Here is a 115343-nt window from a genome sequence, read left to right on the forward strand (position 1 = left end):
TTACTGTGTCTTACACGTTGGAGTCTATAGTCATGAATTCTTGTAGTAGGCTGTTTACAACAAGGACAAATACCTGTATTATTAGTAGACTTAATAGAAACTTCTATGGTTTCACTATTTTCTGTTATATTTGTTACAATAATATCTTTAATATTGAGAAGTTTTTGTATATAATTATCTTGCACGTATTTCACCCTTTCTATTTGGTTTAGTCACTTTATATGGTAAAGGATTTTTGGGATACGTGCATTCTTTTTTTGCAAAAAAATAAATGTTGGAGTACTCACCCCAACATTTATTATAGAACCAATATATATAAGTAGGCAAAATCTATTATTTTGCCTACTTATATATATTTTGACATTTTATTTTCTTAAAAAAACTTCTTTTAATGATTCCAATATCTCTTTGAAAATATAAAAATAATCTATTACGTTATTTGCATTTAAAGAAATATTTTTTGCAGTATCTGAAACTGCCTCTGATACATCAACTACCATATTCATTACACTAATTGTAGACTTGTCAACTGACTTAGTTAAATCATCTACAGTTTCTGCAACATCACCTACTGTAGTCACTAACTTTTCTATTTCAGGTTTTGTAGTTACTATAATTTCAGATGCTTCTCTACTAATAGTTGCTGCATTTTTTGAGATTTCTGATGCATTTTCACTAATAATAGGCATTTGTTCTAAAGTATCATCAATTGCTTGTTGATTCTTTTCAAGTGTTATGTTTAATTTACTTACTATACTAAGTATATTTTTTAAAACCAACGCTAAATATATAAGAGCTCCTGCTCCTGACAAATACAAAATTATTTTTAATAGATCATGAAGAGTTATAGCTGTCTCCATTTTATCAACTCCTATTTATCTTACTTTTTCACTTCATTTTCTACTTTTTCTTTTGCTTCTTTAACGTCTTTTTTTGCTTCTTCTGCTCCATCTTTAATGTCTTCTTTAACTTCTTTAACACTTTCTTTTACTTCTTCTGTATTGTCTTTTAAGTTTTCTTTTATATCTTCTGATTCATCTTTTACAATTTCTCCTATAGCTTTTGCTTTTGCCTTTGCAACTTCTATAGTTTCATTTAATTCTTCTTTTTTTTCTCCAGCTTTAACTTTAATGTCTTCGTAAGATTTTTTAATGTTTTCTCCTGTTTCGCCGGCTTTAACTTTAATGTCTTCTGTTGTATCTTTAGTTACTTCTACAACATTTTCAGCAACTTCTTGAGCTTTATTCGCTATATCTCCTCTAGTTTCCTTGCCTGACTTCGGAGCAAATAAAACGCCTAGTAAAGCTCCTAAAGCTGTTCCTGCTGCAACTTTTCCAACATCTTCCGCTTGTTTTCTTCTTGCTTCTTCTCGCTTTTTTCTCTCTAAATAATCAAATAGTCCCATCCTCATTCTCCTTTTTGTTTTATTTTATAATATTTATTTCCCTTAGGCTTAAGATACCCTATAAGCACAGTTTTAACCACATTTAAAACCTTATTATTATGTAGCTTAAAATTTTAAAAACTCCGCCATGCCGTAATCTCAATTAATTCAGACCCGCCCCTATGTCAGGTGGGTAACCCATTTAAGTTTTCTAACTTCCCTTCAAGAAGGCTTGTTATAGTCCTTAAAATAAGGTTTCCCGGATCTTTTTTGTCGGTTGAATTAAATGAAGAATAATCGTACATAGCAGAGTTTTCTCTATATAAATTATATAGTAGTTGAGCTATATTTTCAATAAGTATCAATAATATTATTCATATCCTTGGGAATATCAGCTTTTAACTCTATCTCTTCTTGATTTCTCGGATTGCTAAATTTCATATAGCTACTGTGAAGAGCTTGTCTGTTAATTAATTTAGAGCTTTCATTATATAAGGTGTCGCCAAGTATGGGATGACCTATGTATTTTAAGTGAACTCTTATTTGATGCGTTCTCCCTGAGTAGAGTCTAAGTTCTACTAAGCTTAAATTATTTTTTTCTCCAAGAACTCTATATTGTGTCTTTGCACTCTTTCCCTTTTCATTTACTTCACGAATGATAGATTCCCCTTCTCTATAGATGGGTTCTTCAATAAACCCTTCTTTTTTTTCAAATATTCCATTTGATATAGCAATATATTTTTTTATCATGCTACTCCCAAATTGTTTAGATATATCATAATGAGTATATGAATTTTTAGCTACTATTACCAGTCCAGTTGTATCTTTATCCAGCCTATTTACAAATCTCACTTTTCTCTTTATATCATTTTCTACAAAATAACCTGCCACATAGTTTAAAAGTGTATTTTCTCTGTGACCTTTTGAAGTATGTGTGGGCATATTAGCCTCTTTATTTACAACTAGTAAATCCTCATCTTCATATACTATATCTAATTTTTTATATTGAGGCTCTGCATTTAACTCTTCTTCTATAAATTTAATACTCACTGTATCACCTTTTGAAATTATTTTATTTTCAAAAGTTTGTATTTTATTTAAGTATATATTCTTTTCTCTTATGCTCGCTCTAATAAGTCTTGAAGAAATACCACTTTCACTTAAAAAGTCTTTTAATTTAATATTATCTACCTTTGAAGTTAAATTTAAATATTCATAGGAATTTAACATATTATCCCCTTTTTTTACCAAATTTATTATATTATAATGTATAATTATTAAATAATAACATAACGCGGAGGAAAGTGTGAAAAAAAGAATTATTAATATACTCTCTAATTCAAATTATGAATCGAGAAAAACCACATCTAATTTAATAAGTTTGCTCTCTTCTAAAGATTTTTTCCCCACTACTACTTTTGATGAAAATGCGGAACTCACAATTTGCGTTGGCGGAGATGGTGCTTTTTTAAAAGCTGTTCACAAAAATAATTTTCCTCAAATTCCATTTGTGGGAATTAACACGGGACATCTTGGGTTTTATCAAGAGATAAGCCCTGAGAATATTGAACTCTTTATAGATGATTATATTGCTGGAAGATATTCAGTTGAAGAATTAAAACTTGTCGGCGCAGAAGTTTTTACTAAAAATAGAAGTTATATCTTAACGGCATTAAATGAAATAGTATTAAAAGCTCAACATTCAAAAATCATTCACATTAATGTCTATGTAAATAGAAATAGTGTTGAAAAATTTTCAGGAGACGGAATTTTAGTTTCTACTCCCTCAGGCTCTACAGCCTATAATTTTTCTTCAGGAGGATCTATTATACATCCCAGTTTAGATGTGCTTCAAATGACTCCAATATCTCCTGTAAACAGCGCTGCATACAGGTCGCTACCCAGCTCAATTATAGTTCCAGGCAACCACATTATTTCTCTTATACCTGAAAAGCGATATTCAAATTCAAACCTATTATTAGTTGACGGATCTGAGTACTTTTTTTCAAATTTAAAGAAAATAAATCTTAAGCTTTCAAATAAGAGTATAAAAAAGTTGTTGTTTTCTCAAGATTCATATTGGGACAATTTAAAAAACAAATTTTTATAGTACTTTGTCTAGGACTTTTTATTTGTAAAAAAAACAGCCGAACTATAATAGTTCGGCTGTTTTTTAGTTAAATCTTGCAAAGAAATATTCATTTTCACTTAAGTTTAGCTCTCTTATTTTATCTAAGAGAAAACTTCTCTTAATAGTATTTGTACTGACTATTATATAGTCTTCGTGATTTTCAAAGGAATGAATCCAATTTTCACCATCTAAATTTATCTTTCTGTTTATTCTAATGTAGTACTTTGCATAAATGTCACTACTTTTATTTTCTAAGTGCCTTGTTATTTCCACGGGATAGTAGTTGCCTCCAAGAGCGTCAATTACATCACTTACAATGGCATTTCCAGTAGGCAGAGAGCCAGCTCCCTCACCTGCAAAACTCAAAGATCCATAGTTTTCTCCATAGATTTCAACAATGTTTTCAGCTCCGTCAATTCCATAGAGTTCATCGCCCACTTCTAAAATTACTGGTTCAACTACTGATTTAAAAGCTCCATCTTCCATTCTAGATTCAGCTATTAATTTTATTTTTTGTCTATGCTTTTCCAAATACAATATGTCATTTAAATCTATTGTACTCATGCCTCTGCGTAGTATTTCTTCATTTTTTATACTGGACTTAAATGCAATTGTAGATAGGATTCTAAGTTTTCTAAGTGCATCTACACCTTCCACATCATCATATGGATCTGCTTCAGCATATCCTAAATCTTGAGCTTCCTTTAAAATTTCATCGTACTTAGATTTTCTAACTTGCATATTTGTAAGAAGAAAATTACTTGTTCCATTTAAAATTCCACGAACTCGAGATATGTCATTTGTGATAACTTGTGATTTTAAAGGTGTAATAATTGGAATTGACCCGGCCACAGCAGCTTCATATAAAAAAGCTACTTTGTTTTTATCTGCAATCTCTAAAAATTCTTCAAAATACTCAGAGACTACACCTTTGTTAGCTGTTATAACGTGTTTTTTAGAATTTAAAGCTTTTTTAATGTATATATAACTTTTCTCCACGTCTCCTGTCATCTCTACAATTAACTTAATATCTTCATCTAATATAATATCTTCAAAATTATCAGTAAATAGAGATTTGTCAATTTCCGTTTTAAAGTTCAAATTTCTCTTTAATATCTTTTTTACTTGAACTTCTTCTCCTACAACTCTTTTTATACTATCTTTTTTATTTGTTAAAATTTCATAGGCTCCCTTACCCACAGTACCAAAACCCAGAAGAGCAATATTTATCACCTTATCACCTCAAACTAAATTATATAAGCTTATGCATGAAAAGTCCACTTCTAAGCTTAGGTTCAAACCAAGTAGATTTCGGAGGCATAATTTCTCCTCTATTACTTATTTCTATAATATCTTTAGATGTTACGGGGTATAGTAATATTCCAAGAGCATATTCTCCATCAACTTCTCTTTTTATAGTATCTGCAGCAGTAAATCCACCATGAAATTCTATTCTATTATCTGTTCTTATATCTTTAATATTTAATATATTATCTAGGACTTCTCTTTGCAGTATAGATACATCTAAACTGTCTGCATAACTTTTAAAATTTTTATCTCCAATATATTCTATATTGTAACAATCATCTTTAAATATTAACGTAAAATTATATTTAGATATTGGCTCTTTAATTTCAGAAGCTTTACTTATTCTAAAAGTTTTTTCTAATTTTTTTAAAAACTCTTCTTTTGAAAGTCCGTTTAAATCTTTTACAATTCTATTGTAAGCCAGTATATTTAATTCATCTTCGGGAAATATAGAAGCCATTAAATAGTTACATTCATTTGACTTTACTCCATCCTCTGACAACATTTTACAGACAGTTGCTATAGACTGTGTTCTGTGATGTCCATCTGCTATATATAAACTGTCCATATCTTCAAATATATCAGCTATTTTTTTTATTAATATTTCATCTTCAATTATATGGAGTTTGTGGTTTACTTTAAACTCATCTTCAAAATCCACTACCGGATTTTTTTTCTCAATATACTCTGAAATGATTTCCTTAAGTTCTCTATTCTTTTCGTAAAACAGGAAAACAGGTTCATCTTGAACTTTCATATGGTAAAAGTGATTAGTTCTATCTAATTCTTTTTCTTTTAGTGTAAGCTCGTGAACTTTAATGTCTTTGTTTAAATAATTTTCCACATTAACCAGTCCAACTATTCCACTTTGTGACTTTCCATTTAAAATTTCAGTATATATATATAGTGCTTTTTCACTTTCAAACATCACTTTCTTTTCTATTAAATAGTTTAAATAGTCCCTTGCACTTTCATATACTTCTCTTGAGTAAGGATCTACGTCTTTAAAGTTTACCTCTGAGCGAATAACGTGAATAATTGAATTTTCATCTTCTGCATATTTTCTTATCTGCTCTTTTGAAAGTACGTCATAAGGTGGAACCGTAATATCTTTTGCATATTTATCTGCCGGTCTTATAGCTTTAAAAGCTCTAAGTTCAATCATGCTTTTACTCCAAAGTAATTATCTACAATGTTAATTATTTCATTTCCAATATTTTTTTGTGCTTCCAATGTAGATGCCCCTATGTGCGGAGTTAAAGCTACATTATCTAACTCAAAATATTTTTCGTTTACTTTTGGCTCATTGGGGAATACGTCAATTGCCGCTCCCCTTATTCTATTATTTTTTAAAGCGTCTATAAGTTCTTCTTCATCAAGAGCATTTCCCCTTGCGTAGTTTATTAATATTGCACTTTCCTTCATATTGTCCAGTTCTTTTTTTCCTATAATAGGTTCATCTAAACTTGGCAAGTGAATGCTAATATAGTCGGCTTTTTTTATTAAATCATCAAATTCATAGTACTTAGCATAGTCATTTTCAACTTTAATTAGGTCGTAGTAAATAACTTCAAGTCCAAGTGCTATTGCCTTTTCTCCAAGACTTTGTCCAATCCTTCCAAACCCTATAATTCCAAGAGTTTTTCCGGCGATTTCAAAACCATCATATTGTTTTTTATTCCACTGTCCTTTTTTCATAGTTGCATCAGCTACACTTAAGTGTCTTGACAAATTTAACATCTGTCCAAGTACTAACTCAGTTACAGCATTTTTACTTGAATTTGGAGTGTAATCTACATCAATACCACAGTCTTTACAAGCATTTATATCTATATTATCCAGTCCAACACCGGCTCTAATAACTAAAGCCGTCTTAGTGCCCTTTAATGCTTTTGCTACATCTTTATCTATTTTAGTGTTAGATCTTACAACTATTACGTCATAATCTCCTCCAACTTTCATTAATTCTTCTTTGTCAAAATGATTTGTCTCTATTTCAATGCCCTCATCTATAAAATGCTCTTCTGCATTTTTGGCAAGGCCATCATTCGCTAAAATTTTCATAGTCCACCCCTAATTTCATCTATGTTTTCTAAAAGTTCTTTGATATCGTCCATTGTCAAATCGCCCATGTGAGCAATTCTAAAGGTTTTGTCTTTTAAATCTCCATATCCGTTAGATATAGTCATTCCTCTTTTTGCAAGTTCCCTGTTTAAATTTCCAATGTCTAAATTCTTGTTATTTAAAACACAAGTAACTGTATCAGATGCATATTTAACATCTTTTGGAAATAGTGCAAAGTTTTCTAATGCCCAGTTTCTAACGTATTCAGCCATTTCTCTATGTCTATTAAATCTGTCTTCTAAACCCTCTTCATTTACCATGTGGTTTAATTGGTATTCTGCAGCGTACATTAGAGATATGTTAGGCGTATTTGGATACTGATAATCTCTTTTTAAGATATCATTGTACAAACTTAAAAGGTCAAAATAATTTCCTCTGTTTTCAACAGTCTTAGCTCTTTCTATTGCCTTTTCTGAAAAAGTACAAAAAGCCATTCCAGGAGGAAGTGCAAGACATTTTTGAGTGGAAGTAATTAAAATATCTATTCCCAACTCATCAGTTTCTATTTTCATTCCACCTGCAGAACTTACTGCATCAACTGCCCAGACAATATTTCCGTATTTTTTCATTACTTCAGCTATTTCCTCAATTGGAGTTACTACTCCTGTTGAAGTTTCATTGTGAGTAATTGCTACGAAATCATAATCATTCTTTTTTAGAACTTCATCGACAAAATTAGCATCTATGGTTTCTCCTAGCTCAACTTTATATAAATCAACATCTAAACCATTTGATATTCCTATTTTATGCCATTTGTTTCCAAAGGATCCTATAGAAAAAACTGCTGCCTTAGACGAAGTACAAGATCGTATAGCCCCTTCCATGAGTCCACATCCAGAGGATGTTGAACATAACACCATGTTTTCCGTCATAAATACTTGCTTCATATTTTCAGTTATATTCTTTTGAAGCACGCTTGCATCTTTCGTTCTGTGACCGATTAGAGGTTTAGTCATTTGCATTAAAACTTCTTCTCTAACGTAAGTCGGTCCAGGTATGAATAATTTCATATTCTCAGTCCTTTCTATAAATACTTTTAATACTCTGGATTTGAGTATTTCGTTAGATGATATTACTTTAAAGCGCTTTTGTCAATAGAAATAGTGCAGAATTTTTAAGTAATTTACAATCTTTCACAGATAAACAATTGACAAGGCCCTAAGAAAAATGATATATTCTATTAAAAATTATGAAGGGGTGTTAGTTTTGGGAAAATTTAACTTAGCAATATTTGGAGCTACTGGCTTGGTGGGGCAAAAAATGAGGACCATCTTAGAAGAGAGAAATCTTCCGATTGAAAATATATATTTTTTCGCATCTAAAAATTCCGCTGGAAAAATAATAAATTTTCAAAGTAAAAACTATACCATCGAAGAATTAAGCGAAGAGAACTTAAAAGACAAAAACATTGACTACGCTCTTTGCGCTTTAGAATCACCATTGGCTAAAGAATTTTTACCAATGGCAACTAAATATGGAATAACTGTAATAGACAATTCATCTGCATTTAGAATGAATGATGAAATTCCATTAATAGTTCCGGAAATTAATCCCCAAGAATCAAGTAAGGGAAATGGAATTATTGCAAGTCCAAATTGCAGCACTATCCAATCTGTTGTCGCTCTATATCCAATATATAAAAAATATGGAATTAAGAGAATTGTATATACAACATATCAAGCTGTATCAGGAAGTGGAATAAATGGGATTGAAGATCTATATAGAGGAATCTGGGCCGGTGAAAACAATTTTTACCCTCACCAAATAGCCTACAATGTTCTCCCACATATTGACGACTTCTTAGATGACGGATATACAAAAGAAGAAGTAAAAATGATTGACGAAACCAAGAAAATATTTAACGATGAATCACTTAAAATTACTGCCACTGCAGTGAGAGTGCCAATATTAAACTCTCACGCAGTATCTATAAATGTTGAAACCAAAAAGCCATTTGACTTAGAAGAAGTATTTAATGACTTTAGAAATGAACCTGGAATAGTTCTATATGATGACGTTAAAAACAATATTTATCCTATGCCAACTATTACAACTGGAGAAGATGAAGTTTACGTTGGTAGAATTAGAAGAGATAATTCTGTAGAAAACGGCCTTAATTTATTTAGTGTCGCCGATAACACCAGAAAAGGTGCTGCTCTAAATACAATTCAAATATTAGAATATTTAATAAAAAAATAAGTTGTCTCAGGACAACTTATTTTTTTCTCTTTCTTCTGTTTCCAGCTTTGAATACTCACAACCACAATAGTCTTGTCTGTACATATTATACTCTTTAGATAATTCTACACTTCTCTTATATCCATTTTTCTTTTTAAAGTCTGAGTACAAATAGTCAACTTCATATTTTTTTGATATTTTATCACCTATTTTATTTAGCAACTTAGAATTTTTATAGGGACTTATGGAAAGAGTTGTTGTAAAATAATCAAAGTTCATTTCTCTTGCCATTTTTGCAGTTTCTTCAAGTCTTAATTCAAAACAAAGTGTACACCTATAGCCACCTTCTTTTTCACCTTCAAAACCTTTTACTTTTTCATCATAATCTTCTTTTCTATAGTCAGCTCTAATAAAATTTATTTTATTTTTCTGGGGTAATTTTTCTATTAAATGCAATTGTTCCTCAGATCTTCTATTAAATTCTTCCTCTGTGTCTAAATTTGGATTATAGTACAAAACCGTAATTTCAAAGTACTCATTTAACTTTTCCAAAACTGCACTGGAGCAAGGTCCACAACAAGAGTGCAGGAGCAGTTTTTTCGGCTTTTTAATATCAATACCTTCTATTACCTTTTCCATTTCAAAATTATAATTTATATTATTCACTTATTCACCAACTCACTTTTAAATACTGATAACTTATATTATATATTTAAAATAAATAAAAGACGAGAAAATCTCGCCTTTTATATTAATAATTTTAATTTTTAAAACTGTGAATTGGAGCGGGAATAGTTCCACCACGATTCGCAAAGTTTTCAGATGAAATATTTCCAATATCCATAATAGGAGCATATCCTAAAAGTCCGCCAAATTCTGCAACTTCTCCAACCGTTTTTCCATGCACAGGTATTAATCTAACTGCTGTAGTTTTGTTGTTTATTACACCAATAGCAGCTTCATCAGCTATAATTGCAGATATTGTAGATGCAGGTGTATCTCCCGGTATTGCAATCATATCCAATCCAACAGAACAAACTGCTGTCATAGCTTCTAATTTATCAAAAGTTATAGTTCCCGTTCTGGCAGCTTCAATCATTCCCTCATCTTCCGACACGGGAATAAAGGCTCCTGAAAGTCCTCCAACATTTGAACTTGCCATAATTCCGCCTTTTTTTACAGCGTCATTTAACATTGCAAGAGCCGCTGTAGTTCCATGACCGCCAACTTTATCTATTCCAATTTCCTCTAAAATTCTGGCAACACTGTCACCAACTGCAGGAGTAGGTGCAAGAGAAAGATCTATAATTCCAAATTTCGTATCTAACATTTCAGATACTTCTCTTCCCACAAGTTCTCCCATTCTAGTAATTTTAAAAGCAGTCTTCTTAATAGTTTCAGCCACTATGTCAAAGCTTTCGCCCTTTACTTTTTCAAGTGCACATTTTACCACTCCAGGTCCTGAAACTCCAATGTTTATTACAGTATCAGATTCTCCAACTCCGTGAAATGCCCCAGCCATGAAGGGATTATCCTCAACTGCGTTTGCAAATATAACCAACTTTGCACAGCCAATTGAATCGTTGTCTTTTGTGTTTTCCGCTAATTTTAAAACTGTACTTCCCATTAACTTTACTGCATCCATATTAATACCGGCTTTTGTTGAACCAATATTTACACTACTACACACAAAGTCTGTAACTGAAAGTGCATGTGGAATTGAATTTATAAGTACTAAATCTCCCTTGTTGAATCCCTTGTGAACAAGAGCTGAAAATCCACCTACAAAGTCTACTCCTACATTTTTTGCCACTTTGTCAAGAACTTCTGCATAGCAGGTATAGTCATCAAGATTTGTAGCTCCGGCAATTAGGGAAATCGGCGTTACTGAAAGCCTATTATTTATTACAGGCACTCCATATTTTTTAGATACTTCTGAAGTTGTGTGCACTAAATTTTCAGAACACTTCATCATCTTGTCATATATCTTGTTACAGGCAATTTTAGGATCTGAATCTATACAGTCAAGAAGTGAAATTCCCATAGTAACTGTTCTAATGTCTAAATTTTCCTGTTCAAGCATTCTAATTGTTTCTAATATTTTTCTGTTTTCCATCATTCACCTCAAATTTGGTGCATAGAATTGAAGATATCTTCATGTTGAACTTTGATATACATCCCAAGTTCTTCTCCAAGTTTCGTAAAACCTTCAATTATCTCATCAAAAGTAACATTTTTTTCAGACATATCTACAATCATAAGCATAGTAAAATAATCATCCATAATAGTTTGATTAATATCTACAATGTTTAACTTATACTTCACAACTAACTCAGTTGCTTTATAGACAATCCCCATTTTATCATTACCTATAAACGTTATTACTGCCTTCATATTTCCCCTCCATAAATTTTTATACTAAAATAAGCCCTATAGAATTTTTCCTATAAGGCTTATTATATTAGAAAATCTCCAATCTTCCAATACAAAACTTCAAAAACTTTATTTATTTATAAAATAATCTTATAATCTTATGTAAGCATATCCTTCATTTTGAAGTCTTATTAATTTTGTAATTATAAGTTTTTCAACTTTTATACTAGGAGAAAGTAAGCTTTCATCTAACTTATGGTCTTTTAAAGCCTTCTCACTTATTGAAACAGTCACTCTAGGATTTCCCTCTATTCCTGCAAAATCGTAACCTGCATATCTTCCAAAAAGTATTGCAGCTCTGGACATTACAATAATTTCTATTAGAGCTTCCGGATCAGCTTTTATAACATCTCTTACATTGGAAAGTGTCTCGTCCCATTCTTCATATTCTACTACGTGGAATACTACCTTCATAATTATCACCTCATCAATTATTTGTTATTATATTATTTATACCCTTTTTTGCTTTTTTCAATTAAACCTTAAAAATTAACACTAAATTATATAATTTTTAATCGTTTATTAACTATTATGTTCTATAATAGTTAATATGTAATACAGATATTGCAATTTAGGAGGTCAAAATGAGCAAGAGCATTAAATTTTCAAATCGCCAAACTGTTTTTTCTATACTTTCAATTTTTATTTTGGTTTTTTCACAGACTATATCAAGTGTTTTTGTTGAATTTTTAATAAAGTTAAACTCTGAATTTAATTTAAATATTCCCGGTTTCATCTTTAACATAGTACTTTCAATATTATATGTTCTGATTTTATTTTTATTAATTAGGTTAATTTATAAAAAGGCTTTAAAATTTAATCTATCTGATTTTAAAATCAACAAATTTTCAATTAGGCCTTTTTGGATTATTTCAGCATTTTTAATGCCTATTTCAGTCTGTGGATTAATGTTTTTATTTCCTGGAAATTTACATATTAATAGTTTTTCAACTGAAGAAAATTTATTAATAATTACAGCTTCAGTATTTTTTTATGGACTGGCCACAGGAATTGCAGAAGAAACTATTTTTAGAGGTATTATTATGTCAGCTGTAGAAAAAAGATTTAATAAGAAAATTGCGATTTTAATTCCCTCAATGTTATTTGGACTTCTTCATATAGTTGGAAGAAATTTAAGCTTTGTGAGTATAATTCAACTTTTTATTGCAGGAACTGCTGTTGGAATACTATTTTCACTAATAACTTATGAAACTAATAGCATTTGGTCCAGTGCCTTTGTCCATGGAATATGGAATATTTTTATGGTGGGTTCAATTATTAACTTCAATCCACTGTACAGTAATGATTCAATTTTCAATTACATCTTAGATACAAAATCTATCTTAATAACCGGTGGAGATTTTGGAGTGGAATCATCAATATTTGCAATAATTATCTATATTATATTTTCATATATGGCAATCATTAGAATTAAACACAAAAAAGTGGAGGCTCTATAGTCTCCACTTTTTAATAGCATAATTTTTAAATTTTCACTATATTCTTATGGTCTAAGACCACTTCCACCTTGAAGTGTAATTGTCTCTCCCGTTAAGTAAGAAGCATCATCACTTGATAAGAAAACGCACACTCTTCCAATGTCGTCCTTTGGATCTCCCATACGTCCCAGTGGTATTGATTGAATTGTCTTTTCATAAAGTTCAGGATATTCTTCTTTCCACTTAATCAAGCCTTCAGTCATAACTAGAGGACATACTACATTTACTCTAACTCCATCAGGTCCCCATTCAGTTGCAGCTACTCTGCTAAGTCCTCTAATTCCCTCTTTAGCTGCTGCATAACTTGACTGTCCTGCTCTACCTGAAAGTCCTGCTCCTGTTGCAAAATTTATAACTGAACCTTTTGACTCTTTCAAGTATTTAAAAGCGTGTTTCATGTAAAAAAATGTTGCATAGAGCCCTGAGTAAATAGCTTTGTCAAAATCTTCTACTGTGTGGTCTACTAATGTCACTCCAGATGCGGAGTTTTGAGCGTTGTTAATTACTGTATCCAATCTGCCAAATTCTTTAACTGTACCTTCAAGAGCTGCTTTAACTTCTTCTTCATTTGAACCATCTGCTACAAAATAAGCTACTTTTATACCGCTATATTTACCTTCAATTTTTTCTTTTGCTCTTTCAAGTTTTGAAAGTGTTCTACCGGTGATAACTAAATTTGCACCAGCCTCTGCAAAAGCCTCTGCTAAACCAAATCCTATTCCCTGTCCTCCTCCGGTAATAAGAACTACTTTACCATTTAACTTTCCCATGTTTCCCTCCAAATATTATATTTTAAATTTTATTATTAATTTCTCTAATTTTTTCAGTTAATCTTGGAACTATTTCAAATAAATCTCCTACAACTCCATAGTGAGCAACTTTAAATATTGGCGCTTCAGGATTGTTGTTTATTGCTATTATTAAATCTGAAGTTTTCATACCTGCAGTGTGCTGAATTGCACCGGAAATTCCAACTGCAATATACAACTTTGGAGAGACTCTAACTCCTGTAGCTCCAATTTGAATTTTATAGGGAACCCAATCTAAGTCCACTACATCTTTAGTAGCTCCAACTTCTGCTCCAAGTTCATGTGCTAAATCTGTAACTAAATGCCAATTTTCTTTTTCGCCAAGACCCATTCCACCAGCTACTATTATTTTTGCATCAGTTAAGCTAACTTCTTTTTCACCGTCACTTTTAATTTGTTCTAAGAATACTGTCAATACATCTTCAGAACTTAACGAAACTTCTTCTTTAACTATTTCTCCACTCTTTGTGTCATCTCTTTTTAAAGGTCTAAATGCTCCTTCACCAATAGTTCCTATTTCAGGTTTTGTAGAAATTCTAATATCGGCATATAGTTGTCCGTCAAATGTGGGTCTTATCCACTTAATTTCTTTTTTATCATCTGTCAAAACTATATCTATGCAGTCTGCAACAAGCCCAATTTTTCTTCTTGCTGAAATTCTACCGCCTAAGTCTCTACCATTTGGAGTAGCTGCAATAAAAACTGCAAGAGGTAAATATTTATCCAGTATAAAATCTAATACTTTTGTATAGGCCAAAGTAGTATAGTTTTCTAAAATTTTATTTCCCACTTCCACTACTTTATCTGCTCCAAAGTATATTGCCTCTTTAGACATTTCAGATATATTTTCTCCAATTGAAAGTGCAATTACATTTTGATTCAACTCACTTGCCAAATACTTAGCTCTTCCCAACATCTCTGTTGATAAAGGTGAAATCACTCCATCTTCTTTTTCTAAAACTACTAAAATATCTCTATATTCCACTTTTATCACCTACCTATAAATCCCTTTTCCAACAAAATATCTACTATTCCATCTGCCTGTTTCTTTGAATCTCCTTCAATTCTAGCGCCTACTTCAAATTTTTCACCATCAAAAATCGAATCCACTACAGTTGGAGAACCCTTTATTCCTATTCTATTTTCATCTATATCTAAATCTTCAACCCCGATTATATTTACAAAGCTTTCACTTTCTGCTTCAATTTCTGACTTAGTCGGTATTTTTACAATATTGGCATTTCTAACGACGCTAAATAATATTGGTGCTTTTACTTCAACGATTTCTTCACCTTCGGAATTTTGTCTTTTAACTTTAAAACTTCCATTTTCAAATTCAATATCTTCAACATAAGTTACTTGATTAATGCTTAAGTTTTCTGCCAATTCCGGGCCTACTTGCCCTGTATCTCCATCTATCGTTTGATTTCCTGTAAATACTATGTCAAAATTACCAATGGACTTTGCCCCTTGAGCCAGTGTATATGAAGTTGCAAGAGTATCAGCTCCTGCAAAGGCACGAGAACTTACAACATATCCCTTGTCAGCACCCATTGCATAGCACTTTCTTATAGATTCTGCTGCTGAATCCGGACCCATTGTCATTACAGTAATTTCGCCACCAGTTTTTTCTCTTAGCTTTAATGCAAATGTAAGTGCATTTAAATCTGCCGGATTTATAGTTGTAGCTGTTCCCTCTCTTATTAAATTATGAGTTATGGGATCTAATTTAACCTTTGTAATTTTAGGTACTTGTTTTATACAAACTAAGTATTTCATTTTAAACCTCCAAGAATTTTATCTAAATATAATTATACCCTAAAACAATCTACTTTATTATAATAAAATAAAACTCTAGAAAAAGTTCTCTAGAGTTTTACTGTATTTATCTAGTTAATCCTTGCTCAATAGCTTTTTTTGCAACTGCATCTGCAACTGCATCTTCTACATCTTTGTTAAATATTGATGGAACTATATAGTCTTCTCTTAAATCTGCTTCAGCAATCGTAGATGCTAAACCTTCTGCAGCTGCCATTTTCATTTCTTCTGTAATCTTTTTAGCCCTTACTCTCAGTGCTCCTTTAAAAAGTCCAGGGAAAACTAATACATTATTTATTTGATTAGGAAAATCAGATCTTCCTGTTCCTCCAATTTTTGCGCCTGCTTCTCTTGCAACATAGTAGTCAATTTCAGGTTCAGGATTTGCCATTGCAAGAACTATTGAATCTTTTTTCATGGATTTAACCATATCCGCATTAATTACACCTGCTGTTGAAACCCCAATAAATATATCTGACTTTGCCATAGCCTCTTCCATGGTTAAATCTTCGTCATCATTATTAGTAATTTCAAGGATTTCTTTTTTAACAAAATTATATCCATCTTTGTGCTTACTGCTTAAAACTCCCTTAGAGTCAAAAGCATATATATTTCCAACACCTAGTTGTTTCATCATTCTAATTATTGATGAACCGGCAGCTCCTGCTCCTGAAACTACAGCAACGCTGTCCTTTGGATCTTTCTTTAATAGTTTAAATGAATTAATTAGTGCAGCCGATACAACTATTGCAGTTCCATGTTGGTCATCATGAAATACAGGAATATCCAGCTCATCTATTAATCTACGCTCTATTTCCACACATCTAGGTGATGATATATCTTCAAGGTTAATTCCGCCATATGTTGGAGCAATATTTTTAATAGTCTGTATAATTTCTTCTGTGTCCTTTGTATTTAAAACTACTGGAACAGCATTTACTCCTCCAAATTTTTTGAAAAGTACACATTTACCTTCCATTACAGGAAGTGATGCCTCCGGACCAATATCGCCAAGTCCTAGAACTGCTGTACCATCGGAAATTACTGCTACTATATTCCCCTTCCAAGTGTATTTATAAGCATTCTCAACATCTTCATTTATTTTTCTGCAAGGCTCTGCAACTCCTGGAGTATAAGCTAAAGATAAGTCATCGGCATCTTTTATTTCAAATTTAATATGCGTTTCAATTTTACCCTTCCACTCTTCATGTTTCTTTAGTGCCTCTTCATAAATATTTCCCATATGTATCGCTCCTTTTACAAATTATTAAAATTCACTCTCTCTTGAATTTATTGTATTACAAGTTCAGCTCAATTTCAAAACAAAATAGAAGGCTTAATTATCATAAACCCTCTAAATCCACTGTTTTACTAATTATAGGCTACTATACATTTTTATATAAAGTATTATTGATTTATCCTATACTCTTTGTTCTTTAGATTTTATTAAATTAATACTCTCAACCAATTAACCGAATTCTAGGTTCGTTTTTTATTTCTAAATTAAATATCTCTACTTAAATTTAACTTCCATGTTTTAAAAAGTGCTGCTGCACTTAAAAGTATTCTAACTAAAATTTTAAAGTAAAAGGAAAAATTTATTTCTTTTCTATATATTTTTCTTCCTACTTCACTACTTGGTAATTTATTAAAATAAAATCCCCTTGAATTTATTATCTCCGATATTCCCTTGTCAAAAAATACAATGTATATTCCTGTAACTAAAATTAAAGCAAACACTATTTTATAACCATATTCTTCATATAGGGTTAAGCCTAAATACACAACTGAAAATAATAGCAAAAAATTTGTAAATATTTCCAACTGTCCATTTATAGTACAACTAAAATTTCTTCCATAAGAATCAAAAGTAAAAGTTGTTAAAAGTGAACATAGAATAATTTCAATAATAAAAATTATAAAACTGTACTTTAAAAACTTATCTCTCGTAATCCCCTGTTTTACAGTGTAATTATACTTTTCAAATATGTTTTTTTCTATATCATAAATAATATAAAATATAGTTACTATTTTTAATAAAGATGGTCCTGTCATAAAGCCTATAGCTATAGAAATAAACATAAATACAATTATATTTTCTAAACTATCTCTTATAATGATTTCATTTAAATATTTATTCTGAGTGTCCATGTCAGTCCCTCACACTTCTAAATTTATTGGAAAGAATAAGCCAAATTAACATTATTAAAAACATAATAATAGTAAATTTAACCATAAGCTCAATATTTTCCCTAGACAGTTGTTCTACCGTACCATCAGGAACTCCCCCTATAATTGCAATTGAAGAAGCTTCCTCTCCACTAAAAAATCCCATTACTATATTAATTAAGAACTTAAATTTTTCAAACATTTCTTTAACGCTCATTATCATAGAGGTTATAAACCCAAAAAACAATATAATGGCTGCCACATATCCGCTCTTATATTTTCCTACTAAGGTCATAGCTACTGCAAAAGTTAGAAAGGTTCTCATATATGATAAAAAATCAATAGCATAAGACCCCCCAAAATATTCAGCATTGTAAATTTCATAGTGCACATATATTAAACCATGTATTGACAATACTACAAATGAAATTACTACAACTAATATAATTGCATATGCTATAAATTTTTTCCTAGTCTCTCCTTTTTTAACTGCATAGTTAAAAGTACTTCCAAAATATATATAAAATACATATAAACTAACCAACATAGTTATTAACTGTGCAATGTCCTCATAGTTAAATTCTCTAAACATTGATTTAGCATCTAGCTTTAATAGAATACTTACACCCATAAATATTAAAAAAAATATTGTCAATGAAACTAAATATGAGCCTATAACTAATGTTGCACTTTTTATTGTTTTTCTTTTTAAGAAATTGCTTTTCACGCTTCTCACCTCGCAAACCTTTAGTCTTTAACGTCTCGCCTTAAATTAACAAAGACATTAAAAATAATAAAATAGTTCCAACATATGAACTAACTATTATGTCCATATACTTTAAGACTTCTCTTACTAAAAAATTATTTTTCATCTTTATTTTCCTTAGCTTCAACCATTTCTATAAAGAACTTCTGCAAATCTAATTTTGATATTTTAAAGCCACTTGTTGTAAATTCTCTTTTAATATCTTCACTTACTTCATCATATACATAGTAAATTTTCATAGATCCTAAACTCTCTTCTCCAATAATATTTAAATTAGGTACTGATTCTGTATCAGAAGTTATAATAAAAGATTTTTCTTCAAAATTTTCTATAGTGTCATTAAATACAATTTCAGCTTTTTTTAATATGAGTATATCTGTTATATAGTGTTCAATTTCATCTATAATGTGAGTAGCAATTATTGCCGTTTTATTTTCATTGTCAAATACTTCTGAAAAAACCTTATAAAATTTAGTTCTGTTAATTGCATCTAAGCCACTACTTGGCTCATCAAAAATAGTAAAGTCACAATTTGCAGCAAGACCAACTATTAAATTAAAAATCACTTTATTTCCCTTAGATAGTTGTTTATACTTCCTATATGGATTTATGTTAAATTCTTCAGTTAATAACTTCAAGGCGTAGTCTAAGTCAAAATTTACATATAGCATGGCGTTGTTTTTTAATAAGTTATTTAAGCTGTAATTTTGAAAATATCCTAAGTTATCATCTGATGAAACGTAGCAAATGTGCTCCAGTGACTTTCTATTTTCAGTTATTTTCTCACCTTCATATGAAATTTTCCCCTTATAAGATACTATTTGATTTGATAGAATTTTTAAAAGGGTAGTCTTGCCCACTCCATTTCTTCCAAATAGTCCATATATCTTTCCCCTGTCCAACTTTAAATTGATATCCTTTAATATGGGCTTTTCATAATATGCCATTGATAAATTTTTTATTTCAATCATTCTCTTCACCTCTTATAAAATCTATAAGTTCATCTTTTGTAATTTCAAGGATTTTTGCCTCTTTTAATATTTCCGGCATTCTATCTTCATAAAATTCTTGTTTTCGCTTTTTAATTATTATGCTCTTTGCATCTTCTGTAACATACATCCCCATGCCTCGTCTTTTATAAAGTATTCCCTCATCAACTAAAATTGTAATTCCCTTTCTTGCTGTAGCAGGATTTATTTCCAGAATACTTGAAAATTCATTAGTTGAAGGAGCTCGTTCATCAGGAAGTAAGCTATCATTTAGTATTTGATTTTCAATTATCTCTGCTACTTGTAAATAAATAGGTTTATCATTTTTTACTTCCATAAGCCACCTCCTTAGTTAGTTACTATACTAACCAACCTTTGTAAGTACAATTTATCATTTTTAATTATAGTTGTCAATATTTTATTTTAAAATTATTTACAGAATTAAAAAACCGACATCCTAATCATTAGATTTTTGATCTAATTTAGGTGCCGGTATGCATTATTTTTTTAATTGACTTAGTGTTAATTTTCCATTTTCTATCTCTGTGCCCACATATCCCTTGGATATAACTTGAGTTATTCTTTCAACATCTGTTATATCTACTACCTCTTCCATTCCAGTATATATAAATGGCTTTTCAAAGTCTTTGTAGAATACAAATCTCTCTTCAAACTTATTTTCTCCAGCTGGATATTTTGCCACATATGCAACTAGTGCAAATCCACTTTTAAACACATTTCTCATAGAATATGCATTTTTAGGAGATATTGTAGATACAAATCTTGAGAAGTCATCATCTTCCAAAGTCTTGTCCATTATATCCCTGGTCTTGTTTTGTAGCCCTCTTCCCCTGTAGTCTTCTCTTACCATTGAACCGCCATGGTATATTGTGCCTTCTTTAGGAATATTAACTACACTGACGTATTTATGCAGTTGCTTTGACTCTACTCCCAACTCCGTATGCCTAAAAGCTATCAGTTCATCTTTTTCGTTAAATACTCCTAAGATTACATCTTTGTCTCCACTTAGTTGCTCTAATAGTTCATCATATGTATCTAAAATATACACACTTTTATCTTCCAATCCCTCATATACTTCATTTATCAAATCTAAAAGGATATCTATGTCCTTTTCATTTAAAAATCGAAAATATAATTCTTTGTCAAAAAATATCTTTTCCATATACACCCCGCTTGTTTTATTTATACTTTGTTAAACATTATAACAAAAAACATTCTCTATATTCAATTGTATATTTTTGTATCAATTGGTAAAAATATTTTTATTTCAGTTCCAACTTTCTCTTTACTATTTATTACAATTTCTCCTCCGTGGCTTTTTACAATGTGTTTTACTATACTAAGGCCCAATCCCGTGCCCCCGCTTTTTTTATTTCTAGATTCATCAACTCTGTAAAACCTTTCAAATATCCGCTTTTGTTTTTCTACAGGTATTCCAATCCCTGTATCTAGTACAGATATTTCAATATTTTTACTTTGTTTCAACTCAATAGTAACTTCGCCGTCTTGTACATTATACTTTATTGCATTTTCAACTAAATTTGCCAACATTTCCCACATCATTGTCTCATTAGCGACTATTGTTCCCTCACCTTTTACAGAGAGCCTTATGTTTTTATTACTTGCACTACTCTTAAAGACACTTATAATTTCTTCAGACAATACTCTTAAATTAATTATTGTCTTTGAAACTTCTGATCTTCCCTCTAATTTAGATATTTTCATTATATCTTCTGTGAGGTCTAACAATCTCTTGGACTCACTGTAAATATTTCCGATTATTTCTTCCTTATCTTTTTCTGAAGTAATCATTTTATTTTTTAATAGTTCTGAAAACCCGTATATTGAAGTTAGTGGAGTCTTTAATTCGTGAGACACATTTGCTGAAAATTCTTCCCTTATCTTTTGACTTCTTATCTGCTCTGTCTCATCTATAAAAAACAGTATTGAACCTGCAATTTCATTTTTTAAGTAGACGGGATTTGAGTAATACTTTATTTCTCTACTTGCAGAATCTATTACTCCCTCTGAAGAAGTGCCCTTTAAAGCAACTTCTATAGAGTTAACTATTTCTTCATCTCTTGTCAAATAGAGAATATTTTTATTTATAACATTTTTTTTGACATTTAAAAAATCTAAGGCGGCTTTATTAATTAAAAGTATGGTTTTATTTCTGCTTATCATTAAAAAGCCCTCTTCCATATTCTCTATTATTATCTTTATAGTGTCTTGTTCTATTTTTATTTCTTCCAACTGTCTTTCAATTACATCTCTTTGTGATTTTATCTCATACATAATTGGAGAAATTTCAGGTATTTTATCTGTATCTATTCTCGGTGTTTCAATATCAGCTTCAATAAATCTAAGTATTTCTGTAGTTGTGGCTTTTGAAAACCTCTTAGAGATTAAGAGTACTACTAATCCTATTAAAATATTTGCAGGTAGTACTTTTAAAAACAATTTAAATATACTCTCTGTCTCCTTTGAAACTCTAAGTATACTTCCGTCATTTAATTTAAAGGCATTGTAGTAAATATCTTCAAAGGCATTTTTACGATATTTATTAGGGTTGTATATTCCCGTTTTTATTGAATCTTCAAACTCCTCACTATTTATATGTCCTTTAATTCCCGGTACATCACCATAGGAGTCAAAGATTATATTGTTTTTACTGTCAATATAAGTAATCCTTGTGTTTTTATCGAATTTGGATATGTTTTCCAAATACTTAATTTTATCTTCTTCAAAATTAATTGTAGAGTCTATTAAACTAATTAAACTTGTTAAATCTTCTTCACTACTTACTTTATAAGTTTTATAGTATAAAAAAAAAGAAAAAATACTACTCAGTATAAGCGCTACTAATCCAACTAATAAAGTAGTTTTAAATATTCTCTTGTTCATAAGTTCCTCTCGCAGAGAGTTTATAACCCATTCCTCGTACTGTATGAATTAATTTTCTCTTCTCTCCTAGTTTTTCTCTTAAGAGCTTAATATGCATGTCAACAGTTCTAGTCTCACCTTCATAACTATATCCCCAAACAAAATTTAAAAGTTTTTCTCTGGACAGTACTATGTCAATATTGCTCATCATGTATTTTAACAATTCAAATTCTTTAAATGTAAGCTCCACTTTTTCGTCATCTACTGTAACTGTCCTCTCTAGAGCATCTAGTGTAATTCCCTCAAATTCTAAAAGTTCTGCTTTCCCCTTAGTATTTCTTCTAAGAAGAGCATTTACTCTGGACAAAAATTCTAATACAGAGAAGGGTTTTTTCATATAGTCATCCGCGCCCAAGTCCAAAGAATTTACCACATCATACTCTGTATCCTTTGCTGTCAACATCATAACCGGTATTGAATCTGTCTTTGCACTTTCTTTTATTTTCTTTAATATACTTATTCCATCCATATCCGGTAGCATTATATCTAAGACGATGATATCAGGAATTTGTTCTTCTAATTTCCCAAAAAAATCTCTGCCATTTTCAAAGCCTAAAACTTCATAGCCCTTGCTATGAAGAGCATACTCAACTAATTTTTGTATAGAATAATCATCTTCAACTATATATACCAACATTTAACTACCCCTCTACAGTAAAAATAACCCACTCAGAAATATTTACAGCATGATCTGCAATTCTCTCAAGATATTTTGAAATCATTAATAGATCCACTATAAAATCCGGTTCCACTTTTTCTTCTCGAATTAATTTTATTAGGTCATCTCTTACTGTTATAAAATAATTGTCAACTACGTCATCATATTTGCTAACTTCTCTAGCTAAGACAACATCATTATCCACAAATGCCTTAACTGTATTTTTTACCATATAAATTGTATTTCTTCCCATTTCTATAATATGTCCCGTATCTCCAAACTTATTTCCATCTTCATAGTGCATACATATTTCAGCTATGTCTCTGGCTTGGTCTCCAATACGTTCCATGTCGGTTATTATCTTTAATGCAGCGGATATTCTCCTTAAGTCTTTTGCAACAGGTTGTTGTTCTATTAAAAGTCTTAGACAGTGAGTTTGAATCTTATGTTCCATATTGTCAATTTCCTCTTCATGTTCATAAACTTCTTTAGCTTTTTTGACATCTTGTTTAGAAATTAAACCCACAGCTTTTTCTACAGAAACTTCTACCAACATTCCCATTTTTAAAATTTCTTCATTCAGGACTTCTAGTTCATCATCAAATTTGCTTCTCATGTTCTCACCCAAACCTTCCTGTTATATAATCCTCAGTTCTCTTGTCTTTTGGAACTGAAAATATTTCAAAGGTATCTCCGTATTCTATTATTTCTCCAGTTAAAAAAAATGCAGTCTTATCAGAAACTCTTGATGCTTGTTGCATATTATGTGTGACCATAATAATTGTATACTTCTCTTTTAATTCTGAGACTAAGTCTTCAATTTTTCCTGTAGATATGGGATCCAGTGCTGATGTTGGCTCATCCATTAATATAATGTCTGGCTCGACTGAAAGTGCTCTTGCAATACAAAGTCTCTGTTGTTGGCCTCCGGAAAGTGACATTGCATTCTTTTTTAAATTTCCCTTAACTTCATCCCAAATAGCTGCTCCCTTTAAAGATTTTTCAACTATTTCATCTAGCTTTGTCTTGTCCTTTACACCATGTGTCTTTGGTCCATAGACAATATTTTCATATATGCTCATTGGAAATGGGTTTGGGGATTGAAATACCATTCCAACTCTTTTTCTCAAGTTGTTTACATCATAGTTTTTTTCATATATGTTTTCTCCGTCTATTGAAATAAGACCTTCTATTTTACAGTCCGGAATAAGATCATTCATTCTATTTATGCATTTTAGTGTAGTAGATTTTCCACAGCCAGATGGTCCTATAAATGCTGTTATTTCTTTTTCTTGTATATCTAAATTTATTCCCTTTAATGCTTGAAAATCACCATAATATAAATCTAAATTTTTTATTTGTATTTTTGGTTTCAACTCTTAACCTCCGCAAATTTACTGGCTAGTTTATTTGAAATATAATTAATTAACAATACTAACAACAATAACACCGTTCCTGTAGCATAGGCTTCTCCCACGTGCATTCCCTCTGTAGACAACATATACATATGAAGAGCCAAAGTCCTTGATGAAGAATTTAAACTTGTAGGAAGTGACGTTGCTGTTCCCAGTGTGTATATTAAGCAAGCTGTCTCTCCAACAATTCGTCCTGTTGCAAGTACAATTCCCGATATAATTCCCGGCACAGCTACGGGAATTACTATTCTAAATATTGTTCTCAGTTTTCCGGCTCCAAGTGCAAAGCTAGCCTGCCTTATATTGTCAGAAACAGATTTTAAGGCTTCTTCAGTGGAGCGGATTATAAGTGGTAATATCATTATACTTATTGTAAAAACTCCTGAGAGTATTGAATACTTTAAGCCCATTCTCAACACGAAAAATAACATTCCAAAAAGCCCATAGACTATAGATGGAATTCCCTGAAGTGTTTCAGTGGCAAGTCTAATTACCTCTACAATTTTCGAATTCTTTTTTGAGTATTCAACTAAATATATTGCTGTAAAAATACCTATTGGTGCAGCTATTAGTATTGAAAGGGCCACTACAATAAGTGTGGTGATTATTGATGGTAGCATAGACACATTTTCACTTGTGTAGTTTAGTGAAAACATACTGAGTTTTAAATGTGGAAGCCCCTTTATAATTACATATCCAACTATTAAAAACAAAGATCCAAATGTTATAAACACAGAAAATCTGGTCATAACTTTGTATATATTTAACTTTCCACTCTTTCCCAAGTAGATAAGTAATAGTATTAGTAAAATTACAATAATTGCAACAATCATATTTTTTCACTCCTTTTTTTAAATATAAAGAAGCTAATATTTATAAGTAAAATAAATATAAATAAAACAGCTGCTGTAGCTATTAGTGCCTGTCTATGCATTCCCTCTGCATATCCCATTTCCAATACAATATTTGTGGTCATGGTTCTAATTCCCTTAAATATATTAAATGTAAGTCGTGTTTGATTCCCCGCAACTAAAATAACTGCCATTGTCTCTCCGATTGCTCGGCCAATTCCCAGTATTATTCCAGCAAATATTCCAGACTTTGCCGCAGGAAGCATTATCCTCATCACAGTTCTCTCATGCCCTGCGCCAAGCGCAACACTTCCCTCATAATATGACTTTGGAACTGTTTTTATTGCACTTTCAGCCAAACTTATTATTGTAGGTAGTATCATTATCAACAGCAGTATACTCGCTGTCAATATACTCATCCCATTTCCTCCAAATATTTTTCTGATTATTGGCACTAATACAGTAAGTGCAAAAAATCCATAGACTATTGAAGGAATTCCCGCCATTAAATTTAAAGCCGGTTTCAAAAATCTGTATAATTTTGGACTGCAATCAAAGGCAAGAAATGCCGACGTAAATATTGCAATCGGCACAGCCATTAAACTTGCTAAAAATGTTACCATTAAAGAACCTACAATCATTGAAAGAATACCATATGACGGTGGGTTGTTCATCGGATTCCAATCTGTATTAAATATAAAGTCTTTTATTCCAACTTCTCTTACAAAAGATATTCCACCACTAAATATAAATACCGAAATTAATACTATAAATAACACTGAAAGAAGTGCACAGACCAGAAAAAAATACTTAGTTATACTCTCTTTAAACCTAGCTCTGTTCACATTTCTCTCATCGATCATGTTACTATCCATTATTTCACTCCCAACTAGTTAACTTTCCCTCAAATATATCTTTAATTTTTTCCAAACTCAAATCTTCTACTGGTGCATCTTTATTTACAACTACAGCTATTCCATCTCTTGCTATAATAGAAGAATTTAATTCTATTTCAGAATCCTTTAACTCTCTTGAAGACATTCCCATTTCTGCCGAACCCTCTTGTACAGACTTTATTCCTGCTGAAGAACCTGTTGCTTGAATATCAGCCTTAAATTTTGGGTTGAATTTCTTGTAGTTTTCAACAAGCTTTTCCATTAAGGGTGATACTGAAGTTGAACCGGCTATTGTGATTTTTGCCTCGCTATTTGTTGTTTCATAGGTTATTCCCCTCATATCGGAAACATATCCCATATCTTCAACAACTTTTTGTCCTTCATCACTTTCTATATACTTTATAAAGTCCAGTGCCTCTTCTGATATATCCTTATTATACACCATAGTAAAAGGCCTTTGAATTTTATAACTTCCGTTTTTTATGTTCTCTGAATTCACTTCTGCCCCATCAACTTTAACTGCTTTTACTGTATCATTTAATGATCCTAGGGAAATATACCCTATTGCATTTTCATCATTTGACACTGCATTTAAAACTGCTTCCGTTGAATTTTGAACTACTGCTTCTTCATAAGTATTGTCTGTTTCTCTTCCTTGTCCATCCTTTTCAAGTACACCTGTGATTTCTATAAACGCAGTCCTAGTTCCGGAACCCTGTTCTCTCGTTATCACATTAATAATTGTCTTTGAATCCTTTGATGCACAACTACTTAATAGCACAATAATTATAGCACACAGTACAATTCCTAGATTTTTTGATGATTTATATCTTCCCACTATTTTCATCCTCTCATATTAAAACTCCCTCTTTATTATACTATAATATGAAAATTAGAAAGCAAGAGAATTGTTTTTTTCTCTTGCTTTTAAGTTTATTTATTTTTATATAATCTAAATATATCTGCTTTTATTTCCAACTGGTCTGTGTCCCTTCAAATATATCTTTGATTTTTTCCAAACTCAAATCTTCTACTTCTGCTTCCTTATTTACTATTACTGCTATTCCGTCTCTTGCTATTACTGCTGATTTCAAATCACTTTCTGAGTCTTTTAACTCTCTTGAAACCATTCCTATTTCTGCGGAGTCCTCTTGAACTGACTTAACTCCTGCTGAAGAACCTGTAGCTTGAATGTCCACTTGAAAATTCGGATTAAATACTTTATAAGCTTCAGTTAGTTTTTCCATTAAAGGTGTTATTGAAGTTGAACCTGCTATTGTTATTTTTGCATTACTGTCTAACGCCTCATAAGTTATTCCCTTTACATCGGAAACATATCCCATTTCTTCAATAACTTTTTGACCTTCATCGCTTTCTATATACTTTAAAAAATCCAGCACTTCAGCAGATGCGCCATCTTTATAAACTATATTAAAAGGTCTTTGAATTTTATAACTTCCATCTTTTACATTAGCAGCTGTGGCTTCCACTCCGTCAACTAATAGTGATTTCACAGTATCGTTTAAAGAGCCTAAAGATACGTAGCCTATTGCGTTTTTATCATTTGACACTGCATTTAAAACTGCTTCAGTTGAATTTTGAACTGTTGCCTCTTCAGATGTGTTATCTGTTTCCTCTCCAGAGTCATTCTTTTCAAGTATTCCTGTTATTTCCACAAATGCTGTTCTAGTACCTGAACCCTGTTCTCTTGATATTACACTAATCGGTTCTGAATTGCTTTCATTTTGCGGAGTTTCATTTGAATCTTTTGAATTACAAGCTGTTAACAACAAAGATACTGAAGCTAACAGTACAACGCCAAGGTCTTTCATCTTTAATCTTTTTTTCATTCTTTCCATCCTTTCAAATTAAAACATTATCGTAAGTTAATTATATAAGTAAAATGTAAATTTAAAAGCTAGGGAGTGTAAAGTTTTTGTAAATTAATTGTTTACCTAATAAAATTCTACTAATAAAATTCTAATTGTAAAACTATGTTATAATATTTCATAACTAAATCTACACTTGAGGTGAATTATGGATAAATTTTTAAGAAAAAAAGGTATCAACTTCTCATTTAAAACTTATTTCATTGATGCAATGGGAGCCATGGCCTACGGTCTATTTGCATCCCTACTTGTGGGAACTATACTAAACACAATAGGCCAACAATTTCATATCGCATTTTTAACAGACGTCTTATGGCCAATTGCACAAGAAGCTACCGGACCAGCAATAGCAGTATCAATTGCATATGCTCTAAAAGCACCTGACTTAGTATTATTTTCCTCTACTTTAGTAGGTATAGCAGGTTATAAGTTAGGTGGACCTGTTGGAGTATTTATTGCAACAATATTTTCCGTGGAATTTGGAAAAATTGTATCAAAAGAAACTAAAATAGACATAATACTAACTCCTACCGTTACAATTTTAATAGGGATAGCAGTTGCAACTTTTATAGGTCCTCCAATACAGTACATAATGCAAAGTATTGGAGAAGTAATTATGGTTGCCACAAATGCCCAACCAATTTTAATGGGAATTGTAGTTTCTGTAATAGTGGGTATTGTACTCACCCTTCCAATTTCATCTGCGGCTCTATGTATGATGCTTTCATTATCAGGACTTGCAGGAGGAGCTGCAACTGTTGGGTGTTGTTGTCAAATGGTTGGATTTGCCGTAATCTCCTTTAAAGACAATGGAGTGGAGGGACTTGTAGCTCAAGGTCTGGGAACCAGTATGTTGCAAATGCCAAATATTATAAAAAACTATAAAATTTTAATACCGCCAACTTTGGCCTCTGCTATTTTAGGACCCATTTCCACTACAATTATGAAAATGGAAAACACTCCTTTAGGATCCGGAATGGGAACATGTGGGCTTGTTGGGCAAATTGGCACTATAAATGCAATGATTGATAGAGTTCCATTTACAAAAATACTATTTAATATGACAATACTGCAATTTTTATTACCTGCAATACTTTCATATATAATCTATGTAATTATGAAAAATAAAAATTATATAAAAGATGGAGATATGAAGTTGCAATAAAATAAAAACTTAAAAAATAAACTGCCTTGACTAACATTAGCCAAAGCAGTTTATTTTTATCCTAGCAAATTAGGTAGCCACATTATAATTTGCGGAACAAATGCAAATAACATTACGGCCGCCATTTCAACTAAAAGAAATGGCAGGACACCTCTTACTACTTCATTAAATTTAAGTCCAGTAATTGAACTAGCTGTAAATAAATTGTATCCAAAAGGAGGAGTTACATATCCTATTACTAAATTTATTACAAAAATCATTCCAAGGTGAAGAGGATCTAATCCAAGTTCTATACCCAGAGGAACAATTACAGGAGCTAATATTATTATTGCAGCCACTGTATCCATTAACGCTCCTACTATAAATAGTATTAACATTAAAATTAATAAATAAGTAAATTGATTATTAATAAATGTACTAAGTTTTGCAACAATTATTGTTGAAACTTCTGTAACTGACATAATCCAAGACAATAAATTTGCAGCAGCTATTATTATATCTACCATTGCAGCTGTTCCCATTGATTTTAAAAGCGCACTTGGTAAATCACTTATTTTAAATTCCTTATATACAAACATTCCAACAAATAGTGCATAAACTACACCAACTGCAGCAGCTTCTGTAGGAGTAAAAATCCCTGAATAAATTCCTCCTAAAATTATAACTGGAAGAAGTAGTGCTCCTAATGCTGACCAAGTATTTTTTAAAACTTCTTTTATTGAAAAAGTTTTACTTCTATTTTTTAAAATTTCAGGATTTTTAAGAGCTATTACAATATTTACACCTATAAGTACCAACATAAGTATTATCCCAGGAACTATTCCTGCAATAAACATTTTTGGTATTGAAAGTCCCATAGTTACACCATAAATTATCATTGGTATACTTGGAGGAATAATAGGACCTAAAGCTCCTCCAGCTGCCGACATTCCAGCCGCAGTTTTTAGTGAATACCCATTTTTTACAAGTGACGGAATCATTATTCCTCCAATTGCAGCTACTGTGGCAGGTCCTGATCCAGTCAGTGCAGCAAAGATAGCACAGGAGACAATTGTTACAATTCCCAGACCTCCCGGTAGCCAGCCAAGTAAACTTTCTGCCCACGTTGTCATTCGTTTAGATATTCCCCCTCTATCCATCAATTCACCTACAAGGATAAATAATGGAACAGCTAATAGGGGAAAAGAATCCAATCCTGTAATAACTCTTTGAGCTACTAACATGAGTGGTTTCATATCAGTTACTGTAAGAAAAAATATTCCAGAACCCAATATTGAAAATGCAACAGGGACTCCGATAAATATTAACCCCAGCATTAGAGCAAACATAATTCCAACCATTATTTTCCCTCCTTATTAGATATTAATGCCATATCTTCAAATAAATGTACTACTGAATAAAACATTATTAACAACCCAGATATTGGAGCTGCTAAATAAACTAACATCATGCTAATTCGAAGTGCAGGACTGAGTTGTGTCCTAACTGCAAACGCAACCTTAAATCCATATCTTATAAGTACATAACAAACTAAAATAACTATTATATTTACTATAATATTTAAAATAGCTTTTTTTCTTTTTGATAACATGTCAGTAATTATAGTTACAGTTGCATGAGAATTCTTCTGTGTACACACTGCAGCACCCAATAAATTAGACCAAATAAATGCATACCTGGCCAATTCTTCAGTCCAAGATAGTGAATTATTCAATACAAATCTAGTAAATACTTGTAATACACAAGATATTATTAAAATAGAAAATGAAATAACTATTAAAACACTTAAAATCTTTTCAATGTAATAATTAATTTTATTTAAAGTTTCCATAAGTACCCCCTTATTTTTATGAAATTGTATTTAATTTAATTCCTTCATTAAGTCCTTTACATATGTTCCTCCAATAGTTTCAGCTCTGTCTTCATAGAAATCACCTAACACCTCTTGAAATGCATCTAAATCAATATCTTCAATAACTGTCATACCTTGATTTTCCATTTCTTCAAGCATTGTTTTTTCTAGAGCTTTGTTTTGTTCTCTACATAATTTTCCTGCTTCAACAGCTGATTCTCTTAATATTATTTGCTCATCTTCACTTAATGAATCATATAAATCTTTTGATGTACATATAATTAGTGGAGAGTAAAAGTGACCTGTCATGTTTAAGTATTTTGCAATATCAGGAAATCCATTAGTATAAGTTACACTTATTGGTATGTCCAATCCATCAATAGTTCCCTGTTGCAGTCCTGTTATTGTTTCTGACCAAGCCATAGGTACAGCATTTGTTCCAAGAGCTGCATATGTAGAAATATAACTTTCTGTTTCCATGCAGCGAATTTTTAAACCTTTAAAATCAGATGGCTCACGGACTATTTTATCAGAAGTTACTAAGTGTCTAAATCCACCTTCCCCATATCCAAGTGCTTTAACTCCATAATTATCATACTCATTTAAAATATCTGACCCAATTTTTCCATCTAATACACGTGCTGCTGTTTCATTGTCTTTGAATATAAAAGGTAGGTCAAATAATCCAGCTGCTGGTATATATCCACTTATATAAGCATTGGTCATTACAGCCATATCTGTAGTTCCAATTTGCATTCCAGTAAACATCTCTCCTTCTTGCCCTAACTGTCCGCCTCCTTTTATTTCAATTTTAATTTTGCCATTCGTCTTTTCACTTACTATGTCTGAAAAGTTTTTAGCAAAAATATAATATGGATCATTGTCAACAGCCGCAGTTGTAAACCCAATTTGATAAACTTTTACATCCGATTTAGGTTCTTTACTTGAACAAGATGTTAAAACTAATAGTAATAAACTCGCTACCAATATTTTTTTTAACTTTTGCATTTCATATCCCCCCTATTTAACTAACTCTTCTGGAACCTTACTAACCATATCTTTTATTTCACTTTCAGTAAAATTGTAATCTAATAACAGCTCAATAAAACTTAAAATAGAATCCAATGGATTTTCTTTATCTTTTTGCCCTCGGTCGGTACTTATAAACACACTTGATGTTCCTATAGATTTAATGCTATCAATCATACTTTCTGCACTACAATCTCCATCTGACAAATTAGCCCATAGTTTTTCTATTTTAACTCCATTTTTTGCCAATTCTACTTGAATTGATTTAGGAACTTTAGTTCTATACCAATCAGGATGTGTTAATACCGTTTTTACCCCCTGTTTTCTTGCTTCCTCACAAGCCAAAATACTTTCTTCTACACTTACATGGCCTGTAGCTAAAACACCATCATATTTTTTTATAACTTCTAACACTTCATAAAATGGAGAGATGAGTTTTCCCTTATCATCTAAAATTGAAATTCCAGGTCTTTTAAAAAAATCACCTTTCATATCTCCAAATTTTAAGCAATGCAGAGAATCTCTGGTGGGAAGCCATACAAATTTTGCCCCCAATTTTAAAGCACTTTCAACTGCATAGGGATTAATTCCACCTACAGGCCAATTTAACACCACTCCCCCCAAAGCTCTAGTATTAAATGTAAAATGATGATTTATTAAAGAAGCTCTTCCAGCTGTAGACTCATAGTGATTTTTTATCATTACCCCATCCATTTTATAGTGATTTGCTTGTTCTACTAACTCTATATCATCTAATAACCTATCTATATGAGACGGTGTAGTGTGAACATGGAGGTCATATCCTCCTTTTAAAAGTGATATTGCTTTTTCTCTATTATCCATAACTCCTCCAAATTACAATTTACATTAGATTCTTGCAAGATATCTAAATATAGATTATCATATGAGTTGAACAATTAAAAACAAGTAATTATTTTAAAATTCAAAGAAAATTCTTGTACTAAAGAGATAGCAAAATTAAATAATTTACTATTATCCCTTTATTTACATTTATTTTAAAGAATATACTTGTAGTACATATATAAACATCTTTGTCTTAAAATTTTTTATAAAATTATTTAAAATATTTTTGATTGGAGTTAGTAAAATGAAACAAAATTATAAAATTTTTATGTTAGTTGCAGAAGAACAAAGTATAAGTAAAGCAGCAGAAAAAGCTTTTGTAACTCAACAATGTGTGAGTGATCATATAAAACGTCTAGAAAAAGAATTTAACGTCAAATTATTTGAAAGAAAACCATATTTTCATCTAACTTCAACAGGTGAAATAATGCTTAAATACTTGAGAAATTTAAATACCATAGAAAATAATATGGGAAAGAATTTAAAAGAAATATCTGAAGGTAAAAAAGGTGAATTTACTGTAGGAATTAGTACTTCAAGAGCACAAATGATTTTACCTAAAGTGTTGAAAAAATATTATGAATATTTTCCCGATGTAAAAGTTTCTTTTTATGTTAACGATACAGTCATTTTAGAAGAACATTTACTAGAGGGTAGTGTAGACTTATTTTTAGGAATAAACACATCTCAAAATTCTAACTTTCAATTTACTCCTATAGTTAATGATTCTATGCATTTAATTATTAGTAAAGAACTTTTCCAAAAATATTTTGGAAATAAAGAACTTGAAAAATTTAAAAACGGTGTTGATTTAACTGATTTTTCAGAAGTTCCATTTTCTCTTTATTATGAAACTGGAGCTCTAAACTTAGTAATAGAACAGCATTTATTGACATATGGAATTAAATTAAAAAAAACTCCATATTATATTAGTGATTGTGATGTACATATACTACTTTGTCAGTCAGGAATTACAGCTGGATTAATTCCTAAAATGCTATCTGTTAGAGTTCATGAACATAATTCAATGTGCAAAGATAATGAAATTTACATATTTCCAATTAAAAATTTTAACTATCCTTTAAGAATGGACTTAGTCCATCACAAAGATGTAGAATTGCCCTTTTACATTAAATCTTTTTCTGAAATTTTAAAATCTGAAGCACTAAAGTTAATGGAAATATAAATATTATAAAAAATTGTATAAAAAAATGACAAACCAGAAATTCATTATCATAGTTTGCCATTGTCTTATAGAAACACTTAGGTGTTTCTTTTTTATATTAATTCAAGTATTGCCTCTTCTGCTCCATCTCCACGGCGAGGTCCTAGTTTTAAAATTCTAGTGTATCCACCATTTCGATCTTGATATTTAGGGGCAATCTCTTCAAATAGCTTTGTTACAACGTCTTCATCATAAATATATGAAAGAGCTTGTCTTCTAGCGTGAAGATCTCCACGTTTACCTAAGGTAATCATCTTTTCTGCCATTCTTCTTGTTTCTTTTGCACGTGTTACTGTTGTGACAATTTTATCTTCTCTTAGTAGTGAAGTCACAAGATTTCTAAGCATGGCTTTTCTATGAGATGTTGGGAGTCCAAGCTTTCTTAACTTTGCCATTTTAACCCTCCTTTATTCGTCTTCCTGTCTTAAACTTAATCCTAGTTCAGCAAGTTTATGTTGAACTTCTTCTAGAGATTTCTTCCCTAGATTTCTAACTTTCATCATATCGTCTTCAGATTTTTTTGTAAGTTCTTCAACTGTATTTATATTTGCTCGTTTTAAACAATTAAAGCTTCTAACTGAAAGATCAAGTTCTTCAACTGTCATTTCTAAAACTTTTTCTTTTTGATCTTCTTCTTTTTCCACCATTATATTTACGTCGTTTACATGTTCAGTAAGACCTATAAATAAATTTAAGTGTTCTGTTAGAATTTTTGCCGCAAGAGATGTAGCTTCATCAGCATTCATTGAACCGTCTGTAGTAACTTCTAGAATTAATCTATCATAGTCAGTTCGTTGACCTACTCTTGTATTTTCAACTTTCCAGTTTACTTTTTTTATTGGTGTATAGCTTGAGTCAATTGGAATTACTCCGATTTCAGTAATTTCATCTTTTTTTAGCTCTGAAGGCTCATATCCGCGACCTTTTTCTATTGTCAATTCCATATATATATCTGCATCTTCATTTAATGTGGCTATATGGTGATCTAAATTTACAATCTCTACTTCTGGTCCTACTTGAATGTCTGAAGCTAAAAGTTCTCCCTCTCCTTTTTTCTCAATAATAACTTTTACAGGTTCCGTTTCATCTGTTCTTAAAACAATACCTTTTATATTGAGAATAATTTGAGGAACGTCTTCTAGTACACCTGGCATTGTATCAAATTCATGTTCAACACCTCTGATGTTTACAAACGATACTGCTGATCCAGGTAGAGAGGAAAGAAGAACTCTTCTTAGAGAGTTTCCTATTGTAATGCCATATCCACTTTCAAGAGGTTCCACTACAAATTTCCCGTATACACCAGAATCATCTAATTCAACAATATTAATGCTTGGCTTTTCTATCTCTATCATGGGTACCCTCCTTTATGGGTTAACTAGGAGTGTGATAATTAAACTCTCCTACGTTTAGGTGGTCTACATCCATTATGTGGAATTGGTGTTATATCTTTTATCATTGTAACTTCAAGTCCTGAAGCTTGTAATGATCTTATTGCAGCTTCTCTTCCAGAACCTGGTCCTTTTACAAATACTTCTACTGATTTTAAACCATGTTCTTTAGCTTTGTTTGCAGCTTCTTCAGCAGCTTCTTGTGCAGCAAAGGGTGTGGATTTTCTTGAACCTCTAAATCCAAGTTGTCCTGCACTTGCCCAAGAAATAACATTACCGCTTACATCTGTTAGAGTTACCATTGTATTATTAAAGGTTGAAGCTATATGTGCTTGACCTTTTTCAATGTTTTTACGTTCTCTTCTTCTAACACGTGTTGATTTTTGTTTCTTAGCCATGTGAATCCCCCCTTACTTTTTCTTAGATACTAATTTCTTAGGACCTTTTCTTGTTCTTGCGTTTGTCTTTGTTCTTTGACCTCTAACAGGAAGCCCTCTTTTGTGTCTTACACCTCTGTAGCAGTTGATTTCTCTAAGTCGTTTAATGTTCATAGCAACATCACGACGTAAATCTCCCTCTACATGGTATTTATCTATTTCATCTCTTATGCGAGCAAGTTCTGATTCGGTTAAGTCTTTTACTCTTGTATCAAAATTTACATCAGCATTGTTTAATATTTCTTGTGATCTTTTTCTGCCGATTCCATAGATATAAGTAAGACCAATTTCAACGCGTTTTTCTCTGGGTAAGTCAATACCAGCAATTCTTGCCATTAATTATAGCCTCCTCTTATCCTTGTCTTTGCTTATGCTTTGGATTTTCGCAAATGACCATTACTCTTCCATTTCTCTTTATTATCTTACATTTTTCGCACATCTTCTTAACAGATGGTCTAACTTTCATTTGTATCCCTCCTAAATTTCAGGATTATCTATTTTTTCCTCCAAGTGATTCTACCTCTTGTCAAATCATAAGGTGACAATTCAACGGTTACCTTATCTCCTGGAAGTATTCTTATATAATGCATTCTAAGTTTTCCAGAAATATGTGCAAGTATTATATGCCCATTTTCCAACTTAACTTTAAAATTAGTATTAGGAAGTGCATCAACTACTACTCCTTCTACTTCTATTACATCTTCTTTAGCCATTACAAGGTCCTCCTTTTCTTTAGCTATAAATTTTTAGCGATTTTCTCACATAGCTGTCGTTTAAATTATCCACTTTTAAATTTACTATATCTTTATAGATCATTAAGTGTTTAATTTTTTTCTTCTTAGGTTTATTTAGTTTTCTCGTCTTTCCGTCAACTATCAAAACATAATTGTCATCTAAAACTTCATAGACTAAAAATATTTCACCGATGTCTCTACCTGCCTTTGATTTAACAACTTGTCCAACTTCTATAAAAAAAGTTTTATCCATATTTTAATTATTTAAACCCTGTACTATATCTTCAAATACTTTTTTTATGTCTTGGTCTCCATCAATGTCTAATAAAAGTCCTTGGGCGTGATAGTAGTCAATTAGAGGTGATGTTTGATCAAAATATACTTGTATTCTGGTTTCTACTGTCTCTTTAACGTCGTCATCTCTTTGAATTAAAGGAGTTTGATCTATATCACAAATTCCCTCAACTTTTGGAGGATTGTATTTTATATGATAAGTAGCACCACAAGTTTTACATATTCTTCTACCTACTGCTCTATCAACTAATATGCTTTGATCTACATTTATATTAATTACTCTATCAAGCTTAGTTCCCAATTTATCAAGTTCTGCGTCAAGACTTACTGCTTGAGCTACAGTTCTTGGAAATCCATCTAATAAAAAACCGTCTTTACAGTCATCTTTTACTATTCTATCTTGAACTATTTCTATTACTACTTCATCTGGTACTAAAAGTCCCTTGTCCATATAGGCCTTAGCTTTCTTTCCCAGTTCAGTATTATTTTTTATATTTTCTCTAAAAATATCTCCAGTAGAAATATGAGGTATATTGTATTTCTTAATTATAAAATCTGCTTGAGTACCCTTACCTGCTCCTGGAGGTCCTAAAATAACTAACTTCATTATAATTTCCTCCTATTTGTTTAAGAATCCTTTGTAATGTCTCATCAGCATTTGTTGTTCCAATACTCTTGTAGTTTCAAGTACTACACCAACAATAATTATAACGCTTGTACCCCCATAGTTAAACTGCAATCCTGATATTCTAGTCAAAATTGTAGGAAGTACTGATAATATTGCAAGAGCAATAGCTCCCGGTAAAACAAGTCTATTAAGTGTTCTTTGTAAATAGTCACTTGTTGGCTTTCCTGGTCTAATTCCCGGTATAAAACCACCATTTTGTTGTAAACTCTTTGAATATTCAACTGTGTTAAATTGAATTGTACTGTAAAAGTACGTAAAGAATATTATCAACAATACTGTTAAAACTATATTTAATACAAGTCCCGGCGTACCAGAAGTTGTAAAGTATTTCATAATCCATCTTTTTGTAGATTCGTTCTTCATGAACATTGCTATAGTTGCCGGTATTGCAATTAGAGAGTTTGTGAAAATTATTGGCATTACACCACTCATTAAAACCTTAATAGGTATATGAGTTGATTGTCCACCATACATTTTTCTTCCAACTACTCTTTTAGCATATTGTACAGGAATTCTTCTTTCACCTTCATTTAAGGCTACTACAAAAATTACTATTCCTATTACAACTATTAAAAATATCACTAAGAATATAGGACTTGCAATTCCCGCTTTAACTGCTTCTACAGATTGAATTATATCTGTAGGGAATCTTGTAATAATTCCTGCAAATATAAGCAGTGAAACACCATTTCCTATACCATGTTCAGTAATTTGCTCTCCCATATAAATTAGAAGGGCAGTACCAGCTACAATAGAAAGAATAATTACAGAGTTTTGTAAAATCCCCTCTGCTACTACAGCTGTTCTGAATATTCCAAATGTGTATCCAATAGCTTGTACTAGCGCAATTCCTATTGCTAGGTATCTAGTATATTGTGATATTTTTTTTCTTCCTGTCTCTCCTTCTTTAGCTAAAGATTCAAGAGAAGGTATAGCTATAGTTAAAAGTTGAAGTACTATTGATGCGGTAATATATGGATATATATTAGCTGCAAAAATAGTATAGTTACTAAAGTTTCCTCCAGCCATTAAATCTAGCAAGGAAAATACACTTTGATTTGCTCCAGTGAATAGTTGCTTGATCACTTGTGCGTTCATATATGGAACGGTAATGTGAGAACCCAACCTATATAGTAATAACATAAAAAGTGTAAATAACATCTTTTTTCTAAGTTGAGGTATTTTCCAAGCATTCTTAAAGGTCGAAATCATTAAATCACCTCGGCCTTTCCTCCCGCAGCTTCTATTTTTTCTGCTGCAGTTTTTGAGAAATGTTGAGCTTTAACATTTAGTTTAGCATTAATCTCTCCATTTCCAAGGATTCTAACACCGTCTTTTGCCTTGGATTTTTTTATTAATCCAGAGTTTATTAAAATTTCAGGTGTTACTTCAGCACCGTCTTCAAAAGCATTTAAATCCGAAATATTTATTACAGCATATTCTTTTTTGAATATATTTGTGAAACCTCTTTTTGGTAGACGTCTGAATAATGGCATTTGACCACCTTCAAATCCAGGTCTAACTCCTCCGCCACTACGTGCGTTTTGTCCTTTATGACCTTTTCCAGAAGTTTTTCCTGTTCCTGAGCCAATTCCTCTACCTACTCTTTTTCGAGTTTTTACTCCGCCACCTTCAGCAGGTTGTAAGTCATGTAATTTCAAGCTTCACACCTCCTTATTCTTCAACTTCAAGCATATAAGATACTTGTCTAATCATTCCTCTAATTTGAGGTGAATCTTCTTTTTCAACAACTTGTCCTATCTTTCTAAGACCAAGTGCTTTTATAGTTCTTTTATGAGTTTCAATTTTTCCGATAGGGCTCTTTACTAGCTTAATTTTCATAGTTTGTTTACCCCCTTATCCTAAAATCTCGTCTACAGATTTATTTCTTAATCTTGCTACAGATTCTACTGTCTTTAATTGAGATAGAGCATCTATAGTTGCATTAACTGTGTTTCTTGGATTGTTTGATCCAAGGTTTTTAGTACGAATATCACTGATCCCTGCAAGCTCGCAAACTGCACGAACTGTTCCACCTGCAATAACTCCAGTACCGGCACTAGCTGGTTTTAAAAATACTCTACCTGAGCCGAATACTCCAGTTACTTGATGAGGGATAGAAGTTTCTAATAAATTAACTTCAATAAGGTGCTTTTTAGCATCTTGAGTAGCTTTTCTAATAGCTTCAGGCACTTCTAGTGCTTTTCCAGTTCCAACTCCCACATGTCCATTGCGATCGCCTACAACCACTAAAGCTGAAAATCTAAAATTTCTACCACCCTTAACTACCTTAGCAACTCTATTTATTGCTACAACTCTCTCTTCTAGATCGAATTCTGCTGCGTTTATTAATGAACGTTCCATTTTTCCCCTCCTTCTTTAGAATTTAAGTCCAGCTTCTCTTGCTGCTTCTGCAAGTGCTTTTATACGACCGTGATATATATATCCGGATCTGTCAAATACAACTTCTTCTATGCCTGCATCAATTGCACGTTTTGCAATAGTTTCACCTATTTTTTTAGCAGCTTCAATATTTTTTGTGCTTGTAAAATCTAACGATTTATCAAGTGTTGAAGCAGAAACTAATGTGTTTCCTATTTCATCATCTATTATTTGAGCATAGATATGTGCATCTGATCTATAAACAGTCAATCTTGGGCAAGTTCCAGTTCCGGAGATTTTATTTCTAATTCTCTTGTGTCTTTTTATTCTATTTGCATTTCTATCAACTTTATTAAACACTATTTATTCTCCTCCTATTACTTACCTGTTTTTCCTACTTTACGTCTTACATGTTCATCAACGTACTTAATACCCTTACCTTTGTAAGGTTCTGGTTCTCTATATCCTCTGATATGAGCAGCATATGCTCCTACCTTTTGTTTATCTATTCCAGAAATTATAATTTTTGTAGGAGCAGGTACTTCAACTTGAATTCCCTCAGGGTCTTCTAACTCCAATGGGTGTGAAAAACCTAAAGTTAAAGCAAGTTTATTTCCGCTTTTAGCAGCTCTATATCCTGTTCCAATAATTTCTAATTCTTTAGCATATCCTTCTGTAACACCGATTATCATATTGTCAATTAGTGTTCTAACTAAACCATGCATTGCCTTGTGTTCTTTGTTATCGCTTGGTCTATTAACAGTTAAAACATTATTGTCTAATTCAATAATCATGTCACGATCAAAACTTTGAACTAATTGTCCCTTTGGTCCTTTTACTGTAACAGTATTATCTTGAAGTTTAACTTCTACACCATTTGGGATTTCAATTGGTTTTCTACCGATTCTTGACATGTTAACACCTCCTGTTTACCAAACGTAACAAATAACTTCTCCGCCAACACTATTAGCTCTTGCTTCTTTGTCTGTCAATATTCCTTTGGAAGTTGAAATTATTGCAATTCCAAGTCCTCCAAGTACTTTAGGAACATCTTCACAATGAACATAAACTCTTAGTCCTGGTTTAGAAATTCTCTTTATTCCACTAATAACCTTTTCTTGATTTTCTCCGTACTTAAAATCTATTCTAATGATACCTTGTTTGTCATCATCAATCACTTCATAATTTTTGATATATCCTTCATTGAGAAGAATCTCAGATATTTCTTTTTTAATATTTGAAGCTGGAATATCAACAGATTTATGTTTTGCATTATTGCCGTTTCTGATTCTTGTAAGCATATCTGCAATTGGGTCTGTCATCATAATTTATTGCCTCCTTTCCCGATGGTAGAATTACCAACTAGCTTTTCTAACTCCTGGAATTTGTCCTTTGTATGCCAATTCTCTAAAACAAATTCTACAAATTCCATATTTCTTTAAAACAGAGTGTGGTCTTCCACAAATACTGCATCTTGTGTATGCACGAGAGCTATATTTTGGTTTTCTTTTTTGTTTAGCAATCATTGATTTTTTTGCCACAAATTTTACCTCCTAATTACTTAGCAAATGGCATTCCCATTTTTTCAAGGAAAGCTTTAGCTTCTTCATCTGTATTAGCTGTAGTTACAATTACTACGTCCATACCTCTAATAGTATCAACTTCATCGTATTCAATTTCAGGGAAAATTAACTGTTCTTTTAATCCCAGTGCATAATTTCCTCTGCCATCAAAAGCTGTTGGTTTAACTCCTCTAAAGTCTCTTACTCTTGGTAGAGCCACGTTCATCAACTTGTCTAAGAAGTCATACATCTTTTGACCACGTAAAGTTACTTTACAGCCAATTTTATTTCCTTCACGCAATTTAAAGTTTGCAATAGATTTTTTAGCTATTGTTACAACAGGTTTTTGTCCTGCTATAATAGTTAAATCTTTTAGAGCTGATTCAAGTGCCTTAGGATTGTCTTTCGCCTCTCCTAATCCAATGTTAATTGTTATTTTTTCAAGTTTTGGAACTTGCATAACATTTTCATACTCGAATTTCTCTATCATATATTTTGTTACTTCGTCTTCGTATTTTTCCTTTAATCTGGAAGTCATCTTTTACCTCCTTACTTTATTGTTTGGCCATCAGATTTTTTGAATCTAATTTTTTTGCCATCTTCTATTTTGTATCCGAGTTTTGTTGCCTTATTAGAACTAGTATCAAAATACATTACATTTGAAACATGAATTGCTGCCTCTTGTTTCTCTATTCCACCTGGACTTTGAGGTCCTCTTGGCTTCATATGTTTTGTAACTATATTAACTTTTTCCACGATAACTCTATCTTCTTTAGGAAAAGTCTTCAATACTTTACCGGTTTTACCCTTGTCCTTTCCGGCAATTACTTTTACTGTATCACCTTTTTTAATACGCATTTCACTACCTCCTGGTTAGAGTACTTCTGGTGCCAGAGAAATTATCTTCATGAAATTATCTCCTCGAAGTTCTCTGGTAACAGGTCCGAAGATACGAGTACCTACAGGACTTTTGTCTTCTTTTATAATAACTGCCGCATTATCATCAAATTTTATATATGAACCGTCTTTACGGCTAATTCCCTTAGATGTTCTAACAATAACAGCTCTTACAATGCTGCCTTTTTTGACAACGCCTCCCGGTGTTGCTTGTTTAACTGAACACACTACTATGTCTCCGATATTTGCTGTCCTTCTATTCGTTCCACCAAGTACCTTTATGACAAGTAGTTCTTTCGCTCCGGAATTATCAGCAACACGCATCCTACTTTCTTGTTGAATCATGAGCTTCCTCCTTCTTAAGATTATCTAGCTTTTTCAATAATATCTACTAATCTCCATCTCTTGTCTTTGCTAAGTGGTCTTGTCTCCATTAGTTTTACTTTATCGCCAATACCACATTCATTTTGCTCATCATGAGCTTTGAATTTCGCAGTCTTTTTAAATCTCTTTTTATAAATGGGATGAGTTGCAAATGATTCAACAGCCACTACAATCGTTTTGTCCATTTTATCACTTACTACCGTACCAACAATTGTCTTCCTATTGTTTCTTTCCATGCGATTAAGCCTCCTTTCCCATTTCAAGTTCGCGCTGTCTAATAATAGTCATTACTCTGGCGATATCTTTTTTTACGATTCTTATGCTTAATGGGTTATCAAGTTGACCAGTCGCCAACCTAAATCTCAAGTTGAACAGCTCATTCTTTAATTCGTTAAGTTTCTTATTTAATTCTTCACTTGACATCTGGCGAATTTCCTTAGTCTTCATTTGATTCACCATCCTTTTCTCTCATTACAAATTTAGTTTTTATTGGTAATTTCATAGCAGCAAGTCTCATAGCTTCTCTAGCTATTTCCTCACTAACCCCACTCATTTCAAACATTATACGGCCAGGTTTTACTACAGATACCCAATAAGATGGTGCTCCCTTACCGGAACCCATACGAGTTTCTGCTGGTTTTTCAGTAACAGGTTTATCTGGAAATATTTTAATCCAAATGTTCCCACCTCTTTTTATATATCTTGTCATAGCACGACGTGCCGCTTCTATTTGATTTGAAGTAATCCACGCAGGTTCAAGAGCTTGAAGTCCGTATTCTCCGTAAGTAAGCGTATTTCCACGTAGTGCTTTACCCTTCATTCTGCCTCTATGAACTCTACGATATTTTACTCTCTTAGGCATTAACATAAATGTTTCCTCCTTTCTTCCACAGCTTAATTTTGAGCTTTATTTCTGGAATCAGTTTTAAAATTTTTCTTATTGTTGTTATTTCTATTATCTCTATTTTGTGGTCTTTTTCTCTTGTTATCTCTAGTGTTTTTCTTTTCATCTACTTTTCCTTGAAGAACTTCACCTTTGTATAACCAAACTTTAACACCTAATTTACCATAAGTTGTATCTGCTTCTGCAAAACCATAGTCTATGTCCGCTCTTAAAGTTTGTAGAGGAATAGTTCCCTCTGAATAGCCTTCAGTTCTTGCCATGTCAGCACCGCCAACACGTCCAGCCACTGATGTCTTTATTCCAAGTGCTCCAGCTCTCATTGTTCTTTGAATAGCTTGTTTCATAGCACGTCTAAAAGATACACGTCTTTCAAGCGATTCTGCAATTGATTCAGCTACTAGTTGAGCATCTAATTCTTGATTTCTAATTTCTTCAACGTTTAAAACAATACTCTTTCCAGTTAATTTTTCAAGTTCAGTTCTCAACTCTTCAATTCCTGCACCGCCACGTCCGATAACCATACCAGGTTTAGCTGTGTAAATTGAAATTTTTACTTTATTTGCAGCTCTTTCTATTTCAATTTTAGAAATTCCAGCTGTATAAAGTTTTTTCTTTATATATTTACGAACTTTGTCATCTTCTAATAATAAAGCTGCAAAGTCTTTTTTATTAGCATACCATTTTGAATCCCAATCCTTAATTATACCAACACGAAGTCCATGTGGGTTAACTTTTTGGCCCATTCTCTAACCTCCTACTCTCTTTCTGCTACTACAATGCCGATATGACTTGATCTCTTTAGTATTGGATAAGCCATTCCCTTTGCTTTAGGGTGAAATCTTTTCATTGTAGGTCCATCATTAGCATATGCAACCTTTACAATAAGGTCATCTCTATTTAAATTTAAGTTGTTTTCAGCATTAGCTACTGCAGAATTAAGCACTTTGTATAATTCCTTAGCTCCTCTTTTAGGAGTGAACTTTAGGATTGAAAGGGCTTCGTCAACTTGTTTCCCACGAACTTCAGCACATATATAATTCACCTTTAACGGTGAGATTCTAACATATTTAGCAATTGCTCTTGCTTCCATATTAATCCCCTTCCCTATTTTTTCATTCCAGTAGTTTTTTCGTTCTTGCCCACATGGCCTCTATAAGTTCTTGTAGGAACAAATTCCCCAAGCTTATGACCTACCATATCTTCTGTAATGTATATTGGTACATGCTTTCTACCGTCATGCACTGCAATAGTATGTGATACCATTTCAGGAAATATTGTGGAGCGGCGAGACCAAGTCTTTATAACTTTTTTTTCATTAGTTTCGTTTAATGCATCAACTTTCTTAAGCAAATGTTTATCTGCAAAAGGTCCTTTTTTAACTGATCTACTCATTTTTCCCCTCCCGCTTACTTTGTTCTTCTTCTTACTATATACTGATTACTCTTCTTGTTTTTCTTTCTAGTTTTAAGACCAAGTGCTGGTTTACCCCAAGGAGTCATTGGTGAAGGTCTACCTATTGGCGCTCTACCTTCTCCACCACCGTGAGGGTGATCAACAGGGTTCATTGCTGAACCTCTAACGTGAGGTCTTTGTCCTAAATATCTGCTCTTTCCAGCTTTACCTAGAGTTATAAGTTCATGAGACAAGTTGCCAACTTGACCTACTGTAGCTTTACAGTCAAGACTAACTAGTCTAAATTCACCTGAAGGTAATTTTAATTGAGCATATTTTCCTTCTTTTGCCATAAGTTGAACTTCAGTACCGGCAGATCTTGCTAACTGTCCACCTTTTCCTGGAGTCATCTCTACGTTGTGTACAATAGTACCAACTGGCATATTTCTAAGTTTCAAAGCATTTCCAACTTTGATGTCCGCATTTTCTCCAGATTCAATTACATCTCCTACTTTTAAGTTATGAGGAGCTAAAATATATCTCTTTTCTCCATCTGCATAATTTAAAAGTGCAATGTAGCTTGTTCTGTATGGATCATATTCTATAGAAGCAACTTTAGCAGGTATTCCATCTTTGCTTCTTTTAAAATCGATTATTCTATATCTTCTCTTAACTCCGCCGCCTCTATGTCTTGATGTTATTCTACCTTGTGCATTTCTTCCGGCATTTGTCTTTAGATTTATTGTAAGACTTTTTTCTGGTGTCTTTTTTGTAATCTCTTCAAATGTTGAGACAGTCATCTCTCTTAGAGCAGGAGAAGTTGGTTTAAATCCTTTTATCGCCATCTTTTTACCTCCTAATTATTCCATACCCTCAAAGAATTCAATAGATTTAGAATCCTCAGAAAGTTTAACAATAGCTTTTTTCCAAGATGAACGTCTTCCTTGATGAACACCTTGTCTCTTCATTTTTCCACGCATATTCATAGTGTTTACCCTTTGAACTTTTACGTCAAAAATTTCTTCTATCGCATTTTTAATTTCAAGTTTTGTAGCATTTTTGTCAACTACAAATGTATAATTTCCTCTTTCCATATCGTCCATACTTTTTTCAGTGACGATTGGTTTTCTAACTATATCGTATACATTCATTAGTTAAACACCTCCTCAACTACTTTAAGAGCATCCTTAGTTATAATAAATGAATTGTATTTTAAAATATCATAAACATTTATCATATCAGCAGTTGTAGTTTTAACATCTGCAAGGTTACTAGCAGATCTAAATACATTTTTATCATTTTCTGAAATAACTACTAGAGCTTTTTTGTCAGATTTTACTGCATTTAGCATCTTAACAAAGTTCTTTGTCTTTATTTCTTCCATGTTTATATTGTCAACTACAATTATTTCATTTTCACGTACTTTAGAAGTAAGCGCGCTCTTTAGTGCTATTCTTCTTACTTTCTTAGGTGTAGTGTAAGAATAATCTCTTGGCTTTGGTGCAAATACAACTCCGCCACCTCTCCATTGTGGAGATCTTATACTACCTTGACGTGCACGGCCTGTTCCCTTTTGTCTCCAAGGTTTTCTTCCGCCACCACGAACTTCCGCTCTGGTTTTTGCAGATTTAGTTCCCTGTCTTTTGTTTGCTAAAATATTTTTAACAACAAGGTACACAGCGTGTTCATTTATATCAATGTCAAATATATTTTCATTTAGTTCAATTTCTTCAACTGGATTTCCTTCCATATTGACAACTTGAATCTTAGGCATGTTATACCCTCCTTTCACTACTTATGAGCCTTAACAGTCTCTTTTAATGTTATTGTTCCCTTTTTAGGTCCCGGTATTGCTCCCTTAACAAGAATTAAGTTTTTGTCTGCAATAACTCTAACAATTTCAAGATTTTGAACTGTAACTTGCTCATTACCCATCTTCCCAGCCATTCTGTGATTTTTAAATACTTTTCCCGGATAAGAAGCAGCACCCATACCACCAGGCATTCTGTGGAATTTAGAACCATGACTTTCACGTCCTCTTGAAAAACCATGCCTCTTAATAACACCTTGAGTTCCCTTACCTTTTGAAGTACCTGTAGCATCTACAAATTCTCCAACAGCAAATAAGTCTACTTTAATTTCATCACCTAGTGAATAATTTTCAACTTCATCTGTTCTGAACTCTCTAGTGTATTTCTTGTATTCAACTCCTGCCTTGTCGTAGTGTCCCTTTAAAGGTTTGTTAACTCTTCTTTCCTTAACATAACCCGTAGCAACTTGAACGGCGTTGTATCCGTCAGTTTCATTAGTTTTCTTTTGAACAACTACATTTGGTTCTGCCTCAATAACTGTTACAGGAGTAACTGTACCTTCTTCATCAAAGATTTGAGTCATTCCAATCTTTTTTCCAATTAAAAATTTCAATGTTGCACCTCCTAATTTTTACAGCGGATTGCTTTTGCAATCTTATAAAGAACAATTATTTATAGCTTAATTTCAATATCAACACCAGCTGGTAAGTTGAGCTTCATTAGTGAATCAACAGTCTTTTGATTTGGATTTATAATATCAATAAGACGTTTGTGAGTTCTTTGCTCAAATTGTTCTCTTGAATCTTTGTACTTATGAACAGCTCTTAGTATTGTTATAATTTCCTTTTCTGTTGGAAGTGGAATTGGCCCAGATACAGTAGCACCTGTTTGTTTTGCAGCATCCACAATCCTTGAAGCGGAATTGTCTAAAAGTTCATGATCATAAGCTTTAAGTCTGATTCTAATTTTTTGTTTTCCATTGTTTGACATAATTACCCTCCTATTCGCATAGTTAATTGCTTTTGCGAGATAGGGTTACCGATACACACTTCCTGGTGTTTCATTTTGGAAGTAAAATAAAGAAAAAATAACCCTTCGCCTAAATCGTGTTAGACTTCTCATCCATAATTACCTTGGTTCCCTTTTTTCCACAAGACTCCAAGCAACTTATGAAATCACAGCAAACTATTTCATTTCAAACGCTTAAACATTATATCTTAATAAAAGCGTGATGTAAAGCCTTTATTGAAACTTTTCCAATAAAATTTTATTACTTAGTTTCCCAATAAATTTCAGCTCAATTATCATGCTCTTACTTGACTATATCTAAACTTTGCCTAACTTAATATTTATATATTAAATTTAAAGTGTTGTCAAGTTTTATTCACAATTCATAAAAATATTTTATTTTTATTTTAAAATTTGCTTATTTAAATTATTATTTAAATTAAAAATAGCCCCTCTTCTACTTTATTTTGCTTTGAAAAGAGGACTATAGTTTATATCTTTAAATTTTACCTATTTAATTAAATACATCTATATACTTAATTTTCTTCAGGCTTTATTATTAAATATTGCATGTAATTATTGTTTTCTCCTTCTTTTTCTTCAAAGAAGTTATAAAAGTTAAAGTTATAATAAAATCTCTCTGCAGGATAAACTCCATATCCATCTTGATTGTGATCTGTTGTGTCATAAGGGTCTGCAACTATTATTACGTCGTCTTGAGTTGTTTCTGTTCCCATAGTGTCATAACCTATTATTGTCTGCCAATGTCCTCCCCAGTCGTTCCATCCAACCATAATTGGATTTCCGTTTTTTAAATTTTCTTGAATGTACTCCAGTGTAAACTTTGACTGCAACTCTTCTTTGTCCTTGAAGTCCTTTGCACTTTCAATAGTAAACCCACCAACTTTTCCCATTACTTCTATTAAATCCGAAAGTGATGAACCTTCAGGATTTAACCCCTGTGGTCTCAGTTCAGAAAGTGAATACTCATTCCAATCTCCCAATTTATTATAGTAATTTAAATTCATTAGTAGTGAACTAATTCCACATGACCATTCAGAGCTTTGTTGCTGTGTTTTAAAGTTTGATAAAATTGTTAAATGATCGTCGGACTTTGCATTGTAAAAGTCTACGTTTGAAAAATATGGCGACCCTTTATGGTCTGCCGTTCTCTCTACTGAATCTGCTCCATCTTCTTTTGAAAAGTCCTCTACATAAGGTATTTTCATCTCATCGGAATAATTTCCAAGCACTTTTTCTTCCGCCTTGTTACAACCTGTTAATAACACAGTTGACAAGACTACTGTAAGTAATAACTTTTTAATAATATCGCCTCCTAATTTATATTACTTTCGTATTATAAGTTAGAAGGCATATATTTGTAAATATTTATTTTTTAAATCTAAAATATTTTTCTATTTCCATATTTTTACAGGTCATCTTCTATTACACTTGACTTAGAATAAGCTGAAACTTTCGCTTCAAAAAAGTCTGTTTTTATTGCGTTAGGGTCTGAATATTCACTTACCCACTTCATTGAATCAGGTTCTTTGTCATAACCTTCATATAATGGTTCAAATCCAAGTCCCTTACATCTTAAGTTGCCCAAATACTTAATATAGTCTTCCACCATGTTCATGCTAAGTCCCTTGATGTTATCTCCTATTACGTATTTGCCCCATTTAATTTCTTCTTCAACACCTTGTCTAATCATCTCTCTGTAGAGTTCAATGTTTTCAGCTGTAAATAATTCAGGCTCTTCTTTTTTTAATTCTAATATAATAGATCTAAAAAGCCACAAGTGAGTATTTTCATCTCTATTTATATATCTAATCTCCTGAACTGTTCCCGGCATCTTTCCTATTCTGCCCAGTGAATAAAAGAACATAAATCCGGAATAAAAATATATTCCTTCCAATATATAGTTTGCAATAGCAGTTTTTGCCAAGTTAAAAGCTGTTCTGTCATTGTAGAAGTCATTGTACTTATCTCCAATAAACTTATTTCTAGCTAGAAGCACTGGATCATCTTTCCACTGATAGAGTATTTCACTTCTCTCTTCAGGGGAACAGATAGTATCTAGAATATATCCATAACTTTGAGAGTGAATAGCTTCCTGATAAGCTTGAATTGTAAGGCATAAATTTATTTCATTCGCTGTAATATACTCTCCAATGCTTGGAAGGTTTGCTGTTTGAAGACTGTCTAAAAATATTAAAAATGAAAGTATTTTATCATAAGCCGCCTTTTCATCTGGTTCTAAATTTCTATAGTCTTTAATATCTTGAGTTAAATTTATTTCCTCAGGTATCCAAAAGTTGTTCATTGCCTGTCTGTACCAATCACTTACCCAAGTGTATTTCATATTGTTAAAGTCATTTAAATTTGTAGTGTTTCCATTTATCATTCTTCTCTTATTGAGTTCAATGTCACCTTTTTCATTAAATAAATCTTTTCTCTTTAATTGTTCCATAATTCCTCCTTAAGCTGAACAGCTATCGCAATCTTCTACTTCAAGGGACTTATTTCTAACGTAGTAAATAGTCTTTACACCCTCTTCATAACCTTTAATATAAAGTCCTAAAATTTGGCTCATTGTGTAGTCTGTCGTTATATATAAGTTTACTGACTGAGATTGGTCAATATGTCTTTGACGAACTCCTGCCGCTCTCATAATCCAGTTTTGATCTATGTCATGTGCATTTTCATATAGCCAAAATGTTTGAGAGTTAAGTGAAGGTGCTACTCTTGGAACTATTGCTCCCTTTTTTTCCTCTAGAAAGTATCTGCTCATTACAGGGTCTACTGCTGCAGTTGTACCTGCTATAATTGAAGTGGATCCCGTTGGCGCTATTGCCATAATATATCCATTTCTAAGTCCGTCTTTTTCAACTTCTGCTTCTAAGCTTTCCCACCTATCGCTATTATAATCTCTCTTTTTAAAATATTTTCCGGTTTGCCAGTCAGATCCTTCAAAGTATTCGTAACTTCCCTTTTCTCTGGCTATTTCACTACTTGCCTTAATTGCAAAATAATTAATGTCCTCATATACTCTGTCTACAAATTCCAAGTGCTCTTCACTTTGCCAACTGATGTTGTTCTTTACAAGCATTTCATGATAACCACTGGTTCCAAGTCCAATTGATCTATATTTTTTATTGGTTATCTTAGCATAGGCTACAGGATAGTAGTTTAGGTCTATTACATTATCCAATGCTCTAATAGTTGTATTTATAACCTCTTCCAGTTCTTTTTTGTTATTTACATCTATATTGCCAAGGACTAGAGATGCTAAGTTACACACTACAAAATCTCCAGGTTTAGTTGTCTTTACTACTACTTCTTCACCATCAACTATTTTTATTTCAGTTGACCCGCTTTCAATTGCACTGGTGTTTTGAGCAATTTCTGTACATAGGTTTGAACTGTAAATCATTCCCTTGTGCGCATTTGGATTTAGCTCATTTACTTTGTCTCTGTTAAATATAAAAGGTGTTCCAGTTTCAACGGCAGACTTTATTACTAATCTCACCATATCTTTTACTTTCATTACTCTCTTGTCTATTCGCTCATCTTCAACACAATCTAAATATTTATCAAGCCATTCTTTCCCATAGGAGTCCTCAAGACAATAACCCTTAACGGTCTCAACTTCATGAGGGCACATCATATACCAATTTGCATTTATATCTTCCTTTGCCAACTCCCAGAAGTAATCCGGAAAACAAACTCCCGGAAATACATCGTGAGCTTTCATTCGGTCATCTCCGTTATTAGTCCTAAGTTGTAAAAATTCTGCAATGTCCTTGTGCCACACATCTAAATATACGGCCACAGCACCCTGTCTAACGCCAAGTTGGTCTACTGCCACTGCTGTATCATTGGCAAGTTTAATCCATCTGACTACGCCACCTGCAACGCCTTTAAAACCTCTAATGTCAGAACCCATTGCCCTTACCTTTCCAAAATACAGACCCATTCCTCCGCCGTGCTTTGAAACTTGCGCAAAATTATCTATTGACCTATAAATTCCATCAAGACTGTCAGGTACTGTATCTATAAAACAAGATGAAAGTTGGTGGTATGGTTTTCTGGCATTGGACATTGTAGGAGTTGCAACAGTGATTTTTAACTGACTTAACACATCATATATCTTCTTTGCCCACAGAACTTTATTGTCTCCCTCTGGAATTGCAAGGTGCATTGCTATTCCCATAAACATCTCCTGAGGTGTCTCAAGTATTTCTCCTTCAGAGTTTTTTATTAAATATCTCTTTACTATTAAGTCCAAGCCGCTGTAATTAAACAAATCATCTCTCTTTACGTCCATATACTCTTCAAGTTCAGTTATATCTTCATCACTATAATTTTCAAGCATATATTTTCCATATAAGTTTTTCTTAGTTAAATAGTGAATTTTATCTTTAAATGTGTATATTTCATCTCTGTTCATTATTTCATAGATGTATTTTCTCACTTGAATAGATAAAAATCTGGCTGAGATAAATTCCCACTTTGGCGATTCCTTTGAAGTAAGTTCAGATGATGCTCTTATTAAAATAGATAAATACTCATCTTCATTTAAATTTTCCTTTGCAAAAGAAATAAACTTATTATATAAAAAAGATAAGTTATATGCGTCTTCCTTAAACTCTCTTTGAATATTTTCCATTTGTTCTATTATTACACTATCTAAAAAGTACTTGGAAAAATCTTCTATTGTCTTTCTCATAGTGTAGTGAGAAGCCCTATATAGAATATAACTCTTTACAACAGTGTAAAAATTATTTTCAAGTAAAGTAATTTCCACTAAGTCCTGTACTTCTTCTACAGTAATTATATGACTTTCAGGAAAATTATTATTTATTTTTTCAATTATTTGTTCGCCCATTTTTTTTATTACATTTTCATCTATGGGTTTGCTTACGCTTATAAATGCTTTTTTCATTGCAACTTCAATTTTATTTCTATCAAAGTCTACAACTTCTCCATTTCGCTTAATAATCCTCAATTTTCTATCCCCTATATTTTGTATTTATTTGTTTTTCTGTAACTAAATATACCATATATAGTATATATTTAAAAGTGCTTTCCCATAGGTTTTTTAAATATATTTTTAAAGAATACTTGATATTACATATACTATAAAATAGAATAAAAACATGAAGACAAATTTTAAAGAAAAACTACAAAATACCACAGAAAAATGGATAAGAGAACAAAAAATTAAAAGTAAGAAAAAATCAGAAAATCAAGAGAGAATTTCAAAGGAACTCGAACATGAAAATAGAAACTTAGATAAGAGAGGTAAAATAAAAAAAGTTTTTATTTGGACTATTATAGTTCTCGCCTATGACGGCTTTAGAATGTACTTAAGATATAGGACGGGAAGAAACTTAGTTGAAATTTCAGATTTAGTATTTTCAGTTATTGTAATAGCTATTTATGCTTACTTTATCTTTAATTACGCTAAAATTAAAGATAACAAAAATAAGTAACTCCAATGATACTATATTTTAAAAATTAGTTAAAAAAAAGGAGATTTTATGAAAGGCAATACTATAAAAGCAATTATCTTGTTTTTTGTAAATATGGTTTTATTTTTAGCACATAGTAAATTATCACTATATGCAAAAGAATATTCCAGTATAAATTTTAATTTAAATGCAGTTATGTTCGTTAATTTTCTTTCCTGCATACTTATAATTTTAACTGCTATAATTCTATATAAAGTAAATGAAAATTTAAATGTTAAATCTTTGATTTTTGCAACTATAGTAACGGGTATATTTTTAATACTAACTTTCCCAATACTTTTATTTCCATATGAGTTGTATGGGTTAAATATTTTTACACAGTTTATTTTTCAAAATGATTATATAGTAAAGTTAATCTCACTATATTTTGGATACTTTTTAATAAGTTATCTACATAGTAAAAAGTCTGTTAAGTAAAAAACTTAACAGACTTTTTTATTGCATTTAAACTCTCTTTTAAAACTTTTGTATAAATAACTTTCAACCTTTTTTTGATTAAATATAACCTTTTATTATCAATTTAAATTAATTTAGAAACTAATTTATATAATATTTTTTATATAAAACAATTCTTAATGATAGTACCCCTTTATTGTGGTATAATTAAAAAATATCTAAAAAAAGGAGGAATACTGTGATTGATGTTGTAAAAGAAGTAAAGGCAATTGAAAATGATATTATCAATTGGAGAAGAGAGTTACATAAAACTCCAGAACTAGGTCTTGTTCTACCTAAAACATCTAAGTTTGTTCAAGACAGACTTAATGAAATGAACATTGAATACAAAACTTTAATTGATGGCAATGGAATTGCGGGACTTATCAAAGGAGAATTGGGAGATGGCAAAACCATTGCGCTAAGAGCGGATATGGACGGTCTTCCAATAGTTGAAGAAACTGATTTTGAGTTTAAATCTCAAAACGAAAATATGCATGCCTGTGGACATGATGGACACACTGCAATGCTACTAGGAGTAGCAAAAGTACTGTCTTCCAATAGAGACAAGTTTAAGGGAAATGTTAAACTTATATTCCAACCAGGTGAAGAATATCCCGGTGGTGCTAAACCAATGTTAGATGAAGGAGCTTTTGAAAATCCTAAAGTTGACGGAGTGCTTGGACTTCATGCAGGCCAACTATCTAAGGAAGTTGACCACGGAAAAATCGGAATTTCCTACGGACCAATGATGGCATCTATGGATAGAGTCTATATAAAAGTAATTGGAAAAGGTGGACATGGCGCCTATCCTCAAGACTGTATAGATCCTGTAGTAATGGCAGCTGAAATTATATTGGGAGTTCAAAAAATAGTTAGTAGAGAAATTCCGGTATATCAACCTGCAGTACTTTCAATATGCAGAATTGAGGGAGGATCTAACCAAAATATAATTCCGGACTTTGTTGAACTTGAGGGAACTGTTAGAACTTTTGACAATGATTTAAGAGAAAAGATTTCTAAGCGCATTGAGGAAATAGTTAAAGGAATTACAAGTGCAAACAACGCTGACTATGAATATGAATACAACTTTAAATATCCACCAGTTGTAAATAATGGAGAATTTACAAAAGCTCTTGTAACTTCCGCTGAAAAAGTAATAGGCAGTGAAAATATTGTAGAAATCCAACACCCTCTAATGGGCGGCGAAGACATGGCATACTATCTTCAAGAAGTCCCTGGTACATTTATATTTTTAAGTAACTTGCTACCTTTTGAGGGCAAGACATATGGACACCATACTTCTAAATTTGCCCTGGATGAAAGCGAATTTTTTAAAGGCACATCAATTTTTGTTCAATACGCACTAGATTTTTTAAATAATAATTAGAAAGGAGCAAGACGTGAAAAATTTTAAATTACATTTTTTAGTAATTATATTAGTTGTAATATCTGAACTAATAGGCACAATATCAATTCCCCTTGGAGCAGGCTCAATAGTTTTATTACCTATGCTCTATGCAATGATATTCGGTATATTAATAACTCCAAAGTTTTTAAAAATTGCAAATGAAAAGGATATGGACGATGCTGGGTCTCTAATAGGACTTACGCTGATGTTACTTATGGCAAAGTATGGAACTAACATAGGCCCTACACTTCCATTAATATTAAAATCCAGCCCGGCATTAATACTTCAAGAATTTGGAAATGTTGGAACAGTTTTACTAGGTGTTCCAATTGGAGTAATGCTTGGATTAAAAAGAGAAGTTATCGGAGGAGCTCACTCCATTGCCAGAGAGCCTAACGTTGCTTTAATTGGAGAGAGATATGGACTTGACAGTCCTGAGGGACAAGGCGTTTTAGGCGTATATATAGTAGGAACTGTATTTGGAACTCCATTTATTGGAATGTTGGCAAGTTTCTTGGCAGCTTATACTTCACTTCACCCATATGCACTTGCAATGGCATCCGGTGTTGGGTCAGCTAGTATGATGACAGCAGGAGTTGGAACACTAAGTGCCGCTTATCCTCAAATGGAAGAGATGATAACTGCATTTGGAGCAAGTAGTAACATGTTGTCAGGATTAGATGGCATATATATGTCCATATGGGTAGCACTTCCACTTGCTAAATGGCTATATAGAAAATCCTATAGATTAAAATATGGTGTACTGCCAGATTTAACTGAAGATGAAAAAGGAGATGAATAAATATGAAAATAAAAGATTCCGCTATTATATTATTAATAACTGCATTTATATCTCTAATTGCCAATTTTGTGAAAGGCACATCTCCTATTGAAGCCCTTCCGGGCATGTTGATATTAGTCGCTGTATCTGTTCTGGGAATTGCACTTGCAAAGATAATTCCATTTAAGATACCAAATGTTGCATATATAGTTACACTGGCAACAATCATAACCGTTCCGGGAGTTCCTGGGGCTGCCATTGTTTCAGAATATGTTGCAAAAGTTGACTTCTTAGCACTTTGTACACCTATACTTGCATATGCAGGTATATATACTGGAAAAAATATAGATTCTCTAAAGAAAACCGGTTGGAGAATATTTGTACTAGCTGTAGTTGTAATGACTGGTACGTATGTTGGATCAGCAATTATCGCAAATGTAGTATTAAAATTAATAGGACAAATTTAATTTAAATAAAAAAAGACTTCGGAAAAAATCCAAAGTCTTTTTTTATTTAAATTTCGCTTTTTATTTCATAACTCTTTGATTTTGTAAATAATAAGACTATACCTATTGCTACAAATCCTGCAAAAAGTTTTCCCACTATTACCGGCATAACTAAACTTGGATCATTTGTAGAAACATAGGCCAAGTGATCTCCAAAAACTGTTGCTGCCGGCACTGAAAAAGCTATAGACATTACTTTTCCCTTAGGGTCCATGTCTTTTACCATATTGTACATCGGAATACTATTCGCCAGCACTGCTATTAGTCCTCCCATAGAAACATCACTTATTCCCAATACTCCACCTGCTTTTGAAAGTAACTTTGAAAGTCTCTTAGTTAAGAAACTTACAAATGGATAGGCACCAGCTAGTGTTATGGCAATGTATCCTACTATTTCCAGTTGCGGTCCTATTGGATCCATACCCTGTACTAGTATAACGCCAGTCAATTCTTGGAATATTGCAAGTCCAAAAGTTACTGTTAAAATTGCAGTAATTACTTTTGCAAATACGTTGAATATTTTCATTGTAATTTTTTGTGCTTTTAACAGACCAAAAACCAATACTGCTGAAAATAAAATAATCGGCAGTAAATTTATAAGCGTTTTTGAAAGTGGTATATTCGCCAACATTGCACTTACAACACACCCAAAGGGCACTGAAATAAGTCCCATCATAATCCCCTGAGCCAAATAATCTCTATCTTTTTCCGGAATGATCCCCAAAGATACGGGTATTGCAAATATAACTGTAGCCCCTAGCATTGACCCCAATATAATTCCGGACAGAGCTACAATATCAGGATCACTAGTCATTGCTGCTGCCAATGGGTATCCTCCCATATCCAGCGCAAGTATACTTCCTGCCAACATTGCAGGATCAGCATTTATTAAATTAAATAAAGGTGTCATAATAGGCGTTAAGATATTTCCAAGAACCGGTGCAAAACACATCATTCCGACCATCGCCATTGCAAGTGGTCCCATTGCATTGATACCCTCTTCAAAGGGTTCTCCAAAACCCAACTTATTGTTTAAAAAAGCTCTATCTATTACACCTAAAGCCATAAAAAACACCATAATGTACTGTATAACTTGATTTACCATACAAAACCTCCCACTTGAAGTAACTTATAAACGCTTTCTGGCAGCTTTTGCATGTGCTATTAGGTCTTCACCTATGGCCATTCTTTCAGCTATTTCTCCAATATTTTTTATGCCCTCTTCAGTCATCTTTTGGTGTGTAACTGTTTTTGTAAATGTGGCAACGGAAACTCCTCCAGTGTATCTAGCTGCTCTTACAGTAGGCAATGTATGATTAGTTCCCGATATATAGTCCCCAAAAACTTCTGCAGCATTTTGCCCTATAAATAAAGATCCATAATTAATTAGTTTTTCTACTGCTTCTCTTTCATTAGTAACATGAATTTCTAAGTGCTCCGGTGCGTAGTCATTTGCCATTTCATAGGCTGAATTTAAACTTTTAACTACAATTACTTCTCCATTATCCATCCAAGATACTTCAGCTATTTCTCTTGTACTTAAATCTTTTAGCTGTTCTTCTACTTCTTTTATTACTCTTTTTCCTAAATCTTCATCAGTTGTTATCAGTATTCCCCTAGCTTTATAATCGTGTTCACACTGAGCTAATATATCCGCTGCAATGTATTCAACATTTCCAGTTTCATCTGCTATTATAAGAACTTCACTAGGTCCTGCAATAAAGTCAATTCCAATTTGTCCAAAGCACTGTCTCTTAGCTTCTGTGACAAATTGATTCCCTGGACCCACAATTTTATCAACTGCTTTAATTTGTTCTGTTCCATAGGCTAGAGCAGCAATTGACTGAACACCACCAACAGTGTATATTTCATCTGCTCCGGCTATGTCCAAAGCTACTAGTGTTGATGGGTGAATTTTATCTGTTCCCTTCATTGGAGGTGCACATGCAGCTATTCTTTTTACTCCTGCAACTCTTGCTGGAACAACTAACATAATTGCCGTAGAGTAGAGAGGATAACTTCCCCCAGGAATATAACATCCAATATTTTGTATTGGAATTATCCTATGACCTAAAAACACTCCTGGAACAATTTCAAAATCACTAATTTCTCTCATTGAATTTTTTTGCTCTACTGCAAATTTTTTAACATTTTCAGCAGATTTTTTAATGTCTTCTATTAACTGTGCGTCTACTTTTTTATAGGCCTCCTCAATTTCTTCTTGTATAACTAGTAAATTTTTTCTCTCACAATTGTCAAACTTTTTATTGTACTCTATAACTGCAGCGTCTTTATTAGTTCTAACATTTGCAATGATTTCTCTTACTGTCTTTTCTTTTTCTTGAGTTTCTTCTAGAGAAACTTCGATTTTCTTTTTTAAGTACTTCATTTCTACCTCCTACTTTTAAATAATTAACAATCATTATATCAAATCACCGTACTAAAGCAAGTTAATTTTAAAAAAGCACACTCAAATTTAAGATCAATCTAAATTCTAAGTGTACTTTTATTTTTGTTTTATTTTAAATTTCTCCTAAATATTTCCTACATGCTTTAATTACATAATATAAGGCAACCACTTTTAAAATAAACATAGCTACATTTGCAATCATTGCAATAAATCCAAATCCAGCTAACCCTGTTCCTATTAGCATAGTAGAACACCTCCATTAAAATTCACTAGCACAACACTATTTTAAATTTTCTAATAATTTTTTAGTGAAGTCCCACATTTTTTCAACGGATTTTATTTCCACTCTCTCCTTAGGACTGTGAACATCATACATATTTGGTCCATAGCTAATCATGTCGCAATCAGGCAATACTTTTTTCAAGAGACCACATTCTAAACCTGCGTGAACGGCATCATAAGTTGCATCTTCTCCAAATAAATCTCTATAAGTCTTAAGAGATTTTTCTCTAAGTTCTGACTTTTCTTCAAATTGCCATGCAGGGTAACTGTTTGTAATTTCAAATTTTCCACAACATCTATTTGCAGATATTTCAAGCATATTCAATATATATTCCAATTCAGAAGATGAAGAAGATCTAACAGAAGTAGTATATTTTAATATATTTCCCAAATCTTCTATTACCGCATTATTAAGAGATGTCTCCACAAGACCATCTATGTCTTTAGACATGGAAATTACTCCATCTCCAATTATTACTGAGTAGTCAATAAAGTCAGCTGTAAGTTTTTTAGTATAAGGTTTTAAGTACTCAGTATCTTTAATCTCAACTACCAAGTTAGGATCTTCAACTCTATACTCAGCTTTTAAAAGCTTTGAAAATTCCTCTACAATTTCTCTGGTTTTGTTTTTATCTTTAACTACGACTTTCGCCACTGCATTTGACGGAATTGCATTGTGTTTTATTCCACCACTAACTTCAATAATTCTAATATCTACAGATTTTTTTATTTCATTTAATATTCTTCCAATTAATTTGTTTGCGTTCGCTCTCTGTCTAATTATTTCTTGTCCGGAGTGCCCTCCTAAAAGACCTTTTACAGATATTTCAAGACTTTCTCCTACAAAATCTTCTCTTTCAATTTCAAAGCTAACTTCAGCTGTTGCACCACCTGCACAACTAACTAAAAATATTCCCTCTTCTTCAGAGTCTATATTTAAAAGTTTTTGACCGGTTAACATTCCCTTTTTAATTGCAGCTGCGCCGTCCATTCCAGTTTCTTCATTTGTCGTAATTAAAACTTCAAGTGCCGGATGAGGTAGTTCATCAGAGTCTAAAATTGCCATTGCATAAGCTACTGCAATACCATCATCTGCACCAAGTGTAGTGTTGTTTGCCCTTAAGTATTCTCCATCTACCACCATTTCTATTGGGTCAGTTTCAAAATTGTGTTTTGAATCTTCAGTCTTTACACATACCATATCCATGTGCCCTTGTATTATAACAGTATCCGAATTTTCATACCCTTCTGTTGCGTCTTTTTTTATTATTACATTGTATTCCTCATCTTGAACTACTTCTAAATTTCTGTCTTTTGCAAATTTAACTAAATAGTCTGATGCTTCTTTTTCATTTCCCGATTCTCTTGGAATTTGATTTAATTCATAGAACCAATTGAAAACTTCTTTTGGCGCAATATTTAAACTCATTTTAATACCTCCTACTATTTTTACTTTTCTCAACTATTATTATACTCAATATCCTCTTAGAAAAATAGTTTCTTGTAAAAAAATAAAAGACCAATTGGTCTTTTATTAAAATTCTAGCAATTCTGCTCCCTTATAAGTTTCTTCTTTCGGTTGAACAGGTTTTTCTTGAACTTTTTCTACTGGCTTTGGAGCTTCTTCTACTACAGTTTGTTTTACACCCCAATTTGCCAATTCTTGATCTGTTCCCATCCAAACGGGCATTCCTACTTTTGCCCTTGGAAATATAAATGTTTCAATATCATAGTTAAACATTCTAATACAACCATTTGAAACTGACTGTCCAATTTGAGCCGGTTTTATAGTTCCGTGAATTCCATATCCCGAAAATCCGGGAATATTTAATCCCATCCATCTCTCTCCCAGAGGATTGTTAGGATCATCAGAAGCTTTAGGTTCATACTTTCCATTCATTCCTCCCCATGCAGGGTTTTTATGTTTATTCATTATCTTTCCCTTTGCAGATGGAGTAGGTGTGGAGCTGGTTCCTATTGCCACTGGGAATTTATACATTGGACTGGTTCCCTTGTAGTATGTCAAAGTCTTTTTTGACTTATTTATAACTATCCATTCACCCGGTGTTGGCGGATTTGTAATTTCATCTTTTACAACCATATTTGGACCATATAAAACTTTATAGGTCATATCGTCAATTCCACCTGTCACTGTTAAATTTGAAAGGGCTTGGAATTTTTTAATTTCAGCTACTTTTTCTGCTCCCGATTTATCCATAAAATTATTAGGTCTTACATAACTTCCTGCGCCTACAGTTGCAGGAAAAATCAACAACAGTGCAAATATAAATACATTCAATCTCTTTAATCTTCTCAACATTTTACACTCCATTTTATTTTTATTACACCAGTATAACCTTAATATTTAAAACTATAAAGTTAAATTTTAGTTACACTTTTAAAATTTTTCTTAAAAACTGTCCAGTGTAAGATTCTTTTACCTTTGCAACTTCCTCCGGTCTTCCAGTAGTAACTATAGTTCCACCACCATCTCCCCCTTCAGGACCAAGGTCTATTATGTGGTCTGCAGTCTTTATTACATCTAAATTGTGCTCTATTACAACTACTGTATTACCTCTATTAACTAATTCATTTAATACCTTTAAGAGCTTTCTGATGTCTTCTGCATGAAGTCCTGTTGTAGGTTCATCTAATATATAGATAGTCTTTCCAGTTGCCTTTTTTGAAAGCTCTGTTGCAAGTTTTACCCTTTGAGCTTCTCCTCCTGAAAGTTGTGTAGATGGCTGTCCAAGTTTTACATAGGACAGTCCCACATCTCTAAGCGTTTCCAACTTTTTTAAAACTCTCTGATGATTTTCAAAGTAATCCAAAGCTTCTTCAACTGTCATATCCAACACGTCAGATATATCTTTATCTCTGTACTTAACTTGTAGAGTTTCTCTGTTATACCTCTTTCCCTTGCACACTTCACAGGGAACGTAGACATCCGGTAAAAAGTGCATCTCCACTTTTATAATTCCATCACCTTTGCAAGCCTCACATCTTCCGCCCTTTACATTAAATGAAAATCTTCCCTTTTTATAACCTCTTAACTTAGATTCATTAGTCATTGCAAATATATCCCTTATCATATCAAAGGTTCCAGTATAAGTTGCAGGATTTGAACGCGGTGTTCTTCCTATTGGACTTTGATCTATATCTACTACCTTATCTAAGTGTTCAAAGCCGGTTATCTTTTTATATTTCCCCGGTTTTAGCTTTGAGTGATTTAATTTTTGAGAAAGTGCCTTAAATAAAATTTCATTTACCAGTGAACTCTTGCCACTTCCGGAAACTCCTGTAACTGCAATAAATTGTCCCAGAGGTATTTCCACATCTATATTTTTTAAGTTATTTTCACTTGCTCCAAATACTTTTATACTATTGCCGGTGTATGGTCTTCTCTCCTCTGGGATTTCAATCTTTCTCTTTCCAGATAGATAGGCTCCGGTTATAGACTCATCTACTTTCATTATTTCATCAGCTGTTCCCTGAGCTACAATCCTGCCTCCGCCACGACCTGCAAGAGGTCCAATGTCAACTATTTGATCTGCCATTCTCATTGTCTCTTCGTCGTGTTCAACTACTATTAGGGTATTTCCAACATCTGTAAGTTCCCTAAGTGTTTTTAAGAGTTTTGCATTGTCTCTTTGATGAAGTCCTATGCTGGGCTCATCTAGTACGTATATTACTCCCACAAGTTGAGATCCTATTTGAGTTGCAAGTCTAATTCTCTGAGCTTCTCCTCCTGATAGAGTTCCCGCCATTCTGGACAGTGTCAAATACTCAAGTCCCACATTTTTAAGAAATAAAAGTCTTGAGTTTATCTCCTTTAAAAGTTGCTCCGCTATTATGGTGTCCTTTTCAGATAGTTTTAAATTTGCAAAAAACTCTAATGCCTTCACTACTGAAAGTTCTGTTACTTCAAATATATTAAGTCCTCCCACTTTAAATAAAAGTGCAGATTCCTTTAACCTTGCCCCATGACATACTGGACAGGGTTCGTCATTCATAAACTCTTCTATTTTTTCCAACATTGCATCAGAAGAAGTTTCCATATATCTTCTCTTTAAATTGTTTACTATTCCCTCAAATGTTCCCTGATAGGTCTTTCTACCGGAGAAGTGACTGTCAAATTCAAATTCCAGTGAAGTATCAGAACCATAGAGCAATGCATCTAAGAATTCCTTAGGCGCATTTTTTATTGGCTCATCTAGTGAAAAACTGTACACCTTTGCAAGAGACTTTACCATTTGAGCATAGTATGTCCCATCTACATTGGAATAACTTGCAATTGCACCTTGATTTATAGACAATTCTTTATTTGGAATAACTAAATCAACGTCAACTTCTTTTGAAAATCCAAGTCCCTTACAGGCTTCACAAGCTCCTATGGGAGAGTTAAAAGAAAATGACCTTGGAGATACTTCTTCTATTACTATTCCACTTTCAAAGTCTGCCAATTTTGAAGAAAATACCAATTTTTCTTCTCCAATTACATCTACATTTACTATTCCCTCTGAAAAACTCATTGCAAGTTCCAGAGACTCTGACAACCTGGAACCTATTCCCTCTTTTACAATTAATCTGTCTATTACAATTTCTATAGTGTGGTTTTTATTTTTTTCAAGTTCTATATCTTCAGAAATGTCATGCATTTCTCCATCAACTACAACTCTTATAAATCCATCTTTTTTTATCTTATCTAAGGTCCTCTTGTGAGTTCCCTTTCTCTGTCTCACCACTGGAGATAGAATTTGAATCTTGGTGCCCTCTTTTAAATTCATAATTTCATCTACCATTTGGTCTACTGTATAAGCTGTTATTTCTTTTCCTGTCACAGGGCTGAAAGGATGTCCCACTCTTGCAAATAACAATCTCAAGTAGTCATATATTTCAGTAACTGTTCCCACAGTGGACCTTGGGTTTTTACTGGTTGTCTTTTGGTCTATTGAAATTGAAGGGCTCATTCCCTCAATATAGTCTACATCCGGCTTGTCCATCTGCCCCAAAAATTGACGAGCATATGAAGACAAACTCTCTACATATCGTCTCTGACCCTCTGCATATATGGTATCAAAGGCAAGAGAGGTCTTTCCTGAGCCCGAAAGACCTGTAAAAACTATAAATTTATTTCTTGGAAGCACTAAGTCAACATTTTTAAGATTGTGTTGCCTTGCTCCTTTAATTACTATATTTTTATCTTCCAAGTTTTCACCCCTTAATCATCTTTCATCTTTTCCATATCAACTTTAAGTTGACTTATCTTGTCTCTTATTTCAGCAGCTCTTTCAAAGTCAAGTTGTTCTGCCGATTTAAGCATTTCCATTTTTAAAGCGTCAATCATTGCCATTATTTCTTCATCTGTAAATTCTTCAGCATTAGCTGTATAGTCAACTTCTGTTTCGGCTGCTATTGTAGATTCTATTACTTCTCTAACTCCCTTTACTATTGACTTAGGAGTGATTCCATGTTCTATATTGTACTCATTTTGAATTTTTCTACGTCTATTAGTTTCATCTATTGTAACTTTCATTGACCTGGTAACAATATCGGCATACATTATTACTTTTCCGTCGGAATTTCTCGCCGCTCTACCTGACGTTTGAATTAAAGATGTCTCCGAGCGCAAAAATCCTTCCTTATCTGCATCTAAAATTGCAACTAGAGAAACCTCCGGTAAATCCAAACCTTCTCGAAGCAAGTTAATCCCAATGAGAACGTCATATACTCCCAGCCTCAAATCTCTAATTATTTCCATTCTCTCAATAGTCTCAACATCTGAGTGCATATAAGTTACTTTTATTCCTATTTCTTTAAAGTACTTAGTTAAATCCTCTGCCATTTTTTTTGTTAAAGTTGTAACCAGTACCCTCTCGCCTCTATCTTTAGCTTTTTCTATTTCATTTAACAGGTCATCTATTTGATTCTTAGTAGGCCTTACTTCTATTATGGGATCTAAAAGTCCTGTCGGTCTAATAATTTGCTCTACTTTATTTTGTTCATGCTCTTTTTCATAGGGCCCTGGCGTTGCTGAAACATAAATACATTGATTCATCATTGACTCGAATTCATCAAATTTTAAAGGCCTGTTGTCAAGGGCTGAAGGAAGTCTAAACCCATAGTCCACAAGTGTTTGCTTTCTGGACCTGTCTCCATTGTACATTCCCCTAATTTGAGGAAGTGTTGCATGAGACTCATCTATTATAGTTAAAAAGTCCTTTGGAAAATAGTCAATTAAAGTGTAGGGTCTTGAGCCAGGTTCTCTTTGAGATAAGTGTCTTGAGTAGTTTTCAATTCCACTTACAAATCCCATTTCATTTAACATTTCAAGATCGTAATTAGTTCTCTGTTCAAGCCTTTGAGCTTCAAGAAGTTTTTCTTGATCTCTTAGTTCATCAAGTCTTGTCTCCAACTCTTCTTCAATTGTAACTATTGCCTTCTTTACTTTTTCTTCTGTAGTTGCAAAGTGAGATGCAGGTGTAATATAAGCGTGCTTCATATAACTTATAACTTCTCCTGTCAGAGAATCCACTTCACATATTCTATCAATTTCATCACCAAAAAATTCAACTCTTATAGTATTTTCAGAAGAAGACGCCGGAAATATTTCAAGCACATCTCCTCTAACTCTAAAAGTTCCCCTGGTAAAATTAATGTCATTTCTAACATACTGTATATTAATTAATTGCTTCATTATTTCAGTTCTATCTTTAACCATACCCGGTCTTAAAGACACAGCTAAGGTCTTATAGTCTATGGGATCTCCCAAGCCGTATATACAAGAAACTGAAGCTACTATTATAACATCTTCTCTTTCAAATAAACTCATTGTAGCAGAGTGTCTAAGTTTATCTATTTCATCATTTATAGATGAATCCTTTTCTATAAATGTGTCAGTTTGAGGTACATATGCCTCCGGTTGATAGTAATCATAGTAAGATACAAAGTACTCCACTGCATTTTCAGGAAAGTACTCTTTAAATTCACTTGCCAATTGATAGGCCAGTGTTTTATTGTGAGCTATTACAAGGGTTGGTTTTTGAACTTTTTCAATAACATTTGCCATTGTAAAAGTTTTTCCTGAACCTGTAACTCCCAGTAAGGTTTGATGTTTTAAGTTTTTATTTAAGCCATTTACAAGACCCTCTATTGCTTGAGGCTGATCCCCCATGGGCTTGTAATCCGCATGAATTTTAAATTCCATTATATCACCCTTTATACGAACATAGGTTTATTATAACATTAAGACTATAAATATCAAGGAGTATTTCACAGTCTTAAGATATACTTCTTTTAAATTTTTAATATTATTTTTTTGCTATTTTCTCTTTATATCCCTAAGCATTGACCTTTAAACAAAATTTTCTATACTTCTTAAAAATTAGTAAAATTACACATTTTGTGATAATATAATATTAAATATATCAATTAATTATTTATAATAAATTGATATTACATATTAATACTCATACTTTAGAGCATATAAACTCAAACACACTTAGTAATTTTTTTAGAATACAGTGAACACCTCAACTTCATTATTAGATAAGACTATTTTTTGAGATGGTCATTGGTTATATATATTGAATTACAATAAGGAGGTAATGAAATGCGTAAAAATGAAATGAATGTTAGAAAAGAACATGAGGCAGTTAGAAATAGTGTTGGGTTTTATGACTTTACTCACCAACTCTTAGAAGTAAGTGGAGTTGATGCACAGAGCTTTCTTGACAAAATGTTTGTAGCTTCCATTGGTAAAGCTAAAGTTGGAGATGCGAAGTATAGCACTATGTTAAATGAAGACGGAATTATTATTGACGACGTAATTGTATTTAGAGTTGATGAAGATGTATTTTGGATTTCAACTTTATACATCACTGAGTTAATTGCTTGGTTTGACAAAAATAAGGGCAACAGTAATGTAGAATATAAAGACATTACTTATAAGACCACAATGTATGCAGTGCAAGGTCCAAATTCAAGAACAGTTTTAAATGACTTTCTAAAGGACAACATTGACCATATGAAGTACTTTACTATAGAAGATAATATCATTGACAATGTTCCCGTTAAAATTGCGCGCAGTGGATACACTGGAGAACTGGGATTTGAAATTTACTGCGATCCAAAGAACAAAGACTTTATAGAATCCAAACTTATGGAAAGCGGAAAACAATTTAATATTTTAAATATAACTACAGATGTAATTGTAACCAGTCTACCTAGAGAAAAGGGATATACACTAATGAGCGACCTTGCGGGAACTAATCCGCTAGAAGTGGACTTTGGCTGGACTGTAGATTGGAATAAGGACTTTATAGGAAAAGCAGCTTTAGAAAAAGTAAAAGCTGAAGGTGCTAAGAGAAGACTAATTGGATTTACTGTTGATGACGACGCTGCTGAAGTTGAAGTTGGCTCAACTGTGGAAGTTAATGGCAAAGACGTTGGAAAAGTAACTATGTTTACCTATGGATATACAGTTGAAAAAAATATCGGCTTTGCATTAGTAGATGTAGACAAGGCAAATATTGGCGACTTAGCTACAATTAAAAGTGGTGGAAAAGAAATGGCTGCTACTCTAACTGAAAAAGTATTTTATGATCCGGAAAACTCAAAAATTAGAGCATAGTTGACAATATTAAGAGAGCTAAGTTTTTTAGTTCTCCAGAGTGAAGACAAATACTGCAAATTGTTTTTATTCCATCTTTACTATAAAAATAATTAACTTTAAAAATAATTAACTTTAAAAATAATTGCCTTTGAAATTTTAATAAACTTTCAAATTAAAAAACAACTAAACTTATTAATCAACCCAAAAGCGTTTTAGAGGTGTAATGGGAGGGTTTGGAAGGGCATGAGGAGAAATCGCAATCTCCTTCGCCCTCCCAAAAATTTTAAAAATAAATTTGAAATAAAATGAAAAATACAGATAATATTATGTTTATTTATACTTTATAAAATAAGAAAAAGTATTTAAGATTTTAATATACTTATAATTTCAACTAAAGTATATTTTTTGTAGTTTTAGTTATAAATTTTTAAAATATCACATTTAATATATTAAAACCATAAAAACAAACTGGCTTAGAATTAAGCCAGTTTGTTTTTATTCTCATACTTCTTTCCAGATATTTCCCTCTTTTGAACTTGCAACTGCTGCTTCAATAAATTTAACTCCACTTACTCCATCTTCTACTTTTGGAAAATCTAAATTTATATTTTCAATGCTCATACCTTCGTTTTTTTCTACAATCGCACTTATAAAAGTGTTGTAGTGGTTTGCCACAGCAAATACAATTCCCTCAGGATGTCCTGCAGGAATGTGATTTAATTCCGCTGCTCTACCTGTTATATAATCTGTTCCTCTGTGATAAATTTGTTCAGGTTGATTCTTCTTCGTAACTTTTAAATAATTAGGGTCTTCTTGTGCCCATTCAACTGAACCCTCAGTTCCAAAAACTCTAACTACCAGCCCATTTAAATGCCCAACACAAACTTGAGAGCAACTATAAACTCCATGAACTCCATTTTCATATTCCACTAATATATTTGCATTTAAGTCTAAGTCCATTTTGTAGTAGTCCAATACAGATAGTAATTTCTTCGGACGAAGCCCTGTAATATATGCAACTGTATTTTCTATATGTGAACCTATATCTCCTACACAGTTTGAAATACCTGACTTTTTAGGATCTGTCCTCCAAACTGAAAGTTTTGTCTCACTTTGTTTTTCTCCTCCAACTTGATCTATTAGCCAATCTTGAAGGTATTCGGCACTTACATTTACTATTTCACCTATTTCTCCATCTTCTACAAATTTCTTTGCAAGTTTTACCATTGGATAGCCTGAATAAGTATACATTACTCCAAAAAATAAATTTCTCTCTTTTGCAATGCTATACAGTTCCTCTGCTTCTTCTGAAGTAAAGCAAAGTGGTTTTTCACACATAACGTGAATATCCGCCTCTAAAAAAGCCTTACTTATTTCAAAATGCGTAGAGTTTGGAGTTACAATACTGACAAAGTCAATTTTATCTTCCCTTTGCTTTTCTCTTTCTGCCATTTCTCTATAATCTCTATAGATTCTCTCTTTATCTATATTGTAAAAATCTCCGGTTTCTAAATTTTTTTCAAAATTAGTACTAAAACATCCCGCTACTAACTCAGCTGTCCCCTCTGAAGCAATGGCTTTTCTGTGCACATTGCCAATAAAAGCTCCAGGTCCTCCTCCAACCATTCCATAACGCAATTTTTTTCCCATAATTACCTCCATAATCCTCTGACTATTTACTTGCCATTGCACTGTCAAATGAAAAATCTGAAGCTTTAAAATCTATTTTTCTCACAAATTCGGCTGCTTCTCTTGCTCCATATTCTCTTTCCATTCCACTATCTTCCCACTCTACTGAGAGAGGTCCCTGATAGTCATATGCATTTAACACACGTATAATATTTTCAAAATCTACATCTCCATGGCCAAGTGATCTAAAATTCCATCCTCTTCTCAAATCTCCAAAGTCAATGTGAGAACCTAAGAGGCCACTTCTTCCATCTAGTGTAACTGCTGCATCTTTCATATGTACATGATAAACTCTGTCTATAAAGTCTTCTAAGAATACATGCGGAGTAATTCCCTGCCAAACTAAGTGACTTGGGTCAAAGTTCAATCCAAATTCAGGTCTGTCTTTAAATTTTTCTAAAAGTCTCTTTGTAGAATAGTAGTCAAAGGCAATTTCCCCTGGATGTACTTCAAGTGCAAATTTAATTCCATTTTCTACAAACACGTCTAAAATAGGTGTCCATAAATCATAAATTTCTTGAAATCCACTTTCTACTAACTCTTCAGATGTCTGAGGAAAAGAATACAAATACTTCCAAATAGGAGAACCTACAAATCCCGTTACTACATAGCACCCCATTTTTTTAGCTGCAATAGCAGAATACTTCATACTTTCAATCGCCCAAGCTCGAATTTCATCCGGCTTATCTGCAAGCTCCGGTGGTGCAAATCCATTAAGTCTTGGATCGTTATAGTCTCCAACACATTGACCTATAATATGAGTACAAAGTGCAACACATTTTAAGTCATATTTATTTAACAGTTCTTTTACTTCTGCAACGTATTCATCATCTTCAGCAGCTCTCTTTGGATCAAGGTGATTTCCCCAACATGCAAGTTCTAAACCATCATATCCAAATTCCTTTGCTTTGCTACATATTTCTTCTAATTCCAAATCTGCCCACTGAGCAGTCATAAGAGTTAACAACCTTCCCATAATAAACCTCCTCATTAAATTAAAATAAAATTTTTACAATCTAAATTGTAAAATATACAATTACACTTTAATATAGTAGTGTATATAAATTATATCACCTTAAAAACTTCAAATCCATAAATATTGTACAATACTTTATATGAACACACTTAAATAATTGCATTCCTACACTTACAACTAAATTTATTGGGTATAATATAGTTAATGATTTTATTATCAAATGAAAGGGGTTAATTATGAAATATTTTAAATTGAACAACGGCAACGAAATACCGGGCATTGGTTTTGGTTGCTATACCATCACTGACGAGAACGTCTTAAGAGATGTCTTGATTGAATGCAAAAAATGTAATTACGAATTAATTGATACAGCTTATTTTTATGACAATGAAGATTTAATAGGAAAAGTTTTAAAAGAAGAAAACTTAGAAGATGCTTTTCAAATTGCAACGAAAGTTTGGCCAATAGACTTTGGTGCAGAAAATACTAAAAAATCTATTGAGCGCTCACTTAAATCTCTAAACAGAGACTATATTGACATAATGTATCTTCACTGGCCAGGCAAAGATATGGAAGAATCTTGGAAAGTTTTAGAAGACTACTATGAGCAGGGAGTACTTAAAAATATTGCAGTTTGTAACTTCTACGAAAACCACATGGAATATCTACTTAAAAATGCAAATGTAGTTCCACAGATAGATCAAATAGAACTTCATCCTCTACTTCAAAAAAATGAACTTTTAGATTATTTAAAATCTAAAGATATCCAACCTTTGGCATGGAGTCCAATTGCAAAGGCTGACAAAGAACTTTTTGACAGTGAAATTATGATTGAACTATCTAAAAAATACAATAAGAGCATTGCACAAATAATACTTGCTTGGCACATTGCAAGAGGTACAGTTGCAATTCCTAGAACTTCTAAAGTTAGTAGAGTTTCAGAAAATATTGATGTCTTTGACTTTGAGCTAACTGACGAAGATATGGATAAAATTAAAACTTTAGATATAAATAAACACACTTCTAACAGTCCTGAAAATGAAAAGTGGCTAAAAGAAATTAGATATGGAAAATAAATAGTTAAATAAAAATATATAGAGCATAGTTTCAAAACTATTGCTCTATATATTTTTTTAAATGCTTAGCTGTATATGAATTTTTTACATTTAATAAATCTAAGGGATATCCTTGGAATAAAACTTTCCCTCCTCTATTACCTGCTTTTGGTCCAATATCTACTATCCAATCAGCACTGCTTATTATGGAGAGATTGTGTTCTAAAACTATTAAAGTCTTATCTGTACTAAGTATCTTTTTAAATAATTTAATAAGTAAATCAATATCCGCCTCATGAAGTCCCGTACTTGGCTCATCTAAAATAAATATTTCCTCACTTTTTTTATCTATTACCTTTGCCAGTTTTAATCTTTGAAGTTCTCCACCTGAAAACGTGTCAATACTCTGTCCCAATTTTACATAGGAGAGATTTACGTCTATTAATTTTTGAAGTGCCTCTATTAACCTTTCATCTTCAATAAAATTAATAGCCTCTTCCACAGTTAGTTGCAATACTTCATATATACTTTTCCCCTTATACTTAAATTCCAAGGCTTTATCACTATACCTCTTCCCATTACACTTCTCACAAACTTGCTGCACATCACCCATAAAAGCTAAGTCTAAACTCACATATCCTCTTCCCTTGCACTCCGGACAAGCTCCTTTGCCATTAAAACTAAAAAGTGAAACACTCTCATTAGAAATTCCCGAATATATTTTTCTAAGTCTGTCAAATACATTCAAATATGTTAGTACATTTGATCTATTACTTCCAACTATTGGATTTTGATTAAATATAGTTGCCTCATACTTTTTTGCGAAAAGTTTTTGAATTAATGTACTCTTACCTGCTCCTGCCACTCCTGTTACAACTGTAAATGCATTTTTTGGAATTTTGACAGATACATTTTTTATATTGTACAAACTTACATTTTCAAGAGAGTAAAAGGAATTAAATTCTCTTCTTCTTTTATTTATGCTGTGTTTTTTTGACAATGCTCTTCCCGTAACTGTATTAGACTTTACCAACTCTTCATAAGTTCCCTGAAAAGTAACTTCTCCACCGCTTTCTCCTGAACCCTCTCCAATATTTACAATATAGTCGGCAACTTTTATTATATCCGGATCGTGGTCTGCCAACACTACAGTATTTCCCTTATTTCTAAGTTCTTGAATAATTTTATTTATTCCTTGAATATCCTCCGGATGTAAACCTATACTCGGTTCATCTAGTATATAAAGTATATCTGAAAGCGAACTGTTTAAATGCCTGGTCATCTTTATCCTCTGAGATTCTCCACCTGACAAAGTATTAGTTGAACGATTAAGCGTTAAATATCCAAGTCCTATTAATTCTAAGCTCTTTAATTTCACCTTTAAATCTTCTAATATCACATTAACATTTTTACTATTTATTGTATTTAAAAAATTAAGCAGTTCATCAATATTCATATTAACACAGTCAGCAATAGATACATTGTTTATCTTTGCACTTCTAACTCTTTCATTTACCCTTGTTCCCAAGCACTCAGGACATTTTTCAACCTCCAATATTCTATTTAAGTGTGCTGAGTACTTTGAGTCTTCTCTTTCAATAAACCCCTTAGTTATTCTGGGAATAACTCCAATATAAGTTGAAGTTTTTGGCCATTTAGAAGTTGGATTTTTAGGCTTACTTCCAATATCATATAGCAATAAATTTAATTCTTCTCTATTGTAGTTTTCCAGTTTTTTATCATTGTCAAAATTTCCCGTTTCAGTATATCTGGACAGTCTATAGCCTCCCGGTTGAAATGTGGGAAAATTTATCGCACCTTCATTTAAAGACTTTTTAAAATCTATTAATTTTTCTATGTTGATAGTCTTTACTTCTCCTATTCCCTTGCACTTGGGACACATTCCACTTGGATTATTAAAGGAATATACCATTGAATAACCTATAAATGGCTTTGCTATTCTGGAATATAAAAGTCTCAAACTTGTATATATGTCTGTAACTGTTCCCACAGTAGATCTGGGATTACCTCCAATTTTCTTTTGATTTATCACTATTGACACTGGCAAGTTTTTTATTTCATCTACTTCAGGCCTTTTATAATGTGGAAGTAATTGCTGAATATAGCTTGAATAAGTTTCATTTAACAATCTCTGTGACTCTGCTGCAAGAGTGTCAAAAATAAGTGATGACTTTCCTGAACCTGATACTCCAGTAATAACTGTAATTTTATTTTTAGGTATATTTAAGGATATATTTTTTAAATTATTAGTTCTAGCTCCTTTTATTACAATATTCTCACTCATATTTCTTCCACCTTTCCAGTAAATATGTAAATAATTCGAACATAAGTTTATTTTATCACTAAAAAATTTAATGGTCAATTTATTTTAATCATAAAAACGCCTATAAGCTTATACAAACTTATAGGTGTTTAATACTTTTATATTCAAACTTTTATTCTGTAGTATGTGATTTTGCCACTTCACTTTCAGGTTTCCAGTGTTCAAAATTCCAAGGATCTTTTTTTATAAAACCATCTGCAAATGGAATAAAAATAGATGCTATTGCAAATACTGCCAACAGTCCTTGATACCACAAACGTAGGTAAAATTTATTGAATGGTTATTTTCTATCAGGCGAGTAATCTCTTAACGACTTAACCATTATATCTACAAACTGTTTAGTTAAAAACGAAACCTTCTTTTCCTTTAAATGTACCCATCCTAAACACATTTCTTCATGGTTGCCCTCAAGGGGAATTGAAACTATTTCATCGGGAATAATTTTATAAATTAAATATCCAGTTCCAATATTATATGCATTAGTATTTGCAATAACATTCATCATAGTTCCCCTGTCGTGAACAAAAATCTTCTGCTCAGATTCATCGTTAAATACTAAATCTTCTGCAAGTGCCTCTTCGCCATGGTACTCATAGGTAACCATTGGATAGTCCTTTAAATCTTTTTCTTCTATAGTTTTTCTCTTTGCTAAGGGATGGCTACTACTTAAAAAAACATGAGGTTTTACAGTGTGACAGGGATAAAATTCCAATTCCTTCTTTTTTAATATTTGATTTATTATATTTTTATTGTTCTCTGTCATAAATATTACTCCCAGAGAACTCTTTCGATTATATACATCATCAATTGCCCCAAGGGTAAAAGTCTCTTTTAAATTAAAGACATAGGACTTATCATCATGAGACTTTATAAATTTAATAAAGGCATCTACAACAAAGGCATAGTGCTGCCCTGAAACTTGAAAATGTGTAACAGAAGCGCTATTTTTTGAAACATAGTGTTCTTGCAAGTGGTCTAATTCACTTATTATATTTTTAGACAGCCTCAAAAACTCAATCCCATCTTCTGTAAGAGAAACTCCCTGCCTTGAGCGTTCAAAAATCGTTACTCCTATTTCTGTCTCTAAGTCTTTAATTGCCTGACTAAGTGTTGGCTGTGAGACAAATAAGTGCTGTGCTGCTTTATTCATTGATTGGTAGTGAGCTACTGCTGCTATGTATTGAATTTGTTGAAAAGTCATTTTGTATCCTCCTAATAAATCTACTTATATAAAATAACAATAACGCATATAACTATTATATATAAGACCACATCTTTAAAGTGCCTTATAATATAAATATAGTTTGTAAAATTTAATTTATAATGTAACTACATTATATCAAAACAAATGTTTCTATCACTTTATTTTAAAACTATTAAAATATTAGTGAATACAATTTTGAAAGGTAGGTATTATTGTGGAAAAAGGATTTAGAACAGAAATACTACACTCTGGAGAATCTGAATTTGCTAAAAAAATAGCTCAATCAGTTTCAGTTCCAAAAGTAGTTCCAATTTATATGAGTAGTGTCTTTAGTTTTGATGACGTACCTTCATTAGATGGTGTATATGCAGGTACAGAAAAAGGATATGTATACTCCAGGATGGCAAATCCCGGCGTGGATTCTCTTAATGACGTACTTACCACTGCTGACAACTGCGGTGGAACTATTGCTTTTTCTTCGGGAATGGCAGCTATTATCGCCTCTATTATTTCAAACGTTAAGTCTGGCGATCACATAATTTCTTCTCCAGTTCTCTATGGCGGAGTATATGATTACTTAAAAAATGAAATTACACGTTTTGGAGTGGAAGTTGACTTTGTAGACTTCATACATGATGATTTTGAAAAATACATTAAGCCAAATACAAAAATTATCTACACTGAGACAATTACAAATCCACTTATGGAAGTAATGGACTTAAAGGCTATATCAGAAAAAGCTCATAAACACGGTTTAAAACTAATTGTAGATAATACTTTTGCTACACCGGCAATATGTCGCCCAATGGACTTTGGCGCTGATATTGTAGTATACAGTGGAACAAAGTACTTAAATGGACATAGTGATATTATCTGTGGTGTAATAGCATCTGATGAAGAAAATATAGCTAATATACAAAAATATGCAACTCTATATGGGTCTATTATCAGTCCCTTTGACGCTTGGATTTTAACTCGCAGTATGAGAACTTTGGAACTTAGAATGAGACAACACAGTGAAAATGCGTTGGCCCTTGCAAAATACTTTGAAGGACATCCTAAAGTTGAACGTGTATACTATCCAGGTCTGCCATCTTCAGAGTTTTATGAAGTTGGTAAAAAACAGTTTAACAATGGCTGGTGTGGTGGAATGGTAAGTGCTGACATAAAGGGCGGCGAAAAGGGAGCTTCTGACTTTATAGCTGCATGTGAAACTGTGAAATTTGTACCAAGTCTTGCAGGAGTTACTACTTCAATTTCATACCCTGCAAAAACTTCTCATCGTGCTTATTCACCTGAGGAATTAAAACACAGTGGTATATCTATGGGACAACTTCGCTTTTCTACAGGTTTAGAAAATATAGAAGATATTATTAGAGAATTTGATAAAGCTTTTGAAGCAGTTCAAGCTTAAAATAATAAAAAATAAAAGGTACAACTAAGTTGTACCTTTTAACAATAAGGTGGTGAAGTATTGTGGAATCAGAAAACTTAAAAGACGTCTCTTCATTGGCAAGAGAAAAATACAACTTCTATCAAAATAAATTGGGCTACACAATATACACTTTACTAGCAGGTTCATATTGTTCTATCGGTATGGCTTTTGCCTACAATGCTGCTTCAGGATTTTATGCATCTCCAAGTTTAAGTGGTATTTCAAATTTAATAATGGGGATAGCTTTCGCACTTTCTTTTACATTAATTACCTTTGCCGGATCAGAATTATTTACAGGAAATGTCTTTGTTATAACAGTGGGTGCTCTAAGTAAAAAGATCACTTTCAAAAATGCCATTTCCATACTTATATTTTGTTACATTGGAAACTTAATGGGTGCATCTATTATGGGAGCAATTATATCTATGTCAGGCGTTATGTCAAATACTGCAGGAGAAATGCTTGAAACTTTTTGTCTAACAAAAATATCTCTTCCAATTCACCAATTGTTTTTAAGAGGAGTCATGTGTAATGTGCTGGTGTGTCTTGGAACTTGGATGGCATCAAAAATAAAGTCGGATATTGCAAGGATGACAGCTTTATTATGGGTCGTTGCAGGCTTTGTCACTTCAGGATATGAGCACAGTATCGCCAATGCAGGACTTTTTACTATGAATGCACTTTCAAATTCTATTCCACCTGGTTATATGCAGGGTGTTTTAAAAAATATGTGCTTTGTAACTTTGGGCAATATAGTAGGCGGTGCACTGATTGTGGCCTGTGGATATTGGTTTGCCAATAGACGTACATCTGAATCTAATTAATTAACTATAATTTTAAAAATATTCTATTAAAAAAAGAGCTTAAAATTTAATTTTAAGCTCTTTTCTTATTTACACTATAAATAGTACACAATAAAATTTAATTTTTATAGTTTATATTTTAAGTTGATTTAATATTTATTCATCATCAAATTCTAACATTGGAGCAGGTTTACCTCCATGTGATAAATCAAATTTCGTAACTACATAAATTACTACAAATGCAACTGCTGCACCTGGAACTATTGCACTTAATCCAAATGGACTGTCCAATATAAATATCCACGTAGCTGATACTATTGTTCCAGCTACTATTGCAACAAATCCAGCCTTTGCTGTTACCTTGTCCCAGAATAATCCACATACAAATGCTGCAAATGGTCCCGCACTTCTAAGTGCAAAGGCACTCATCATTACACTGATTATATTAGAGTTAGATAGTGCAACTCCAAGTCCAAACAGACCAGCTACTAGCATTACAATTTGAGAAATTACAACTTCTTTTTTATCGTTTCTCTCTCCTTTATTAATATAGGGAACATATATGTCATTTGAAAACATTGTAGCAGTACCAATCATATTTCCTGAAGCTGAACTTATTGTTGCAGCAACTATTGAAGATAAAACTAATCCCGATATAATTGGTGGTGCAAATGTAAGTGTTGCATCAGCTAATGCACTTGAAGATATTCCATTTTGTGCATATCCGTCAATACAAGCATAGGCAATTAGTCCTATTGTAGCTGGAACTATTGCGTAAGCTGCAGAGATAATTCCCGCTAGTATTGAACCGGTCTTTGCTGATTTACCATCTTTAGCAGATGAATATGTCTGTACAATTTCCTGTCCTGTTGGGAAAGTCATGCAGTACATTGCAATATATCCCAATATAGTTGGCAATCCCACTTTTGTCATACTAACTAAGTCTAATTCTCCACCTGAACTAGCTGATACTGCATTCGCCTTTTCAAATAAACCTGCAAATCCACCTATAGCTGTATTTGATACCATTATAAACAACGCAATTGTCATACCAATAGTTATAAATGCAACGTGCATCATATTTGCCGCTGTTACTGAAGCAAATCCACCTATCATTGTATATAGTATTACTACAATAGTAGTTACTATTGCTGCAACTCTAAAGTCCAAAGATGTTACAGAGTTTATAATTGAAGCTGTTGCAATTATTTGAGCTCCTGTAGCCATAAATAATGCTAAGATAGATGTTATTGCCGTAAATATATGTGATGGCTTACCATATCTCTTTCCTATTATCTCCGGCACCGTATTTGATGCAGATCTTCTAAAAAACGGAGCTACAAATGATACTAATATAAATCCAATTCCTGATGCAATTACGTACCATGACGCTGAAAGTCCAAAGGAATACACATTTGTCGCAATACCAGTTGTACTAGCCCCGCCTGTGTTTGCTGCAAAGAGAGTTGCTGCTAACATTATAGGTCCTAGTGATTTTCCTGCCATTAAAAAATCTTCATTATTTGAACCTTTTGATTCTGATTTTTTCTTTTTTAAATAAGATGCCACTAATCCAATAGCAACAGTAGCTGCCATATATAATACAATTATTATTAATGCAGTTTTTTGAGTACTATTCATAAATTAATCCTCCCATAGATTTTTTTATTATATTTTGTTTTATTTACGTCCTTTATAACGTAATACTTTTCCTGCCTTTTGTGGCTTTTCTACACCATCGTCAATTATAACTTTACCATTTACTATTACATATTCAATTCCCTCAGGATATTGATTCGGCTCATTATAATCCCCTTTATCTATTATGGTATTAAAGTCAAATATTACTAAATCCGCTGCATAGTCGTCTTTTATTACACCTCTGTCGTCAAGTCCAAATGTTTCAGCCGGTTTTTTAGTCATTTTATAGATTGCCTCTTCCAGTGGAAATGCATTTTCTTCTCTTACATATTTTCCTATTACTCTTGGAAATGCACCATAAACTCTTGGATGTGGCTTTCCGCCCAATATTCCATCTGTACACACGTTTTGTTCCGGTCTCTTCATAAGTGTTATAACATGTTCTTCAGTTCCCCAGAAGTCAACTAGTCCAACTAAGTTCTTTTCTTCAAGTATTATGTCAAAAATTGCATCTAACGGATCTTTATTTCTCATTTGACCAACTTCTGTAAGACTCTTACCTTCTACGTCTTTATTTTTGTCTGAACCTACAAATGTTACAAATATTCCATCAAAACCTGCAAACTCAACGAAGTTATCCCAACCTTCTATTCCCTTTAAAATGTCTTCTTTCATCTTTTCTCTTAAACTGTCATCTTGTAATCTCTCAAGCAATTTATCTGTTCCACCATCATGTGCCCAAGGAGGAAGGATTACACTCATCATAGTTGAGCCTGCAACATATGGATATTGGTCAAAGGAAACAATTCTTCCTGCTTTAGTAAAGTTATCTAATTTTTCCAAAACTGCGGGTATTTTATCCCAGTTATTTTTACCACATACCTTGAAATGTGAAAAGTGTATTCTACATCCACTTTCATTTCCAACTTGAAGTATTTCATCCATTGAATCAAGTATTGCATCTGCCTCACTTCTTTGGTGAGTTACAAATACTCCTCCTGTTTCAGCCAGTACTTTTCCAAGTTCTACTAACTCTTTAGTATTTCCATAAGATCCTGGTGGATAAATTAAACCTGTTGACATTCCAAATGCACCTTCAGCCATTGCCTTTGCCAAGTTTTCTTTCATCTTTTTAAGTTCTTCTTCTGTTGCCTGTCTGTTGTCCATTCCCATTGAAGTAAACCTAACGTTACTGTGTGGTGCCAAATATGCTATATTTGGTCCAAGATCTAATTTATCTATAGTATTTAAATAGTCATCTACACTTTCCCAATCCCATGGTGCCTCATATTCTCCCTCAAGGCCACTCATAGCTTTAATCCAAGAAGATTTATTTTCCTTGTCTATAGGTGCTGGTCCCATTCCATCTTGAGCAACAAACTCTGTAGTTATACCCTGTCTGGTTTTAGGTTTTAACAGTGGATCTTCAAATAAAAGTAAACTTGAGTGACTGTGAGTATCTATAAATCCCGGTGATACAACTTTTCCCTTTGCATTTATTACTCGCTTCGCCTCTACAGTTTCTCCCTTTGGTATTAATTTTAAAACATCATTTTGAATTGCTATATTTCCTTCATAAGGTTTATCGCCTGTTCCATCAACTATGAGTCCATTTTTAATTAAAATATCATACATTTTATACACCCCATTAATCTTTCTAAATTTAAAACTTCTAACACATTCTTATAAGAAAGCTCTACATATTGCCTTATATGAATCCTTTACACTTTGTAATTGTTCTATTTCAATGTATTCATTTAAAGTATGAGCTAAGTTTTCCTTTGATGGTCCAAGACCAAATGTCTTTATTTTTGCCTCTCCTGCATAGTGACTTCCATTTGTACAGAAGTTATACTGTGTAATTACAGGGTTTTGACCTATATCTTTAAGTGCCTTATATGCAGTTTGAACAAATTCTTCATCTTCGTTATATAGCCATCCAGGGAAGAATCTCTCTCCTGTAATAGTCTCTCCTGTAAAGCACTTTTCTTTACCCACTGAATAACTTACCTTTGCATCTAGTTCAGGGTCTGCTTTCATCATCTTATCTAGGAGTTCTTGAATTGGTGCAATAACTGACTCAAGAGTTTCTCCAACTAAAAGTCTTCTGTCGTAAGTTGCCACACAATATTCCGGAACTACTGACGCTCCAGGGTACGGTTGAGATTTAATATCTACTAATTCAAGTATTCCATCTCCCAACACTTCATTGTGTGTAGGTTCAAGCTTTCTAATTTCACTTATTATTTCGCCAATTTTATAAACTGCATTAATTCCCTTTTCAGGATTTGCTGAGTGAGCAGCTTTTCCAAAAACTTCTAATTTAATCTCTGCTCTTCCCCTTTGCCCAATTTTTAAATTGAGTTGTGATGCCTCTCCAATTACTACTATATCAGGGTTAGCGTACTTGCTAATTTCTCTTGCCGCTACACCTTCAAAACACTCTTCATGAACAACTCCTGCCACATAAATATCTCCGGCAAAGTCTCCCTTAGTTTCCTTATTAAACTCTGCTGCTGCAACTGCCATAGCTGCAAGAGCACCTTTCATGTCACTAGTTCCTCTTCCGTAAATTTTTCCATCGTGGATTTCTGCTGCAAAAGGTGGATATTTCCATACACTTTCATCAGTTACCGGAACTGTATCCATATGTCCGTCAAATAGTATGCTCTCTCCCGGACGACTTCCTTTAATATGGCCTATTGTGTTTCCATATTTATCTACATGAACATCAGTATAGCCATTTTCCTTAAAGTACTTAGTTAGTTCATCAGATACACCTTTTTCTTCTCCTGAATAACTTCTTTGTTGAATTAGTGCTTGAGTTAATTTTACAACTGAATCATTTACTGCTTCTTTTCCCATCTCAAATCCTCCTTAATTAATAACTTGGATATCTTCCATCCCACACTATATCTCTATACATCTTTTTATCTGTATCGCCCTCTGTACTAAATACTAATACTACAGAATTTTCATCTAATCCTATTTCATTTTTTATATCTGCAAGTTCACTGTCTGTCATTAATTTTGACACTACTCCACTTGTCACTGCTCCACTTTCTCCAGAAATTACTCTCTTGTCATCTTTCTTTGGATTTCCAAGTAATCTCATTCCATGTGATGCATATATTTCATCTACTGATAGAAAATATGATGCGTAGCTGTTTAGTATTGGCCATCCTATAGTCACCGGTTCTCCACATGCAAGTCCCGCCATTATAGTATCTAAGTCTCCATCTACATTGTGAATTTTTCCATCATCAGCCTTTGCTGTTTGGTAAAGACAATTTGCCTTTTCAGGTTCTACTATTACAATAGTAGGAATATTGTCTGAATAAACATTTGCAAAAAATCCAGTTACTGCCGATGCAAGCGAACCAACTCCTGCTTGTAAAAATATGTGAGTAGGTCTTTGTCCACTGCTATTTAACTGCTCATATGCTTCATTTGCCATAGTCATATAGCCTTGCATTATCCATCTAGGAATATCTTCATAGCCATCCCAAGATGTATCTTGTACCATTATTCCACCATGTGTATTTGCATAGTCATTTGCCATTCTCACACACTCATCATAGTTTGCATCATATACGTCTACATCACTGTTTTCTTTTCTGATATTTTCTACTCTTTCAATTGCTGTTCCCTTTGGCATAAATACTTTTGACTTTTGACCTAGTTGATTCGCCGTCCACGCCAGTCCTCTTCCATGGTTTCCATCTGTTGCAGTTACAAAAGTTAAATCTCCAAGTTTTGCTTTTACTTCATCTGAAGTCATTACACTGTATGGTAATTTTGCAATATCTATATCTAACTTATTTGCTATAAAATTACCTACTGCGAAACTTGCACCTAAAACTTTAAATGCATTTAAATCAAATCTATAAGATTCGTCTTTTATAAACATATTGTTAATCCCAAGATGCTCTGATAAATTTTTCAACTCAACTAGTGGTGTCTGCGAATACTGAGGAAAACTAGAATGAAATCCCTTTACCTTTTCAGCTACATCTCTATTTAAAAAACTTATGTCTTCATTTTTTATTTTATTTCCTAAACTTGTTATATTCATTTTTCCCAAAATCATCACTCCTTACCTATATACTATTGCAAATTTCGTGCCAACTTAATAAAAAAGGAGTAAAATGGCTAAACTGCACAATCCTACTCCTTTTAGTTTATTTTTAATTTTTTTAAAACAACATATAATTATCAAAAGGATAATTATTCCTTATCAAAATGATAATTTTACTCACTCTAAAATAACAAAGGCTATTTTAAGCTATTACACTTAAAAATATTTATCACTTTGATAATTATTCTATCTCATACTGTTTCATCTTCCTATATAATGTGGCTACGCCGATATTTAATGTTTCAGCTATTCTTTTCTTGCCATCTGTACTTCTTCCATATTTATTAAGCGCTTTATTAATTTCCATTTTTTCCAGTTCTGCAAGAGTTCTAATATTTGAATCTATTTTCCCATCATTTCTACTAAGAGCAAAGTCCTTTGGTAGAGTTTCCTTCGTCAGTATTCCGTCAGGACCCATCATATTTATCATAAACTCCACTGCATTTTCAAGTTCTCTAACATTTCCCGGCCACCAATAATCCATTAGTGTATCAAGTACTCCTGGCTCCATTTTCACATATTTTTTATTAAATAAATTTGAATACCTCTTTATAAAAAATTGTGTTAAATCTATAATATCTTCTTTTCTTTTTCTTAGAGGAAGGGCTTCTATTGGAATTACATTTAATCTATAGTACAAGTCTTCTCTAAATTTTCCATCTCTTATCATCTTTGTTAAATCTTTATTTGTTGCAGCTATTACTTTTACATTTAAAGGTATTTCTTTATTTGAACCCAGTCTTGTAACTACTCTATTTTCAAGAACTCTTAAAATTTTAGATTGAAGGTGAATTGGCATATCGCCTATTTCATCTAAAAAAATTATTCCACTGTTTGCCAATTCAAATTTCCCTATTTTCCCCCTTGAGTCTGCACCGGTAAAAGCTCCCTTTGTATATCCAAATAATTCACTTTCTAAGAGAGTCTCCGGAATAGCAGCACAGTTTATAGATATAAATCTGTTATTTGCCCTGTCTCCACTTTTCCATATAGAGGTTGCAATTAATTCTTTTCCAGTTCCACTTTCTCCCGTAATTAATATAGTTGAATTGGAATTGGAGATGAGCTTAATTTGATCTAATAGCTGTTTCGTCTCTTTGCTGGAACCGATTATACTTCCGGTGTCAAAAGTAGATGTCAAATCATATAGATCTGATTTAACCTTTTTTATCCCGTCAAATATTAAAATTTTATTGAGCTTTGGATTTTCCATGCCAAGTATGTTTCCAACTACATATTTCCTGTGACCATTTACATCTATATAGTATTCGCTTCCATCTGCTGCCACTTTATCTCCTGCAGGAGAGTGGTTTATCTTCATACCCTGACAGTTTTCATCTAATCCCAATTGACTTTCCGCACTTTTATTACTAATTCGAATCTTATCGTCAATATCTAAAACCAACACTGCTTCACTTAAATAGCTGACTGTTGTCTTTAAAGCTTCCATATAGGAAGCTGTATCTTCTTCTCTATAGTAATTTATCATCATAGTTGATATAAAGTTGGTAATTTGATTGATAAAGTCCAAATAATTGTCTAAGTTTTTATCCAGTAGTTCTCTGGATAAGTCATTTAACCCTATTAACCCTAGAACTCCAATTACCTCATCATCTAATAATATCGGAGTAGATACTTCAAAAGTTTCTACGCAGTTGTCTGCGTCAGGACAATTTAAACACAGCTCATTTTCCCCTGGATTTGTTATTACAGCTAAATTCTTACTTTCAATTACGTGTTTGTATACGTAGCCCTTAGAGGACATATCTCTTCCAATTTTATCCTTATAGTAACCTGTTCCTGCAATTCTTCTTAAATCTACATCCACTACTTCCACTTCAGCATTTGCAATTTTAGACACTGCCTCTGCATAGTCTTGAATTTCGTCAGATATTTTTGTAAGATCATACCTGTGCATAAAATCACCTTTCCAAATGTAACTTTATTATTTAAGAGTTTAATTTTTTAATAATAAAATTAATTTATCTAAACTATATTTTTCTTATATACTTAATATATCTCCAGTTGCCATATAATTTAATCTGTTTCCCATAATTTTTTTCATATTTTCAAAAGCTTTTTCTCCGGTACAGTGACAAGTATAAAAATTAGGACTTGTATTGATAAGTTCTCTTGCCAAATTTTCAACTACTTCACTTGGCTCAGTCATTTTGTTTGAAGGGCTGAACAAGTGAAATCCTCCTATTACTGTGTCAATATTACTTACATGTGTTAAAGCAGCCTTCAAAATATTAGCTATTCCCCTATGTGAACAGCCTGTTAACAATACATTTTTATCGTCTTCAGTTATGATTAAATTTTGTTCATGAATAAAATCATCTTCCATTCCATCCTCTTTAAGCAACACACTATTGCTCTTAGTTTTAAATGAGCCCTCTACATCTGAAAAAATAAATAGTTCATCATCTATTTTAAAAGTATCATCCACTAATACTATTCTCTCATTAGATTTTAGTTCCATATTAAGCCCTATATACTTTTTAATTCCCAACACTTTCACATAGAGATCCTTAAAGGCATTTTTATTTATATATATTTTTGCAATGCTGTTGTTTTCTAAAAAAGCATTTAACCCTCCACCATGGTCAGAGTGTCCATGGGAAATTATAACAGTGTCTACTTTTGAAATATCTATTTTTAACTTCTTTGCATTTTCTAAAAAAGTTTCATCTGGCCCCAAGTCAAATAACAACTTGTGATTTTCTGTCTTTATATAAAAGCTTAACCCATGCTTGTGCTTTAATTCCTTTGAGCTACTTGTATTTTCAACTAAAGTAACAATTTTCATAATCATTTCCCCCTAAACTTATTAATTACAATATATCACATAATTTAAAGAAATTTTTAATATTATACTTTAGATATGTATTTTTATAGAATCCTATACAAATGTAAAAGTATTTAGCATATGTTTTCTTTATACAAAAAGCGCCTTAAATTAAGGCGCTTTACTAACATAAGTTTTTAAACTTTTGACAATGGCTTATATAAAAATAGCATCAATACTGTTTCCATTATAAATTGAACTATTATTTTTGGCATTCTTATAACAAGTTGTGCCATAAATGGATTTCCAAACATTTGAGATAACCAAAGTGTATTTAATAGAATATTCACTATTACAGTGATTAAAACCATGCTTATAATAATTGGTAACTTAGCATCTGTTTTCTTTCCCTTGTTCTTTAGAAATATTAAATACATAACACCTGGAATTGCTCCTGTCAGTATTGAACTGAAGGTAAATCCCGGGTGAATTGAAGGTCCCATTGGATTTATTAACACTCCCACAATATCTGCAACAAATCCCACTAAACCACCTATTATAGGTCCATAGAATATGCCTGATAGCATAATTGGTATTGGTCCAAATCCAATTCTAATCGATTCACCTATCATTGGAGATAAGAATCTTGTTAGAATTATAGATATTGCTGCATAGAACGACGCTCTTACTAAAACCTTAGTTTCCATTTTAGGTTTTAACTTGTTAATTTCATTTCTACTTTTTTCCATGAAAAAAAGCCCCTTTCGATAAAATCAAAGTAAGGCAAGTATAAATATATACCAGCGGATGCGATAAAGAATCTTCGTTTAAGAACAACTTCCCATTTCTTAACACTTGACGCTCTTTACCTACTCTGTTAATATCATTCTATATCAATACATATAAAAAATCAACCATATACATTTAGGAGATGGATTATGAAATATGACGAATTATTAAATTGGATGTTAGACAGAGGTGATCCTCAAGGAGGATACACTGTTGAAAATTTAAAGAAACTTCTCTTAGAGTTTGACAACCCTCAAGATAAAATTAAAACTATTCATGTCGCCGGAACTAATGGCAAGGGTTCAGTTTGTAGCTATATTCAAAATACACTTACAAATTCAAATTTAAAATGTGGACTTTTTATCTCTCCCTATATAGAAGATGTTAGAGAAACTATACAGATAGATAACAACTTTATTTCCAAAGAAGACTTTAGCAAGTATTTAGAGATAGTCTACGAAAAGACAAAAGTTCTTGACGAACAGGGATACTACGTTACAACTTTTGAAATTTTTACCACTGTTGCCTTTTTATATTTTCTAGATTCCAAAGTAGATGTAGCAGTTATAGAAGTTGGCCTTGGCGGACGAACAGATGCCACAAATACTATTAAGAAACCACTTGCAACAGTTATTACAAGTATTTCAAAAGACCACATTAACATACTTGGCTCAACGCTAAGAGAAATTGCATATCAAAAAGGCGGAATTATAAAAGATGGCGGAGACTTATTTATGTATCCCAGCGACAAAGAAGCTACTGATGAATTAAAGAGAATTGCCTCCTTAAAAAATGCACCGGTTCACACTTTTAGCTTTGACGAAGTGGAAATTAAAAATGTAAATGACAGTTTTAATGAATTTTCCTTTAGAAACTTTAAAGACATTAAAACTTCACTTATTGGAAAACATCAAGTATATAATGCTTCTCTAGCACTAATGGTAATTGAATATATTAAAAAATACTTTAATATTGAAAATGAAACTATTAAAAATTCTATTTATGAGGCTAAAAATATAGGACGCCTTGAAATAATAGGGAGAAATCCTCTAGTTATACTAGATGGCAGTCACAACGTTGAAAGTATTAACGCCTTAGTTGAAAATTTATCCAGCTTTAAATACAACAAACTCATACTTGGATTTAGCGTACTTGGCGATAAGGACTTTGACCATATATTAGAAAATTTAATTCCAAAGGCCGATAAAATAGTACTAACTGAAGTGGACAATCCTCGAGCTATTGACTTAAATCTACTACAAAAAAAAGTTTCTAAAGTAACTACAAGAGAAATATTTAAAATTCCAAATAGAAGAGAAGCATTTCTAAAGACAATACAACTTGCCAACAGAGATGATTTAGTCCTATGGTGCGGCTCACTTTATTTAATAAAAGACATTAGAAAAATAGCATTGGAAAATAAAAAACAAGGTTAGTAACGCTAATTATAAAAATCACTAAATAATTAAACTATTTAAAAAAGATAAAATTCTAAAATTAATAGAACTTTATCTTTTTTCTTTTTAAATTTTTTATTCTATAACAGCTGATTTATAAGTCTTGTACGTCGCCAACATATATATCAAATAAATTAATACAAAAATTAAAGCTGTTGTTAAAAAATTCATTACTATATAACTAAAAACCATCATTGTAGAAAATATTTGACTTATTATAATTACCGCAACTAATGCAACTGGTAACCCTAAAATTAATGGGAATATAAATAATATTAATATTTGGTTCCAAACTAAACTTTTTAATTTATTTTTTGAAACACCAATTTTTTTAAGTATTTCATATCTTTTCTTGTATATTTTCATTTCAGATAAAATATTCATTGAAAGTACAGTGCACATTACTAAAATAAATATCAACCCAATTAACAATAGAGAGAGTGCCGAACCCGTTAATGATATTAAATATTCATTTAAAATCATCTCTGAAATTGAAATATTGTGCGATAAATCTACCCACTCCTGCCCAATTATTGTATATAATTCTGTCGTCTCTTTTCCTTCTATGATAGCATATTTTAACAGCTCATCATGTAACTCATTATAGTCATAGTCTCCTAAATTCCACAAATAAGTACTATAACTCGGCTTTAAACTTTGCAGCTCTTCATCATTTAAAACTACATAATAATTTGCAATGGCCGCAGTATTCATAGCTTCATAATTTATATTTTTCAGTTTGTATTCTCTACCTAGAAAAGTATATTCTCCTAGTGGAATCTTTTCTTTTAAATCCTGCATTTGGAAAAATGTTTGAATGGTAAATTCATTGTCCTTTAAAGAAATTTTATTATACCCTGATGCTGTTCTTAGATTGTTGTAAACTGATAGTGGAACTATTGTTTCTATCATATTTTTTTCTCTATAACTAGGATATATTTTTTTAAATATCTCTATATCTCTTGTTTTATATACCGGTACTTCTGAATATTCTTCAACATCAAATTTTAAAACAATATTACTTAGCCCCTTTGCAAATTCTTCATCATTTCTTTCATTTGCAAATACTACATCAAACTTACTGTACTCATCTTCAAAACTTTTATAGTAATTAGCAAATATAACACCTAAACTCATTAATGATAAAGATAAAACAAATAAAATTGCCAAAGTTCCAAGTTGTTTTGACATAGTATTAATTTTACTTCCTGTAAATCTAATTGATAACACTCTATTTGTAAAATTTTTATTATCTTTTAACAATAATTTATTTAATATCACAAAGCCTGAAGATGCTATTCCATAAACGCTTATTATGATTAATAAGATACTTACTAAAAGTCCAAATATATCTAAATTGTATTTAAAAGTAAAATTTAATAGCAAAAGTCCTAATACCATTAGTACTAGAGAACAAATAAAAATAATATTATTTACATACTTATTTTTTACTTTACTAATTTCATTTTTATTTTCTCTATTTATCCAATCTATAATTTTATTCTTTCTAAACAACCTAAAACTAAAAACATAGGAAAACAAATATGCTGCCAATGTTACTCCAGTAGTTACTATTATGGATTTCATAAATCCTTCCAGTTTAAAAGAGTAATTAAAGCCCAAAAAATTATACACTATGACTTTTAATGCTTCCCCAAGTAAAATTCCCAGCAGTATTCCAAAAACTAATGAAATAAAAAAAAGAAGTATTTGCTCAATCCAAAAAATCTTTTTAATTTTATTTGTCTCTATTCCCATTAGCATATAGAGTCCAAATTCATTGGACCTTTTATCTACTATAAATTTAACCATGTACTTAATCATCAGTGCCACTACAAACATCATAAATGCTGATGCAAATATTAACATATAAGTAAATCCTTCAGCTACAGCTGACAAAGATTTTATTTCATCTATAAATACAATTCTATTAAGCGCAAATTCCATAGCTATTGCAAGGGAAACTGTAATCATATATATTAAATAGTCGCTAAAAGTTCTCTTTGCATTTCTAAAAGACAATTTGAATAACATCTACTCACCTCCTAAGAGAGCAACAATATCCATAATTTCCAATTGAAAATTCATTTGAGTTTTTTCTCCTCTAAATATTTCATTGAAAATTTTTCCATCTTTTAAAAATAATACTCTCTTACAATAACTGGCTGTTTTAGGGTCATGAGTTACAACTAAAATTGTAGCATGATCATTTTCATTTAGTTCTTTTAACGTGACCATAAGTTGTCTTGAAGAGTGTGAGTCCAGTGAACCTGTAGGCTCATCTGCAAGAACTAAGCTGGGTTTGTGAATTATTGCTCTTCCACAGGCACATCTTTGTCTCTGTCCTCCTGAAATTTCATAGGGAAATTTTTTGAGAATATCATCTATTCCTAGAACCCTTGCAACTTCCCTGACTCTTCTTGCTGTTTCATCTTTATTTACTTTATTTATAACTAAGGAAAGTCCTATATTTTCTTCAACTGTCAATACATCCAGTAAATTATATTCTTGAAATACAAAGCCCAAATTTTCTCTTCTAAACTTTGCCAAGTCTCTATTTGGAATTTTTGTAATATCTCTTCCCTTTAAAAGCACTTCTCCACCAGTTGGACTGTCTATTGTAGAAATACAATTTAAAAGTGTAGTCTTACCACTCCCCGATGCTCCCATAATTCCCACAAATTCACTTTGAAAAACACTCATGGAAACTCCATCAACAGCCTTTGTCAAAATTGTTCCCTCTCCATAGTACTTTTCAAGGTTTTTTATATCTAATATTTTGTCCATTGTATCCCTCCTCTTACTTATATTTTACTTACATACCTAGTAAGAGTCAGCTTACAATCTGGAAAGGTTCTCTCTCCTGTGGAAAAGCTAATGTAACTTGAGTGTACTTTTCATATTCTGATTCAATATTTATTTTTATATTCATTTTATCTGCACAAGTTTTTGAAAGGTAAAGCCCCAAACCTGAAGCTGACTGTCTCTGAACTTTAGAGCCGGTAAATCCTCTTTCAAAAACTCTTGGCAAGTCAGACTCCAGTATCCCAATACCATTATCTCTTATGTGTAATAAATAATTAAAGTCTTTAACTTCTTCAAATATTTCTATATTACCATCTATCTCCACATATTTAATTGCATTTACTATAATTTGTTTTAATATAAATGCAACCCACTTCTCATCACTTTTTACTATTGAATTTGGAGAAATACTTATATTTAAAACGATATTTTTTTGACGCACCATTTGTTTTTCTTCAATAATTATTTCGTGGATTAAATTAGAAATATTTATATTATCTAAATGGTAGTCTTTTTCTAAACTCTCCATTCGTATTACTGTCAAACACAAGTCCAATATGTCTTCCAGCCTACTTACTTCGCTTTTTAAATCTGTTTTATTTTTAAAACTTTCGCTCAGCATTTCAATTGACGTCAGCGGAGTTTTCATCTCATGTATATACTCTTCAATTAATTCCCGAAACTCCTGTAATTTATCACTTTTTTCTCCAATTTCTCTAACCATGTCTTGATTTGAAAGTTTCATTAAATCATAATAAATTGCATTTTCTTCATTTTTAGGTCTCTTTATTAACTCGTGAATATAGTAGTGTTTATCTAAGCTTTCAATTATTTTATCAGCCTTTTTCTTTTCTGTTATGTAATTTTTATACTTAACTATAAAATATGAAAAGTCACACAGTAAATATAAAACAATCATTAAAACCACTGCTATCAGTTTAGTTCCCGATAAGAGCAAAAAAATCGACACTGCAATTCTTACAATCCAGATATAAAAAATAATTCCCCACTTGTCTTCTAAAAAGCTTCCTAGCATAGTTTCAAACCCTCTCCTCTCACAGATTCTATAATTTGTTCTGCCGAGACTTCACTTAGGGATTTTCTAAGTCGGCTTAAATTTACATTCAGTGCATTTGGGTCAACGTAGTTTCTATTTTCCCACAAGTAATCCATCAGCTCTCCTCTGTCTACAGTTCTCTCTGAATTTGCCATTAAGTAAAATAACAGCTGAAATTCTATAGTGGGAAGCTCTAATATTTCACTTGTTTCTATGTTTTTTAAAATTCTCTTATCTACTTCTAACTCTAATTTTCCATAACTAATTATCTTTCTGTTTTCCATAGACTGTATTTCCAACTGTCGTCTTATCTTTGCTATTAGCACATCTATTGAGAAAGGCTTTTTTATATAGTCATCTCCACCAATATTTAATGCTTCTATTTCAGAACGTTCAGAATCTCTGCCTGTTATAAATAAAATTGGAATCTTTGTAATTTTTCTAAGTAAAATGCATATTTCAAATCCATTGTAATTTCCCAGATTAATATCTAAAAGTATAAGATGTGGCGAAAAATTATAAAACCCCTCTTTAACATCATTAAAATTTTTTAATATTTTAGAATTATATCCTTTTAAATTTAACTGTTCTAAAATATTCCCAGCAAGATTTTCATCATCTTCAATTATTAAAATTCTCTTCACATTATCACCTACTTTAAACTAATTTCATTATACAATAAAATAGTTTAATTTGTACTCGTCATAAAAACTGTATAAATAAGTATAATTTTTTATAATTTTAAAAACTCCCTATTAAACATGCTATAATAAATAAAAAATAGGAGATTTAGTATGTATGAGCGAAAAATACCTCAAAATATTCAATGCCCAATTGAGAAAGGCTTGGACATTTTTAATGGGAAGTGGAAGAGTAGAGTTCTCTGTGTATTGGCAAGGCACCAAACTCTTCGCTACAGTGAATTTAAAGAAGAAGTTCCTGAAATTACAGATACTGCACTTACTTCTACTCTTAAAGATTTAGTAAGTACAGGTATAATTACAAGAAGACAATATGAGGAAATTCCCTTGAAAGTAGAGTATTCTTTGACAATTCATGGCAAGGAAGCTGTAGAAATTTTAGAGGCAATTGCCCTTTGGACTAATAAGTATACCAAAGAGTTATTAAACTACGACACAATGCCAATATGTAGTAATTGTCTATTTAAAGGTAACTAACAAATTTATTAGTTCCTAATTAATCTATCACTATATTGTAACTATATATAAATTTGTATAAAATTATCTACATAATAAAGGAGGAATCACAACATGGAAAAAAATATTGTCTATAGAAATTTAAGTGATGGACCGGTAGAAATCTGCCGAGATATTTGCAATGAGTTACTTGAATATCAGGCAAGTAAGGCTTTTAAATTAAAAGAAGTACTTTCAAGTATGAATTTTGAAAATCGCCTAAAGCTGAGTTTTGACTCAGCATCTGAAAAATTTTTACTAGTTACGCTTAATGGTAATGAACCAATTGGATATGTATATTGTACGGCTGAAATTGTTGAAGAGGATGATATATTTGAAAAGCCGATTTGGGCAAGAGAATTTCCCGATGAATATGAAGGTCTATATCCAAAGAACTTAAAGACTCCCTCTAAAATTGCCACATTAAACAATCTATATGTAAAACCTGAGTATCAAGGTTTAAATATAGGAAAAACGCTAATTGAAGAAGCTATGAAATGGATTTATAGTTTAAATAATCTTGACTATATTTTTGTTTACATATCAAATGGCAACAATGTAGAGGAGCTATATAAAAAATATGGTTTTGTTTTTAACCACTCTGTTTACAATGGATTTATTAGCGCATATGTAATTAAACCATAATTTTATATCCTTTAATAAAACAAAAAAGGCAGTGCTATTAGAGCATTGCCTTTAAATTTATTAATTATCTTTTGTATTTGCCTTTTCAACGTTTACTTTTGAACCGTTAATGTGTTTGTTATTTAATTTTGCAACTACTTTATCTACTGATTTCTCACTTATGTCTACAAAAGTAAATTTGTCAAATACATCTATATTTCCAACATCTTTTGATGGAATTTCTGCGTCATTACAAAGAGCTGCCAAAATATGTTTTGGAGATACTCCTTTTTTCTTACCCACATTTAGAAATATTCTTGTAGAGTTTTTAAGTGTTCTGCTTGGCTTTCTATCATTCTTAAAGTCTCCGCCTTTTCTGTCTCTTCTGTCCCTATCTCTTCTGTTGTTGTCCGGCTTATTTCTTCTATCTCTTCCAAAGTCAGATTTATTTTTATTGTCTACTGCATCAATTTCTTGATGACCATCTAATCTGTTTTCTTGACTATAGAGTTTTAATATAGCTGCTGCTATATGTGTTGGTGAATATTCTTCACCTTCTAAAAGACTTACTATTTCAATTTGTTTTTCAAGTTCGCCCTCTTCTAAAATACCTCTAATTGTCTCTATTATTTTAGATGATTGCTTTACTTCTATGTCTTTTAAAGTTGGAAGAGTTTTCCTATCAATATTTGTTTTTGTATATTTTTCAATATCACGTAAAATATTGTAGTCTCTGCCTGTTACGAAACTTATTGCAGTTCCCTCTCTACCGGCTCTTGCTGTTCTTCCTATTCTGTGAACGTAGTATTCATTATCTTGAGGCATATCATAGTTTACAACTAAGTCTACATCATCTACGTCTATTCCCCTTGCTGCAACGTCAGTTGCAACTAGAATATCTATAGATCCTCTTCTAAATTTACTCATAACTACGTCTCTTTGACCTTGCTTTAAATCGCCATGTAGTCCATCTGCAAAGTATCCTCTACCTTGTAGTTCACCTGTTAGCTCATCAACTTTTTTCTTTGTATTACAAAATACTACAGTCAATTTAGGATTGTAAATATCCAATACTCTTGAAAGCACTTCTGTTTTAATACTGCTCTTAAGTTCATAGTAAAATTGAGTTACTTTTGGAACTGTAAGTTCTTTTTTTACTACTTGAACAATCTTAGGATCTTTTTGATATTTTTTTGCAAATTTCATTATATTCTTATCCATTGTAGCTGAAAAGAATAGTGACTGTCTATCTTCTGGAACATCTTTTAAGATTAGTTCAATATCATCTCTGAAACCCATGTCAAACATTTCATCTGCTTCATCAAGTACAAACATTTTTATATTGTTTGTTTTAAGAGTTCTTCTCTTAATGTGATCTATTACTCTTCCAGGTGTTCCAATTACAATTTGTACACCTTTTTTTAAAGCTCTTAGTTGTCTGTCTATTGGCTGTCCACCATAAATTGGAAGCACTCTTAGACCTACTTTGTATTTTGCCAGTTTAGATATTTCTTCTGATACTTGAATACACAATTCTCTTGTTGGACAAAGCACAAGTGCCTGTACATCATTACTATTAGAATCGACTTTTTCAACTATTGGAATTCCAAAAGCAGCAGTTTTTCCCGTTCCCGTTTGCGCTTGACCTATAACGTCTTCGCCTTCCATCAAATAAGGTATAGCCTGCTCTTGTATTAGGGATAATTCTTCAAATCCCATATCTGAAACTGCCTTTACTACCTCTTCTGATAGGTTAAAATTTTCAAATTTTTGTTCTGTCATTAAATAAATTTTACCTCTTTCTTTTTCCTTTTTCATAATTTAATTCTCAATTATAAATAAATCAACATATTTTATTAAAAAAGACAAAATCCTAAAAAATATAGAATTTTGCCTTTCTACACTTAATTTTATTTTAATCTAATTTAATTAAATCTATTCGAACATTAATAATACCACATATTTGCTCTCTTGTCATTTCTTCATTTTCGTATTTTTTAATTATTTTATTTTTTACTAACGCAGTAAACTATTTTTCCCAAATTTATTTTAGCATATTCAACTTTTAATTTGTTGTGTTGTCCTCTTCTAAAAATAAATCTCAATATGATATAATATTATTATAGAAATTATTTTGAAAGGGTTGTCAAAATGAATAATAGAATTCTTCAAATAGATGGGGTTAGAAATGTTCGCGACTTAGGCGGGATAATAAATAGAGATGGAAACGTTTTAAAGAGAGGTTCTTTTATTAGAGCTGGAAGTTTAAACAGTATTACAGAAGTTGGAAATAAAAAAATTGAATATCTTAATATTAACACAGTTATTGACTTGCGTTCAAAAATTGAAGTTGAAAAGAGGCCGGACAAAGTAAAAGTAAAACATCACTTTTGGATGCCAATGCTGGATAAATTTCAGTCGGAAATTGCAAAAAACAAAGTGCCAATGCCCACTGCATTAAATGATATGTATATTGCTCTCTTAAAAGATCAGGAAGAAGAATTCAAAAAAATCTTTAATGTGATTTCAAATTCTATAGAGGAAAGTGGTGTCTTATACCATTGCACTGCAGGTAAAGACAGAACCGGTATATTATCTATGCTTCTACTTTCAACTGCAAATGTGGGATATGATGAGATTATACAGGACTACGCTACTACAAAACCTCTTCAAGAAGTGCTTGAAAAATATCCTGAGGATATAAGATTTTTATTTTACGCACCTCCTGAAGCAATGGAATCCACTTTAAATTGGATAGATAAAAACTACAGTGGGCCAATGGGATACTTAAATAAAATAGGCGTCAAGGAAAGAGAGCTTGATATTATTAGAAAGTCCTTTGGAGTATTTTAAAATAAAAAAAGACCTCACTTTTTAAAAAGCAAGGTCTTTTTCTTTAATAATTTATAAACTATAAAGCTTCATTTATTCACACTCTACACTTGAGAGTATAAATATTAATTTACACAACTTTACTTAAAGTTTACACTATATCGCTTTACTTTAGTTCTATGTGTTAATATAATTACATTGTAACATTTTCTAAAGAGTTGAACGAACAACACCTCTACTTATACTACGTTGATTCTTTCAACTCTTCTTTTATTTATTTTATATCCTCTACAATATAAATAAAGCTTACTTTTTTAATTACATATACTTTACACATATTTTTTTATATTTTTAAATTTAGAATTAATTATATATTGTATTACTTTTTCTTTACAATTTTTTTAGGTGCACAGTCTTTCATTTCAGGGATTGCTCCTCCGGAAATTGCCCATATATACAAACTTGCCACTGAACCATAGGGACTATACCTTCTTCTATATTTTTCAAATAGCTCCTCGGTTATTTTTCTATGTCTATAGAGCATTCTAAGTCCTCTGTGAATTGCCAAGTCGCCAAAACTAAATACATTTTTTCTCTGTAGCCCAAATATTAAAATCATCTCTGCAGTCCACAGTCCTATTCCCTTTAATTTAACTAATTCTTCTATTATTTCCTCATCACTTTTATTTTCTATACTTAAAATATCAAACTCTCCGGTGTAAACTTTTCTGGCAAAGTCCTTTATATAATCTGCCTTTCTAAAAGTAATCCCATTGGACTGCAATTCATCTGGACTTGCACTATTGATAGTCTCTACATTTATTTCTCCCAGTGAGCTATTCATTCTATTCCAAATAGTTTTTTGAGCTGCAGTAGATATTTGTTGCCCTACAATATGATGCACTACTGAAGAAAATAAATCAGTGTCAACTTCCCTCTCTATTGGACCGATTTTTTCTATTGCCTCTGCCAATTTTTTATCTTTTTTCTTTAAGTATTCAACTTCCATATCTCCATATTCAAAATACATAGTTTCCATCCTCAATATTAATTTATTATTTTTTATTTTCAAACTCTTTAATAATAATTATAAATATACAGCACAGTATAACTGCCAATACAGTGAAGGTTAAAATTGGTCTAACAGTATTTAATCTATTTAACATTTTAGACAGTCCTCTTTATAAAATAACTATTGTTAACAGTATAGCATATGGAAGATAATTGAACACTAAAGCTCTTAATAACCAGACCTTCTTAACTGTAAAAATTAAAAGTAGTGAGCAGAATAAATTAATATCCAGCCCACTACTTTTAATTTTTATTTATTTTTAAATTTCATTGTCGCTATTTGTATGGTGGATTAAATGCAGCAGAGATATTAAAATATCCGGCAAATTAATATCATTTTTATATATTAAATACCTTCCACTCCATTTAGGGTGAAACTTCTCCTTATAAGAGCGAAGTCCTTTAAATGAGTAGAGTTGATTGCCATATTCATATACTAATTTTAAAACTCTCTCCTTAGTTCCTGAATACCTCTTTGTACCAACATTTGAAAGTGGTGCCATTCCAAAGTAAAAACTCTCATATCCATTTTCCTTGCCCCACTGAAGTAGAGATATAAACAGCATATCCATTTCCCCACCTATGCTGTTTTCTCTGTCAAATCTCATTAAATCTACAGAAAACTTCTTTGTGTTTACTATTGGGAAAAATGTTGCAAAGCTAAAAATCATATCCTCTTCATTTTTCAGTATTGCTATAGGTGCGCAGTTTAAATAGTATCTATCAAATCGCCCTATAGAATATCCCATTTCCTCCTTGCCACCTAACCATGAATCAGAAATTTCTTTTAGTCTATTTAAAAAACTGTCTTCAAAGGGAGGATATACAAATTCAAACTTATAGTTTCCACTTTCCATCTTCTTTTCAATTCTTCTTAAATTTTTGTTTTTATTGCCCTCTAAAGAAAATTCACTTAAATTTACTGTAGCCTCTTCTCCCAGCTTTATAGCTGAAAATCCCTGATTTGAATATATTTCTAGATTTTTTCCTAAGACCTCATAAAAACTCACTTTCATATCGTAACTTTCTGCAAAGTCTATAATTTCATCTATTGACTCTTCAAAGTCATCTTCCAATCCAACTGGATCTCCCAATACAATTAAATTGTCATTTCTCGTACGATATTGCATTAAAACGGTATTTTTAGAGTTTATAAAGTAGTTTTTATCTCTTGTAAAAAACATATGGGTAAAGTGATTTCCGCTATAGTCCTTCATAAAGTTTACAAAACTGCCTATTGACTCTTCACTTACATCTTCAAATTGCAAATACTTCTTTCTTGTAAACATAAACATTGACAATACAAATGCAAGGAAAAGTAAAAATAATATTACTTTTAAAGGATTTGCCATTAGCCACTTCACACTGTAGGCTTGTTCTGAATAGTAAAAGTTAATATCATGTGTAATATTGTAAATCACTACATATAATACTAACACTATAAAAATTGTCATTTCCAAGCTAAAGTAATCTCTTGGTCTAGTGCTAACGTGCTCTTTATTATATATGTCTCTGGAAATATATAGCAAAAATGCATAGAGTAGTAAAATAAAGGTCTCTTCATAGTCAAAGCCTTTAAATATACAGAGCATTGCACCAAATAGCAGAGAATACAAACTCAATTTGTACACTCTCTTTATCTTTAGTGCTATTCCCCTAGACATTACAATTAGTAAAATTCCTATTATTATAGTTATACCTCTGGATATTTCTCTAATTGCCATCGGAAAAACATTGTCTACTAACCTTATTCTATAGAGCATTTCAGGTGTAGCAGCTGATAGTATTAAAGTCAGCCCACTAAAAAATATTAATATTGAAAGAACAATGCTAATAACTTGTTGTGACACTATAACTTTTTTTGTTCTATTTTTAAATTCACTAACTACGTAAATACTTACACTTATTAGCCATGGAACTACATAGTAACTTATGCGATATATTACCAAGCTAATAAATATATGACTTGTGGAATATCCCATTGAACCAAATAAAACCATTGCAGTTAAGTCAAAACTTCCAAGTCCTCCCGGAATAAATGACAATATTCCAATAAGCGTAGCTATTACATATACAAAAACACTTTTGTTTATAGATATCTCCGGATTTATTATCCTAACTACCTGAGAAAAAAATAATGCTACTACTACCCAATCAACTATTGAGCCCAGCAACAATTTTGTCTTTACTCCACTATCTAAAAAACTGTAGGGAAAGTTTTTATCAGCTATATTTTTTAGCTTATTTGGTTTAAATTTTCCCAGCAAAAAATATGCCGGAATATATAAAACTAATATAGCTAATAAATATATGTATTTGTTTAAATTACTTCCCATCATATATAATGCCGGAATTATAAGTACTATTAATCCCAATATTTCAGAAACTAAGGCGCCAAGAGAAATTTTAAATGTAGTATCTCTATCTACACCTTCATTTCCAAACATGTCCACTCTAATCTTTGCTCCAGCTAATCCACCAAAACTTAAAAAATTATTAAACCCCTGCGCAACAAAACTTACTTTTAATATACTAGATTTTTTTAAATCCAGATTAAAATATTTACACAGTATAAAATCATAACAACTTCCAAATAAAAAAGCTATTAATCCAAATAAAGTTATTTCAAATCTTTCTAAATAATTTAAGCTTAAAAATAAACTACTGTACTCTTTAAAATTTATTCTGCTAAGTTCTATAATTCCAAATACAAAGAAGAAAATAGTAAAAGAAATAGATAAAATTTTCTTTATGTTTTTAGAATTTCCCTGTAAAAAATTAATCATATAACACATCCTCAAATGTTTATATTAATATAAACAACTTTCTAATTCAAGGAGATTATTTGTGCTAAATTTTATACAAAAATGGGAGATAGATACTATCTCCCATTTACTATTATATTATTCCCCTAATGTCACTAATGTTATTTAAGTTTTCACTTTCCGCATATTTTTGCATTCCATCTATTATGTCCAGTGAAATCGACGGATTCATAAAACTTGCAGTTCCAACTTGTACAATAGTAGCTCCTGCCATAATAAATTCTACTGCATCTTGCCAAGTTGTTACTCCACCAAGTCCCATAACCGGAATTTTTACAGCTTTTGAAACTTGATTTACCATTCGCAGTGCTATCGGCTTAATCGCCGGTCCTGAAAGCCCCGCATATAAATTGTCAAAGACGGCTTTTTTCTTGTCAATATCTATCGCCAGTGCCAAAAAAGTATTTACCAACGAAATTCCATCTGCTCCCTCTGCTTCACATGCCTTTGCAATTTCCACTATATCTTCAGCATTTGGAGAGAGTTTCACTACTAGCTTATGCTTACAGACCTTTCGCATAGTCTTCACAATATCTCTTGCCATATCTGTCTTTACCCCAAAGTTCATTCCTCCGGCCTTTACGTTGGGACATGAGATATTTAACTCCAGTATATCTAAATCAACTTCATTTAAGAGCTCTATTCCCCTCACATAGTCTTCAACAGAGTGCCCTCCAAGGTTTACAACATTTACAACATCTAAATTATTGACCCAGTCCAGCTCATTTTCAATAAATGGAGTCACACCAGGATTTTCCAAGCCAACGCTGTTCATCATTCCACTAGGTGTTTCCCAAATTCTTATTCCGCTATTTCCCCCACGAGGATTTAAAGTCAAGCCTTTAGATGCAATGCCACCTAGCTTTTCTATGTCAAAAATCTCACTGTACTCACGCCCAAATCCACAAGTTCCAGAGGCAAGGACTATTGGATTTTTTAGCTTAACTCCTGCAAATTCTGTTTGCAATAAGTTTTTCATACTTCAAACACCTCCTGAGCTTTAAATATTGGACCATCCTTACAAACTTTTTTATTTCCACCAGTTGTTTCACAAGTACATCCAAAGCAAGCCCCAACTCCACAGGCCATCCTGCTTTCCATTGATATTACAAGTCTGTCTTCAACTCCGGCAGCCTTACACTTTTCATATAAAACCTTCATCATTATCTCAGGTCCACAGGTAAATATATAGTCATATTCTTCAGGATTTATATCATCTGTTACAAATCCTCCAACATTTATAGATAAATTGTCACATACTTTTTTATATTCATCTTCTAGTAGTGCTACGTCGCTAAACCCTAAATATATATCCACTTTGTTTTTCGGGTCTAAAGACTTAATATTTTTTGCTGCAAGGTAAAGTGGTGCTATTCCCACACCTCCGCCTACCATTGCAACTTTTCCATTTACTTCAGGAAAGCTTTCTCCAAGTGGTCCCTGCAGTGTTATTTCATCTCCCACATCTAAGTTTGAAAATATTTCTGTACCTTCACCTATTACCTTATATAAAAATGACACTGTCTCTCCATCTGAATCGTATATACTTATTGGCCTAGACAATGTAGGGTAGTGTTCCCATGCTCTTAACATATAAAACTGTCCCATTTTTACTTCTCTATTTTCTTCCACTTTCATAAGATAAAAATCTTTAGAAAGTTTTTCGTTTGAAATTATTTTCGCCATCTTATTCTCCTTTAATATCTCTTAAGCAGAAATTTTCTCATAGTCTATCGGCCTAGTGTCACGATTTTCTATTAGTGACATAACTACTAAGATTGCTATATTTATAAAAAACGCCCACATAAATCCCGGCCATCCCAAAGGTGAAATGTTCAAAATTCTAGTTCCAAATAAAATTATAGTTCCAACTGTAAGTCCTGCAATCGCTCCATTCTTACTTGCCTTTTTCCAGTAAAGTCCTGCTAAAAATGGCGGAGCTAACTGCGCAAGTCCAGTATAAGCCACGTCTTGTACTACTTGTACTAGTGTCTCAGGTGGACTTAGTGCTATTATTGCACAAACTATAGATATTATAAACACAATTACTCGAGAAATCAAAATATTTTGTTTATCAGTTACTTTATCTTTTCTTCCAAACAATACTAAGTCCTGAGATACTATTTGTGAAGTCACAAGTAACATTGAGTTAATTGTTGAAGTTCCAGCAGATATTGCCGCTGCCATTACCAAAGCTGCAACTATCCAACTAGAGTACTTTGTCATCATAAGAGGAAGCACATTGTCAGCTGCAGTAAGTTCTGCAGGGTTTATCAATATATGTCCTGCAAGTCCAATAAATAGTGCGGAAAATCCGTAAATAATTACTTGAGATACCGGTATACTTATTGCAGAACGAGCAAGGGCTTTTTCATCCTTTGCCATTAGTGACTTACTCCAAATGTGAGGACATAGCCATATTCCAAAAGGTAGTACTATAAATTGCATCATCCAATATTTATTATTGTAAAGACCTTGAGGTCCCGGACGACTTAACAACTCAGGCATATTTGCAGCAGTAATTTCAAAGAGCTCTTTAACCCCACCTACCGGTTTAAGGGCAATAAGTGCTGCAACTACCATTCCAACCATTAATATAACTGCTTGTATTGCATCTAATAGGACAACTCCACTTGCCCCTCCTATTAAAACGTAGAGCAGTGAAAATAAAACTGCCACAATTATTGCCGAGTTGTATGTAATAAATCCACCTGAAACTATGGACAGTGCTCTTGCATTTCCAACGTACTGCATTGCCAAAAATACCATGGTCATAAGTACTGATATTACTGATGCTAAAATTTTTAAATATGAACTGCTAAATCTATCTTCAAAGAAATCTCCAATTGACAAATATCCTCTTCTAATTGACAGTTTTCTTATTTTATTTCCAAAGTAAATAACCATTAGTGCAACCCAAACTTGGCTGAGTATTAACACCATATATGAAATTCCATGAGTATAGTACATTCCCGGTGCTCCTAAAAATGCAAATGTACTCTGCATCGCAGCAATCATAGTAAGAGGAAGTAATACTGCATTAACTCCACGACCGGCCAAGAAAAACCCTTCAGCATTTTCTTTCATTTTCTTTTTTCTATTATTTAGAATAGTTATTACAAGCATAAATATTAAATATGCTACGATTATAAAAAAACTTATAGCCCCAGTGTTCATTTTTCTTCCTCCTCTTCATCTTTAGATTCTCTTTCTGAAACATTTACAAAGTGTTTACTTACAATTAGAACAAATACTAAATTTACTATCATTAGTAACCACCAAAAAGCCAATGGAACCGGTAGCCATCCGAATAAATAGTTTCCACTTTGAGCCGTAAACTTAAATGGAAAAGCTCCTAAAATAAACAATACAACGAATATAGGAATAATAATTTTGTTCTTCATAATTTACCTCCTTACTAATTACACTAAAGTATCTGAATATACAATTTCTCCATTACATATTGTATATTTAACCTTTCCAAACAGTGTGTTTCCAATAAAAGGTGAATTTGACGACTTTGAAGAAAAATCCCTTACTTCCCATTGCTCTTCATCGTCAAATATAACTAAATCTGCTTTTCCGCCTTCTGATAGATACCCAGAATTAAAGTCATATAACTTTGCAGGTGCAATTGTCATTTTTTCCAACAGTTCCATCATAGTTAAGTGTCCCTTTCTCACAAGATTTGTAATTCCAAGTGCCAAAGATGTTTCAAGGCCAATCATTCCACTAAGGGCATCTTTCATACTTCGAGCTTTTTCTTCATCGCTGTGAGGTGCATGGTCTGTAACTATTATATCAATAGTCCCATCTTTTAAACCTTCTATTAGTGCATATTTATCTTTTAAAGTACGCAGTGGAGGATTTACCTTTGCCAAAGTTCCATTTTCCAACACAGCATATTCTGTTAGAGAAAAGTGTTGAGGAGTTACTTCTGCTGTAAGTTTTGCCCCCATTTGCTTTGCCAACCTTATAACTTCAACTGACTCTGCCGCACTTAAGTGTTGTATGTGCACTTTTGCCTTTGTATCAAGTGCCAGCATAGTATCTCTAGCTATTATTGAACTTTCCGAAACACTGGGTGCTCCTTTAAATCCAAGCTTATTTGACACTATTCCGTTATTTATTCCTTGTCTACCTATAAGGGATATGTCTTCTTCGTGTAAACTTATTGGCACATTTAATTTTTTTACACTTAGCATTGCCTCATGTAAAAATTCTGCATTCATTAACGGAATTCCATCATCGCTAAATCCCACTGCTCCTCCTTCAAAAAGACTTTTCATATCTGTGAGTTCTCTGCCTTCTAAATTTTTACTTACTGTACCCACAGCCTTTATATTAATAGGTGTACTTTCCCCCTTTTCAAGCACATACTTCAAGGTTTCTGTGTTATCTATCACAGGGTTGGTATTTGCCATGCAAACTACAGTGGTAAAACCTCCCCTTGCAGCTGATTTTGCTCCGGTTTCAATATCTTCCTTATAGGTGAAGCCCGGATCTCTAAAATGTACATGTGCGTCTATTAGCCCAGGTGCAATTATCATTCCCTCTGCATCTATAACTTTTTCATACTCTTCTGTCTCTTGGAATCTTCCAATGTATTTTATTTCTTCTCCCTCTAAGACAATATCTCTCATTTCATCTAATCCACTTTTCGGATCGACTACTCTGCCTCCTTTTATTAAGATCATTTTTCTACTTCCTCTCGATTAAATTAAATTAACTCACTTCTTGCTTTAAATACTCATATATTACACTTGCACCTTCGCAAATACTTGATATATCTGTGAACTCATTTTTATTGTGGCTTATTCCATCTTTACATGGAATAAAAATTAAAGCTGTCTTGCAAACTCTAGCCATTTTCATTGCATCGTGCCCTGCGCCACTAATCATTTTCCTGTAGGGATAGCCTAATTTGGTTATTGCCCTTTCCAGTTTGTCTTGCATTTCTACACTCATATCCGTTGGCTCAGATCCACCTAACTTTTCTCTAATAAACTGCAATCTCCTCTTTTTACAAATATCTTTCCCACTTTGGTATATGTGATTTTCCATTCTATCTAAACTTTCACTATTTGTACCCCTGGTGTCCACTTGTAACTCAACTTCTCCGGGAATTACATTTAATGCATTTGGCATATTTTTTATAACGCCAGTTGTAGCAACGGAGTGTACTACCGACTCTTCTAAACCAATTTTCTCAATTTCCAATATCAGTTCCGCTGCTGCACACAGAGCATCTCTTCTAATATTCATAGGTGTTGCCCCTGAGTGCTCCGCCTTTCCTGTAATATGATACTTAAATCTACGAGGTCCAGCTATAGTAGTTACTACTCCTATTTTTTCTCTGTTTGTCTCTAAAACTCTAGCCTGTTCAATGTGAACTTCAATATACTCTCTTACTCCCTTTATAATGTTTGGTTTAAAAGTATATCCTCTCTTTGAAAAAATTTCCCCAAGACTTATTCCATCTTTTCCAATTAATGATGTAAAATCTCCTCCATTACCACTAGTAATAAGTTCACTTCCTATTGTTGAAACTCCAAAATTACTGGACTCCTCACATCGAAAGGCAACTGTCTTAAGCGGTATATTTAAACCATCTCTCTTTATCCACTTCATTACCAAAAGCCCAGATAAAACTCCGACAACTCCATCATATCTTCCTCCATCAACTACTGAATCCAAGTGAGAACCAACTAAGTAATAGTTATCTAAGTCGCTATTGGATACAAATCCATTTCCAACTTGATCTACTGATACCTTTAAATCCATTTCCCTAGCCAATTGGAAGAACACTTCATGCATTTCATCTTCTTTTTCAGTATATCCCAGTCTAGTAACTCCTCCAGTCTCAATAGCTCCTATACTATAGAGCTTTTCAAAGGCTGTTTCCAAATATCTGATGTCTTCAATTGAATACCCCATAATTTCACTCCTCCCATTTTAATTTATTTACTATTTAAAAAATATTTTAAATAATATCCTTAGAATAGCTAAATCTCCAAACCTATATAAAAATTAGGTTTGGAGATTTATTATACGATAATTTGAGAGCATATATTAATTTTAAGTTCTAAGACAAAGAATATACCACTTGTCCTAATATGTATTTTAATTAATATTGTATTATATATACAAGCTCCTCTATTAAGAATAATTATTGTACCTTAATTTTTACTTCAGCGCAATACCAATTTATCAAAAGAATATATAAAAAAGCTATTTTAACATAAGTTTATACTATATTTAAAGAAATTTCTTTGATTAGTACTGAGTATTGGGTATATAAAAAGATATAGATTGTAAAAATAGTAAATAAATTAAACAGTAAAACTTAAATAAAATTACACTGTACTTTGTCTCAAAATTTCTAGGTTATACCTAAAAAAACGAATTATTTATATAGGAGAATAAAATGAAAAACAAGGATTTTTTCGGAAGAAAATTGTACAACTTTAAAGAATCTTACACAAATTTATACTACTGTGTAAGAAGTATTCCAAAATTTAAAAAATATATGAAAAAAAATGTTCTAACACAATCTTTTAAGTCTAAGATTATGCTAGCTACCACTGAAGTCAACGGATGTGCAATGTGCTCTTACAAACACACAGAAATTGCTCTGGAGTCAGGAGTTGATCAAAAGGAAATTCAATCTCTTTTAAACAGCGTAATGTCTGATATTCCTGAAGAAGAAAGAGTTGCAATACTGTTTGCTCAGTACTATGCTGACAACCGTGGAGTTATATCAGATTCTTCTTGGAATGAAGTTGTAAGTGAATATGGAGAAGAAAAGGCACTGGCTATTTTAGCAGCCATTCAAATTATTATGGCCGGAAATACCTATGGAATCCCAATGGGTTCACTTCTATCAAGAATAAATAAAAGCGGAAAATATGAACTAGACGAGAGAAGTTCTCTCTCCTATGAGATTTTAATGATACTCTCATTAATTATCTATCTACCGGTTTCAATTGTCCATAGTATTATAGCTTCTATAACTTCAGCTCCAATAGCAAAATTTCAAAAAAAATTAGCATATACTTCATAACAGTATATGCTAATTTTATCTATCCAAAAATTTCTAAAACTTTTTTAGCAAACCTCTCTCCATAAATATTAAATGTCTCATAGCTTTCTTCATGAACTCCCTTTATTGCAACTGGCCCTAAATGTATTACCGGCTTTCCATAGGAACCTCCTCCTGAATAAGTCAACATTCCATAGACCATCATATTCTTTAAAATATTTTGAACTGATATATCTCCTCCGCCATGTATATAGTCTGCAGTTGCAAATGCTCCTCCAATTTTTCCTGCCAATTTATATTTCTTGCCTGTAGTTTCAAACCACATTTTCATAGCACCACACATATCTGCCATATATACAGGTGTTCCCATTATTACAGCTTTACTTTCCATAATCCAAGCTTCATCAACTTCATCTAAGGAAAACACTTTTACTTCTGCACCTTCAACGGATTTTATTCCCTCTGCAATCTTTTCTCCCATTTCTTTTGTTGTTCCGGTCTTCGAATAATATAGTACTGTTATTTTCATATGTAGTCCCCCATTAAATTTTTATTCTATAGCTATTATAGCTATAATTATAAAATTACTTTTATTAATTATATCATATGTAATTTTATATTTTTTATCTCAAGTAGATATTTTTAAAACTCCAAAAATAAAAGAGCCCTGTAGGAGGCTCTTTTATAAATATAATTAACAAGAGGAATGAATTTATTGAAGAATATCTTCAACAAATTACACTCTTATATTAATTAAATTGTGTGCAAGTTTTATATTAGAATTGTGTAATTTATATTAAACAGTTCTAAGGAATAGTTAAGTATTTATAAAATATTTTTTATATTGTATCTATTGGATTTTTTGGTGCTTTTTTTAAAATTTCAAATCTTCCATATTCATACTTAGCTATGTTAAATTCTCCATTTCTTCTAACTCTATTTGTCCAAAACTTTTCAATCGGCACATTTTGCATTAAGTTAAATATTGAAATAATAGTTATACCATGACTTACTATTAATATATTTTTATCTTTACTTTCAAATACATAGTTCTCAAAAAATTCTCTCACTCTGTCATTTAAATCATAAAAGCTCTCTCCATCATCTCTAAAATAATTTTCAGGACTGTTAAAGTAAGTTTTGTAAAGTTCATCTTTCTTTTTAATATCAGTAAAAATTTGCCCACTCCAATTTCCAACATCTATTTCTCTTAAAAGCGGTGTCTTTATTATTTCTTGATTTGGTACTATTAACTCCGTTGTCTTATATGCTCTGCCTAAGTCTGAGCTATATACTTTGTCAAAGGAGATGTCTTTAGCTTGTTCTCTAAGTGAAAGTCCCATTTCAATTCCCTTTTCTGTAAGTTCTGAATCTTTATGCCCCTGTATTCTATTTTCACTATTCCAAACAGTTTCACCATGTCTTGTAAAATATATCTTCATTTCTTTTCCTCTTCAAGTTTTCTTGACAGACTATATGAGTTTTCTATTATTTCCTCAGGATAGCCCTTTATCTTTAAAATTTCAATTGCATTTCTACTAATTGCAGGACCCTTTTTTAGCTTGTAGTCAAATTTAATATCATTTTCCAATATTTCCTCTTCAAAGTGATAATTTGAAAAGTAATCTTCCAGTAGTTTTGTAAGTTCAATGTCGTGAGTTGCAGCAAATACTTTATTGTCTCTACTTATATATTTAAGTGTGCTATAAGCTGCTGCAATTCTGTCAATTGTATTTGTACCTTTAAATATTTCATCTAGTATTAAGAGCTTTGGCACAGAAAAAGGCTCTATCATCCTCTTAATAGCCAGCGTCTCCGACAAAAAGTAACTTACTCCCTTTTCTATTGAATCTTCAAGATTTATTGCACTTTGAAGATATAGCATTGAACTCTTATAGCTGTCTGCCAATACAAATCCCATGGTCATTGCCATTACATTGGATATTCCCACATTTCTTAAAAAAGTAGATTTACCGGATGCATTTGAGCCTGTTACTAAAACACTTTCACTGTCAAAGTTAAAACTTACAGGAACTTGAGTGTCTATATTTAAAAGCGGATGGTATAAGTTTTCAGCCTCTAAGTCAAATTTATCTTCGCTAAACTCCACATCACAACCATTAACTGATAAATACAGCGATGCTATTGAAATATTTGCCTCAATATATCCAAGTAGTTCATAGAGTTTTAAAATTTCTTCTTTCTTTTCATTTACCAATTGTACTATTTTAAAAAACTTTCGACCTCTTCTCATTGTAAGTAATTCTTGCATTTCATAGGCCATTTCCATTTCCACATTGGCACCTTTTTCTCCAAAAGTTCCGGAAACTCTTCTGATTGGCGACAGTTCAATGTTTAATTTAACAATTTCTTTCATTTCATCTTCTAATACACTGCAATTATATTTTTCAATATTCTTGCTTAAATTTAATATTGAGGATAAGTTTCCCACATCTATTATTTTACCTTCTGTTGCCTTTTTCATTTTCGCTGAAACTACTCCGGCTAAAATAACTATAATTATAATTAAAAAAAATGAATTTTTCTTTAAAAATATTGCAGCTATTATTGCAATGGGAATCGTAAATGCAAAAATATAAACAGGATATTTTAAATCTTTATATCTTTCATACTCAATTCCATTTATTATAATATCCAATACATCTCTTTTCAAATTTCCAAATTTTGCAAATTCAAATTTCATATTTTTTGTATTGTCTATGTTTTTTATTAAATACTCTCTAATTTCTCTTTGTCTCTTATGGTAACTGTGTTCAAAGATTGGCGTTCTAAGCATTTTATAAAAGTACTGAGTACCTATTATAGAACTGTTATGGTCAAATAATTTAAATACTGCATTTAAATTTAAATCGTTAAATGTAATGTCATCAATATAAGCCTCTCCCATTTTTGTGTTTTCATAGAGAGAAGATACTATTTTTATGTCCTTTTTATCGTCACTGGGATTTTTCCCAAAGTCCTCTTCAATTTTTGCCCTTAGGGCTTTTAAATATTTTCTATTTCTAGTATAGTTCACTAAAAATAAAAACAATAGTATTCCCAATGTAAGTACTATTGGATATATGTAGTCCTTCACTTAAATCACCTCGTAAAATTTAAAAATAACTTCTAAAATATCTCTACTGAAGTATTTATTTGCCTTCTTAATAAATTCTGGAGGTATTCCAAAATAATTTTCAGCAACGGATCCTGCAATTGCTGCAAGGGTGTCTGAATCTCCTCCTAGAGATACTGCATTTCTAATGGCGTCTTCAAAGTCCTCTGCATCTAAAAAGGAAATTATTCCCTCTGAAACACTTCCCCTAGCAGTTGCATTAAACTCATAGCTTGGTCTTATTTCATCAACTGTCTTATTTAAATTGTAGTTGTAATTTTTCTCTATAAAGCATTTAATTTCTGCTTTGCTCTTTTTATTTTTTGCCAAATATACAGCACTTGCAACTGCCTCTGCTCCAATAATTGAGTCCTCTGTATTGTGGCTTACTTCAGAGCTGATTTTTGCATACTCGCTTACAGTTTTTATATCTTTAAAATAATTTCCCACTGGAGAAACTCTCATTGCAGAGCCATTACCAATAGAACCGTAAGCTCCCATATTTTCAGACTCTATCCACTTAATAAAATTACTGCCAAATCCGCAGTCTAAGTGAGCCCTTCCAACGAACCTCATCTGTCTTACTACTTCAACTTTAAATTTTTCTCTGTTGCCCTTTGACAATAGAATCGCCTTTGCCACGGCAACAGTCATATAGGAGTCATCTGTTGGCTTGGAATTTTTAGAAAATAGCTCAAAATTCTTTGTCTTTATTCTACTTCCACTTCTCTCAAAAGCCGAACCTATAATATCTCCAATAATTGCTCCATACATAGCACTCACCTTTTACATTATAACACTTTTATAAAAAAAAGAAGGCAACCAAAGTTACCTTCTTAGTTAAGATTTATTAATTATAAGTTAAAAACCTTTTTTACATTTTCAATTACAACTCTTCCAATGTCATCTTGAGCATCGATAGTTGATCCACCTACGTGTGGGCTTATATATACTCTATCAAGTTCAAATAGTGGTGATTCAATGTGAACGTCTTGAGTGTCAAGACCGCCTGTTCCAAGTTCGTCAGCTAGAGTGTCTAAGTTTGCTCCGCCAAGTTTACCATTTTTAATGTATTTGTAAAGAGCTTCTTCATTTACAACTCCACCACGAGCACAGTTAATTATTACTGCTCCGTCTTTCATGCTTTCCATTTCTTTGTCAGAAAGCATATCTTTAGTATCAGGAGTAAGAGGTACATGAAGAGTTATAACGTCAGAGTTTTTAACTACTTCATCAAGTGAAACTATTTTTACATACTCAATTTTATTATCTTCTGCTTTAATAAATGGATCATATGCAATAATATCCATATGGAATACTTGAGCTATTTCAGCAACACGTCTACCAATAGCACCAAATCCTATAATACCCATAGTTTTATTTCTAAGTTCTCTACCAATCCATCTGTACTTATTCCAGATGTGGTCATATTTTACTTCATTATTTGCTTGAACAGAATTTCTATATAAGTCTAGTGCTTTTAAGATAACAAGTTCTGCTACTGCATTGGCATTAAGTCCTGGAGCATTGTGAATTGCAATTCCTTTTTCTTTTGCATATTCAAGGTCAATGTGGTTTAGTCCTACTGCACCTACCATGATAGCCTTTAATTTCTTTCCTGCATCTATAATTTCTTTACTAATAAATGGATCTACTCTCATTACAAGTAAGTCATATTCCCCAATTATTTCAATAAGTTTTTCCGGTTTTGGAAGCATAACTTTATCTACTTCAAAACCTAATTTAGCTAGTTCTTCGTCAATAATATTAGACATTTGATCAATGATTAACGCTTTCATAATAAATCTCTCCTTTTTATTTATGTATTTTCACACACAATTCATACATTACTAATTGTACATAACTTTCAGTTTTTTTTCAACTTTATTTCTAATTAATATATCTAATTAATTTATGTAGCATATCTTTATTTTACATTCTGTGATATATTTACTTTACTTTTATTTTTAGAAAGGAGTTAATAATATGAAAAAAATTAAAAAAATATCACTTTTAATGTCACTTGCACTCTTGTTAAATGTAAATGTAATATTTGCTCAAGAAGAGCCTAAGGCTCCTATTATCAGTGATTGGTCGGTACTTTCAGTAGACAATGCACAAAAAAAAGGCATAGTTCCCCTAACTACAACATACAAGGACTATACTCAAAATATAACAGCTGATGAGCTAAAAGAATTAAATGCAAATTTAGAGAAAAAATTTAATTCTTATGGTATTTTAAAAAATACAAGTTTTAAAGATTTAAGTACAAAAAACGAACTGACCAGAGAAACTATACTTTTAAATTTATTTAATACTCTTGGTCACTATGACAAGGATGTCAACGAAAAAACTGACGCTATTAAATGCCTGCAAGAAAATAAAATTCTACTGGGAAATGGTAGCAATTTAAACCTTGATAAAAGTGCCACTTATGAAGAAACTGCAACTTTTTACAATAGAGCAGCTGACTACTTAATTTATAAAAACGACTTTGGTGCCAAGGGTTATTTTTACAAAGCTGAAAATAAAAACAACACTGTATATATGTTTGGCTCCATTCACCTTGGTTCAAATGAAATGTATCCAATGAAAAAGGAAGTTATGGATGCCTTTTACAAATCAGATGAGCTATATGTAGAGGTGGATATTTCCAATGCCGATGAAATGTCCTATATGACTGATTTAATGCCTAGAACTGACGGCACTTCTCTTAAAGACGACTTAGATGCACAGACATATGCAAAGTTAAAAAAATATATGGATAAATATGAAATTCCCGAGGAAAATTACAATTCACTTAAACTTTGGGCAGCATATAATCAAATATCAAATATTCCCGTTGCAGTTAACAAACCCTATGGCTCAACTCTGGGAATAGATACTCACTTTATCACCCATGCAAAAATTCTTGGAAAACCTGTAGGAGAAATGGAGTCAGTAAAACTTCAAGCTGACACTCTTGCAGGATATGATGAAAAATCTTATAAAAATATGTTAGTTAACTTAATTGAAGATTTAGATGCCAACGGAGAAGCCAATCAAATTAATGGCATTGACGAAATGCAAAAAGCATGGATTGACGGAGATAAAAAATTTATGAGTGGTATGTCCAATACAAGTGACCCCTTCTCACAACTTTTGCTTGTAGACCGAGATCCGAAAATGGCTGAAAAAATTGAGGGAATGTTAAATTCCGACAGTGGAAAAACTTATTTTGTAGTAGTTGGTTCACTACACTACGTTCCGGAAAACAGCGTTCTTAAATATTTAACAGACAAGGGTTTTAAAGTAGAAGACTTAAATATTTAAAAGTAAAACACACCTTTAAAGTTAGAAAATAAACTAACTAAAAGGTGTGTTTTTTATATATTTATACTGTTTTCCGAATTTATAAATTTTGCGTTTTTCTCATCTCTTCCCTGTAATAGATACTTTGTCTCTCCTCTGTAGTTTTCCATTGTCACTTCTTTTTTTAAATTAAATATAAGGTCTCCACCATCTCTATTTATTATTAATCCAAACTTTAATCCGCTGTAAGTCAGTGCATAATAATCTCCGTCACTATCTCCAATATAAAGTAGAGGCGGCTTTTTATAGTGCCTTTCCAGTTTTTTTAAAATTTCTGCCTTGCCCTCCAGTATTATAGCTATTTCTCTTTCGTCTACTTCTGCTAAAAATCTCTCTTCTTCACCTTTTAATAAATTAAGTCCAAAAATTTCTCCACTTGAAAATCCATAGCCATAATTTCCTATTGCAAACTCTTCAATTACTATTTGAGATGAAGACGTACATATATAGACGTCTATGTTATTTTTTCTAAGTTCACTGAATAGTTCAATTTTTTCAGGTACATTTCTTATTCCAACTCTATGGGTAAATTCTAAAGTTTCACCATTTCTAAGTACAGTTTTAAATTCAATTCTACCAATACTTTCATTCATCCAATAGTCTATAGCCTCTCTTGAAAGTACTCTAACTTCATCTTCAGACATATTGTAAAATAAGTATAAAATTCTATAACACTGCATTTTATAAGACATTTCAGTTGCAACTTCTACGTATATATAGACCATTTTAACTACAAAACTCTCATATACACAACTCTCTTTTACTTCTTCCAGTGTCTTTATTTTTAGCTCTTCTAATATATATTTATAGTCCTCTCCAATTTCATCAAC

Annotated in this window: 124 protein-coding genes, 1 other RNA gene and 1 riboswitch (1 of these 126 running past the window's edge); of the genes, 20 read left to right on the top strand and 105 right to left on the bottom strand. The window is 32.1% G+C overall.

Annotated elements, in window-relative coordinates:
- The 5 genes from BUB47_RS03125 to BUB47_RS03145 form a co-directional block, all read right to left on the bottom strand.
- Window positions 1-185, bottom strand: a 185-nt coding sequence (locus BUB47_RS03125; protein WP_143270599.1) for a transposase, incomplete at its 3' end; no start/stop codon positions are given.
- A gap of 180 nt (window positions 186-365) precedes the next feature.
- Window positions 366-860 carry a hypothetical protein gene (locus tag BUB47_RS03130; protein WP_073183696.1) on the bottom strand — a complete coding sequence of 165 codons (495 nt, stop codon included), beginning with the start codon at window positions 858-860 and terminating at the stop codon, window positions 366-368.
- Window positions 861-880: 20 nt separating this feature from the next.
- Window positions 881-1405, bottom strand: a complete 525-nt coding sequence (locus tag BUB47_RS03135; protein WP_073183698.1) for a YtxH domain-containing protein — start codon at window positions 1403-1405, stop codon at window positions 881-883.
- A gap of 115 nt (window positions 1406-1520) precedes the next feature.
- A non-coding RNA gene (ssrS, locus tag BUB47_RS03140) (6S RNA) lies at window positions 1521-1700 on the bottom strand.
- Between the two features lie 35 nt (window positions 1701-1735).
- Complete coding sequence (locus tag BUB47_RS03145; RefSeq protein ID WP_073183699.1) at window positions 1736-2614, bottom strand: RluA family pseudouridine synthase; 879 nt, start codon at window positions 2612-2614, stop codon at window positions 1736-1738.
- A 76-nt stretch (window positions 2615-2690) separates the two neighbouring features.
- Here BUB47_RS03145 and BUB47_RS03150 point away from each other — a divergent pair, with 76 nt between their 5' ends.
- Window positions 2691-3494: an NAD(+)/NADH kinase gene (locus BUB47_RS03150; RefSeq protein ID WP_073183701.1), complete on the top strand. Its 804-nt coding sequence runs from the start codon at window positions 2691-2693 to the stop codon at window positions 3492-3494.
- A 63-nt stretch (window positions 3495-3557) separates the two neighbouring features.
- Here BUB47_RS03150 and BUB47_RS03155 read toward each other — a convergent pair whose 3' ends face one another.
- Genes BUB47_RS03155 through BUB47_RS03170 form a run of 4 tightly spaced genes read right to left on the bottom strand, consistent with a single transcriptional unit; the run spans window position 3558 to window position 7957 of the window.
- Window positions 3558-4748, bottom strand: a complete 1191-nt coding sequence (locus tag BUB47_RS03155) for a homoserine dehydrogenase (protein ID WP_073183703.1) — start codon at window positions 4746-4748, stop codon at window positions 3558-3560.
- 19 nt (window positions 4749-4767) lie between these two features.
- Window positions 4768-5988: a DUF1015 domain-containing protein gene (locus BUB47_RS03160; protein ID WP_073183705.1), complete on the bottom strand. Its 1221-nt coding sequence runs from the start codon at window positions 5986-5988 to the stop codon at window positions 4768-4770.
- Complete coding sequence (locus tag BUB47_RS03165) at window positions 5985-6887, bottom strand: NAD(P)-dependent oxidoreductase (protein WP_073183707.1); 903 nt, start codon at window positions 6885-6887, stop codon at window positions 5985-5987. The genes BUB47_RS03160 and BUB47_RS03165 overlap by 4 nt, the downstream gene beginning before the upstream one ends.
- A complete protein-coding gene (locus BUB47_RS03170) occupies window positions 6884-7957 on the bottom strand; it encodes a pyridoxal-phosphate-dependent aminotransferase family protein (RefSeq protein ID WP_073183709.1) in 1074 nt (357 codons plus the stop codon). Before BUB47_RS03170 ends, BUB47_RS03165 begins: the two co-directional genes overlap by 4 nt.
- A gap of 196 nt (window positions 7958-8153) precedes the next feature.
- Here BUB47_RS03170 and BUB47_RS03175 point away from each other — a divergent pair, with 196 nt between their 5' ends.
- Window positions 8154-9146 carry an aspartate-semialdehyde dehydrogenase gene (locus BUB47_RS03175; RefSeq protein WP_268761868.1) on the top strand — a complete coding sequence of 331 codons (993 nt, stop codon included), beginning with the start codon at window positions 8154-8156 and terminating at the stop codon, window positions 9144-9146.
- Between the two features lie 6 nt (window positions 9147-9152).
- Here the strand turns inward: BUB47_RS03175 and BUB47_RS03180 are convergent, their stop codons facing one another.
- The 4 genes from BUB47_RS03180 to BUB47_RS03195 all read right to left on the bottom strand — a co-directional run bounded on the left by BUB47_RS03180 (window position 9153) and on the right by BUB47_RS03195 (window position 11972).
- Window positions 9153-9791, bottom strand: a complete 639-nt coding sequence (locus BUB47_RS03180) for an epoxyqueuosine reductase QueH (protein WP_073183713.1) — start codon at window positions 9789-9791, stop codon at window positions 9153-9155.
- A gap of 94 nt (window positions 9792-9885) precedes the next feature.
- On the bottom strand, window positions 9886-11241 hold the full coding sequence (locus BUB47_RS03185) for a PFL family protein (RefSeq protein WP_073183715.1): 1356 nt from the start codon (window positions 11239-11241) through the stop codon (window positions 9886-9888).
- Window positions 11242-11249: 8 nt separating this feature from the next.
- Window positions 11250-11519, bottom strand: coding sequence for an ACT domain-containing protein (locus BUB47_RS03190; RefSeq protein ID WP_073183716.1), 270 nt, complete (start codon window positions 11517-11519; stop codon window positions 11250-11252).
- Between the two features lie 129 nt (window positions 11520-11648).
- Complete coding sequence (locus tag BUB47_RS03195; protein ID WP_073183718.1) at window positions 11649-11972, bottom strand: DsrE family protein; 324 nt, start codon at window positions 11970-11972, stop codon at window positions 11649-11651.
- A gap of 170 nt (window positions 11973-12142) precedes the next feature.
- Here BUB47_RS03195 and BUB47_RS03200 point away from each other — a divergent pair, with 170 nt between their 5' ends.
- Window positions 12143-13018 (top strand): CPBP family intramembrane glutamic endopeptidase, encoded by an 876-nt coding sequence (locus tag BUB47_RS03200; protein ID WP_073183720.1) that lies wholly within the window; start codon window positions 12143-12145, stop codon window positions 13016-13018.
- 44 nt (window positions 13019-13062) lie between these two features.
- On the opposite strand, the gene BUB47_RS03205 is transcribed toward BUB47_RS03200, so the two are convergent.
- From BUB47_RS03205 to BUB47_RS03285, 17 genes are all read right to left on the bottom strand, one after another.
- Window positions 13063-13827, bottom strand: coding sequence for an SDR family NAD(P)-dependent oxidoreductase (locus BUB47_RS03205; RefSeq protein WP_073183721.1), 765 nt, complete (start codon window positions 13825-13827; stop codon window positions 13063-13065).
- 22 nt (window positions 13828-13849) lie between these two features.
- Entirely contained in the window at window positions 13850-14851 is a 1002-nt protein-coding gene (locus BUB47_RS03210) for an electron transfer flavoprotein subunit alpha/FixB family protein (protein WP_073183723.1), read from the bottom strand.
- A gap of 5 nt (window positions 14852-14856) precedes the next feature.
- On the bottom strand, window positions 14857-15645 hold the full coding sequence (locus BUB47_RS03215; RefSeq protein WP_073183725.1) for an electron transfer flavoprotein subunit beta/FixA family protein: 789 nt from the start codon (window positions 15643-15645) through the stop codon (window positions 14857-14859).
- A gap of 106 nt (window positions 15646-15751) precedes the next feature.
- Window positions 15752-16927 (bottom strand): NAD(P)-dependent malic enzyme, encoded by a 1176-nt coding sequence (locus tag BUB47_RS03220; protein ID WP_073183726.1) that lies wholly within the window; start codon window positions 16925-16927, stop codon window positions 15752-15754.
- Window positions 16928-17187: 260 nt separating this feature from the next.
- Window positions 17188-17835 (bottom strand): hypothetical protein, encoded by a 648-nt coding sequence (locus BUB47_RS03225; protein ID WP_073183728.1) that lies wholly within the window; start codon window positions 17833-17835, stop codon window positions 17188-17190.
- Window position 17836: 1 nt separating this feature from the next.
- A complete protein-coding gene (locus tag BUB47_RS03230) occupies window positions 17837-18580 on the bottom strand; it encodes a hypothetical protein (protein ID WP_073183730.1) in 744 nt (247 codons plus the stop codon).
- A gap of 134 nt (window positions 18581-18714) precedes the next feature.
- Complete coding sequence (locus BUB47_RS03235) at window positions 18715-19590, bottom strand: ATP-binding cassette domain-containing protein (protein ID WP_073183732.1); 876 nt, start codon at window positions 19588-19590, stop codon at window positions 18715-18717.
- Window positions 19583-19945, bottom strand: a complete 363-nt coding sequence (locus BUB47_RS03240) for a GntR family transcriptional regulator (RefSeq protein ID WP_073183734.1) — start codon at window positions 19943-19945, stop codon at window positions 19583-19585. The genes BUB47_RS03235 and BUB47_RS03240 overlap by 8 nt, the downstream gene beginning before the upstream one ends.
- Before the next feature lie 162 nt (window positions 19946-20107).
- The gene (locus BUB47_RS03245) at window positions 20108-20791 is read right to left on the bottom strand and encodes a GNAT family protein (protein WP_073183736.1); all 684 of its coding nucleotides are present in this window, start codon (window positions 20789-20791) and stop codon (window positions 20108-20110) included.
- Between the two features lie 62 nt (window positions 20792-20853).
- Window positions 20854-22533 carry a sensor histidine kinase gene (locus tag BUB47_RS03250; protein WP_073183738.1) on the bottom strand — a complete coding sequence of 560 codons (1680 nt, stop codon included), beginning with the start codon at window positions 22531-22533 and terminating at the stop codon, window positions 20854-20856.
- A complete protein-coding gene (locus BUB47_RS03255) occupies window positions 22514-23209 on the bottom strand; it encodes a response regulator transcription factor (protein WP_073183739.1) in 696 nt (231 codons plus the stop codon). The genes BUB47_RS03250 and BUB47_RS03255 overlap by 20 nt, the downstream gene beginning before the upstream one ends.
- A gap of 4 nt (window positions 23210-23213) precedes the next feature.
- Window positions 23214-23846 (bottom strand): phosphate signaling complex protein PhoU, encoded by a 633-nt coding sequence (gene phoU / locus BUB47_RS03260; RefSeq protein WP_073183741.1) that lies wholly within the window; start codon window positions 23844-23846, stop codon window positions 23214-23216.
- A 4-nt stretch (window positions 23847-23850) separates the two neighbouring features.
- Entirely contained in the window at window positions 23851-24606 is a 756-nt protein-coding gene (gene pstB, locus BUB47_RS03265; protein ID WP_073183743.1) for a phosphate ABC transporter ATP-binding protein PstB, read from the bottom strand.
- On the bottom strand, window positions 24603-25478 hold the full coding sequence (gene pstA, locus BUB47_RS03270; protein ID WP_083529054.1) for a phosphate ABC transporter permease PstA: 876 nt from the start codon (window positions 25476-25478) through the stop codon (window positions 24603-24605). The genes pstB and pstA overlap by 4 nt, the downstream gene beginning before the upstream one ends.
- Window positions 25475-26371 (bottom strand): phosphate ABC transporter permease subunit PstC, encoded by an 897-nt coding sequence (gene pstC / locus BUB47_RS03275; RefSeq protein ID WP_083529055.1) that lies wholly within the window; start codon window positions 26369-26371, stop codon window positions 25475-25477. Before pstC ends, pstA begins: the two co-directional genes overlap by 4 nt.
- A 4-nt stretch (window positions 26372-26375) precedes the next feature.
- Entirely contained in the window at window positions 26376-27239 is an 864-nt protein-coding gene (locus BUB47_RS03280) for a substrate-binding domain-containing protein (RefSeq protein WP_073183745.1), read from the bottom strand.
- 121 nt (window positions 27240-27360) lie between these two features.
- Entirely contained in the window at window positions 27361-28242 is an 882-nt protein-coding gene (locus BUB47_RS03285) for a substrate-binding domain-containing protein (RefSeq protein ID WP_073183746.1), read from the bottom strand.
- A 187-nt stretch (window positions 28243-28429) separates the two neighbouring features.
- On the opposite strand from BUB47_RS03285, the gene BUB47_RS03290 reads away from it, so the two are divergent.
- Complete coding sequence (locus BUB47_RS03290) at window positions 28430-29446, top strand: PTS sugar transporter subunit IIC (RefSeq protein ID WP_073183748.1); 1017 nt, start codon at window positions 28430-28432, stop codon at window positions 29444-29446.
- A gap of 56 nt (window positions 29447-29502) precedes the next feature.
- Here the strand turns inward: BUB47_RS03290 and BUB47_RS03295 are convergent, their stop codons facing one another.
- The 4 genes from BUB47_RS03295 to BUB47_RS03310 are packed head-to-tail and all read right to left on the bottom strand — an operon-like array spanning window position 29503 to window position 33170.
- Window positions 29503-30786: a TRAP transporter large permease gene (locus BUB47_RS03295; protein ID WP_073183750.1), complete on the bottom strand. Its 1284-nt coding sequence runs from the start codon at window positions 30784-30786 to the stop codon at window positions 29503-29505.
- Window positions 30786-31277: a TRAP transporter small permease gene (locus tag BUB47_RS03300; RefSeq protein ID WP_073183752.1), complete on the bottom strand. Its 492-nt coding sequence runs from the start codon at window positions 31275-31277 to the stop codon at window positions 30786-30788. Before BUB47_RS03300 ends, BUB47_RS03295 begins: the two co-directional genes overlap by 1 nt.
- Window positions 31278-31307: 30 nt before the next feature.
- Window positions 31308-32306, bottom strand: a complete 999-nt coding sequence (locus BUB47_RS03305; RefSeq protein ID WP_073183755.1) for a TRAP transporter substrate-binding protein — start codon at window positions 32304-32306, stop codon at window positions 31308-31310.
- Window positions 32307-32318: 12 nt separating this feature from the next.
- A complete protein-coding gene (locus BUB47_RS03310) occupies window positions 32319-33170 on the bottom strand; it encodes a DUF6282 family protein (RefSeq protein ID WP_073183756.1) in 852 nt (283 codons plus the stop codon).
- Window positions 33171-33435: 265 nt separating this feature from the next.
- On the opposite strand from BUB47_RS03310, the gene BUB47_RS03315 reads away from it, so the two are divergent.
- Window positions 33436-34377, top strand: a complete 942-nt coding sequence (locus BUB47_RS03315) for a LysR family transcriptional regulator (protein ID WP_073183758.1) — start codon at window positions 33436-33438, stop codon at window positions 34375-34377.
- Window positions 34378-34469: 92 nt separating this feature from the next.
- Here BUB47_RS03315 and rplQ read toward each other — a convergent pair whose 3' ends face one another.
- The 33 genes from rplQ to BUB47_RS03480 all read right to left on the bottom strand — a co-directional run bounded on the left by rplQ (window position 34470) and on the right by BUB47_RS03480 (window position 53311).
- Window positions 34470-34811, bottom strand: coding sequence for a 50S ribosomal protein L17 (rplQ, locus tag BUB47_RS03320; protein WP_073183760.1), 342 nt, complete (start codon window positions 34809-34811; stop codon window positions 34470-34472).
- Window positions 34812-34823: 12 nt separating this feature from the next.
- Window positions 34824-35771, bottom strand: coding sequence for a DNA-directed RNA polymerase subunit alpha (locus BUB47_RS03325; RefSeq protein ID WP_073183762.1), 948 nt, complete (start codon window positions 35769-35771; stop codon window positions 34824-34826).
- Between the two features lie 38 nt (window positions 35772-35809).
- Window positions 35810-36205 carry a 30S ribosomal protein S11 gene (rpsK, locus tag BUB47_RS03330; RefSeq protein ID WP_073183764.1) on the bottom strand — a complete coding sequence of 132 codons (396 nt, stop codon included), beginning with the start codon at window positions 36203-36205 and terminating at the stop codon, window positions 35810-35812.
- Between the two features lie 12 nt (window positions 36206-36217).
- Entirely contained in the window at window positions 36218-36580 is a 363-nt protein-coding gene (gene rpsM, locus BUB47_RS03335) for a 30S ribosomal protein S13 (protein WP_073183766.1), read from the bottom strand.
- Between the two features lie 16 nt (window positions 36581-36596).
- On the bottom strand, window positions 36597-36710 hold the full coding sequence (gene rpmJ / locus BUB47_RS03340) for a 50S ribosomal protein L36 (protein WP_005957387.1): 114 nt from the start codon (window positions 36708-36710) through the stop codon (window positions 36597-36599).
- Window positions 36711-36738: 28 nt separating this feature from the next.
- The gene (gene infA, locus BUB47_RS03345; protein ID WP_073183767.1) at window positions 36739-36957 is read right to left on the bottom strand and encodes a translation initiation factor IF-1; all 219 of its coding nucleotides are present in this window, start codon (window positions 36955-36957) and stop codon (window positions 36739-36741) included.
- A 19-nt stretch (window positions 36958-36976) separates the two neighbouring features.
- Window positions 36977-37231, bottom strand: coding sequence for a KOW domain-containing protein (locus BUB47_RS03350; protein ID WP_073183769.1), 255 nt, complete (start codon window positions 37229-37231; stop codon window positions 36977-36979).
- A 3-nt stretch (window positions 37232-37234) separates the two neighbouring features.
- Window positions 37235-37879, bottom strand: a complete 645-nt coding sequence (locus tag BUB47_RS03355; RefSeq protein WP_073183771.1) for an adenylate kinase — start codon at window positions 37877-37879, stop codon at window positions 37235-37237.
- A gap of 12 nt (window positions 37880-37891) precedes the next feature.
- A complete protein-coding gene (gene secY, locus BUB47_RS03360; protein ID WP_073183772.1) occupies window positions 37892-39172 on the bottom strand; it encodes a preprotein translocase subunit SecY in 1281 nt (426 codons plus the stop codon).
- Window positions 39172-39621, bottom strand: a complete 450-nt coding sequence (rplO, locus tag BUB47_RS03365; RefSeq protein WP_073183774.1) for a 50S ribosomal protein L15 — start codon at window positions 39619-39621, stop codon at window positions 39172-39174. Before rplO ends, secY begins: the two co-directional genes overlap by 1 nt.
- A 13-nt stretch (window positions 39622-39634) precedes the next feature.
- The gene (gene rpmD, locus BUB47_RS03370; protein ID WP_073183776.1) at window positions 39635-39802 is read right to left on the bottom strand and encodes a 50S ribosomal protein L30; all 168 of its coding nucleotides are present in this window, start codon (window positions 39800-39802) and stop codon (window positions 39635-39637) included.
- Window positions 39803-39817: 15 nt separating this feature from the next.
- A complete protein-coding gene (rpsE, locus tag BUB47_RS03375; protein ID WP_073183778.1) occupies window positions 39818-40324 on the bottom strand; it encodes a 30S ribosomal protein S5 in 507 nt (168 codons plus the stop codon).
- A gap of 15 nt (window positions 40325-40339) precedes the next feature.
- The gene (gene rplR, locus BUB47_RS03380; protein ID WP_073183780.1) at window positions 40340-40702 is read right to left on the bottom strand and encodes a 50S ribosomal protein L18; all 363 of its coding nucleotides are present in this window, start codon (window positions 40700-40702) and stop codon (window positions 40340-40342) included.
- A 17-nt stretch (window positions 40703-40719) separates the two neighbouring features.
- Entirely contained in the window at window positions 40720-41256 is a 537-nt protein-coding gene (gene rplF / locus BUB47_RS03385) for a 50S ribosomal protein L6 (RefSeq protein ID WP_073183782.1), read from the bottom strand.
- A gap of 15 nt (window positions 41257-41271) precedes the next feature.
- Window positions 41272-41667, bottom strand: coding sequence for a 30S ribosomal protein S8 (gene rpsH / locus BUB47_RS03390; protein WP_073183784.1), 396 nt, complete (start codon window positions 41665-41667; stop codon window positions 41272-41274).
- 30 nt (window positions 41668-41697) lie between these two features.
- Window positions 41698-41883, bottom strand: a complete 186-nt coding sequence (locus BUB47_RS03395) for a type Z 30S ribosomal protein S14 (protein WP_073183786.1) — start codon at window positions 41881-41883, stop codon at window positions 41698-41700.
- Window positions 41884-41899: 16 nt separating this feature from the next.
- Window positions 41900-42442, bottom strand: a complete 543-nt coding sequence (rplE, locus tag BUB47_RS03400; protein WP_073183788.1) for a 50S ribosomal protein L5 — start codon at window positions 42440-42442, stop codon at window positions 41900-41902.
- A gap of 11 nt (window positions 42443-42453) precedes the next feature.
- Complete coding sequence (gene rplX / locus BUB47_RS03405; RefSeq protein ID WP_073183789.1) at window positions 42454-42762, bottom strand: 50S ribosomal protein L24; 309 nt, start codon at window positions 42760-42762, stop codon at window positions 42454-42456.
- Between the two features lie 15 nt (window positions 42763-42777).
- On the bottom strand, window positions 42778-43146 hold the full coding sequence (gene rplN / locus BUB47_RS03410; protein ID WP_073183791.1) for a 50S ribosomal protein L14: 369 nt from the start codon (window positions 43144-43146) through the stop codon (window positions 42778-42780).
- Between the two features lie 20 nt (window positions 43147-43166).
- Window positions 43167-43421 carry a 30S ribosomal protein S17 gene (rpsQ, locus tag BUB47_RS03415; protein WP_073183793.1) on the bottom strand — a complete coding sequence of 85 codons (255 nt, stop codon included), beginning with the start codon at window positions 43419-43421 and terminating at the stop codon, window positions 43167-43169.
- Between the two features lie 4 nt (window positions 43422-43425).
- Window positions 43426-43632 carry a 50S ribosomal protein L29 gene (rpmC, locus tag BUB47_RS03420; RefSeq protein WP_073183795.1) on the bottom strand — a complete coding sequence of 69 codons (207 nt, stop codon included), beginning with the start codon at window positions 43630-43632 and terminating at the stop codon, window positions 43426-43428.
- Window positions 43622-44053 carry a 50S ribosomal protein L16 gene (gene rplP / locus BUB47_RS03425; protein ID WP_073183797.1) on the bottom strand — a complete coding sequence of 144 codons (432 nt, stop codon included), beginning with the start codon at window positions 44051-44053 and terminating at the stop codon, window positions 43622-43624. Before rplP ends, rpmC begins: the two co-directional genes overlap by 11 nt.
- Window positions 44054-44079: 26 nt before the next feature.
- Window positions 44080-44832 (bottom strand): 30S ribosomal protein S3, encoded by a 753-nt coding sequence (rpsC, locus tag BUB47_RS03430; protein WP_073183799.1) that lies wholly within the window; start codon window positions 44830-44832, stop codon window positions 44080-44082.
- 11 nt (window positions 44833-44843) lie between these two features.
- Complete coding sequence (gene rplV / locus BUB47_RS03435; RefSeq protein ID WP_073183801.1) at window positions 44844-45179, bottom strand: 50S ribosomal protein L22; 336 nt, start codon at window positions 45177-45179, stop codon at window positions 44844-44846.
- Window positions 45180-45193: 14 nt separating this feature from the next.
- Window positions 45194-45481 (bottom strand): 30S ribosomal protein S19, encoded by a 288-nt coding sequence (gene rpsS, locus BUB47_RS03440; RefSeq protein ID WP_073183803.1) that lies wholly within the window; start codon window positions 45479-45481, stop codon window positions 45194-45196.
- A gap of 14 nt (window positions 45482-45495) precedes the next feature.
- Window positions 45496-46326 (bottom strand): 50S ribosomal protein L2, encoded by an 831-nt coding sequence (gene rplB, locus BUB47_RS03445; protein WP_073183805.1) that lies wholly within the window; start codon window positions 46324-46326, stop codon window positions 45496-45498.
- 15 nt (window positions 46327-46341) lie between these two features.
- Complete coding sequence (gene rplW, locus BUB47_RS03450) at window positions 46342-46632, bottom strand: 50S ribosomal protein L23 (protein ID WP_073183807.1); 291 nt, start codon at window positions 46630-46632, stop codon at window positions 46342-46344.
- Complete coding sequence (gene rplD, locus BUB47_RS03455) at window positions 46632-47255, bottom strand: 50S ribosomal protein L4 (protein WP_073183809.1); 624 nt, start codon at window positions 47253-47255, stop codon at window positions 46632-46634. The genes rplW and rplD overlap by 1 nt, the downstream gene beginning before the upstream one ends.
- Window positions 47256-47272: 17 nt before the next feature.
- Window positions 47273-47905, bottom strand: coding sequence for a 50S ribosomal protein L3 (gene rplC / locus BUB47_RS03460; RefSeq protein ID WP_073183811.1), 633 nt, complete (start codon window positions 47903-47905; stop codon window positions 47273-47275).
- Window positions 47906-47964: 59 nt separating this feature from the next.
- On the bottom strand, window positions 47965-48282 hold the full coding sequence (gene rpsJ, locus BUB47_RS03465) for a 30S ribosomal protein S10 (RefSeq protein ID WP_073183812.1): 318 nt from the start codon (window positions 48280-48282) through the stop codon (window positions 47965-47967).
- Window positions 48283-48836: 554 nt separating this feature from the next.
- Window positions 48837-49553, bottom strand: coding sequence for a C39 family peptidase (locus BUB47_RS03470; protein WP_234945624.1), 717 nt, complete (start codon window positions 49551-49553; stop codon window positions 48837-48839).
- A gap of 176 nt (window positions 49554-49729) precedes the next feature.
- Window positions 49730-50773, bottom strand: coding sequence for a ribonucleotide-diphosphate reductase subunit beta (locus tag BUB47_RS03475; protein ID WP_073183815.1), 1044 nt, complete (start codon window positions 50771-50773; stop codon window positions 49730-49732).
- Between the two features lie 9 nt (window positions 50774-50782).
- Window positions 50783-53311 carry a ribonucleoside-diphosphate reductase subunit alpha gene (locus BUB47_RS03480; protein WP_073183817.1) on the bottom strand — a complete coding sequence of 843 codons (2529 nt, stop codon included), beginning with the start codon at window positions 53309-53311 and terminating at the stop codon, window positions 50783-50785.
- 151 nt (window positions 53312-53462) lie between these two features.
- Between BUB47_RS03480 and BUB47_RS03485 the strand changes: the two genes are divergently transcribed.
- From BUB47_RS03485 to BUB47_RS03505, 5 genes are all read left to right on the top strand, one after another.
- Window positions 53463-53798, top strand: a complete 336-nt coding sequence (locus BUB47_RS03485; RefSeq protein ID WP_073183819.1) for a hypothetical protein — start codon at window positions 53463-53465, stop codon at window positions 53796-53798.
- A 48-nt stretch (window positions 53799-53846) separates the two neighbouring features.
- Window positions 53847-54254 carry a hypothetical protein gene (locus tag BUB47_RS03490; RefSeq protein WP_073183821.1) on the top strand — a complete coding sequence of 136 codons (408 nt, stop codon included), beginning with the start codon at window positions 53847-53849 and terminating at the stop codon, window positions 54252-54254.
- A gap of 217 nt (window positions 54255-54471) precedes the next feature.
- Window positions 54472-55662: a M20 metallopeptidase family protein gene (locus BUB47_RS03495; RefSeq protein WP_327021166.1), complete on the top strand. Its 1191-nt coding sequence runs from the start codon at window positions 54472-54474 to the stop codon at window positions 55660-55662.
- 13 nt (window positions 55663-55675) lie between these two features.
- On the top strand, window positions 55676-56485 hold the full coding sequence (locus BUB47_RS03500) for a DUF3100 domain-containing protein (RefSeq protein ID WP_073183823.1): 810 nt from the start codon (window positions 55676-55678) through the stop codon (window positions 56483-56485).
- 2 nt (window positions 56486-56487) lie between these two features.
- Window positions 56488-56931 (top strand): DUF340 domain-containing protein, encoded by a 444-nt coding sequence (locus tag BUB47_RS03505; RefSeq protein WP_073183824.1) that lies wholly within the window; start codon window positions 56488-56490, stop codon window positions 56929-56931.
- Window positions 56932-56977: 46 nt separating this feature from the next.
- Here the strand turns inward: BUB47_RS03505 and BUB47_RS03510 are convergent, their stop codons facing one another.
- The 7 genes from BUB47_RS03510 to uvrB form a co-directional block, all read right to left on the bottom strand.
- Entirely contained in the window at window positions 56978-58075 is a 1098-nt protein-coding gene (locus BUB47_RS03510; protein WP_073183826.1) for an ethanolamine utilization protein EutH, read from the bottom strand.
- A gap of 24 nt (window positions 58076-58099) precedes the next feature.
- Window positions 58100-59359, bottom strand: coding sequence for a histidinol dehydrogenase (hisD, locus tag BUB47_RS03515; protein ID WP_073183828.1), 1260 nt, complete (start codon window positions 59357-59359; stop codon window positions 58100-58102).
- A 133-nt stretch (window positions 59360-59492) separates the two neighbouring features.
- Window positions 59493-59624 (bottom strand): hypothetical protein, encoded by a 132-nt coding sequence (locus BUB47_RS10160; protein WP_268761869.1) that lies wholly within the window; start codon window positions 59622-59624, stop codon window positions 59493-59495.
- A gap of 36 nt (window positions 59625-59660) precedes the next feature.
- Entirely contained in the window at window positions 59661-61091 is a 1431-nt protein-coding gene (locus tag BUB47_RS03520) for an aminoacyl-histidine dipeptidase (protein WP_073183830.1), read from the bottom strand.
- A gap of 105 nt (window positions 61092-61196) precedes the next feature.
- The gene (locus tag BUB47_RS03525; protein WP_073183832.1) at window positions 61197-61982 is read right to left on the bottom strand and encodes a L,D-transpeptidase family protein; all 786 of its coding nucleotides are present in this window, start codon (window positions 61980-61982) and stop codon (window positions 61197-61199) included.
- A gap of 70 nt (window positions 61983-62052) precedes the next feature.
- A complete protein-coding gene (gene uvrA / locus BUB47_RS03530) occupies window positions 62053-64872 on the bottom strand; it encodes an excinuclease ABC subunit UvrA (RefSeq protein WP_073183833.1) in 2820 nt (939 codons plus the stop codon).
- Between the two features lie 11 nt (window positions 64873-64883).
- Window positions 64884-66869, bottom strand: a complete 1986-nt coding sequence (gene uvrB / locus BUB47_RS03535) for an excinuclease ABC subunit UvrB (protein WP_073183835.1) — start codon at window positions 66867-66869, stop codon at window positions 64884-64886.
- A gap of 405 nt (window positions 66870-67274) precedes the next feature.
- On the opposite strand from uvrB, the gene BUB47_RS03540 reads away from it, so the two are divergent.
- Window positions 67275-68294, top strand: coding sequence for an aminomethyl transferase family protein (locus BUB47_RS03540; protein ID WP_073183837.1), 1020 nt, complete (start codon window positions 67275-67277; stop codon window positions 68292-68294).
- A 483-nt stretch (window positions 68295-68777) separates the two neighbouring features.
- Here BUB47_RS03540 and BUB47_RS03545 read toward each other — a convergent pair whose 3' ends face one another.
- Window positions 68778-69926: a Gfo/Idh/MocA family protein gene (locus tag BUB47_RS03545; protein WP_073183839.1), complete on the bottom strand. Its 1149-nt coding sequence runs from the start codon at window positions 69924-69926 to the stop codon at window positions 68778-68780.
- A gap of 22 nt (window positions 69927-69948) precedes the next feature.
- Window positions 69949-70941 (bottom strand): sugar phosphate isomerase/epimerase family protein, encoded by a 993-nt coding sequence (locus BUB47_RS03550; RefSeq protein WP_073183840.1) that lies wholly within the window; start codon window positions 70939-70941, stop codon window positions 69949-69951.
- 236 nt (window positions 70942-71177) lie between these two features.
- Here BUB47_RS03550 and BUB47_RS03555 point away from each other — a divergent pair, with 236 nt between their 5' ends.
- Entirely contained in the window at window positions 71178-72017 is an 840-nt protein-coding gene (locus tag BUB47_RS03555; protein ID WP_073183842.1) for an aldo/keto reductase, read from the top strand.
- 37 nt (window positions 72018-72054) lie between these two features.
- Here the strand turns inward: BUB47_RS03555 and BUB47_RS03560 are convergent, their stop codons facing one another.
- From BUB47_RS03560 to BUB47_RS03565, 3 genes are all read right to left on the bottom strand, one after another.
- Window positions 72055-74301 carry an ATP-binding cassette domain-containing protein gene (locus BUB47_RS03560; RefSeq protein ID WP_073183844.1) on the bottom strand — a complete coding sequence of 749 codons (2247 nt, stop codon included), beginning with the start codon at window positions 74299-74301 and terminating at the stop codon, window positions 72055-72057.
- A gap of 151 nt (window positions 74302-74452) precedes the next feature.
- A complete protein-coding gene (locus tag BUB47_RS10165; RefSeq protein WP_268761870.1) occupies window positions 74453-74578 on the bottom strand; it encodes a hypothetical protein in 126 nt (41 codons plus the stop codon).
- Window positions 74579-74620: 42 nt separating this feature from the next.
- A complete protein-coding gene (locus BUB47_RS03565) occupies window positions 74621-75541 on the bottom strand; it encodes a LysR family transcriptional regulator (RefSeq protein WP_073183845.1) in 921 nt (306 codons plus the stop codon).
- A gap of 217 nt (window positions 75542-75758) precedes the next feature.
- Here BUB47_RS03565 and BUB47_RS03570 point away from each other — a divergent pair, with 217 nt between their 5' ends.
- On the top strand, window positions 75759-76958 hold the full coding sequence (locus BUB47_RS03570; protein ID WP_073183847.1) for a trans-sulfuration enzyme family protein: 1200 nt from the start codon (window positions 75759-75761) through the stop codon (window positions 76956-76958).
- Between the two features lie 62 nt (window positions 76959-77020).
- Window positions 77021-77803, top strand: coding sequence for a formate/nitrite transporter family protein (locus BUB47_RS03575; protein WP_073183849.1), 783 nt, complete (start codon window positions 77021-77023; stop codon window positions 77801-77803).
- A 135-nt stretch (window positions 77804-77938) separates the two neighbouring features.
- On the opposite strand, the gene BUB47_RS03580 is transcribed toward BUB47_RS03575, so the two are convergent.
- The 7 genes from BUB47_RS03580 to BUB47_RS03610 all read right to left on the bottom strand — a co-directional run bounded on the left by BUB47_RS03580 (window position 77939) and on the right by BUB47_RS03610 (window position 87098).
- Entirely contained in the window at window positions 77939-79423 is a 1485-nt protein-coding gene (locus BUB47_RS03580; RefSeq protein WP_073183851.1) for a sodium:solute symporter family protein, read from the bottom strand.
- Between the two features lie 39 nt (window positions 79424-79462).
- Window positions 79463-81058: an N-acyl-D-amino-acid deacylase family protein gene (locus tag BUB47_RS03585; RefSeq protein ID WP_073183852.1), complete on the bottom strand. Its 1596-nt coding sequence runs from the start codon at window positions 81056-81058 to the stop codon at window positions 79463-79465.
- A 48-nt stretch (window positions 81059-81106) separates the two neighbouring features.
- Complete coding sequence (locus BUB47_RS03590; protein ID WP_073183854.1) at window positions 81107-82288, bottom strand: YgeY family selenium metabolism-linked hydrolase; 1182 nt, start codon at window positions 82286-82288, stop codon at window positions 81107-81109.
- A 16-nt stretch (window positions 82289-82304) separates the two neighbouring features.
- Window positions 82305-83513 (bottom strand): diaminopropionate ammonia-lyase, encoded by a 1209-nt coding sequence (dpaL, locus tag BUB47_RS03595; RefSeq protein WP_073183856.1) that lies wholly within the window; start codon window positions 83511-83513, stop codon window positions 82305-82307.
- 229 nt (window positions 83514-83742) lie between these two features.
- Window positions 83743-85479, bottom strand: a complete 1737-nt coding sequence (locus BUB47_RS03600) for a sigma-54 interaction domain-containing protein (protein ID WP_073183858.1) — start codon at window positions 85477-85479, stop codon at window positions 83743-83745.
- A gap of 84 nt (window positions 85480-85563) precedes the next feature.
- Window positions 85564-86370, bottom strand: a complete 807-nt coding sequence (locus BUB47_RS03605; RefSeq protein ID WP_073183860.1) for an MBL fold metallo-hydrolase — start codon at window positions 86368-86370, stop codon at window positions 85564-85566.
- Between the two features lie 176 nt (window positions 86371-86546).
- Window positions 86547-87098 carry a folate family ECF transporter S component gene (locus BUB47_RS03610; RefSeq protein ID WP_234945625.1) on the bottom strand — a complete coding sequence of 184 codons (552 nt, stop codon included), beginning with the start codon at window positions 87096-87098 and terminating at the stop codon, window positions 86547-86549.
- 50 nt (window positions 87099-87148) lie between these two features.
- Window positions 87149-87228, bottom strand: a riboswitch (THF riboswitch).
- A gap of 59 nt (window positions 87229-87287) precedes the next feature.
- Between BUB47_RS03610 and BUB47_RS03615 the strand changes: the two genes are divergently transcribed.
- Window positions 87288-88574, top strand: a complete 1287-nt coding sequence (locus tag BUB47_RS03615; RefSeq protein WP_073183861.1) for a bifunctional folylpolyglutamate synthase/dihydrofolate synthase — start codon at window positions 87288-87290, stop codon at window positions 88572-88574.
- A gap of 96 nt (window positions 88575-88670) precedes the next feature.
- On the opposite strand, the gene BUB47_RS03620 is transcribed toward BUB47_RS03615, so the two are convergent.
- The 4 genes from BUB47_RS03620 to BUB47_RS03635 are packed head-to-tail and all read right to left on the bottom strand — an operon-like array spanning window position 88671 to window position 93101.
- On the bottom strand, window positions 88671-90629 hold the full coding sequence (locus tag BUB47_RS03620) for an FtsX-like permease family protein (protein ID WP_073183862.1): 1959 nt from the start codon (window positions 90627-90629) through the stop codon (window positions 88671-88673).
- The gene (locus BUB47_RS03625; RefSeq protein ID WP_073183863.1) at window positions 90630-91382 is read right to left on the bottom strand and encodes an ABC transporter ATP-binding protein; all 753 of its coding nucleotides are present in this window, start codon (window positions 91380-91382) and stop codon (window positions 90630-90632) included.
- 46 nt (window positions 91383-91428) lie between these two features.
- Window positions 91429-92436, bottom strand: coding sequence for a sensor histidine kinase (locus BUB47_RS03630; protein ID WP_073183864.1), 1008 nt, complete (start codon window positions 92434-92436; stop codon window positions 91429-91431).
- Entirely contained in the window at window positions 92430-93101 is a 672-nt protein-coding gene (locus BUB47_RS03635; protein WP_073183866.1) for a response regulator transcription factor, read from the bottom strand. Before BUB47_RS03635 ends, BUB47_RS03630 begins: the two co-directional genes overlap by 7 nt.
- Before the next feature lie 150 nt (window positions 93102-93251).
- Here BUB47_RS03635 and BUB47_RS03640 point away from each other — a divergent pair, with 150 nt between their 5' ends.
- Both BUB47_RS03640 and BUB47_RS03645 read left to right on the top strand, forming a co-directional pair.
- Window positions 93252-93635: a winged helix-turn-helix transcriptional regulator gene (locus tag BUB47_RS03640; RefSeq protein WP_073183867.1), complete on the top strand. Its 384-nt coding sequence runs from the start codon at window positions 93252-93254 to the stop codon at window positions 93633-93635.
- A gap of 93 nt (window positions 93636-93728) precedes the next feature.
- A complete protein-coding gene (locus BUB47_RS03645) occupies window positions 93729-94298 on the top strand; it encodes a GNAT family N-acetyltransferase (RefSeq protein ID WP_073183869.1) in 570 nt (189 codons plus the stop codon).
- Between the two features lie 60 nt (window positions 94299-94358).
- On the opposite strand, the gene BUB47_RS03650 is transcribed toward BUB47_RS03645, so the two are convergent.
- On the bottom strand, window positions 94359-96095 hold the full coding sequence (locus BUB47_RS03650) for a DEAD/DEAH box helicase (protein ID WP_234945626.1): 1737 nt from the start codon (window positions 96093-96095) through the stop codon (window positions 94359-94361).
- A gap of 333 nt (window positions 96096-96428) precedes the next feature.
- Here BUB47_RS03650 and BUB47_RS03655 point away from each other — a divergent pair, with 333 nt between their 5' ends.
- Entirely contained in the window at window positions 96429-97130 is a 702-nt protein-coding gene (locus BUB47_RS03655) for a tyrosine-protein phosphatase (protein WP_073183871.1), read from the top strand.
- A 358-nt stretch (window positions 97131-97488) separates the two neighbouring features.
- Here the strand turns inward: BUB47_RS03655 and BUB47_RS03660 are convergent, their stop codons facing one another.
- The 8 genes from BUB47_RS03660 to BUB47_RS03695 all read right to left on the bottom strand — a co-directional run bounded on the left by BUB47_RS03660 (window position 97489) and on the right by BUB47_RS03695 (window position 106942).
- On the bottom strand, window positions 97489-98139 hold the full coding sequence (locus tag BUB47_RS03660) for a DNA-3-methyladenine glycosylase family protein (protein WP_073183873.1): 651 nt from the start codon (window positions 98137-98139) through the stop codon (window positions 97489-97491).
- Window positions 98140-98440: 301 nt separating this feature from the next.
- Window positions 98441-100966, bottom strand: a complete 2526-nt coding sequence (mprF, locus tag BUB47_RS03665; protein ID WP_073183875.1) for a bifunctional lysylphosphatidylglycerol flippase/synthetase MprF — start codon at window positions 100964-100966, stop codon at window positions 98441-98443.
- 112 nt (window positions 100967-101078) lie between these two features.
- Window positions 101079-101984, bottom strand: coding sequence for a dihydroorotate dehydrogenase (locus BUB47_RS03670; RefSeq protein WP_073183877.1), 906 nt, complete (start codon window positions 101982-101984; stop codon window positions 101079-101081).
- Window positions 101981-102691 carry a dihydroorotate dehydrogenase electron transfer subunit gene (locus tag BUB47_RS03675; protein WP_073183878.1) on the bottom strand — a complete coding sequence of 237 codons (711 nt, stop codon included), beginning with the start codon at window positions 102689-102691 and terminating at the stop codon, window positions 101981-101983. The genes BUB47_RS03670 and BUB47_RS03675 overlap by 4 nt, the downstream gene beginning before the upstream one ends.
- 21 nt (window positions 102692-102712) lie before the next feature.
- Entirely contained in the window at window positions 102713-104182 is a 1470-nt protein-coding gene (locus BUB47_RS03680) for a sodium:solute symporter family protein (RefSeq protein WP_073183880.1), read from the bottom strand.
- Window positions 104179-104409: a hypothetical protein gene (locus BUB47_RS03685; protein ID WP_073183881.1), complete on the bottom strand. Its 231-nt coding sequence runs from the start codon at window positions 104407-104409 to the stop codon at window positions 104179-104181. Before BUB47_RS03685 ends, BUB47_RS03680 begins: the two co-directional genes overlap by 4 nt.
- Before the next feature lie 18 nt (window positions 104410-104427).
- On the bottom strand, window positions 104428-105702 hold the full coding sequence (locus BUB47_RS03690) for a dihydroorotase (protein ID WP_073183883.1): 1275 nt from the start codon (window positions 105700-105702) through the stop codon (window positions 104428-104430).
- A 28-nt stretch (window positions 105703-105730) separates the two neighbouring features.
- Window positions 105731-106942: a hydantoinase/carbamoylase family amidase gene (locus tag BUB47_RS03695; protein ID WP_073183885.1), complete on the bottom strand. Its 1212-nt coding sequence runs from the start codon at window positions 106940-106942 to the stop codon at window positions 105731-105733.
- Between the two features lie 490 nt (window positions 106943-107432).
- Between BUB47_RS03695 and BUB47_RS03700 the strand changes: the two genes are divergently transcribed.
- Window positions 107433-108068, top strand: a complete 636-nt coding sequence (locus BUB47_RS03700) for a carboxymuconolactone decarboxylase family protein (RefSeq protein ID WP_073183886.1) — start codon at window positions 107433-107435, stop codon at window positions 108066-108068.
- Window positions 108069-108087: 19 nt separating this feature from the next.
- Here the strand turns inward: BUB47_RS03700 and BUB47_RS03705 are convergent, their stop codons facing one another.
- The 5 genes from BUB47_RS03705 to BUB47_RS03725 all read right to left on the bottom strand — a co-directional run bounded on the left by BUB47_RS03705 (window position 108088) and on the right by BUB47_RS03725 (window position 112961).
- A complete protein-coding gene (locus BUB47_RS03705; RefSeq protein WP_073183888.1) occupies window positions 108088-108576 on the bottom strand; it encodes a flavodoxin family protein in 489 nt (162 codons plus the stop codon).
- Window positions 108577-108886: 310 nt separating this feature from the next.
- Window positions 108887-109489 carry a histidine phosphatase family protein gene (locus BUB47_RS03710; RefSeq protein WP_073183890.1) on the bottom strand — a complete coding sequence of 201 codons (603 nt, stop codon included), beginning with the start codon at window positions 109487-109489 and terminating at the stop codon, window positions 108887-108889.
- Entirely contained in the window at window positions 109486-111144 is a 1659-nt protein-coding gene (locus BUB47_RS03715; protein WP_073183891.1) for a MutS-related protein, read from the bottom strand. The genes BUB47_RS03710 and BUB47_RS03715 overlap by 4 nt, the downstream gene beginning before the upstream one ends.
- A complete protein-coding gene (locus tag BUB47_RS03720) occupies window positions 111145-111936 on the bottom strand; it encodes an ADP-ribosylglycohydrolase family protein (protein ID WP_073183893.1) in 792 nt (263 codons plus the stop codon). It lies immediately after the preceding gene.
- 80 nt (window positions 111937-112016) lie between these two features.
- Complete coding sequence (locus BUB47_RS03725; RefSeq protein ID WP_073183895.1) at window positions 112017-112961, bottom strand: D-2-hydroxyacid dehydrogenase; 945 nt, start codon at window positions 112959-112961, stop codon at window positions 112017-112019.
- A gap of 187 nt (window positions 112962-113148) precedes the next feature.
- Between BUB47_RS03725 and BUB47_RS03730 the strand changes: the two genes are divergently transcribed.
- A complete protein-coding gene (locus tag BUB47_RS03730; protein WP_073183897.1) occupies window positions 113149-114474 on the top strand; it encodes a TraB/GumN family protein in 1326 nt (441 codons plus the stop codon).
- Between the two features lie 53 nt (window positions 114475-114527).
- Here the strand turns inward: BUB47_RS03730 and BUB47_RS03735 are convergent, their stop codons facing one another.
- Window positions 114528-115343, bottom strand: the 3' portion of a protein-coding gene (locus tag BUB47_RS03735; RefSeq protein WP_073183899.1) for an HAD family hydrolase. 273 nt of this gene lie beyond the right edge of the window; the window shows 816 of its 1089 coding nt (coding positions 274-1089); its start codon lies beyond the right edge, outside the window — the gene reads right to left on this strand; its stop codon occupies window positions 114528-114530.

Source organism: Anaerosphaera aminiphila DSM 21120, from assembly GCF_900129925.1.
Classification (GTDB): Bacteria; Bacillota; Clostridia; order Tissierellales; family Peptoniphilaceae; genus Anaerosphaera; species Anaerosphaera aminiphila.

What these genes read in the sequence shown, in the direction of transcription:
- rpsJ (WP_073183812.1), bottom strand. Translation starts at nt 48,282, where the DNA reads ATGTCAAACAATGGAAAACAAAAAATTAGAATCAGACTTAAAGCTTAT.
- BUB47_RS03690 (WP_073183883.1), bottom strand. Translation starts at nt 105,702, where the DNA reads ATGATCTTAATAAAAGGAGGCAGAGTAGTCGATCCGAAAAGTGGATTA.
- BUB47_RS03555 (WP_073183842.1), top strand. Translation starts at nt 71,178, where the DNA reads ATGAAATATTTTAAATTGAACAACGGCAACGAAATACCGGGCATTGGT.
- BUB47_RS03355 (WP_073183771.1), bottom strand. Translation starts at nt 37,879, where the DNA reads ATGAAGTTAGTTATTTTAGGACCTCCAGGAGCAGGTAAGGGTACTCAA.
- BUB47_RS03615 (WP_073183861.1), top strand. Translation starts at nt 87,288, where the DNA reads ATGAAATATGACGAATTATTAAATTGGATGTTAGACAGAGGTGATCCT.
- BUB47_RS03305 (WP_073183755.1), bottom strand. Translation starts at nt 32,306, where the DNA reads ATGCAAAAGTTAAAAAAAATATTGGTAGCGAGTTTATTACTATTAGTT.
- BUB47_RS03520 (WP_073183830.1), bottom strand. Translation starts at nt 61,091, where the DNA reads ATGAGTTTAAATATTGCGCCAAAAGAAGTTTTCAATTGGTTCTATGAA.
- BUB47_RS03490 (WP_073183821.1), top strand. Translation starts at nt 53,847, where the DNA reads ATGAAAGGCAATACTATAAAAGCAATTATCTTGTTTTTTGTAAATATG.
- BUB47_RS03600 (WP_073183858.1), bottom strand. Translation starts at nt 85,479, where the DNA reads ATGCACAGGTATGATCTTACAAAAATATCTGACGAAATTCAAGACTAT.
- BUB47_RS03250 (WP_073183738.1), bottom strand. Translation starts at nt 22,533, where the DNA reads ATGAACAAGAGAATATTTAAAACTACTTTATTAGTTGGATTAGTAGCG.
- pstA (WP_083529054.1), bottom strand. Translation starts at nt 25,478, where the DNA reads ATGATTGTTGCAATTATTGTAATTTTACTAATACTATTACTTATCTAC.
- BUB47_RS03670 (WP_073183877.1), bottom strand. Translation starts at nt 101,984, where the DNA reads ATGAAAAACTTATTGCAAACAGAATTTGCAGGAGTTAAGCTAAAAAAT.
- BUB47_RS03130 (WP_073183696.1), bottom strand. Translation starts at nt 860, where the DNA reads ATGGAGACAGCTATAACTCTTCATGATCTATTAAAAATAATTTTGTAT.
- rpsS (WP_073183803.1), bottom strand. Translation starts at nt 45,481, where the DNA reads ATGAGTAGATCAGTTAAAAAAGGACCTTTTGCAGATAAACATTTGCTT.
- BUB47_RS03695 (WP_073183885.1), bottom strand. Translation starts at nt 106,942, where the DNA reads ATGGGGTATTCAATTGAAGACATCAGATATTTGGAAACAGCCTTTGAA.
- BUB47_RS03700 (WP_073183886.1), top strand. Translation starts at nt 107,433, where the DNA reads ATGAAAAACAAGGATTTTTTCGGAAGAAAATTGTACAACTTTAAAGAA.
- BUB47_RS03290 (WP_073183748.1), top strand. Translation starts at nt 28,430, where the DNA reads ATGGATAAATTTTTAAGAAAAAAAGGTATCAACTTCTCATTTAAAACT.
- BUB47_RS03525 (WP_073183832.1), bottom strand. Translation starts at nt 61,982, where the DNA reads ATGTTGAGAAGATTAAAGAGATTGAATGTATTTATATTTGCACTGTTG.
- rplV (WP_073183801.1), bottom strand. Translation starts at nt 45,179, where the DNA reads ATGGAAGCAAGAGCAATTGCTAAATATGTTAGAATCTCACCGTTAAAG.
- dpaL (WP_073183856.1), bottom strand. Translation starts at nt 83,513, where the DNA reads ATGATTTTGGGAAAAATGAATATAACAAGTTTAGGAAATAAAATAAAA.
- BUB47_RS03620 (WP_073183862.1), bottom strand. Translation starts at nt 90,629, where the DNA reads ATGTTATTCAAATTGTCTTTTAGAAATGCAAAGAGAACTTTTAGCGAC.
- BUB47_RS03650 (WP_234945626.1), bottom strand. Translation starts at nt 96,095, where the DNA reads ATGAAAAAGGAAAAAGAAAGAGGTAAAATTTATTTAATGACAGAACAA.
- BUB47_RS03145 (WP_073183699.1), bottom strand. Translation starts at nt 2,614, where the DNA reads ATGTTAAATTCCTATGAATATTTAAATTTAACTTCAAAGGTAGATAAT.
- BUB47_RS03725 (WP_073183895.1), bottom strand. Translation starts at nt 112,961, where the DNA reads ATGAAAGCGTTAATCATTGATCAAATGTCTAATATTATTGACGAAGAA.
- BUB47_RS03325 (WP_073183762.1), bottom strand. Translation starts at nt 35,771, where the DNA reads ATGATAGAGATAGAAAAGCCAAGCATTAATATTGTTGAATTAGATGAT.
- BUB47_RS03185 (WP_073183715.1), bottom strand. Translation starts at nt 11,241, where the DNA reads ATGGAAAACAGAAAAATATTAGAAACAATTAGAATGCTTGAACAGGAA.
- BUB47_RS03205 (WP_073183721.1), bottom strand. Translation starts at nt 13,827, where the DNA reads ATGGGAAAGTTAAATGGTAAAGTAGTTCTTATTACCGGAGGAGGACAG.
- BUB47_RS03310 (WP_073183756.1), bottom strand. Translation starts at nt 33,170, where the DNA reads ATGGATAATAGAGAAAAAGCAATATCACTTTTAAAAGGAGGATATGAC.
- BUB47_RS03645 (WP_073183869.1), top strand. Translation starts at nt 93,729, where the DNA reads ATGGAAAAAAATATTGTCTATAGAAATTTAAGTGATGGACCGGTAGAA.
- BUB47_RS03475 (WP_073183815.1), bottom strand. Translation starts at nt 50,773, where the DNA reads ATGGAACAATTAAAGAGAAAAGATTTATTTAATGAAAAAGGTGACATT.
- infA (WP_073183767.1), bottom strand. Translation starts at nt 36,957, where the DNA reads ATGGCTAAAGAAGATGTAATAGAAGTAGAAGGAGTAGTAGTTGATGCA.
- rplF (WP_073183782.1), bottom strand. Translation starts at nt 41,256, where the DNA reads ATGTCAAGAATCGGTAGAAAACCAATTGAAATCCCAAATGGTGTAGAA.
- BUB47_RS03580 (WP_073183851.1), bottom strand. Translation starts at nt 79,423, where the DNA reads ATGAATAGTACTCAAAAAACTGCATTAATAATAATTGTATTATATATG.
- rplP (WP_073183797.1), bottom strand. Translation starts at nt 44,053, where the DNA reads ATGTTAATGCCTAAGAGAGTAAAATATCGTAGAGTTCATAGAGGCAGA.
- BUB47_RS03160 (WP_073183705.1), bottom strand. Translation starts at nt 5,988, where the DNA reads ATGATTGAACTTAGAGCTTTTAAAGCTATAAGACCGGCAGATAAATAT.
- BUB47_RS03585 (WP_073183852.1), bottom strand. Translation starts at nt 81,058, where the DNA reads ATGTATGATATTTTAATTAAAAATGGACTCATAGTTGATGGAACAGGC.
- BUB47_RS03590 (WP_073183854.1), bottom strand. Translation starts at nt 82,288, where the DNA reads ATGGGAAAAGAAGCAGTAAATGATTCAGTTGTAAAATTAACTCAAGCA.
- BUB47_RS03350 (WP_073183769.1), bottom strand. Translation starts at nt 37,231, where the DNA reads ATGGATAAAACTTTTTTTATAGAAGTTGGACAAGTTGTTAAATCAAAG.
- BUB47_RS03485 (WP_073183819.1), top strand. Translation starts at nt 53,463, where the DNA reads ATGAAGACAAATTTTAAAGAAAAACTACAAAATACCACAGAAAAATGG.
- rpsQ (WP_073183793.1), bottom strand. Translation starts at nt 43,421, where the DNA reads ATGGAAAGAAACAATAGGAAGACAATTGTTGGTACGGTAGTAAGTGAT.
- BUB47_RS03295 (WP_073183750.1), bottom strand. Translation starts at nt 30,786, where the DNA reads ATGGTTGGAATTATGTTTGCTCTAATGCTGGGGTTAATATTTATCGGA.
- rpsC (WP_073183799.1), bottom strand. Translation starts at nt 44,832, where the DNA reads ATGGGCCAAAAAGTTAACCCACATGGACTTCGTGTTGGTATAATTAAG.
- rplQ (WP_073183760.1), bottom strand. Translation starts at nt 34,811, where the DNA reads ATGGCAAAGTTAAGAAAGCTTGGACTCCCAACATCTCATAGAAAAGCC.
- rplE (WP_073183788.1), bottom strand. Translation starts at nt 42,442, where the DNA reads ATGACTTCCAGATTAAAGGAAAAATACGAAGACGAAGTAACAAAATAT.
- rpsM (WP_073183766.1), bottom strand. Translation starts at nt 36,580, where the DNA reads ATGGCAAGAATTGCTGGTATTGACTTACCCAGAGAAAAACGCGTTGAA.
- BUB47_RS10160 (WP_268761869.1), bottom strand. Translation starts at nt 59,624, where the DNA reads ATGCTAATAGGAACAGGGTTAGCTGGATTTGGATTTATTGCAATGATT.
- rpsH (WP_073183784.1), bottom strand. Translation starts at nt 41,667, where the DNA reads ATGATGACAGACCCAATTGCAGATATGCTTACAAGAATCAGAAACGGC.
- BUB47_RS03625 (WP_073183863.1), bottom strand. Translation starts at nt 91,382, where the DNA reads ATGGACAAAATATTAGATATAAAAAACCTTGAAAAGTACTATGGAGAG.
- BUB47_RS03200 (WP_073183720.1), top strand. Translation starts at nt 12,143, where the DNA reads ATGAGCAAGAGCATTAAATTTTCAAATCGCCAAACTGTTTTTTCTATA.
- BUB47_RS03655 (WP_073183871.1), top strand. Translation starts at nt 96,429, where the DNA reads ATGAATAATAGAATTCTTCAAATAGATGGGGTTAGAAATGTTCGCGAC.
- phoU (WP_073183741.1), bottom strand. Translation starts at nt 23,846, where the DNA reads ATGAGAAGCAAATTTGATGATGAACTAGAAGTCCTGAATGAAGAAATT.
- rplN (WP_073183791.1), bottom strand. Translation starts at nt 43,146, where the DNA reads ATGATTCAACAAGAAAGTAGGATGCGTGTTGCTGATAATTCCGGAGCG.
- BUB47_RS03220 (WP_073183726.1), bottom strand. Translation starts at nt 16,927, where the DNA reads ATGGGAAATATTTATGAAGAGGCACTAAAGAAACATGAAGAGTGGAAG.
- BUB47_RS03550 (WP_073183840.1), bottom strand. Translation starts at nt 70,941, where the DNA reads ATGGGAAGGTTGTTAACTCTTATGACTGCTCAGTGGGCAGATTTGGAA.
- BUB47_RS03545 (WP_073183839.1), bottom strand. Translation starts at nt 69,926, where the DNA reads ATGGGAAAAAAATTGCGTTATGGAATGGTTGGAGGAGGACCTGGAGCT.
- rplD (WP_073183809.1), bottom strand. Translation starts at nt 47,255, where the DNA reads ATGCCTAAGATTCAAGTTGTCAATATGGAAGGAAATCCAGTTGAAGAA.
- BUB47_RS03720 (WP_073183893.1), bottom strand. Translation starts at nt 111,936, where the DNA reads ATGTATGGAGCAATTATTGGAGATATTATAGGTTCGGCTTTTGAGAGA.
- BUB47_RS03195 (WP_073183718.1), bottom strand. Translation starts at nt 11,972, where the DNA reads ATGAAGGTAGTATTCCACGTAGTAGAATATGAAGAATGGGACGAGACA.
- BUB47_RS03640 (WP_073183867.1), top strand. Translation starts at nt 93,252, where the DNA reads ATGTATGAGCGAAAAATACCTCAAAATATTCAATGCCCAATTGAGAAA.
- BUB47_RS03240 (WP_073183734.1), bottom strand. Translation starts at nt 19,945, where the DNA reads ATGGAAGTAAAAAATGATAAACCTATTTATTTACAAGTAGCAGAGATA.
- rpmC (WP_073183795.1), bottom strand. Translation starts at nt 43,632, where the DNA reads ATGAAGACTAAGGAAATTCGCCAGATGTCAAGTGAAGAATTAAATAAG.
- BUB47_RS03630 (WP_073183864.1), bottom strand. Translation starts at nt 92,436, where the DNA reads ATGCTAGGAAGCTTTTTAGAAGACAAGTGGGGAATTATTTTTTATATC.
- BUB47_RS03510 (WP_073183826.1), bottom strand. Translation starts at nt 58,075, where the DNA reads ATGGTAAATCAAGTTATACAGTACATTATGGTGTTTTTTATGGCTTTA.
- BUB47_RS03225 (WP_073183728.1), bottom strand. Translation starts at nt 17,835, where the DNA reads ATGGACACTCAGAATAAATATTTAAATGAAATCATTATAAGAGATAGT.
- BUB47_RS03280 (WP_073183745.1), bottom strand. Translation starts at nt 27,239, where the DNA reads ATGAAAATAGTGGGAAGATATAAATCATCAAAAAATCTAGGAATTGTA.
- BUB47_RS03190 (WP_073183716.1), bottom strand. Translation starts at nt 11,519, where the DNA reads ATGAAGGCAGTAATAACGTTTATAGGTAATGATAAAATGGGGATTGTC.
- BUB47_RS03315 (WP_073183758.1), top strand. Translation starts at nt 33,436, where the DNA reads ATGAAACAAAATTATAAAATTTTTATGTTAGTTGCAGAAGAACAAAGT.
- BUB47_RS03300 (WP_073183752.1), bottom strand. Translation starts at nt 31,277, where the DNA reads ATGGAAACTTTAAATAAAATTAATTATTACATTGAAAAGATTTTAAGT.
- BUB47_RS03605 (WP_073183860.1), bottom strand. Translation starts at nt 86,370, where the DNA reads ATGAAAATTGTTACTTTAGTTGAAAATACAAGTAGCTCAAAGGAATTA.
- BUB47_RS03685 (WP_073183881.1), bottom strand. Translation starts at nt 104,409, where the DNA reads ATGAAGAACAAAATTATTATTCCTATATTCGTTGTATTGTTTATTTTA.
- rpsK (WP_073183764.1), bottom strand. Translation starts at nt 36,205, where the DNA reads ATGGCTAAGAAACAAAAATCAACACGTGTTAGAAGAAGAGAACGTAAA.
- BUB47_RS03680 (WP_073183880.1), bottom strand. Translation starts at nt 104,182, where the DNA reads ATGAACACTGGGGCTATAAGTTTTTTTATAATCGTAGCATATTTAATA.
- BUB47_RS03235 (WP_073183732.1), bottom strand. Translation starts at nt 19,590, where the DNA reads ATGATTGAAATAAAAAATTTATCAATGGCATATTATGAAAAGCCCATA.
- rpsE (WP_073183778.1), bottom strand. Translation starts at nt 40,324, where the DNA reads ATGGAACGTTCATTAATAAACGCAGCAGAATTCGATCTAGAAGAGAGA.
- BUB47_RS03560 (WP_073183844.1), bottom strand. Translation starts at nt 74,301, where the DNA reads ATGAGTGAGAATATTGTAATAAAAGGAGCTAGAACTAATAATTTAAAA.
- secY (WP_073183772.1), bottom strand. Translation starts at nt 39,172, where the DNA reads ATGATTTCGACCTTTAAGAATGCTTGGAAAATACCTCAACTTAGAAAA.
- rpmD (WP_073183776.1), bottom strand. Translation starts at nt 39,802, where the DNA reads ATGAAAATTAAGCTAGTAAAGAGCCCTATCGGAAAAATTGAAACTCAT.
- BUB47_RS03165 (WP_073183707.1), bottom strand. Translation starts at nt 6,887, where the DNA reads ATGAAAATTTTAGCGAATGATGGCCTTGCCAAAAATGCAGAAGAGCAT.
- uvrB (WP_073183835.1), bottom strand. Translation starts at nt 66,869, where the DNA reads ATGGAATTTAAAATTCATGCGGATTACAAGCCCATGGGGGATCAGCCT.
- BUB47_RS03215 (WP_073183725.1), bottom strand. Translation starts at nt 15,645, where the DNA reads ATGAAATACTTAGTTTGTATAAAACAAGTACCTAAAATTACAAAGGTT.
- BUB47_RS03540 (WP_073183837.1), top strand. Translation starts at nt 67,275, where the DNA reads ATGCGTAAAAATGAAATGAATGTTAGAAAAGAACATGAGGCAGTTAGA.
- hisD (WP_073183828.1), bottom strand. Translation starts at nt 59,359, where the DNA reads ATGAAGTACTTAAAAAAGAAAATCGAAGTTTCTCTAGAAGAAACTCAA.
- BUB47_RS03610 (WP_234945625.1), bottom strand. Translation starts at nt 87,098, where the DNA reads ATGGAAAAAAGTAGAAATGAAATTAACAAGTTAAAACCTAAAATGGAA.
- BUB47_RS03710 (WP_073183890.1), bottom strand. Translation starts at nt 109,489, where the DNA reads ATGAAGATATATTTTACAAGACATGGTGAAACTGTTTGGAATAGTGAA.
- BUB47_RS03170 (WP_073183709.1), bottom strand. Translation starts at nt 7,957, where the DNA reads ATGAAATTATTCATACCTGGACCGACTTACGTTAGAGAAGAAGTTTTA.
- mprF (WP_073183875.1), bottom strand. Translation starts at nt 100,966, where the DNA reads ATGATTAATTTTTTACAGGGAAATTCTAAAAACATAAAGAAAATTTTA.
- rplB (WP_073183805.1), bottom strand. Translation starts at nt 46,326, where the DNA reads ATGGCGATAAAAGGATTTAAACCAACTTCTCCTGCTCTAAGAGAGATG.
- rplW (WP_073183807.1), bottom strand. Translation starts at nt 46,632, where the DNA reads ATGAATGTATACGATATAGTTAGAAAACCAATCGTCACTGAAAAAAGT.
- BUB47_RS03675 (WP_073183878.1), bottom strand. Translation starts at nt 102,691, where the DNA reads ATGGCGAAAATAATTTCAAACGAAAAACTTTCTAAAGATTTTTATCTT.
- BUB47_RS03660 (WP_073183873.1), bottom strand. Translation starts at nt 98,139, where the DNA reads ATGTATTTTGAATATGGAGATATGGAAGTTGAATACTTAAAGAAAAAA.
- BUB47_RS03505 (WP_073183824.1), top strand. Translation starts at nt 56,488, where the DNA reads ATGAAAATAAAAGATTCCGCTATTATATTATTAATAACTGCATTTATA.
- rpmJ (WP_005957387.1), bottom strand. Translation starts at nt 36,710, where the DNA reads ATGAAAGTTAGACCATCTGTTAAGAAGATGTGCGAAAAATGTAAGATA.
- rplX (WP_073183789.1), bottom strand. Translation starts at nt 42,762, where the DNA reads ATGCGTATTAAAAAAGGTGATACAGTAAAAGTAATTGCCGGAAAGGAC.
- BUB47_RS03255 (WP_073183739.1), bottom strand. Translation starts at nt 23,209, where the DNA reads ATGTTGGTATATATAGTTGAAGATGATTATTCTATACAAAAATTAGTT.
- BUB47_RS03135 (WP_073183698.1), bottom strand. Translation starts at nt 1,405, where the DNA reads ATGGGACTATTTGATTATTTAGAGAGAAAAAAGCGAGAAGAAGCAAGA.
- BUB47_RS03285 (WP_073183746.1), bottom strand. Translation starts at nt 28,242, where the DNA reads ATGAAAAAAAGATTAAAGATGAAAGACCTTGGCGTTGTACTGTTAGCT.
- BUB47_RS03730 (WP_073183897.1), top strand. Translation starts at nt 113,149, where the DNA reads ATGAAAAAAATTAAAAAAATATCACTTTTAATGTCACTTGCACTCTTG.
- pstC (WP_083529055.1), bottom strand. Translation starts at nt 26,371, where the DNA reads ATGGATAGTAACATGATCGATGAGAGAAATGTGAACAGAGCTAGGTTT.
- BUB47_RS03245 (WP_073183736.1), bottom strand. Translation starts at nt 20,791, where the DNA reads ATGGAAAAGATATTTTTTGACAAAGAATTATATTTTCGATTTTTAAAT.
- BUB47_RS03705 (WP_073183888.1), bottom strand. Translation starts at nt 108,576, where the DNA reads ATGAAAATAACAGTACTATATTATTCGAAGACCGGAACAACAAAAGAA.
- BUB47_RS03565 (WP_073183845.1), bottom strand. Translation starts at nt 75,541, where the DNA reads ATGACTTTTCAACAAATTCAATACATAGCAGCAGTAGCTCACTACCAA.